Below are 115,343 nucleotides of genomic sequence, written 5' to 3'. Positions count from 1 at the left end.
GCGCCCGGGGCTGTTCCGTGATTTGTATGTGGCCATGGGCGAGGATCTCGGCGATGGCGCCTGGGCCATGCGCGTTCAGTACAAGCCCTTCGTGCGCTGGCTGTGGCTCGGGGCGCTGTTGATGGCGGGCGGTGGCATGCTGGCCGTCTTCGACCGTCGCTATCGGCAAAAGCGCCGGCAGGCAGCGGCTGAGGAAGCTACGGCACGCGAGGCAACGGCATGAGACGGCGCCTGTTACTGCTCCTGCCGCTGGTCGGCTTCCTGCTGTTGGCCGGGTTTCTCTATGTCGGGTTGTCGCTGGATCCGTTCCATCGCGATTCGGAACTCCTGGCGAATGAATTCCCCGAATTCGACCTGCCTACCCTGGAGGACCCCGAGCGACGCGTCGATGTGTCCTCACTGAAAGGTGAGGTGAGCCTGGTCAACGTATGGGGCGAGTGGTGTCCCACCTGCAAGCAGGAAATGCCCCAGTTGCTCGATCTGGCCGAGCGTGGTGTGCGCCTGGTGGGCATCAATTACAAGGACACTCGCGAGAAAGGGCTCGAGTTCCTGCAGGAATTCGGCAACCCCTTCGAGTTCAACATCTTCGATCCCGACGGTGACCTGGGATTCGAGCTGGGCGTCTATGGCGCGCCCGAGACGTTCCTGGTCGATCGCGACGGCATCATCCGCTATCACCACACGGGCTACATCACACCCGACGATGTTGAGCAGACGATTCTGCCGGAGGTGAAAAAATGGCAGTGATCTCCCGCAGCCTGGCCTGGCTGCTGCTGGCATTGATGGCTGGGCTGGCCAACGCCGCCGTAGAGGTGCGTGAGTTCGACGACCCGGTCCTCGAGCAACGCTATCGTGAATTGACCTCGTCACTGCGTTGTCCGAAGTGCGAAAACCAGGCCATCGACGAATCCAATGCGCCGGTCTCCATCGACATGCGTGACCGTGTCTACCAGCTTTTGCAGGAAGGGCGCGCGGACATGGAGATTCGCAATCACATGGCCGAGCGCTTTGGCGACTACGTGCTCTACAACCCCCGGCTGGAAGGTCGCACCTGGCTGTTGTGGGGCTTGCCGGGCGTGCTGGTCATACTCGGGGCCGTGTTGGTGATGCTCATCGTGCGCTCACGGCGCCAGGCTTCGGCGCGTGAGCTATCGCAGGAAGAGCGCGCGAGACTCGACGACTTGATCAAGCGAGAGGGCAGCGAATGACATCTCTTTGGATTGCCTTCGGCCTGTTGCTGTTGCCCGCGCTGTGGCTACTGACCGTACCCCTGCGCAGAGCGGAAGCCGTGCATGCCGCGCAGCAGGACTTCGAGGCCAACGATCGTACCGCTGACCAGAACGTGGCGATCTACCGGCGCCGGCTCGAATCGCTCGAGGCGGCACGATCCCGCGGCGAGATCGATGCTGCTCGCTATGAAGAGGATCGTCTGGACCTTGAGCGCAGCCTGCTCGAGGATACCGAAACCCTCAAGCGTGCACCGCTCAAGTCGCCATTGGCGGGCCGCTTGGCGGTGCCCCTGGCGATGGTGCTGATGGTCGGCTTCAGCGTGGTCTGGTACATGCAGGAGGGCGCCGAGGGCGACCTGGCGCTGTATCTCGCCCAGCAGGAAGTGCGCAACGACCCTGATCGGTCGCTTCCGATGATGCTCGAGCGACTCGAGCAGGAAGCCCAGCGGCAACCCAACAACCCCAACGTCTGGGGCGCCCTGTTCCCGCTTTACCGCGACACCGGCCAAGGTGACAAGGCCGTCGAGGCGCTGGAACGCCTGATCGAGATCGAAGGGCGTCAGACGGCGTTGCTGGCACAGCTCGCCCAGATTCGTTTCTTCATGGCCGATCGTCAGATGACCGATGAGGTGCAGTCGCTGGTCGACGAGATCCTGGCCCGCGATCCGCGCCAGCCCACGGTGCTCGGCATGCTGGGCATCAATGCCTTCGACGAGGAGCGCTACGAACAGGCCATCGACTACTGGCGCCGGGCCATTGCCGGCTTCGGGGACCCCGGCTCGGCCGATATGCTGCGTGAAGGCATTGCGGTTGCCCAGGAGCGCCTGGGCATCGAGCCCGAGAATCGCGAAGTGCCTGGGGCGCAAGGGCCGGGGATTCGGGTTCGCGTAAGTCTCGCCCCCGCGCTGCGCGACCAGGTGCCGAATGAGGCCAGCGTCTTCGTGGTGGCCCGCGACATGGCGGGTGAACTGCCTCCCCTGGCCGTGGCTCGAGCGACCGTGGCCGACTTGCCGCTGGACGTGGCTCTCGATGACAGTCTCGCGATGAGCCCGGCGGCGACTATTTCCCAGGTCGACGAGGCCCGCCTGGTCGTACGCGTGTCCACGACCGGGCAGGCCACGCCGCAACCCGGCGACCTGCTCGGCGATCGCGAAGGGATCCCGGTAGGCGACCTGGAAGACGCGGAGCCGGTCGAAGTGGTGATCGACAGGATCGTCGAGTAGCGTGCGTCTCAAGTCGATCAAGCTGGTTGGGTTCAAGTCGTTCGTCGACCCGGTCACGGTCCCCTTCGATGGCAACATGACCGCCATCGTCGGCCCCAACGGCTGTGGCAAGTCGAACGTCATCGACGCCGTACGCTGGGTCATGGGCGAATCCTCGGCCAAGACCCTGCGTGGCGAATCGATGACCGATGTCATCTTCAATGGCTCCACGGGCCGCAAGCCGGTGGGCATGGCCTCGATCGAGCTTCTTTTCGACAATCGCGATGGCAGCATGGGCGGGCCCTACGCTCAATATGCCGAAATCGCCGTCAAGCGCACCGTCACCCGAGACGCCCAGTCAGGATACTTTTTCAACGGCCAGAAGTGCCGACGTCGCGATATCGCCGACCTCTTCATGGGGACCGGCCTGGGACCGCGCTCGTACGCCATCATCGGCCAGGGCATGATCTCGCGCCTGATCGAGGCACGCCCTGATGACCTGCGAGCCACCCTCGAGGAAGCCGCCGGTATCTCCAAGTACAAGGAGCGTCGCCGCGAGACCGAGAACCGCATGCGACGTACCCAGGAGAATCTGGAGCGACTCGACGACATTCGTGAGGAACTCGACAAGCAGCTCGAGCGGTTACATCGCCAGGCGGATGCGGCCAAGCGCTACCAGGCGTTGAAGGACGAGGAGCATAGGCTCAAGGGCGAGCTGGCGGTGCTACGTGCCCGAGCCCTGCACGTACAGCAGAACGAGCAGGAGACCCGGGTCCGGGATCTCGAAACCCAGGTCGAGCGCGAACTTCTCGGCCAGCGACAGAGCGAGACCCGCCTCGAGGAATCGCGTATCGAGCACGACCGGCTGGCCGAGCAGCTCGATGCCCATCAAAAGCGCTTCTACGACACCACCGCGGAAATCGCCCGTCTCGAGCAGAACCTGGAACATGGCCGCTCCCGCGAGCAGCAATTGGCGCGTGACCTGGAAAATGCGCGCCGCGAATTGGCCGAGCTCGATCAGTTGGGTGAAACCGATGCCGAGCGCCTGCAGGTCCTGGACGAGCGCCTTGAAACCCTGGGGCCGGAGCGTGAGGAAGTCGAGGAGAGTCTGGCCCAGCTCGAAGAGGCTCTGGAGGAGGCCGAGGCTGCCGATGCCGACGCCGCCGAACGCTGGTCCGAGTTCAATGAACGCCTGCGCCAGGCCAATCATGAGGCCGAACGCGCCCAGGATCAGGTCAAGGGACTCGAGCAGTCCCTGGAGCGTTTGGCCAGCGAGGGGCAGCGCCGCCGCCAGCAAGCCGAGGAACTTCCGGATGTTGCGGAGCTTCGCGAACAACGCAGCGAGTTGGCCGAGCGTCTGGCCGAGTTCGATCTGGCGCGCGAGACCCTCGAGGAGCGCCGCGAGGCGCTCCGCAACCAGCGTGAGGCCGCGCGCCATGCCCAAGCCGAGCGCGAGCAAGCCCGTGAAGCGGATCGTCAGGCACGCAGCACCTTGCAGGGTGAACTCGCCTCGCTCGAGGCGCTGATTCAGGCAGGGCTGGCGGATAACGACAGTGCCCTCGCCGCGCACCTGGCCAGTCACGGCCTGGACCAGGCGCCCCGGCTGGGCGAGCGGTTACAGGTCGAGAGTGACTGGGAGGATGCCGTTTCCTGGGTACTCGCGCCCTGGCTCAATGCCCGATTGACGACACTCGACAACGCACAAGCGCTGCTGGCGGACATCGATACGGGCGAGTTACCGCTGGTCGAAGCGAGTGACGAGCCACAGCCCGGCGTGGCCGAAGATACCCTTGCAGCCCGGGTGCAGGGCGCCGGCGCTGCCGCGGTGCTGCTCGCCGGGATTCGCTGTGCACCGAGCCAGGCCGACGCCTGGGCCCGCGTCTCGCAACTGGCACCGAACGAGAGCGTGATCACCGCCGATGGATTATGGCTCGGCCGTGGTTGGGCACGGCGCCACGGCGCATCGGGGGCCACCGATAGCCTGCTGGTCAGTCAGCGTCGGCGCGACGAGGTGCGTCAATCGCTCGAAGACATCGAGGCGCGCCTGGTGGCGCACGATGAGGCGCTCGAGCGTGCCCGGGCCAATGCCGAGCGTGACGAGACCACACTGGAACAGTACCGTCAGGAAGAGCGTGACCAGGATCGGCTACGCCAGCAATTGGCCGTTCAGGAATCCAACCTGGCGACGCGGCTCGAGCATCTCGATGCTCGCGCACGGGAACTCGACGAGGAGCTTTCGCGGCTCGAGGAGACGCGTGAAGACCAGGCTATGGCGCTGGAGTCGGCTCGCGATCGCTGGCAGGGCGCGATGGCCACGCTCGAGGAGAGCAGTACCCAGCGGGAGGAGCTGGAACGGCAGCGACACCAGGCGCAAGCGCATCTGGCCGAACTGCGCGCGCGTCAACGCCCGCTGGTCGATCAAGTCCAGCGCCTGGCGCTGGAGCATCAGCGACTCTCCACCGAGCGACAAGGCCTGGCCCAGCAGCAAGGGCGTGCCGAGCAGTCGCGCGAGCGTCTCGAAGCCAAATGCGCCGAGCTCGAGGAAGCACGCGAAATGCTGCTCGAGCCTCAGGAGGACGAACGCGAACGGCTCGACGAACTGCTGCACCGGCGCGCCCAGGAAGAACGTGCGCTGACTGCGTGTCGCGACCAGGCCACGGCGCTGGCCGACACGCTGCGCAATACCGAACTGGCTCGCCAAAGCCACGAACGTAACCTGGAAGGCATCCGCGAGCGTCTTCAGGAGGCACGCATGCAGGTCCAGGCATTGACGCTCAAGGCCGAGGTGCAGCAGGAACAGCTCAACGAACTGGGCCATGACGGCGACAAGCTGGCCGAGGCGCTGGATCCCAACGCCACCGAATCGGCCTGGCAGACCCGGCTCGAGGAACTCGCCGAGAAGGTGCGCCGACTAGGTGCCATCAACCTCGCGGCTATCGAAGAATACGACCAGCAGGCCGAGCGGCGCGACTATCTCGAGGCACAGCATGGCGAACTCAGCGAGGCGCTGGAGACGCTCGATCGCGCCATTCGCAAGATCGATCAGGAAACACGGACCCGATTCAAGCAGACCTTCGATCAGGTCGATGCTGGCCTTCAGACGCTTTTTCCCAAGGTCTTCGGGGGTGGAACCGCATGGCTCACGCTCACCGGGGAGGATTTGCTGGAAACGGGTGTTGCCATCATGGCAAGACCTCCCGGTAAAAAGAACAGCACGATTCATTTGCTCTCGGGGGGAGAAAAAGCGCTAACTGCGTTGTCTCTAGTATTTGCCATCTTCCAACTCAATCCGGCACCCTTCTGTATGCTCGATGAAGTGGACGCGCCACTTGATGATGCCAATGTCGGACGATACGCGAAGTTGGTTAAAGAGATGTCGGATACGGTTCAGTTCATTTATATCACCCACAACAAGATCGCCATGGAGGCCGCCGAGCGTTTGATGGGGGTCACCATGCAGGAGCCGGGCGTATCACGCCTGGTGTCCGTGGGTATAGAGGAGGCGGCAGTGCTTGCCGAGGCCTGAGCGTCTTGAACCGGAACTTCAAACGGGTTACCAAGGATGGATCACGATGAACGACGAGACGATTAGCGGGGAATTGCTTCGGGTCTGTATCGAAACTTGACAATTAAAAATAGTGGCCCTTTTTTTGATAATCGCGCTATGCTGTTGTCGAACAACCTATTCAGGCATGGCGCCTTAGCAAACAGGCAAGACGACCCATGGAACTAAGAGAGTGGCTAATCATTCTGGGGCTGGCTCTGGTGAGCATCATCGTGATCGATGGTATACGCCGCCTCCAGCGCCAGCGGCGTGTGCCCCGGCTGGACCAGGTCGACATCCGTTCGACGAGTCCAGAGGTGAAAAACGACACCCCAGTCAACGATCCCGACGAGGCGGCACGCGAGGCCGAACTCCAATGGGAATTGCCCAACGGCGGAGCGCGGGTCGTCAAGCCGGCTACCTATGATCGGTTCGAGGGCAAGCCCAAGTTGAAGCGCCAGGAGCACCCCGGACCCTCCACGGTGCTCTCCAACTGGCGCAAGTCGGCCCCGTCGCACGACACCGACGAGACGCATGCCCCTGAGACGTCCACGGCCACTCGTCCCGCTGTCGCGCCAGTTGCCGAACGCCCGATGCCTGTCGCTGAGACATCCGCGGCCGAAACTCGTCCTACCGATTCTGTCGCGCCGCAGCCGGACGTCACGGCGACCCAACGCACTGCGGCCCGTGCCCAGGCAGCGCCTCATCACAGTGAGCCGGCCCCGCGTGAAGCCGAACCCCAGGTAGCGTCACAGGCCCAGGCAACAGCACAGGCCAATGATGCCGCTTCACGCGAGCGTAGCGAGCCGACCCTCTCGGCCCTCGAGACAGAACCCCGGCAGGCTGCGCGGAGCGAATCGCAGGACATGCCCGGTCTGGCTGCCGATCCGGAGGATCACGACGAACACCTCGACGCCGAGCGTTATCGAATCGTCGACCTGGATGGCATGAGCGACTCCTTCAAATCGAATTCGCTACGAATGGGAGCTTCCATGCAGCGCTTCGGAGCGTCACTCTCGCGCAACCTTGCCGAGCGCAAGACACAGCGCCGCAAGGAAAAACTCAAGCGCGAGCAGGAGAAGGCCGAGCGTAAGGCACGAGAGGCCAGTCGTCGTCAGCAGGAGAAAGCCGAGCGCGAGGCACATGAAGCCGAACGCTTGCAGCGCGAGAAAGAGCGTTCGCTGGCCGAGGACGATTACGACGATCCGCTGTTTGCGCCTTCGCATCGTTCCAGCGCGGCGGCGTATAGTGACCAGCCCCGTTACGATCAGATGACCTTCGCCTCGACTGACGAGCCCCTGGAATATGGGGCGCATGACGAGGCCTACGACGACACCATGGCGGCACAACATGATGTCGTCACGCCGCATCCAGTGGTGGAAAAGGCACTGCGCCACGACGTCAACGGCGAGCATGCCCGCGACACGCTCAGCCATGCCGAGGAAGTCATCGTCATCAGTGTGATGTCGCGTGACGAAGCCGGCTTCTCCGGCACCGCGCTCCTCGACCTGATGCTGGCTTGCGGCTTGCGTTATAGCCGTGAAATGGGCATCTTCCATCGCTTCGAAACCGAGGATCCGCTCAGCGAGCTGCAGTTCTCGATGGTCAACGTGGTCAAGCCCGGTACCTTCCCGCTCCAGTCCATGGACGAGTTCTCCACCCCGGGCATCACCCTGTTGATGCCGCTGCCCGGCGCCCACGATACCAGCGCGGCGTTCGAGGCCATGGTCGAAACCGCCATGGTGGTGGTACGTCACCTGGGCGGTGAGCTGAAGGACGAGAACCGCAGCGTGATGACGGCCCAGACCGTCGAGTTCGCCCGCCAGCGCGTACACGAATTCGAGCGTCGTCACCGTCTGCACCGCTACCAGGCGAACTGACGCACGCCACGTTCGATCGGTACCGATGACAACCCTGTGAGAGCCTCACAGGGTTGTCTCGTTTCCGTTTCCCGTTTGCCAACGAGACCGCTATTGCATGAGCCAGCCCGACGCCAAGACGCGCGATGAAGTGACACGCCTTCGCGCCGAACTCGAGGATGCCAACTACCGCTATTACGTGCTCGACGATCCGGCGCTGACCGATGCCGAGTATGACCGCAAGCTGCGCCGTCTTCAGGAAATCGAGGGCGACCATCCCGAGCTGGTGACCCCCGATTCGCCGACTCAACGCGTTGGGGCGCCCCCCGCGGAAGGCTTTCCCGAGGTCGAGCATGCCGTACCCATGCTGTCACTCGACAATGCGTTCGATGAAGACGAGATTCGCGCTTTTGTGCGGCGTGCCGGTGAGCGATTGGAGCGGGATGGGGAGACCCTGGCGTTCTGCTGTGAACCCAAGCTCGATGGCACAGCCGTCTCGCTGGTCTACGAGAACGGCGAACTGGCCAGTGGCGCGACACGCGGCGATGGGCGTACCGGCGAGGGGATCACCACCAACCTGCGTACCTTGAGATCGGTGCCGCTCAAGCTGCGAGGGGCGACACCCCCAGGGCTGATCGAAGTGCGTGGCGAAGTGACCATTGCCCATGACAAGTTCGAAGCGCTCAACGAGCGGGCTCGACAGGAGGGCGGCAAGGTATTCGCCAATCCGCGCAATGCCGCAGCCGGTAGCCTGCGCCAGCTCGACCCACGCATCACCGCCACGCGGCCGCTGGAATTCAACGCCTATCAGGTAGCCCGCATCGAACCCGATCCCGGCGAAGAGACCCATAGCGGATTGATGGCGCGCCTGACCGATTACGGTTTTCGCATCAACAACCTGCTCCAGGTGGTTCATGGCAGCCAGGGATTGATCGACTATTGCCGCGACCTGGGCGAGAAGCGCGATGGGCTCGGTTACGACATCGACGGGGTCGTCATCAAGGTCGATGACCTGCGTCTGCAGCGTGAGCTCGGCTTCGTTGCCCGGGCGCCTCGCTGGGCGGTCGCCTTCAAGTTCCCGGCCCAGGAGCAGGTGACGCGACTCAATGACGTCGAGTACCAGGTGGGGCGCACCGGGGCCATCACCCCGGTGGCGCGCCTGGAGCCGGTGGCGGTCGCGGGCGTCACGGTCGCCAACGCCTCGTTGCACAATCAGGACGAGATCGCACGCCTCGGGGTAAAGATCGGCGACCGGGTCAGTATCCGACGCGCCGGTGATGTCATCCCCCAGGTGGTGCGTGTCGTCGAGCCTGCACCGGCGGGTGATGCGCGCGATATCGTTTTCCCCAGCCAGTGCCCGGTCTGCGGCTCCGAGGTGGAGCGCATCGAGGGCGAGGCCGTGGCACGTTGCTCCGGCGGTCTCTACTGCCCGGCCCAGCGCAAGGAAGCCTTCCGGCACTTTGCCGGTCGTCGGGCGTTGGATATCGACGGACTGGGCGAGAAGCTCATCGACCAGTTGATCGAGCGAGATTGGGTCAAGACACCGGCCGCCCTGTTCCGCCTGGATGCAGCGCAGCTGACCGAGCTGCCGCGCATGGGGCGCAAGTCGTCTGAAAACCTCGTGGCGGCGCTCGACAAGGCCAAGCGCACCACGCTGCCGCGCTTCATCTACGCCCTGGGCATCCGTGAGGTGGGCGAGGCCACGGCCAATAACCTGGCACGTCATTTCGGTACGCTCGATGCCATCATCGCAGCGGATCAGGCGGCGCTGGAAGCCGTGGAGGATATCGGCCCGATCGTGGCCCATCACGTGCATACCTTCTTCCAGCAGAGCCATAACCTCGAGACTATAGAAGACCTGAGGGCGCAGGGCGTGCGTTGGGAGGAGGCCGCCGTCGAAGAGCGTCCACAGCCCCTGTCGGGTCAAACATGGGTGCTGACCGGCACGCTGGAGAGCATGACGCGCGACGAAGGCAAGGCGCGGCTCACAGCGCTGGGGGCCAAGGTTGCCGGCAGCGTGTCCAAGAAGACCGCGGGTGTGGTCGCGGGGCCCGGTGCGGGCAGCAAGCTCGACAAGGCCGAGCAAATGGGCGTGCCGGTACTCGACGAGCGCGAATTCCTTTCCCGGCTCGAGGCCTGGGAGCGCGGCGACACCCCCTCAACCCCGGGAGAAGCGACATGAGTGGCCGTTTCGTTGAAGTGCCGTACCGCATGCTACCGGGCGAGACGCTGGATGCGCTGCTGGAGACGTTCGTGACCCGCCAGGGCTACGACACCACCGACACCGGCGAGGGCATGCGCGGCTGGGTCGGGCAGCTCAAGCGTCAGCTCGAGAAGGGCGAGCTTGTGATTGCCCATGATCTTCAGACCGAAACCACCGAAGTATTCACTCTCGCCCAGTGGCGCGCCTTCGGTCGTGACCTGGCGGATGACGAAGAAGGTTGAAGCCGGGCTCTAGTGTCCACGGATGATATCGCTGATCACTCGCCGGCCGGGATGCAGGTGATCGGCGAGTTCGATTTCGACAGGTAACGGCTCGTCGCAGATGCGTGAGGCAATCACCTCGGCACACAGCGGTGCGCTGGCCAGACCGCGTGAGCCATGGGCGGCACTGATCCACATCCCCGGATGATGTTCACCCGGAATCTCGGGAATCCGTTTGGCATCCTTGGACAATACACCGTAATCGGCTTGCCAGCGCTGGGCATCGGGTACCGGGCCGGCATAGGGCGTCTTGTCGGGGCTGGCGGCACGAACTGCGGCGCGGCCGGATAGCGAGGCGGGGTCGAGCGAGACCCCCGCCTGGCGCAAGGCCTCGACGTATCCCGGCAGGGTGCGTTCGAGTTCGGCCAGGTTGGCGGCATGGTCGGCCTCGCGCAGGTCGGTATCGGCAGTATTCGGTGCGAAGGTGGCGCCGAACGTCTGTACGCCGTCCAGCGCGGGTGGGGCATAGCCGCCTGCACACACCACGCGGCCAAGTTCAGGCACGCCGGGCGGCAGGTCGAGCATCGATACCTGGCCGCGGATGGGCTGCAGCGGCAGGGTCTCGGTCTGGGTAAAGCGGTTGGCCAAGGCCGCGGTAGCGATCACCACGTGGTCGGCCTCGAGCGTCGTCCCGTCGGCGAGGTGAACCTGCCAGCCCGAGTCTTGCCGTTCGAGCCGCACGGCCTCGCCTTCTTGAAAGCGCACGCCAGGAGTCGCTGCCAAGTATTCACACAAACGGGCCGGGCGCACCCAGCCCGCCTGTGGATAATCGAGCCCGCCCATCTCCGTACCGTCATCCGCCGCCAGGCCTAGGCGCATCGCGTCGCCACGCCCGGCGAGCCGGCTGGCAGTGTCGGCGTTCACGCGTGTCACGACCGTCTCGGGTAGGCCGTAGTGCTCGAGGAAGCGCGACTGGCGCTGGCGCTCCCGGGGTGAGGACGCCAGTTGCAGCACGCCGCAATCCCGCCATAATTGTTGTTCGGGGTCGATCTCGGCCAGCCAGCGCCGCGAATACAGCAGCCCGGCAAGATAGAAACGGCTCTGCAGGTTGGCCTCGGCCGCCAGCTTGACGTACAGCGCACCCTGGCGATTGCCCGAGCCGCCGCTCCCGGGGCCGTCCTTGTCGACAAGGGTCACCGACACCCCGCGGCGTGCCAGGGCATGGGCCACGCTGGCGCCGGCCAGCCCGGCTCCGATCACCGCCACATGGCGCGCCGGCAGCGGGACGGGCGGCTGGAACCAGGGCGTCGCCTGTCGCCGGATATCGGCGGGGGGCGAAGCGATATCGCCTGCCAGCATTTCCCGCTTGCGCCCGAACCCTGGCACCTTGCGCCAGTTGAACCCGGCGGCACGAAGCCCGCGTTTGACCACTCCGGCACACGTGAACGTGGCGAACGTGGCGCCGGGGTGGCTGGCGTGTGCCATGGCCTCGAACAGGGCCGGTTGCCACATGTCGGGATTCTTGGCGGGCGCGAAGCCATCCAGGAACCAGGCGTCGACACGACCATCGAGATGCGCCAGGCGCTCGGCACTGTCGCCGAAGTGCAGATCCAGCGTGACGCGCTCAGCGAGTACCAGCCGGTGCACGCCCGCCACGGCCTCGGGCCACCGGGCCACCAGTTGCTTGGCCTTGTCGCCAAGATCGGGCCATACCGCCAGCGCGCGTGCCAGGTCGTCTCGGGTGAGGGGGTAGCGTTCGGTGGAGACCAGATGCAGCCGGGCCCCGGGCGCGGCATACCGCTCGAAGCAGGCCCAGGCGCAGAGCGTGTTCAAACCGGTACCGAAACCGGTTTCGCCAATGGTAAACGGACGGGCGCACGACCAGGCGGCAAATCGCTGTGGCAGGTCGTTGGCAGCAAGGAAGACGTGTTCGGTCTCGGCGCGGCCATCGTGGCGGGAAAAATAGACATCGTCGAAATGCCGGGAATGGGGCGTTTCCAATTCGGCATCGTCACGCCGCCAATCGAGTTGTGCGTGGGACAGGGCGGTCGGCAGGGAGGATGCATCGGCGGAAGCGGCCACGCGGTGACTCCGTTCGGCTAGGTCAAAAATTGATCGATTATCGCCGCGCAAGGCGCGTTGTGGCTTGGCGCAATGCGTCCGCGGGCTGTTAACACAGTTATCCACAGATGCTGTGCAAAGAACGTTATGCACAACCGGTGAGCGGCAACGCTTCCTTTGCCCGCCGGACGTCGTCCACGCCCGGCGGGTGACGCCTAGGGCAGCACTTTCTTGAAAGGCTTCACCGTGACCTGGTGATACACCCCCGCGATCGTGTAGGGGTCGGCGTCCGCCCAGGCCTGGGCGCTGTCCAGGTCGTCGAACTCCGCGACCACCAGGCTGCCGGTAAAGCCGGCATCGCCCGGTGTTTCGGCGTCGATGGCCGGGTGGGGGCCGGCCAGTACCAGGCGGCCCTGCTCGCGTAGATTCTCGAGACGTGCCAAATGGTCGGGCCGTGCCGCCAGGCGTTTTTCGAGGCTGTTCTGGGTATCTTCACTGATGATTGCGTAGAGCATTAGCGTGCTTCCTCCTGGCCAGGATTGACCGTGTCGCGCCGGACGCGCACCATGGTGGCCCTTTATTCTGACAAAGACGCCGCGTGGCGTCATGCCAATGACTGCGCTTTCCGCATTGCCTACCTGCCTGGCCGAAGGCCGGGGAATCGATTTCCACATGCACTCTACCGCCTCCGACGGTGCCCTGGCGCCCGCCGCGCTGGTTGCGCTCTGCCATCAGCGGGGGGTGACCCACATGGCGCTGACCGACCACGACACCGTGGCGGGCGTCGCCGAGGCCCAATCCGCTGCCGAGCCGCTAGGCATGTGCCTGTTGCCCGGCACCGAGCTATCCTCGCAATGGCGCGGCGTGAACATCCACGTCGTGGGGCTCTTGCCTCATGGGGCGCAGGGGGCACTGGACGAAGGGCTCGTTGCCCAGGCACGGGCACGGGAAGCGCGTTCCGAAGTGATCGCCACTCGGCTGGAGAAAATCGGCCTCAAGGATGCGCTGGCCCGTGCGCGACAGCAAACGGGGGGTGAGGATCGCCCCTTGGGCCGGCCCGATTTCGCCAAGGCCTTGGTCGAAGCCGAACTGGTGCCCGACATCGCCACCGCCTTCAAGAAATACCTGGGCAACGGCAAGCCCGGTGACGTCAAGTCTCACTGGCCCTATCTCTCCGAGGTGGTGGAATGGATCGTCGACGCCGGTGGGGTGGCGGTGCTGGCGCATCCGCTACGCTATGGAATGACGCGACGCAAACGTGGCCTGTTGCTGGACGATTTCCACAAGGCAGGTGGCGAGGCCGTCGAGCTGGTCAGCGGCTACCAGAACGCCGATCTGACCCGTGACCTGGCGCGGCAGCTCGATGAACGCGGGTTTTACGGCTCGCTGGGCAGCGATTTTCATTTTCCGGGGGGTGCCATCGCCCCGGGAGCCTTGAGCGATGTGCCACGCACCCGCGTCGTGCCGGTATGGATGCATCCGCGCCTGGCCGCCTTCGGCGCAGCCAAGCCGGTGACTAACAGCGAATCGATTTAAAGGAACGCGACCCATGACGCAGTATTTCGAGATTCATCCCGACAATCCCCAGAAGCGCCTGATCGATCAGGCGACAGCGATCATTCGCCAGGGCGGAGTAGTGGCTTATCCCACCGATTCAGGGTATGCCCTGGGCTGCCACCTGGGCGACAAGAAAGCCATCGAGAAGATCAAGTGGCTGCGTTCCCTGGACGACAAGCACAACTTCACGCTGGTCTGCTCGGATCTGTCGGAGATCGGGAAATACGCCAAGGTCGATAATATCGTCTTCCGGTTGCTCAAGACCCATACGCCGGGGCCGTACACCTTCATCCTCGTCGCCACTACCGAAGTGCCGCGCTTGCTGCTGCACCCCAAGCGCCGCTCGATCGGCGTGCGCGTGCCCGACCATCGCATTACCCACGACTTGCTCGCGGCGCTGGGCGAGCCGCTGATGAGCGTCACGCTGATTCCGGAAGGCGAAACGCTGCCGATGACCGACCCCGAAGCCATCCGCGATCGTTTCGGTGCGCATCTGGACTTGATCATCGATGGTGGCGCCTGCCACCTCGAGCCGACCAGCGTGATCGATCTTCGCGACCTCCCGCCGGTCATCCTGCGCGAGGGTCGTGGCGACATCAGTCCGTTCCAGGGCTAGTCGCCGGCATTCTCGGGTGGGGTGATGCCCTCTTTTCTTGGGTCTTCGCTGGTCTCGTCGAGCCAGGTCCCGCACTTGAGGCAATACCGGGCACGCTTCTCGTGGCGATCGTGCCCGCAGCCGGGGCAAGCCTCGTCGGAATAGCGCTCCTCGCGAATCGAGCGGATCACCTGGGCCGAGAAGACGCCGGTAGGCACGGCGATGATCGAATAACCGATCAGCATCAGCATCATGGTGATGGTCTGCCCGAGGGCAGTGACCGGAACGATGTCGCCGTAGCCGACCGTGGTCAGGCTGACCACCGCCCAGTAGATCGATTTGGGGATACTGGTAAAGCCCGCCTCGCGCGGCTCGATCAGGTACACGATCGAGGCGAAGATGCTGACCACGATGAAGATGCTGAACAGGAACAGGAAGATCTGGTGCCAGCTACGCTTCAGGGCGTCGATCAGCATTCGTCCCTCACCGACGAATTGCATCATGCGCAGAATGCGGAAGATTCGCAGCACTCTCAGCAACCGCACCACCACCAGCGATTGGGCGCCTGGCAGTAGCAGCACCAGCCAGGTAGGCAGGATCGAGACCACGTCGATGATGCCGTAGAAACTCTTGAGATAGGTAAGCGGCTTTTCCAAACAATAAAGACGCAAGGCGAGCTCAAGAGTGAAAGCCAGAGTGAAGAACCACTCCAGCCCATAGAACACTTGGCCGTAGGGCTGCATGGCCGTCACGCTTTCCAGCATCACCACGCCGACACTCGCCAGGATGGTGATGATCAGGGCGATATCGAATCCCTTGGCCAAAGGCGTATCCGATTCGAAGATAATCTGGAAGAGACGGGTGCGAAGCCCTTCTCCGGCCGGTTTCAGCTGAGACTCCACACCGTACTCCTTTAGTCGTTCCGTGACGGGGCACTACGGCCCGGGGGTCGTCAATCGCTGCGCCAGTGTCAGCGCATCACGACCGAAGTCTACATCGAACCATGACGTCCCCTCGAGACGCTCGGCAAGCCGGGCGGCCAGGCGCTGCGTGTCGTCATCGGTATCGCGCGCGGCCATCGTGGCCAGGCTTTCCCGGGCCGATGTCTTGAAAGCCTCGTCACGACTGTCATGGTAGGCATCGAGTGCAGCGATCGCACGTTCCAGCCACGCTGCCGGGGTATTCGGATCGTTGGGTAGTGGCCACGATCCGGCCAGCAGCGCCGCGCTGCGAGCGGCCTTGCTGGTGCTGGCGGGTCGCAGGGGAACCTGCTCGGCGAGACGTGAAGCGAGCAACCAGAGCGCTTGGGGTTTGCCGCCCTTGAGTTCCAGTTCCAGCTCGGCGATCGGCACACGGCGACCGGCGGCACGAATCTCCCCGCGATCCAGAGCCACTTCGACGCTACCGTCATCGGTCTCCACATGCCAGGCATGACGCTCGAAATCGGTGGTGAAGCGTGGAATCAGGGACGCCAAGGTATCGGCGGAGAGGTCGCGCATCGGCGGCAGCTTGGCAAGCCCCACCAGGTCCAGGGTCTCGTTCTCGATCGGCCACTCCCATTCACCGCGCACCGATAGCCCGCCCTGACCCTGGCCGCTGGTCTTCAGGGTCTGTAGCAGGCCGGTCGGGGTGCGGCGTATGCGCAAGGCCACGCGGGCGGCTTCCAACGTTGCCTCGGGGGTGTCGTAGTAGGTATTGCGCAGCGGATAGACAGACGACGGTGCGCCTTCAAGCAGCGGATGGGCGAACAGGCGCGACGCCGCATCGTCGGCCAGGGCCAGCTTGAGTTCGATTTCCTGGCTCATGGAATCATGACCTTAGTGAGTCGGTTCGGTGAATTTTTCATGACGGCCTTGTCGTCAGACTCTATACTGAGGGCCGCCATTTCCTAAGCTAAAACCTCTCTATGGTTACTCCCAATCCGTTTTCAGCGATGTTCGGCCGTTCGCCATTCCAGCCGCTACTCGCCCACATCGTCAAGGTCAATGATTGTGCCGACATGCTGGTGCCATTCTACGAGGCGACACTGGCCGGCGACTGGGAACAGGCTGCCAGGCATCGCGAAACCATCACGCAACTCGAGCACGACGCCGACTCGCTCAAGACCGAATTGCGTCTGAACCTGCCCAACTCGCTGTTCCTGCCGGTGTCGCGCTCCGACCTGCTGGACCTGATCAGCGTGCAGGACAAGATCGCCAACAAGGTGCGCGACATCACCGGCATCATGCTCGGCCGCTGCATGGTGACCCCGGAGCCCCTGCAGCAACCGTTCCTCGAATACATGAAAACGGCCGTGGCCTCGGTCGCGCAAGCCAGGAAGGCACTCGAGGAACTCAAGGATCTGCTGGAGTCCGGGTTCGGTCGCAACGTTTCCGACGTGATGCAGAACCTGATTCGCGAACTGCACCAGCTCGAACACCAGAGCGACGACCAGCAGGTGGCTATCCGCCGCCAGTTGTTCGAACTCGAAAGCGAGCTGCCACCGGTCGACGTGATCTTCCTGTACAAGATCATCGACTGGGTGGGTGAAGTGTCCGACCGCGCCGAGCGTGTCGGCAGCCGTCTGCAGATTCTGACGGCACGTTGAGACGACTGACGAGAGAGCCCGCTGCGATCCAGCGGGCTTCTGCTTTCCGCTTCCATTGACACCCACATAGGATCCTTCCACCTATGTCGATCATTGCGCAACATGGCGAGATCTTCATCATCCTGGCCTGTATTTTTGGCTTCTTCATGGCCTGGGGCGTGGGGGCCAACGACGTCGCCAATGCCATGGGCACCTCGGTCGGTTCCAAGGCCATCACCATCAAGCAGGCGATCCTCATCGCCATGGTCTTCGAGTTCCTCGGGGCCTGGTTGGCCGGCGGTGAAGTCACCTCCACGATTCGCGGTGGCATCATCTCGCCCGACTTGCTGGCCGAGAACCCGCAACTACTGGTCTACGGCATGCTTTCGGCCCTGCTGGCCGCAGCGATCTGGCTATTGGTCGCCTCGGCCAAGGGCTGGCCGGTATCCACCACTCACTCCATTGTCGGGGCCATCGTCGGGTTCGGCGCCGTGGGCCTGGGGGTCGAGGCCGTGGCGTGGGGCAAGGTGGGACAGATCGCCTCCAGCTGGCTCGTCTCCCCGCTATTGGCTGGCTCGATCGCCTTCATGCTGTTCAAGTCGGTGCAGCACCTGATCTTCGAGAACGAGGATCCCTTCGCCGCAGCCAAGCGCTACGTACCGATGTACATCTTCCTGGTCGGTTTCATCGTCGCCATGGTGACCTTGACCAAGGGCCTCAAGCACATCGGCCTGGACTTCGGCTTCGGTGCCAGTGCCCTGTTGTCGATTCTCTTCGGCCTGGTGATCATGGGTCTGGGGGGCTGGCTCGAAAGCCGCGTGACGCGTGTAAAACGTGAAGACGATGCCTTCGGCTTCAATGGCGTGGAGCGTGTATTCGGCGTGCTGATGCTGTTTACCGCCTGTGCCATGGCCTTCGCCCATGGCTCCAATGACGTCGCCAATGCCGTCGGGCCGCTGGCGGCCGTGATCAGCGTCGTACAGAGCGAAGGGGTCATCGACAGCGCCGCGCTGGTGCCATGGTGGGTGCTGGTGCTTGGGGGCGTGGGTATCGTGGTGGGGCTCGCGACCTACGGCCACCGAGTCATCGCGACCGTAGGTACCGGCATCACCGAGCTGACGCCGAGCCGGGGCTTTGCCGCCACGCTGGCAGCAGCGACGACCGTCGTGCTGGCCTCGGGTACCGGCCTGCCGATTTCCACCACCCACACCCTGGTGGGGGCGGTACTCGGTGTAGGCCTGGCGCGTGGCATGGCCGCGCTGAACCTGCGCGTGATCGGCACCATCGTCATGTCCTGGTTGATCACGTTGCCGGCCGGGGCGGGCCTGGCGATCCTGTTCTTCTTTATGTTTAAGGGCATGTTTGGCTAATTGGCTGCTGCGCTCGATATCCTGATTGCCGGCGGTGCGTGCTATCCTCATTTACTTCAGTAAATTCCGGTAGCTGTGCTCCGGCGGCAACCAGCCTCTCATCGCTCGCAACGCCAATTGATCCGATCTAACGGGCGGCACCACACCAGTGGTGCCGCCGTTTTTTCGCCTCTGTTATAGTCGTTTCCTTCACTCATCGTTGCCGGAGCACGGCCTTGAAGAATCGTTTTCCCTTCGTCGATTGGTTCCGTAATTCCTCGCCGTACATCAATGCGCACCGAGGCCGAACCTTCGTGATACTGATCGAAGGCGAGGCGATGGCGGAAGGGCGAGGCGAGCAGCTTCTCCAGGATATGGCGTTGCTGCATACCCTGGGCGTTCGCCTGGTGGTGGTCTTCGGTATCCGGCCGCAGGTACAGGCGGCATTGAGTGCTGCAGGCATCGAGCCGGTGCGCCGCGACGGGCGTTGGGTCGCCGATAGTGAGGTTATGGCCCATGTCGAGCGCACCGCCGCCGAACAGCGACTGTGGCTCGAAGCCCGACTGTCGCTGGGGCTGCCCAATACACCGCTGCATGGCGTCGAGCTCACCGCGGTATCGGGCAATCTGGTGATGGCCAAGCCCTTGGGGGTACGTGACGGCCTCGACTTCGACCGCAGTGGCGAGGTGCGCCGGGTACGGGCCAATGCCATCAAAGGGCTACTGGAGCAGGGCTCGCTGGTGGTGCTTCCGCCGTTGGGTTTCTCCAGTACCGGCGAGGTCTTCGACCTGGATGCCTCGGAGGTGGCCCAGCATGCTGCGGTGGCCCTGTCCGCCGACAAGCTGATCCTGCTGGGTGAAGCCGATGGGCTGCATGACGAGAGCGGGGCCCTGCAGCGTCAGCTCACACCGGCCGAGGCCGAGCCGCTCTACCGCCAGGCGACGCCGGGCAGTGAACTGTCTCGCCACTTGGGGGCCGCCTGCGATGCCGCCCGGCATGGCGTGGCGCGTACCCACCTGCTTTCCTGGCACGATCATGATGCCCTGCTGGGGGAGCTCTTCACCCGCGACGGGGTGGGGACGATGATCACCCAGCATCGCTACGAACAGTTGCGTCCCGCCGAGCTTGGCGATGTGGCCGGCCTGCTCGGCTTGCTCGAGCCCCTGGAGCGCCGCGGCATGTTGGTGGCACGTTCCCGCGAACGCCTGGAGCACGAGATCGAGGACTACATCGTCATCGAGCGCGACGGCATGGTGATCGGCTGTGCCGCCTTGCATACCTTCGGCGAGGAGCGCCTGGGCGAGCTGGCCTGCGTGGCGGTGCACGATGACTATCGAGGTGGCAAGCGCGGCGAGCTGCTGCTCGCCGAGATCGAGCGCCGAGCCCGTCGGCGTGGGCTCGATAGCCTGTTCGTGTTGACCACTCACACCACCCACTGGTTCTTTGAACACGGCTTCCGGCTGGACGCGATCGACGTGTTGCCGCCGCTCAAGCGCGACGCCTACAACCATGCCCGCAAGTCCAAGATTCTCATCAAGCCGCTGGCCTGAGGGGGTCGTTGTCTCCGGCAGGCTACCTGACCGCTGCTGATGTCGCTAAACAGCAACGAGGTAAGTAGTTGTTAAGAAAGCTGTTTATGTTTGGCTTTTATTGTCTGTTGGTGATTGGCGACGTTTTAGACTCAACGAGCATGAAAAAACCGGCCGTTATCGATGCCGTGCCAACATGGCACGGCTTTTTTATTTATTAAGTTGCTGAAAATAGAGGGATTACTAAAAACATGGCACGGCTCTCGCACTATATAGGGTGAGCAACGGGAAGTGATTCACTACGGCTCGAATCACTTTCTCGATCGACTCACCGGGAAGGGCACCACCCTGTGAGACCTGACCAGTCGAGTCGATCAGCGTCTGCTCCACGCGATGTGTGACTTAGGTTGCGATGAGACGGGTACCGCCGAATAGGCAAGGAATGGTACCGCTGGGCAAGGACGCCCTTTGGCAAGGATGCCTCATCCCCTTCGGGGGATCGAATTCAGCCGGCGCCGCCACACGGCAAATCGTGGCGACGCTGCAGAAATGAAGCCGGGTGGTTCGCTACCCGCATGTCGATGACAGCCCCTGTTGGCGTCACGTCAGCGACATGGCTTCAGGGCCTCGGCCCAAAGCGAATGCCGATAAGTGCCTGATCAGGCAGGCAGTTCTAGGTATTCACTTACCCTTCAGTTCCCTGCGTACCTTGGGCCGGCCCTGCCGGCCCTCTTTTTTTGCAATCAAATTTTACACAGGTGACAAAGGGAAAAGCTAAAGCCGACGAGACAACTCTGTTATTCTGAGTGGTACATCGCATGTCCTTGCCGTTATCACTACTACACAGAACATTAGTCATGACCACGCAGGTCTCGCGTCGCTGGCGTCCCCGCTCGCTGCTGCAGCTCGTTCTGATGGCGTTCATCGTCGTCATGCTGCCGCTGGGTATCCTCATGTACCAGGCGGGGCAGGCCTTGTCCGAGCTGACCCAGCTTGCCGATGAAAGTGCCCGCCAGGCGGTGGAAGAAACGCGACGTGCGCGTGCACTCTCTTCCCTGGCACTGGAAATGGAGCGTAGCGCTCGCCAGTACGCCATCGTCGAACAGGAAGGCCTGCTCGACCTCTACCTCGAGCGTGCCAACGAGTTCGGCATACTGCTGGCCCAGCATCGGCGGCTTTTGCCCGACGATCCCGATGTAGCCGCTCTGGCCGATCAACTCGAGCAACTCAAGACCCTGCCCAACCTCGAACTCGAGGAATTCCGCGAAGCGCTGCCGATGTTCGCGACATTCGCCGAATACACCGACGCGATGCGTGTGGCCACCAATCGACAGATCGATACCCGCATCGACACCATTCGCGAGCGCGCCAGTGCCGTGCAGACCCGCCTGTGGTTACAGACCACGGCTCTGGTTTCCGCCAGCCTGGTACTGATGCTGCTGTTCACCTGGCTGATCATCCGGCCGATCCGTCAGCTTGAGCGCCGCATTCTGTGTCTGGGTAGCGCCACCCAAAGTACGCCCCAGAACAATATCCAGGGGCCGGCCGAGCTGGTCAGCCTCGGCGACAGGCTGGACTGGCTGTCGTCACGCCTGGCGGAGCTCGAGGCCCAGAAGCAGCAGTTCCTGCGCCACATGTCGCATGAACTCAAGACTCCGTTGGCCAGCGTGCGCGAAGGCACGGCTTTGTTGGGCGATGACGTGGCGGGAGAGCTCACGCCCCACCAGCGCGAGATCGTGGAATTGATCGACGCCAGCGGTCAGGAACTGCAAACCCTGATCGAGCAGTTATTGAACTACAATCTTTTACAACACCAGCAAGGCATCGAGGTCGAACGTTTCGACGTCGCTGCGGTAGTCAAGGAGCTGCTTGCCAAGCATCAGCTGGCGCTGGAGCACAAGGGCATGCATGTCGATCGCTTCGAGGGGCCCCTGGAATGGCAGGCCGATCGGACATCGACAGGACGCATTCTCGACAACCTGCTATCCAATGCCATCGCTTATGGCGAGGACGGGGGCCGTCTCGAGATTCGCGGACAGCGCTATGGATCGTCTCTGGTGCTCGAAGTGGCCAATAGCGGTGAGCCGATCGCCGAAATCGACCGCTCGCGTCTGTTCGAGGCTTTCTACCAGGGCCAGACCCGGCGCAAGGGGCCGCTCAAGGGCTCGGGCATCGGGTTGTCGATCGCCGCGGATTGCGCGGCGGCTCAACAGGGGCGGCTTGAACTGGTGGAACACGATCCGCTGCCGGTCTGCTTTCGCCTGACGCTTCCCTGGCACCCGCCCCGGGCCGTCCTGCCGGAACCCACCGAACAACATGCGGTCGCACACGATACGAGAACAACGCTGTCGCTGCCGATAAGCGAGAGCACTGACGCAAGGAACTGAAACCATGGACTTTCGTGTTCCCGTAAGCCTGCTGGCGGCAACCCTGCTGGCAGGTTGTGAACTATTGCCTCCGACCGAAGAGACGACCGGTCTGGAGGAACCCGAAGCCATTACCTGCGATGAACGCATCCCTACCCTGCAAGAGAGCGATTGTCTGGTCGAGGCCTGGATCGATTATGCCCTGGCCTCCCAGCGCGGCGACCGGGAGTGGCGCGATGACACCCTGGGCCGCACCGAACGCGAGAATAGCCGTTACCGACTGGCACGGGCGGTTGCTCTGGCCTGGGGTACCGAGCGCGAATGGGCACTTGCCTCGGAATTGTTGAGTGAAGACCTGCATGCCGCCCCGAGCGATCTTCAGCCGCTGTTGCGCTATTGGCTCAACGAGGTGGAAGGGCGTCGGGCCATGGCCCAGCGGGTAGTGCGAGTCGAAGCTCAGCGATCCCAATTGATGCAGGAAAACGAGGAGCTGGCCCGCAAGCTCGAGGCGCTGACCGCCATCGAGCAGAACATCAATCTACGCCAGCATACCCCTTGATCGACCGTTGGAGTTGACTGTGAAGCACGCCGCCAGAAACCAAGGCTCGTATATCCTGCTGGTGGACGACGATACCAGCCTGTTGAAATTGTTGGGGATGCGCCTCGAGAGCCGGGGATTTCGTGTCACGACCGCCCAGAGCGGCCAGGAAGCCCTGAGCTGCCTGGCTCATGAGCGTCCCGACCTGGTGCTGTCGGACCTGCGCATGGACGAGATGGATGGCATGGCGCTGTTTCATGAAATCCAGCGCCAGTCTCCGGGGCTTCCCGTCATCATCCTGACCGCCCACGGCTCGATTCCCGATGCCGTGAGCGCGACCCGCCAGGGTGTGTTCAGTTTCCTGACCAAGCCGGTCGATCGCGACGAGTTGTTCACTGCCATCGATGAAGCGCTGCGCCAGGCCCCCGGCTCGGGCGACTCCGACGACGACTGGCGGGCCGGGATCATCACCCGCAGCCCGCAGATGGAGCGCATTCTCGAACAGGCGCGCATGGTGGCGGCCTCGGATGTCAGCGTGCTGCTGACCGGCCCCTCGGGGTCGGGCAAGGAACTGATGGCCAACGCCATCCACCGCGCCAGCTCTCGGGCCAAGAAGCCCTTCATCGCCATCAACTGTGGCGCGTTGCCCGAGCAGCTTCTCGAAAGTGAGTTGTTCGGCCACGCCAAGGGCGCCTTTACCGGGGCGATCAGCCAGCATGAAGGTCTGTTCCAGGCCGCCGACGGCGGCAGCCTGTTCCTCGACGAGATCGGCGACATGCCGCTGACCCTGCAGGTCAAGCTGTTGCGCGCCCTGCAGGAGCGTCAGATTCGCCCGTTGGGTTCGACGGCGTCGGTACCCATCGACGTACGCATCATTTCGGCCACTCACCGCGATCTCGACCGCGCCATGAGCGAGGGCGACTTCCGCGAGGATCTCTACTATCGCCTCAACGTGGTCAACCTCAAGCTGCCGCCCCTCAAGGAGCGTGCCGAGGACGTACCGCTGCTGGCCAAGTACCTGGTCACCCAGGCGGCAGCGCGCCACAAGCCGTTCGTCAAAGGGTTCTCGTCCGAAGCGCTCAATTTGCTGGCCGCCTCGGCCTGGCCGGGCAACGTGCGTCAGTTGGTCAACGTGGTCGAGCAGTGCGTGGCCCTGACCAGCTCGCCGATCATTCCCGAGGCCCTGGTCGCCCAGGCGCTGACGGCCGAAGAGAATGCGCTGCCCTCGTTCAACGAGGCGCGTGCCAACTTCGAGCGCAGCTACCTGATCAAGGTGCTCAAGATCACCGAGGGCAACGTGACCCAGGCCGCGCGTATTGCCGGGCGCAACCGCACCGACTTTTACAAGCTGCTGGCCCGCCACGAGCTCGAACCCAGCGCCTTCAAGCCCGGCGGCGACACCCCGATGGGCAAGGTCGATCCGATGATGTCCTGAGCGATCAGGACTTCAAACGCCGTTTGACCTCCACCTTGAGCCGTCCCTCACCCAGCCGTGCGGTCAGCACCTGGCCGGGCTGGGTGTCCTGGGCGCGCTGAATCACCTGCCCCGTATCGTTCTCCAGAATCGAATACCCCCGCCCGAGTACCGCCAGCGGGCTGACCGCCTGCAACTCGCGGGCGAGCGACCCCAGCCGGGCGCGGTGCTGTTCCAACCGACGCGGCATCGCCGCATGCAGCCGCGTTTCGGCCTGGCTCAGTCGCTGCTGGGCACGATGAAGCTGCTGGTTGGGGTCGAAGGCCAGCAGGCGCTGCAGGGCATGACGCTGGCGCTGATGATGAGCGGCCAGCCGGGCCGACATCGCCCGGTGCAGGCGCGCTTCCAGTTGGCTGAGCTGATGACGCTGCTGGGCCACTCGCTCGCCCGGGTGTCGCAGGCGGGCGCGCAAGTGATCGAGGCACTGCGCCTCGCTATCCAGCCGGGCACGCTGGGCGCGGATCAGGCGCGAATCGAGCGTCTTGAGGCGCAGGCGCAGGTCGTGTTGATCCGGCACCAGTTGTTCCGCCGCCGCCGAGGGCGTGGGAGCCCGCACATCGGCCGCGAAATCGGCCAGCGTCACGTCCACCTCATGGCCCACTGCCGACATCACCGGCAACCGCGAATGAAAGATCGCCCGGGCCAGGTGCTCGTCATTGAACGCCCACAAGTCTTCCAGGCTGCCGCCGCCGCGGGTGATCAGCAATGCATCGCGTTCAGGGTCGAAACGACCGCCGGGCTGTGTGGCGCGGTTGAGCAGCGCCAGGGCGCGGATCATGGCCGGGGCCGCCTCCCGCCCCTGTACCGGTACCGGTATGACATTGACCCGGGCTAGCGGCCAGCGCGCCTGGAGCACCGCCAGCACATCGCGAATCGCCGCCCCGGTGGGTGAGGTCATCACCAGCAACTGGCGCGGTGGGCAGGGCAGGGGGCGCGCATTGGCGAACACGCCCTCGACGGCCAGGCGCTGCTTGAGCTGCTCGAAGGCCACCAGCAGATCGCCTTGGCCTGCGGGCTGCACCGCATCGACGATCATCTGGTAATCGCCGCGTGGCTCGAAGATCGACACCGACCCCAGCAGACGAACCCGGTCGCCGTTCTTGAGCGGCGTGGCCACGAAGCGCGCCCGATTGCGGAACAGCGCGCAGCGCAACTGGGCCCGGTCGTCCTTCAACGTGAAATAGACGTGCCCCGACGCCGGCCGCGACACACCGGAAAGCTCGCCCTCGACCCAGCACTGGCCGAAATCGCGCTCCAGCAACAGGCGGGCGCGGCGGTTGAGTTCGCTGACGGACAGCGCCGATTCGGGGGGCGGTTGCATGAGCGCATTCCTGGATTCGATCGACCCAGCCTACCATTGCCGCATCGCCACATCAGCCCGGCAGGGCCATGGGCGCTTACATTGCTGCCCCTGCCATCAAACCGTTATAATGGTCGATTAACTTCCCTCACGCCCCGTCCTCCACAGTTCAATGGGTGTTGCCGATATGTTACGTATGGCGCAAGAAGCTCTTACGTTCGATGACGTATTACTTGTCCCCGGCTATTCCGACGTTCTTCCCAAGGATGTCAGCCTCAAGACCCGCCTGACCCGCAATCTCGAACTCAATATCCCGCTCGTGTCGTCCGCCATGGACACCGTGACCGAAGCGCGCCTGGCCATCGCCATGGCCCAGGAAGGCGGGATCGGCATCATCCACAAGAACATGTCCATTGCCGCCCAGGCCGCCGAGGTGCGCAAGGTCAAGAAGCACGAGAGCGTGATCGTCAAGGACCCGGTGACCGTCGGGCCCAAGGCCAAGCTGGAAGACCTGCTGAGCATGGCCGAAGAGTACGGCTACTCCGGCTTCCCGGTGGTCGAGGGCGAGACCCTGGTCGGCATCGTGACCGGCCGCGACATGCGCTTCCAGCCCGATTACAGCGACAGCGTCGAAGCGATCATGACCCCGCGCGAGAAGCTGGTCACCGTGCCGGTGGGTACGCCGCTCTCCGACATCAAGGTCAAGCTTCAGGAAAACCGCATCGAGAAGATCCTGATCGTCGACGATCAGTTCCGCCTGCACGGCCTGGTCACGGTGCGCGATATCGAGAAAGCCCGCACCTACCCGCATGCCGCCAAGGACAGCGATGGCCGCCTGCTGGTCGGCGCTGCGGTGGGTACCGGCCCGGAAACGCCGGACCGCGTGACGGCGCTGGTCGAAGCCGGTGTCGATGCCATCGTGGTGGATACCGCACACGGCCACTCCAAGGGCGTGATCGAGCGTGTCGCCTGGGTCAAGGAGCACTATCCCGACGTGCAGGTGATCGGCGGCAACATCGCCACCGCCGCGGCCGCACGCGCCCTGGCCGAAGCCGGTGCGGACGCGGTGAAAGTGGGCATCGGCCCCGGTTCCATCTGCACCACGCGCATTGTGGCCGGCGTGGGCGTACCGCAGATCACCGCGGTGGCCAACGTGGCCGAAGCGCTCAAGCCCTACGACATCCCGCTGATCGCCGATGGCGGCGTGCGCTTCTCCGGCGACCTGGCCAAGGCGATTGCCGCCGGGGCCAGCAGCGTGATGATCGGCGGCCTGCTCGCCGGTACCGAGGAAGCCCCGGGCGAGGTCGAGCTCTACCAGGGTCGTACCTACAAGGCCTACCGCGGCATGGGCTCGATGGGTGCCATGTCCCAGAGCCAGGGCTCGGCCGACCGGTACTTCCAGGACAAGAGCGAAGGTGCCGAGAAGCTGGTGCCGGAAGGCATCGAAGGCCGCGTGCCCTACAAGGGCGTGATGAGCGCCATCGTCCACCAGTTGATGGGCGGCCTGCGCGCCTCCATGGGCTACACCGGCTGCACCAGCGTGCTGGAAATGCGCACCAAGCCGGAGTTCGTGCAGATCACTGGCGCCGGTTTCGCGGAATCGCACGTCCACGATGTTCAGATCACGAAAGAAGCGCCCAACTATAGGGCTGGTTAACAACGCCGCTGGGCGGCGTCATGCGTTGTTGAAAACGGCCTCGGCATGCTCATTGACATCCACGTCAACTGCGCTGTCTCGGCCGTTTTCGCCTAGCCTGACGCTCACCCAGCGACGCCGTTGAGTTATTCCCCTCATACGCTTTGTCCCGGCCCGCTGCTGAAACGCCGCCTTCAAGAGACGTCCAGATGACCGACATTCACGCCCACAAGATCCTGATCCTCGACTTCGGCTCCCAGTACACCCAGCTCATCGCCCGCCGTATTCGCGAGATCGGCGTCTACTCCGAGATCCGTGCCTTCGATATCACCGAGGAGGAGATCCGCGAGTACAACCCCAACGGCATCATTCTCTCCGGCGGCCCGGAATCCACCATCGCCGAAGGCTCGCCGCGGGCGCCGGAGTGCGTGTACGAGCTGGGCCTGCCGGTGCTGGGCATCTGCTACGGCATGCAGACCATGGCCGAGCAGTTGGGCGGCCGCGTGGAAGGCTCGAACAAGCGCGAATTCGGTTACGCCCAGGTGCGTATCGACAGCAGTGACGACCTGTTCAAGGACATCAAGGATCACGTCGACCCCGAAGGCAGGGCGCTGCTCGACGTGTGGATGAGCCACGGCGACAAGGTGGCTCAGGTGCCGGACACCTTCACCGTGACCGCCTCGACTCCCAGTTGCCCCATCGCCGCCATGAGCTGGCCGGAAAAGCACTTCTACGGCGTGCAGTTCCACCCCGAGGTCACGCACACCCTGCAGGGCCAGCGCATCCTCGAGCACTTCGTGCTGGGCGTGTGCCAGGCGGAAAAACTCTGGACCGCCGCCAAGATCATCGAAGACCAGATCGCCCGCGTACGCGACCAGGTCGGCGACCGCCACGTGTTGCTCGGCCTTTCCGGCGGGGTGGATTCCTCTGTGGTCGCGGCGCTGCTGCACAAGGCCATCGGCGACCAGCTCACCTGCGTGTTCGTCGACAACGGCCTGCTGCGCAAAGGGGAAGGCGAGCAGGTGATGGAAACCTTCGCACGCCACATGGGCGTGAAGGTGATCCGCGTCGATGCCGAAGACCTGTTCCTCTCGCGCCTTGAAGGCGAGAACGACCCCGAAGCCAAGCGCAAGATCATCGGCAACACCTTCATCGACGTGTTCGATGACGAAGCCAGCAAGATCGAGGGTGTCGACTTCCTGGCCCAGGGCACCATCTACCCCGACGTGATTGAATCCGCCGCCAGCAAGACCGGCAAGGCGCATGTGATCAAGTCGCACCACAACGTCGGCGGCCTCCCCGAGACCATGAAGCTGCAACTCGTGGAACCGCTGCGCGAACTGTTCAAAGACGAAGTGCGCCGCCTCGGCCTCGAACTCGGCCTGCCCTACGACATGGTCTACCGCCACCCCTTCCCGGGGCCCGGCCTGGGCGTGCGCATTCTCGGCGAAGTGAAGAAGGAATACGCCGATATCCTGCGTGAAGCCGACGCCATCTTCATCGAGGAACTGCACAAGGCCGACTGGTACCACAAGACCAGCCAGGCCTTCGCCGTGTTCCTGCCGGTGAAATCCGTTGGCGTGGTCGGCGACGGCCGCCGCTACGAATGGGTTATCGCCCTGCGCGCGGTGGAAACCATCGACTTCATGACCGCCCGCTGGGCCCACCTGCCGTACGAACTGCTGGAAACCGTCTCCAACCGCATCATCAACGAGATCAGCGGCGTATCGCGTGTGACCTATGACGTGAGCAGCAAGCCGCCCGCGACGATTGAGTGGGAGTGAGGCAGGCCTAGGCAGAACGCCTGACACGGCTAAGTTGACCGGGATCAAGGGTCTACCAAAGGGTAGGCCCTTTTTCTTTGCAATTCGTTACAGGGTTTAGTTAACTCAGGTTAAGGTCGCTGAGACGACTGCCGATAGAACGAGTATTACAACGTAGACAGGGCTATCCAAGGAGAGGCTTGAAAAGCCATCACACCATGTCGGTTATAGCGGTAACGTGCCCTGACGAAGAAGTAATGCGTTATGCGTAGGGCAACACTCCATCAGCTGTTAGCACCGGAAGCCTGGCATGGTCCGGGTTTGTCGCCTGTCAATCAAGCCGTAAGCATCCTCATCCTGTTAGCATCATTCATCGCCATCTTAGAAACTGAACCGACCGTGCGCAGCTTGGCACCAGGGCTGTTCCCCCTCCTTGAAGCATTCTTCGTAACTGTTTTCATCTTCGAATACCTGCTTCGCCTGTATGCGGTAGGGGAAGACACGCGCTACCGTGGTATTGCCGGACGCCTCCGTTACATCTTCTCCTTCTGGTCACTTATCGATCTGATTGCCATCCTGCCTTTTTTCCTGGGTTTCCTTGCCTATAACAATGCTTTCCTGCTGCGGCTACTTCGACTCTTGCGCATGCTACGACTCGCTCGCCTGGGGCGATTTAGTCAGGCCTGGTCGGCATTGGCCGACGCCTTGCATTCACGTACCCATGAACTGTTGCTCAGCGTGGGCGTGGCGGGTCTGCTGCTGCTATTTTCCTCCGCTTGCCTCTACGTGGTGGAAGCTGCAAGCCAGCCCGATGCCTTCGGCAGCGTTCCGAGGGCCTTGTGGTGGAGTATCGCCACTCTAACCACCGTGGGCTACGGCGATGTAACGCCTATTACCGCTTTAGGTAAGGTGTTTGCCGGCATCACCGCTGTAGCGGGCATCGGTATCATCGCCATGCCCACCGGCATCTTGGCCGCTGCATTCAGCGATGCCTTCCAGAATAAAGACAACACGCAAGGAGATTGACCTTGGAACGTCCCGATTTTGCCAAACGTGGCGAAGAAGCCCGATTGATACCTGTTGTTGCCGATACCAACCGAGAACAACGTGCGGCCTCGGTTCTGCTTGCTGCTCTTCGCGGCGTGCAAGAGTTCCGACAGCAGATGCTTTTGTCGCTGGGAGTGCGTGTCGGGGCTAGGGCGGTATTGGGCGCTTGGACGGAAATCGTATTAGAGGCCGATCCCGGCGTTGCTAAGAGTGATCGCCCCGATGGGTTGATTGTGCTGCAGACGGGACGCAAGACATGGAACGCCTTGGTAGAGGCCAAGATCGGCAATGCTGAAATCGGTGAGGAACAGCTCAAGCAATATCTACAGCAAGCCAAGAAGCACAAAGTGGATGCTGTCATTACCATCACCAACCAGTTCGTAGCCATGCCCTCGCATCATCCAGTTAAGGTGCCAAAAACGATGCTGAAGGGTGTCGAACTTTATCATTGGTCATGGATGTACGCGGTTACCCAGGCGACGCTGTTGCTGGAGTCCGGCGAAATTGAATCGCCGGACCAACGTTTTCTCTTGGAAGAAGTTCTCCGTTATCTCGGCCATGAATCCAGCGGCATATCCCGCTTCGACAGCATGAATCGAGAGTGGAAAGAGATTGTAGCCAAGGTCAAAAGTGGCGCCGTGCTGGGTAAGAATACCGAGGAAGTGGAAAACACCGTCTCCAGCTGGCATCAGGAGCAGCGCGACCTATGCCTGGTGATGAGTCGAAAACTAGGGCGCCCGGTAAAGCTTAAGCTGGCCCGTGCCCACCGCACAGACCCGGTGCAGCGACTTAAGGACGACTGCGAGTTACTGGCTAAGGAGAAAGTGCTTAAGTGCTGCTTGGAAGTACCAGATGCCGCTGCGGATCTGGAGGTAACGGCCGACCTGACTCTACGAACCATTGTCTGCTCCATGAGGCTCTCTGCACCACAGGGCAAGAAGCGCAGCACGGCGCGAGTGAATTGGCTGACCAAACAGCTCAACAAATCCGAAGCCGAGAGCATGTTCGTCAAAGCGGTTAGGCCGGGCCGTGCCGAGGAAACTCAGAAGCCGCTCGTCCAGGTGATCGAGGATGCGGCGGTACTTGAGTCCTCGGCAACTAATGTAGTGCCCAGCGCTTTCGAGGTGTTCTACATGGCCGACCTTGGCCATCGCTTTTCCGGTAACAAGATATTCATCGAAGAGTTGGAAAAGGCGGTGCCGCATTTCTATGAGCAGGTCGGTCAAAGACTCAGGGCTTGGATAGCGCCACCGCCTAAGTTGCACCGGCGTGATCCGGTCGAGGAAAAGAATGACGCCTTAGGCGATGAGGCGGAGGCAAGGAAAGATGTTACGAAAGTGTGGGAAGTGGCTAAGTAGCCTCTAGCGCATCATTAACGAGATTGACATCTCCGTCGAGAGGCTTAAGAAGTCAGCTAACGACCTTGAGCGGACATCTCGGCAGAAGCTGACACTATAAGTTCAACAATCCCGCGTCGGGGCTCGACTGGTCTTGTTCGTATGCCTACACAGTCATGTGCAACAGAGGCATTGCGCCACCTAGCAAAGAAATTCCTTTATATTCTCAGGTAATCGCCATGGATGATTTAATAATAACGCATTCGGATGTGTACCAAAGCTGGCAAAATCATCTATTCAATTTTAGATTGGACGACCCTAAGACCAATACGCCTGGTCTACGAAAGCCACAACTAGCCGCACTTTACGCGACCCTAGGCCATCTGGTGGTCGAGCCCGCCGCTACGGCTACCGTGGTCATGCCCACCGGCACAGGGAAAACCGACACAATGCTCGCGCTGATCATTGCCGCGAAAATGAGGCGTACACTGATCCTCGTACCGTCGGACGCTCTCAGAACTCAATTGGTGAACAAATGCGCTGAGATGAAAACGCTGCGTGCAGTTGGGGCAGTATCGGACATGGCGCGCAATCCTATGCTTGCTGCCATTGATTCGAAGATGTCGGTGGCGCAGGTTGCTGAATTAGCCACTGCCAACATCATTGTGGCCACTCCCCAGGCATTGTTGCTATTCGAAAATACCGCTTTGGATTCGTTGGTTAACATGTGCAGCCACTTGATGATTGATGAGGCTCACCATGTCGTGGCAGCAAGTTGGGACCGAATTAAAATAGCCTTTAGGGGCAAACCTTGCATTCAGTTCACTGCGACGCCATTCCGGGAAGATGGTTTAGCTTTGACTGGCAAGATCATCTATAACTACCCGCTCCGGGATGCGCAGCTTGACGGCTATTTCAAAGGGATCGAGTTCCATCCGGTACGGGAATATAACCTCAAGCTGTCGGACCAGGCTATCGCAGATAAGGCTGTTGAGCTGCTCCGGGCTGACCTCAAGGCAGGTTATAACCATTTGATGATGGTTCGGGCCAAGTCGCACAAGCGGGCTACAGACCTGTTTGAGATTTACAATCAGTATCTTGACCTGACGCCAGTTCTGATCCATAGCAAGGTGCCAAACCAAGCCAGAGTTATGGCAGATATCGTCAAGAAAAAACACCGGATCATCGTTTGTGTAGATATGCTTGGCGAAGGCTTCGATCTGCCCGAGCTTAAAATTGCCGCCATTCACGATCAACACCAAAGCCCTGCTGTAACACTTCAATTCATTGGTCGGCTGACTAGGGTAGATGCGGCTCTTAGTGATGCCAAGTTTGTGGCCAACATCGCTAACCAGAAGACCGACCACCAAATGGCAGCCCTTTACAAGGAGAGTGCTGACTGGGGGGCAGTCATACGCGATGTGAGTGAGAAAAAAGTCAGCCGGGAAATGGCGAAGGCGGACTTTAACGAACAGTTTGCCGACGGTAATGATGCCCAGGTGATTTTTGGACTGAACCCGAACCCCAAAATTAGCGCTGTGGCATATCGCGTCTCCCCTAAAGACTGGACTCCACAGCGTGCGCAAGGCCTGAATGGGCGCAGAGAAACACTGCAGTACATTTCAATCAACGATCAGTCCGATACAGTTATCGCCGTGACCCGGCGAGAGACTCTGGTTGGGTGGGCTCAGACCGAAGAAATTATTGATACCAAATGGAACCTGTATATCGCTTTCTACAACAAGATGCAGGAAACCCTCTTTGTTCACACCTCAGGTGACGATACTCAGGCAACCCGCTTTCTCAATCTTGTGGCCAGAGACTCACGTCGCATCAATGGTGAGCCGACCTTCCGTACACTCCACGACATTCAGCTGATGAAGCTGCAGAACGTCGGCCTTTCACGCGCCCGGAAAGACCTACGCTTCACGATGCATGTTGGACGCGATATAAATCAAGTAATCAGCGACATCGAAAAGGGCAATGCTACGAAATCCAACATCTTCGCCACCGGTTTTTGGGGTGGAGAAAGAACTACCGTGGGCTGCTCGCACAAAGGCAAGATTTGGGAGATGAATTCCTCTCCGATCAACTACTGGATAGAGTGGTGCAAGCGCATGTCGGTCAAACTCAACGACAACACCATCGACCCTGCTGATGTACTCAAAAATGTTATGCGTGTTGACCAAATCAAGGGCTGCTGGCCAGAAGGCCTGTTTTACGCCGACTGGCCTGAGTCGATCGCGATTGAAAACGAGCAAAGGATCTCGCTGTGTTTTGAGGGAGAGACGTTCAACTTTCTCGATGTCGAGCTTGGTAAACCCCATTACAGTGGCGCACGGACGTTGGATATCCCCGTCTTGGTCGCAGGTAACGATGGTGGGGAGCGTCGCCTTACTTCCATCGCTATCGATCTGTTGGAGGACGGATACAAGACCTCCTGCCCTGGTGCGAAGATTCTATGTCCACACGAAATGCCCCTAGATTCCTATCTAGATGCAGAACCACTTGTATTACTCAAGGTCGATGGCTCCATGGTGCAGGGCAACTACCGTCATTACTCGCTCAACAGTATGGATGTCAAACTGCCTGTCGGTTTGCTTGAATCTTGGAATTGGGGAACAACGAAAATTCATCAAGAGTCCATGCGTCCGGAGAGACGTGAGGACTCTGTACAAGGCTTTACCTTTGCAAAGATCGCTGATGACTATTCAATCGTCTTCAACGATGACGGTAAAGGCGAAATCGCTGATCTAGTGGCAATTCGAGAAAGCAAGGACGTCATCTACATTGACCTATACCACTGCAAATTTTGTCCGATGACTAATGGCGTGGCCGCACCCGGGGCGCGCGTTGCCGACGTATACGAGGTATGCGGTCAGGCGTCGAGATCGGTAAAATGGCTTCACACCGGTGATAAGTTCTTCAACCGACTGATGGATCGCTACCAGAAATCATTGGTCAATGACTTCGACAGAATCCTGAAAGGCACGCCTCAGCAGCTAGAGATACTTCGCAACAAATGCCACGACCACGAGCTGAACTTCAAATTTGTGATCGTGCAACCTGCGATATCAGCAAGGAAGGTGTCGCAGGAGCAGCTTGCAGTCTTGGGAACGAGCTACTCGTACATCAAGAGCATCTCTGGCTCGGACATCAAGGTTATTGTCAGTCCTTAATTTATTTACACCAGCGGAATTACAACTCATTTCGTTGGTGAAATGCCCTAAAGTCGTGTTCCCGATACCTACTTTTTTCCATCACAAGTTTTGTGCATGCCGTAAACAAGATTAACGATCAAATTTGAGAGCCCCATAAAAAATGGCCAAGTTGGCTGTTGCGAAAAAAGTTGCTGCATTGAAAGTGTAAAAAGAGCGTGCCAAGCAAGCCAGAGCATAACCAATAAAAGCAGAAGACATGCGCATTTATCCGTATCAGTGTGTGCTTTCTGATACTGTTATCTAAAAATAATGGGGTTATAGATGGTGTACGCAAACGAGTGGGATAGCAGATTCGATCAGGGGCTTTGCGGTATATCGGAAATCAACCGCTTACCATGGATTGGTTTGCATTACTCCGGAACATTATGCAAGACGTTGGTTCTTGGGGAGAGCGTGTATAATTGGAAGCCATCAGATACGAATAATCTCGAAAAAATATCGAGTCTACATAATCTTCGGGAACTCCATGTAAATCACGCAATAAAGCTCAAAAAAGGGTCGAGATTCGTCCGTAATATTGAGCGTGCCATCTATGAGAAAAAGAAACCAAGCGACGATGAGAAACGGGTCTTCTGGAATAAGGTTGCGTACCATAACCTAGTGGCTCGCGTTTTAAAAAGTAGTAAGCATCGCCCGAGCTACGGCGATTACTTGAACGGCTGGGTTTTATTCGATAAAGTTTCAGATGTTATTTCTCCAGACCAAGTTATTGTCTATGGGTTAGAGACAAAGAAGGTCAAGGCGTTCCGAGAGCACTTTGGAGAGAGAGTGAGTATCGAGCGGGTTGGAAAAATCGGTAAATACAATCCTATCATTGCACAAATTCGACATGCCGAGAAAGACATGAAGTTAGTTTTTATTCGCCACCCAAGTTCTTTTTTCAGTTGGAGGAAGTGGGGGGCTTTCATAAATTCCGAGCTGCGGTCGACTTGGTTGGATGTATAACAAGCATAGGCACGGCGATGCCCTTTCATTGTGCCTTCGTCTCCATTCGAGGGACGCACATGCTGCAAGCATTACATCAACCTTTTCTGAGCGTCGGCTTCTGGCCGTTAGCCGCCCTGCAGGCTGGTAATCCAAACGTTTCGTAACATGCCACTGCGATTGCCAGCGTATCATCCTGCCGTTCTTCGCCGTGGCGAATAGGAGTCGTCATGGGGACAGAGGAGTCGTGAGCATGCCTGCGCTGTGTTTACCAAATGGATGATAAAGAGAGGGCGCCCCAAGGTCGCCCGCTTCGTCATGACCTCACACTCAAAAGCGATCGACCCGGAACGGAGCCATGTCCACCGCGGGCGCTTCGCCATCCATCATCTGGGCGAGCAGTTCGCCGGTGGCCGGGCCCAGGGTAAAGCCCTGATGGCCGTGGCCGAAGGCGAGCCATAGCCCCGCCTTGCCGGGGGCCGGGCCGATCACCGGTTTCATGTCGGGCAGGCAGGGGCGGGCGCCTTTCCAGGGCTGGCTGTCGCGACGCTTGCCCAGCGGGAATAGCTTGCGTGCCACCTTCTCGGCGGCGGCCAGTTGCTTGTACTGCGGCGGCGAGTCCAGGTCGGCCAGCTCGGCGCCGGTAGTCAGGCGAATCCCGGCGCGCATCGGTTCGAGCAGGAAGCCCTTCTCGGCGTCCATCACCCAGTGGTTGAGCTTGGCTCCTTCTTCGGCGGAGTAGTGCATGTGGTAGCCGCGCTTCACGAACAGCGGCACCTTCATGCCGAGCCTTGCCAGCAGGTCACCGGTCCAGGGGCCCATGGCTACCACCACCTGCTCGGCTTCCAGGGGGCCTTCGCTGGTCTTGACCCGCCAGCCGCCCTCGGTCTGGAGCACGTCCTCGACGCTGGCCTGCATCACACGACCGCCCTGTTCGGCGAAGCTGCGGGCGTAGGCCTGCACCAGGCCGCCCGGGTCCGAGACCATCCAGGGCTGTGTCCAATGGATCGCCCCGATCAGCCCCTTGCCCAGATGCGGCTCCTTGGCGTAGAGCGCCTCGGCATCCAGCACCTCATACTCGACCCCGTAGCGCTCGTGGTTCTCCCTGGCCACTTTCTGGCGTTCCTCGAATTCCTTGCGGGTGCGGTAAAGCTCCAGCCAGCCCCCCTTACGCACCAGCGCCTCGGCGCCGGCGGCCTCGATCATCGGCGCGTGGGCGTCCTGGCAGCGTACGATCAGCGACGCCCATTCGCGCACGATGCGCGCGTAGCGCTCACCGCTCGAGTTCAGCCAGTAGTCCAGTAGCGGGCCCGCTGCGCTCATCATGCCGGTGGGGCGGTAGCGGATATCTACCTCGCGGTTGGGCAGCACCCGCAGCAGAGTGCCGATATCCCGGGGGAAGGCGTAGGGGCGCACCGCCTCGCGCTGGATGATGCCGGCATTGCCGAAGGAGGTCTCGAGCCCCGGCTCGCGGCGGTCCACCAGCGTGACGTCATGACCGCGACGCACCAGGTGCCAGGCCACCGAAACGCCGACCATGCCGGCACCCAGAACGATGATATTGCGGGCCACGAGAGTCTCCTCGCTAATGAATAGGGAAAGCGCCGCCGGGGGCGGTGCCTATCATTGTTCGGAGTTTATCAGTGCTTACAAGAAAATCGGCTATGTGCTAGTAACTAAGATTTTTAATCTTAATTGATGGAAAAAGGCCGAATATTTATCCAAGAGCAAGGAGTTAAAAAGAAGATTTTTGGGGTCTGGTTTAAGGGCCTGCTCGCGCCGTTGCCGAATCGTCGAGACGCTGCACTGATGGGTGCCAGGGTCCGGCCACGGGCGCAACGTTATTTATTTCGTAACGCCGCGAATCTTCGCCTCACTTTCGATCAAGATGCCCCAGGCCTTGCGCCTCAGCGCCGGGTCGCCCCCTGTCATCGCTATCAGGAGTTGGCGCTTCTCGGCCAGATAGACCCGGGCAAAGCCAGGATCTCGCGCGACGATGCTTTCGGTGTTGTCGATCAGATCGGCGTACTTGATGGTCTGAGCCTCAGGGGAAACCTCGGCCAACCTGTCACGCTCCAACGCCTTGCGGTGAGCGCGGTTGCCGATGTCCGGATCGGTGAAGTGATCCGTCAACTCCTGGACCAGGATGGCGACCTGCTCGCCGAAGCACGCCTCGATATCCATCGCCGAAACGCCGGTATCCTCCAGCACATCATGCAGAATGGCGGCGGCGATCATCGCCGGTGTCGCCGCCTCGACCGCTGATACCATCGCTGCCACGGCCACCGGATGGTGCCAGTAGGGCTCGCCGGTGTACTTGCGTCGCTGCCCAACGGCTTGGTGGGTGGCCCGGCTGAACAGCGCCGCCCGTTCGGCTAGGTCGTCCATACCGGCCACGCTCTCCATGACTCTCTCCGTAACTCGCTTCGTAACGCGCTCCGCTTCACCTTTACCAGCCTCAATCGCGCGGGATCTTCTTCAGGCGTTCCTCGGCTCGCTTCACCGTCTTCATCTTTTCCGGCCGCTTCATGGCTTTCCAGTGGCGTATCTCGTCCACCGTGCGGCCGCAGCCGATACACAGGTTCCCTTTCAGTTGGCATATCGAGACACAGGGGCTTTCGATCGTCTTGGCCATTCAATGCCTCGTTGTCTTGGCGCGTAGCCGACGCTGCCAGTCGCCGCCGTGCTCCCGCTGGCACGCGTCTTCGCTATCGAAATCGAGATGCCGTGAGACGTCACCGACATCGAGGCCGGCCTCGGCCAAAGCCTCGGCGGTCAGGTTGTCGATACAGCGGCGGGCATCGCCCTTGAGTGCATTCGCCAGGTTGGGGTGGGTGTCGAACACCCAGGTCACCACCAGGCTCTCGGGGAAGTACTGATAATCGACCTCATGGGTCAGCCAGCAAAAGCCGGGCAACAGAGGCTTGGCCTGCTCGCAGGCATGGGTCAGCGAAGCGACGAGTCGTCGCTCCAACTTTCCGCGTTCATTCTTGGCCATCATTCATTCTCCATACCCGCTCTGGTCACCCCGCCAGCGGCTTTTGGCTGCCCACCTTCGAGAGCCGATCTGCATGGCGCGCTTGCGCTCAACCCTGGCCAACGGCCCACCGCTCCGGCAGCTTCCGGCAATTGCTAAGCAGCCGTTGCTGCAACCTCTCCAGGAGCGTTTGCTCGGTGCCTCGCTGGGCCTCTGCACTGAAAGTAGCCAGGGTGCTATCGATGGCGGCCGGCATGCGTTCGGCGAGGTCGAGCCCCTGGCGCAGGAAGTAGCGTGGCTGAAATCGCATCGCGCGGGCCATCGTTTCCAGGTGTGAACGCTCGATGCTGCCGGGGCGATCCTCACCGGCGATGCGAAACGCGAAGCGGCGCGAGAGGCCGCTGTAGAGTGTCGTGCTCATCAAATCATAGAACGGTGCCAACCGTGGCCCTTCGTCGGCTGCGTGAGGGGCAGGGAGGGTGACAGGCTCACCGCTGCGGGATGCTCCAGCCACGCCGGGGCATACTCGAACCGTAAGGGGTGAGCGTTATACAGCCTGCCGACATGCCTGTCGCCGTGGTAAACCTCTAGGGCATCGTCACTCGCCATGGTGGTTACCGCCCTTGCGCCGCACCACTACCTCGAGCCCCATCAGATCCAGCAGGTCCAATACCTTCTGCAGTTGAAGGGTGGGCTTGCCGCGCTCCAGGTCAACGATGAAGCGGTTTCCGGTGCCGGCGAGGCCGGCCAGATCGATCTGCAACAGGCCTTGCTCGGTACGCAGCTGGCGCACCAGCTTACCAAGGTCTTCGCTATGGCGAACGGGCGTGGCTAATCGGGCTAAGTGTGCGGAGGCGTCGTTGGTAGGCATGAGAACCTATGTGTGATTACCGTTCGGTAATTCTAGGCTCGAGTTTTCCTATCTGCAATTATAATTACCGATCGGTAACTGCCGTCCACGTTTAGGACGATGCGTTGAGCGTAATTACCGAGCGGTAATCCAGAGCAGGTTAGCACCAGGCCTTTGTTGATACGCCGCTTGTCGCCGCGGGTGGGCCAGGTGGCGATTTCCTCGGGGTATTCGTGCAGCGAGCGGCCGACGCCATGGCTGCAATCAGCTATTGAAAGCGTTTCACCCAGTCGCTCACATCGTCCCCGCTACCCATGCCGGGATCGACCAGGCCGTCGACCATGAAGGTCGGGGTGGTATGGATGCCGTTCTGGCGGGAATATTTGGCGTGACGCTTCACGGCGCTATCCAGATCGGCAATTTCGAAGGCCTGGGTGAGCGAGACACCACTGTAGGATTCCAGCCGTTCGATAATCGTATTAGGCGTCACGTCGCGATTCGGCCCGACGCTGTGGTTCTCGAAGACGAATTCCTCGCGATGGTCGGCCACGGCCGTCATGACCTTCTTGGCGGTTTCCTTACCGCCTTCCAAGGTCGAGGCGGCGACGATCGCCCGCGTGACGATGGGTGAGAACAGGTGCCAGGGCTGTGGATTGAACCAGAGTTGCACCCGTACTTGGGTGTCGCCGGCCTGGGCTAGAAAGTCATCCAGCTTTTTGAATGCCTTTACCGAAAACGGGCAGGTCGGTTCCAGAAAGACTTCAAGCAATCTCGGGCCGTTGCCCCACACGAGTGGATCGGCATGCCAATCGTTAGCCATGTTGACCTCCTTGCTGTCCCTGATGTCTGGCTGTCACCGTGTCCGGTGACCTCGTCGAATAGCGATAACCCTAGCAGAGGGGCCAGCGTAAAACGTAACACGGCGAAAGGGCGGGGCTCGAAGGAACATCCTTAACCCGCTACCTTTCACTCAGTCGTGATACACAAGGCGCCTGCCCCGTATCGCTTATATCGATTGAGAGAAAGGAGTCATCATGAGCCAGGATAGCGAGTATACGCCGCCGAGAGTCTGGACCTGGGAAAAGGCCAGCGGCGGGCACTTTTCCAGCATCAACCGGCCGATTGCCGGGCCCACCCACGACGAGGAATTGCCGGTCGGCAAGCACCCGTTCCAGCTCTATTCGATGGCGACGCCTAACGGGGTCAAGGCCACGGTGATGTTCGAGGAGCTGTTGGAACTGGGCCACAAGGACGCCGAGTACGATGCCTGGCTGATCCGTATCGGCGAGGGCGATCAGTTCGGTAGCGGTTTCGTCGCGGTGAACCCCAACTCCAAGATTCCGGCGCTGGTCGATCACAGCACCCCCGAGCCGACCCGGGTATTCGAGTCCGGGTCGATCCTGCTCTATCTTGCCGAGAAGTTCGATGCCTTCCTGCCCAAGGCACACGCGGCCCGCACCGAAACGCTCAACTGGCTGTTCTGGCAGATGGGCAGCGCGCCGTTCCTGGGCGGTGGATTCGGCCACTTCTACACCTATGCGCCGATCAAGATCGAGTACGCCATCGATCGCTACACCATGGAAGCCAAGCGGCAGCTCGATGTGCTCAACCGGCGTCTGGCGGAAACCCGTTACCTGGGTGGGGATGAATACACCATCGCCGACATGGCCGCCTGGCCCTGGTACGGGCAGGTGGTGTTGAACCGGGTGTATGAGGCGGGTGAATTCCTGCAGGTGCAGGAGTACGAACATGTCATACGCTGGGCCAAGGAGATCGACGCACGTCCGGCGGTGCAACGCGGGCGCATGGTCAACCGCAATTTCGGCGAGCCTCATGAGCAGTTGCATGAGCGCCACGATGCCAGCGATTTCGAGACCCGCACGCAGGATAAGCTGGGCGAGCAGCAATAACCTCACACCTTGAGCCCACTAAGCGTTGGGCTGAAACACACATGCCGGCCCTGGGGCCGGCATGTGTCGTTCTGGCGTGGCGTTTTATCAGTCGATCTGAGTGATCATGACCGGCACGGTGCCCCGGTTGATCATCCCCAGCATGCGGGCAGCACGCTTGGAAAGATCGATGATGCGCCCCTTGACGAAGGGCCCGCGGTCGTTGATCAGCACTTCCACTTCCTGGCCGGTATCCGGGCGGGTGACGACCACCGTCGTGCCCAGCGGTAGGGTGGGGTGAGCAGCTGTCAGCGCCTGCGGCTCGTAGGGCTCGCCACTGGCCGTGGGGGAACCCTGCAGGCTATCGCTATAGTACGAAGCGATGCCGCGTTGGGTCTCGCCTGAAGCCTGATGCGCCATTGCATTACCGGCGGTCAGCAGGCCGGCGAGTGCACAGGCCAGCAATAACTTGGTTGGACTTCCCATGGAAGATCCTCATGGTTCATGTAACGGCGTTTGCGTCCATTGAGGCAATGAGGGCCCTGAAGGCAAGTTGGATAGTAACCGGGGTTGGCAGGGGCGGCAACCCTTGGCGACGTTGGGCACCGTTCGCCACACGATAAAAGCGAATCGTGAGCGTAGGGCGCCGATGGCGTTTCAGACGAAAATCACACCGCTAGTGGAAGGCTTCTCGATGATAGTCGGCGAGCTCCGCGACCTCGCTAATTCCAGGTTCTTCTATCGCTGGAGGCTCGGCCCCCGCCAGCACTTCGAGCACGGAATGCACCCCTCGCGCCAACGATTCGAGGTTATAGCCACCCTCCAGCACCATGGCCAGGCGGCCATTGCAGTACGTGTCGGCGAGCCCCTGAACGATGCCGGTCAGGGCGCCGAAACCGCTGTAACTCAGGTTCATGCAGTGATCCAGGCGATGCATGTCGAAGCCAGCGGACACCAGGATCAGGTCCGGTTTGAACCAGGCGACCGCCGGGGTCAGGATCTCGCGGTAGACCTTGACCAGCGCCGGGTCGCCGCAGCCGGCCGGCAGAGGCACGTTGACGGTCAACCCTTCGCCCAGGCCCGCGCCGATCTCTTCCTTGTTGCCGGAGCCGGGGTAGAACGGAGGGGCTCGGTGGGTATCGAAGAACATCACATCGGGTGACGCCCAGAAGATATCCTGGGTGCCGTTGCCGTGATGGACGTCCCAATCGATGATCAGCACGCGTCCGCAGCCCAGTTTGGCGTGGGCATGGGCGGCGGCCACGGCCACGTTGTTGAACAGGCAGAAGCCGCGCGCCCGCACCGCATCCGCGTGGTGTCCCGGCGGACGACACAGGGCGAAGGCGCTGCCGGCCCGTCCTTCCATAACGGCGTCTACCGCGGCAATGGCCGCGCCGGCGGCCACCTCGGCGGCATCGACGCTCCCCGGGGATACGGCCGTGGTATCCGCATCCAGCCACGCTTGCTTGCCCCGCAGGGCGTAGATGTTCTCGATATAGGACGTGGCATGCACCCGGCCGAGTTGATCCTCGGTGGCGGGGCGGGCCGTGGCATAGCGCACCCCGGGCACGGGCTCGCGGGTCAGCAGTTCGGTAATGGCCAGCAGGCGCCCGGGGTGCTCCGGGTAGGTCCACTTATCCCTGGCGCCTTCGAACAGGCCCCCCAGCAGCGCCTGGACACGACTATCGAGCTTGCCCGGCTGGAAGGGCTCTTCTGCGTTCGGCCGATGCGCCAGCATCCGGTCGTCGTGTATCACCAGCACATCGCGATCGTCAATCAAAGGCCTGCCTCCCTGGATGCCAAGAACGGACAGCCCCTACTGCAGGCATGTCCTTGTCTACAGGGTAGTCGCGTTATCGCTTGGCCGAGGCCCGTAGTTGCTCGCGACGATATTCGCCCTGGCGTTCGAGCATCCAGCCGGGGTATTCAGGCGGCAGCTGACTGACACGGTCGAGCTCGGCGAGTTCGTCGTCGCTCAGGCTGACCTGGGTGGCAGCGATGTTGTCGTCGAGTTGCTCGATTCGCTTGGCGCCGACGATGACGCTGGTCACCGCCTGTTGATGCAGCAGCCAGGCCAGCGCAATCTGTGCGACGCTCACGCCCTTGGCTTCGGCCATGCTGCGCATGGTGTCGATGCAGTCGTAGGCGCGTTCCATCTCCACCGGGGGGAAGTCGAAGACGGCGCGGCGGCTGCCGGCCTCGGCCTGGCCTTCGCGGGTGTACTTGCCGCTGAGCAGGCCGCCGGCCAGCGGGCTCCATACCATCAGGCCCAGCCCCTCGCTTTGCAGCATGGGCACGATCTCGCGCTCCAGGTCGCGGCCGGCCAAGGTGTAGTAGGCCTGTAGCGACTGGAACTTGTTGAGGCCCTTGCGCTCGGCAATGCCCTGCGCCTTCACGATCTGCCATGCCGCCCAGTTGGACACGCCGATATAGCGCACGTGGCCATGCTGTACCAACGTATCCAGCGCGCTCAAGGTCTCCTCGATGGGCGTGGCCGGATCGAAGCCGTGAACCTGGTACAGGTCGATATGGTCGAGCTGCATGCGTTTCAGGCTCGCCTTGACGCCCTCCATGACGTGATAGCGTGACAGCCCACGCGCATTCACGCCCTGGCCGGTGTCGCCGAACACCTTGGTGGCTACCACGACGTCGTCGCGTGGCACCTTGAGATTCTTCAGCGCCTGCCCGGTCATGGTTTCGGACAGCCCCTCGGAATAGACATCGGCGGTATCGATGAAATTGATGCCGGCATCCAGGGCGCGGCCGATCAAGGCGTCGGCGTCGCTCTGCTGGAGGTCGCCGATCTTGCTCCACAGTTCGCCTTCGCCGCCGAAGGTCATGGTGCCGAGGCACAGCTCGGAAACGAATAGCCCGGTGTTGCCGAAGTTGCGATAACGCATGCGTGACTCCTGAAGGTATTTGGGGTGTTGGCAAAGCCTAGTCCAACTACACTCCTTTAAGACTTATCGAACAGCATTCGTTAACCCTCAACCTGCGAGTGTGATGGTATGGAAAACGAGAAGCGCGTACTCATCGATCACTATCTGGATGCCTATAACGCCTTCGATATCGATCGGATGCTGGCGGTCATGCATGACCGCATCGAGTTCAGCTATGTGCTCAATGGCCAACGCAGCGCCAGGGCCCTGGGCAAGGAGCAGTTCCGGCGATTGGCCGAGCACTCGAGAACGTTATTCTCATCGCGGCACTTCGAGGTGTTGCGGTATCGGCTGGACGATGAGCCGGCGGCGGTCGATATGGATTTCGAAGGCGTGATGGCCTTCGATCTGCCCGATGGCCCGCAGAAAGGCGAAACGCTGGCGCTGGAGAGCCGTATGGAGTTCGACTTCAGCGATGGCTGTATTTGTCGAATCATCGAGATCAATCGGCCCGTCGCGGCATGAGCCAGATGGTTTAGTACGAGCCAAAAAAAGAGGGCCGCTCGATGGCGGCCCAAGGTACGCAGGAAACAGTAAGCAGTGCGTAGGAAATCGTGGAAACGGTGAGTTACGACCCGCTGGCCATGTCGGGGCCTGTCGAGCCGAAGGGCGTGTCGGACCCCACCAGGCGTAGCCGCGGTATAGCCTCGGTGCGGTTGCGGCCGTTTTCCTTGGCGACATAAAGCCCTTCATCGGCTTGCCTGACCAGAGAGAGCGGCGTTGATTTGTGCGCCGGTAGGATAGACGTCGCACCGATGCTCACCGTGACATGATCGGCAATGGGCGAGTCGGGAAAGGCAATGGCACGCTCGGCCAGCAGGGCATGAACACGCCTCGCCAAATGGCTGGCGCCGTCCAGGTCGGTACGCGGCATCAGGATGACGATCTCTTCACCGCCGTAGCGAGCGACGATATCCCCGGGCCGGGTGGCAGCCGATTCCAGCACCTTGCCAATCTGGCGGAGACAGCTATCGCCAGCCACGTGGCCGTAGGTGTCGTTGAAGATCTTGAAATGATCGACATCGACCATCAACAGGCCCAGCGGCTGGCGTTCACGGACTGCACGGCGCCACTCAAGCTCCAGGACCCGCTCGAACTCGCGGCGATTGGCCATGCCAAGCAGGCCATCGCTGGAGGCCTGACGATATAGCTCACCGTTGAGCAGTTCGAGCTGCTGCCGTTCACTGCGCAGCTGCTTCACTCGGGCCCGGTAGGTGCGATGCATGGGGCGCAGGATGAGCGCCCCGGACAGGCCAACGCCACAGAAGAAGGCCAGCAAGGCCAGGCCGGCTTGCAGGGCATCCGGGGGGAGTATGGCCATCGGTGATGAGACTTGAGGAAGCGCAAGCACCGCCATGCAGAGCAATACGGCACCCACGGCAAGGATCACCAGGTTGGGGCGCGTCAACAATCGCTGCTTGGGCTTCATATCCATTGAGGTATTCCCGTGTCAGAGTCCATTCTCGCGTTACCGCGTCGCGTTCCGTTGTCGCTGCTGAATCTGTCCCGTATGAATGCGCGGGTGGGGCAGCTGAAAAAAAAGTGGGCCGCAGAGCGGCCCAAGGTACGCAGGGAACTGAAGGGTCTTGCTGGCTGGCCGCGCCTTGCGGGAGCGACCAGCGGTAAAGAGTGGGGACACTTGTCGGGATCCTTCCCGTCGGCGCCAATCCTTGGCGTATCAAGTGCCTCCGTTACTGGGGCTGGTCGATGCTCCGTTCTCCCTTTCCCAGTCTTGTTCTGTATAGTGCGAATGCAGTGCCAACTTTATTAAATCCGTTATAAAACATTTGCTTGAAATCATATGGTATGAAGGGCCCTGTCTACCGGGCTTAAATCCGTCACTCCACGACCGGGAAACGTTGCCATTTGCAGACACTTATCTGCACAAAAGTAACTTATATAAAATAAACAAATACTTACTGCGTTAGCTTTTGGAGACAGCGGGTGGGATGAAGGCAGGGGAAAGCGACACTTTGCATGGTCGGATACCCAACGCCCTGCGTTGGGTATCCGTTTCGCCGCCAAGCTGGGGCGATATTCAATTCATCCTAGTGCTTCAATATGACGTAGAACGCGTGGATGATCCCCGGGATGAAGCCGAGCATGGTCAGCAGGATGTTGAGCCAGAAATGTCCTTTTAGCCCGACCTCGAGAAAGACCCCGACGGGCGGCAGGATGACAGCAAAGATCATCTTGATCGGGTCTGTTGCGGTAAATGCCATGAAGCCTCTCCTTTGCTTCCGGTCAAATGGAGTGCAACGCCTGAAAACGTTGCAGCTACCAGTGTGACAGAGAGAGGCAGGCTACGTTCGCCGGGATTACGAAACCAAACAGAAAAGCGATGTTGGATACCTATTTGCATAACGTTCGTTAATACTTTAGAGTGTGGCGTGTTGATGGCGATGCGCGGTGCCACTCGCTACACGGAAGTAGCCTAGCCGTTTTGGTTGTAAGAGCCATCGTGGCGTATCGGGCAAGGAATGACACAGGGACAGGATGTCCCGGGCCTCAGGGACGAGGCGGATCGGCAGGAAGCCGAGAGTGTCGAAGGAGCCCAATGACTGGCCGCGCATCACTGGCCCCGGCGTTAGCGCCGGGGCCTAATCATATCTGCTTGCCGCAAATCTTCGATCTCCCCCTTTCGCCCGGATTGCGTCGACCTATAGCGGTCCATCCTTGTGGTGGCACCCACAAAAAAGCCTGCCAATCGGCAGGCTTTTTCGTGGTCTCGTGCGCATCATTTATTGTCAGGGTCTTATGTCGTCCCGTCAGCGTTGTTCGCCTTCCTCGTAAAGCTCTGCCTTGGCATCACGCATGACGTCTTCGCAGGCTGCCTGATGAGCGAGTTGAGTGAGCAAGCTGTGGGTGACCTCGAAGCCTTTCCCCAGGCAGGTCGAAAAATCCTGCTGGCTGATTTCGGGGGTAAGGTTGCATTCTAGCTTGAACGTTCTTGAGTCGCCGTCCATCCGGTCGGCAAACTTTCGCAACCGCCAGGCGAGTCGCGCTTTCCAGCTGGCTGATTCTTCTGCGTCTTCGCTCACGTTGAACGTGCAGCGCCATTCAGGTTTATAGACCTTCATGAGAACCTCCGATGCTGGCTGGATAGAATGTTCGTGCGTGCTTCCTACTCCGTTTCGACGATGTCACACAGTCATACTACCGATTATCGGCACCGGGCGCAGCTTCCTGAAGTCACGATAAGTAACGGGCGACGCCATCATCGGCTAGGCTTAACTTGGGTTCGCTATCTGCAGGTGTCGCCATGCATGAAACTGATCGCTACGCATATCCTCATCGCGTGCTGCATTGGCTAGTTGCCGCCGTGCTGCTGTTCTCGCTGGCGACGGGGCTGACCTTGGGGGCCCTGGGCTTCGAAGGCGCGCGGGATGCGCTGGGCATGGCGATGACCAATCTGCTCTACACCGCACACAAGACACTCGGCGTGATGATTCTGGGCCTGATGATCGCTCGGGTCGTGACGCGCAGTATCTTCGTGGTGCCGCTGCATGACCCGCCGCTTTCCGCCTTCCAGTACACGCTCAGCCATGGCGTGCATGCCTTGTTGTACCTGGTTCTGCTGGTTCAACCGGTCCTCGGTTGGGTAGCCACTGCCACCGGGGGATTTCCGGTGCAGTTCTTTCACTGGACCCTGCCGCCTCTGATGGGGGAAAACGAGGCCTTGTCCGAGCAACTCTATACCTGGCACGCCTGGGTAGGTTGGACGATTCTTGTGCTCGTGGCCCTTCACATCGCCGGGGCCTTCTATCACTGGCTGTTCGTACGCGATGGCGTCATGAAGCGGATGAGCCTTTTCTAGCCGGGCCGGCTTATCGATTCCTTACGTTTTTAGCAACAAAAACGCCCGCCATCCGGCGGGCGTTTGCTAGCGGTGTGGGGTGTGCCTGTTTCAAGCAGCAGGCCACAGCGCACGTATATCGTCGGGCAGGGCATTGCGAACCTTGTCGACCATCCCTGAATCCACCCGCTGATTGACCACGCGCAATACCGAGGAGACGGCTTCTTCAGTCACCGTGCCTGTCGCCGTAGGGGTCTCCTCGACACGATTCACGAACGAGGCGCGGTCACGCCTGGGGTTGGGGTGGTTCGCCGGGTCGTATTGCTCGTAATACGCCCCGCGCAACAACATGGGTAGTTGGGCGCCGAAATGCGCCACCAGGTCGGGAGGGAGCTGATCGCGCAGCGTACGCAAGGTGGCCGTGAGCAGGTGCCAAGCCGATTGCTTGTCCTGCCGGTGCACTTCCTTGAGATCGTCCAGCCAGATATGGGTGCTCTGGAGCGTCTTATCGAAGATATCCAGCCCGGTATCGCTCATTGTCAACTCCTGTGCAGCAAATGCGCTTACGAATTCCGATTGTGTTCCGGCTTGCCCTTCTGCTTGGCCGAGGCCATCTTCTCGAGTTCTTCCTCGCTCATGGATTCGTACATATCCTTGGAAGCGCCTTCGAGCTCACTGACCTTCTTCTCGCCACGTTTGGCGGAAAGAGCCGCCCCGGCGGCCATTTGCTGGGCTTGAGACTTGGCTGGCATAGCGTCACCCTCCTGGTGGTATCACTCTCGCCTTCGAATGTTGCGCGCCTTCGCTTAACGCGTGCTGCTCGCTGGCATGAACCCTCGCGAGCCGATGCTGTTTCAGGTTAGTCAGTCCTTGTGCGCCTCGCCAAACGGCACGTGGTTACCGAGCTTGGCATTCGGTAACCGCCCGTAGGTTCACTCGTCTCGCTTCTTGATCTGGTCGCGCAGTTGCTTGGGTACCTGCTTGATGATCAGCCGGTCACGCTCGTTGTCGTATTCGACCCCGGAACCCAGCAGGTGGGAGTCGAAGCTGATCGAGACGCCGCCCGAACGGCCGGTGAAACGACGAAACTGCTGCAGGGTGCGGCGGTCGGCGGGGATTTCCGGCGACAGGCCATAATCCTTGTTGCGGATATAGTCGTAGAAGGCCTTGGGCTGCTGTTCGTCGACCAATTCGGAAAGCTCATCCAGGGTAATCGGCTCGCCGCGGCGGGCCTGGCTACTGGCATAGTCGATCAGCGTGTCGGTTTTCTCGCGGCTCTGGGTTTCATCGTAATCCTCGCGCTCGACGTAATCGCTGAAGGCCTTGAGCAGGGTACGCGTCTCGCCACTGGAATCGACGCCTTCGACACAGCCGAGCAGATCGCGAAACCCCTCGGCGAGCTTCTTGCCGCCGCGGTCCTTGATCATCGACACGTACTGCTTGGATGTTCCGCCTCGCCATTGGGTAATGTCGACCCGCGCGGCCAGGGTGAGCTGGCTCAGGTTGAGCTGGTGCACCGTCCGCACGTTGAGGTTGTCGTCGATCCCGAAGCCGGAGCGGTGGTGCAGGAGCGCCAGGCTCAGGTACTCGGCTTCGCCCTGCCGGTAGTGCACGAAAAGCACCGGCCCGCCCACAGAGAGATGATCGTCGATCAGCGTTTTCAGACGTTCCCCGATCTCGGCCGTGAACGTGGCGAAGTCGCTATCGCCTTCCATGTAGCGGTGCAGTCCCGCGGGGAAGGCGCTGCTGCCAGCCTCGTCGCTGAAGTGGCCCCAGGCCTTGGGCTTGGCATGGAAGCTGTCGTTGACGCTTGCCAGGAGGTCGTCCATGGCATTCGTGGCTGCGTGTTTCTGGCCCGCTCGCAGCGTAGTGGGCGCCCCGGGGTCGGGTTTGTCGAGATGATGGATGATGCTGTGAAGAATCGGCATAGGCGTTGGCAGGCACCGGCTGGCGTGACAAATTTCAGGTCGTTGATGATAACGTGATCGCCAAGCCCCGGCGACGTGGCCCGCGCATTTTCGGCGCCGCTCTGCTATCCTGCGCGCCTTCCCGCGTATACGCGACCTTCGCTAGCCGGTATTCCCTCCGCTTCGCCTGCGCGCCTTGTCGCCGCCATTCATAGGATGTTCAACGTGACCGACTCCGCCAACGATTCGTCGGCAACCTTCTCGACGTTGTCGCTTCCCTCGGCTCTGCTGAGCAATCTGGATTCGCTGGGCTTCGAGACCATGACACCGATACAGGCCCAGAGCCTGCCGGCGATCCTGGCTGGCCGCGATGTGCTGGCGCAGGCCAAGACCGGCTCCGGCAAGACGGCAGCCTTTGGTCTCGGGCTACTCGCCGGGCTCGAGGTCAGCCGTTTCCAGGTGCAGGGGCTGGTATTGTGCCCGACACGCGAACTGGCCGATCAGGTGGCCGGAGAGCTGCGTCGGCTGGCGCGGACCCTGGCCAACGTCAAGGTGCTCACGCTTTGTGGCGGCGCCCCACTGGGGCCCCAGCTGGATTCGCTGGCGCATGGCGCGCACGTGGTGGTGGGCACGCCGGGGCGCGTTGAGGAACACCTTCGCAAGGGCTCGCTGGGACTGTCGGCGCTAAATGTGCTGGTGCTGGACGAGGCCGACCGCATGCTCGACATGGGCTTTCAGGCGACCCTCGAGGCGATCGTCGCCGAAACGCCTTCTTCGCGTCAGACGCTGCTGTTCAGCGCGACCTATGCCGATGCCGTGCGTCCCCTTGCCGAGCGCATGCTGCGCGACCCCCTGACGGTGACGGTGGCCGACGCCCACGACGAAACGACCATTCGACAGCACTTTTACTGGGTCAAGGACGATGACGCGTCGCGTATCGAGGCCCTGCAGTTACTGCTGTTGGAGAAGCGACCCGAGACCAGCGTGGTGTTCTGCAATACCCGCCGCGAGACGGACGACGTGGCCAGGGCGCTCGGTGAATTGGGCTTCAGCGCGTTGGCTCTGCATGGCGATATGGAGCAGCGAGACCGGGAACGTATCCTGGTGCTGTTCGCCAACGGCAGTATCTCGATATTGGTTGCGACTGATGTCGCGGCCCGGGGATTGGACATTTCGACGCTGGACGCGGTATTCAATTACCGTATCGCCCGTGAACTCGAGGTGCATGTCCACCGCGTGGGACGCACCGGGCGCGCCGGAGAGCAGGGTGAAGCCTTCACGCTGGTGGGCGAGGGTGAGGCCTATCGGCTTGAGCGGTTGTCGGATTATCTCCAGCAGCCGCTCGAGACAACGCCGCTGCCCTCGTCGCGCGCCTTGTCGCGCGATCCGATGAGGCCGCGCATGGCAACATTGCAGCTCGATGGGGGCAAGAAGCAGAAGATTCGTCCGGGCGATATCCTCGGCGCGTTGACCGGGGAGGGTGGCATCGCCGGGGAAAACGTCGGCAAGATCAAGGTGCAGGAGCGCAGCGCCTACGTCGCCGTGGATCGTGAGGTTGCCAAGCAGGCGTTGGCCCAGCTCGGCGCAGGTAAAATCAAGGGTCGTTCGTTTCGGGCTCGACGCGTCGCGTATTGATCGACGCCGCCACGACGACAAACACGGACCGGGAACGCGAGAGGATCATGAAAGTACCCAAGCGATTGCAGCCGCTGCTCGACGATGGCCTGATCGAAGAGGTCGTCTCGCAGTTGATGAGTGGCAAGGAAGCCCAGGTCTATGTCGTGCGCAGCGGTGGCGAGCTGCGTTGCGCCAAGGTATTCAAGGAAGCTAGCCAGCGTAGTTTCAAGCAGGCCGTGCAGTATCAGGAAGGGCGCAAGGTTCGCAATACGCGGCGTGCCCGGGCGATGGAGAAGAAGACGCGCTACGGCCAGAAAGAGCAGGAAGAAGCATGGCTCAACGCCGAAGTCGATGCGCTTTATCGCTTGGCGGCTGCGGGCGTGCGTGTGCCAACGCCGCACGGTTTCATCGATGGCGTACTGCTGATGGATTTGGTCACCGATGCTGACGGATTCGCGGCTCCGCGTCTGGACGATGTGACGCTTACCCCAGAGCAGGCGCGAGAATACCATGGCTGGATGATGCTCGAGGTGGTGCGCATGCTATCTGTCGGCCTTGTGCATGGTGACTTGTCCGAATTCAATGTGCTGCTGGGACCGGAAGGTCCGGTAATCATCGATCTGCCTCAGGCAGTGAATGCCGCTGGCAACAACAGTGCCGAGATGATGTTCGAGCGGGACGTCAACAACATGCGTGCCTATTTCGGACGCTTTGCGCCGGAGTTGCTCGAAACCCAGTATGCCAAGGAGATCTGGTCCCTCTACGAATCTGGTCAGCTGCATCCCGAAAGCCCGTTGAGTGGACGTTTCAAGCACGATACACGACGCGTCGAACTCGACGACCTGCTGGCTGTAATCGACGATGTCCGCAATGAGCACGACGAGGGCAGCGCCCAGCACTGGCAGGAAGATGAGTGGGGCGAGCGCGACGACTGATCGCTGTGTTTAGCTGATGTATGTAGAAACCCGCCTCCTGTGGCGGGTTTTTTATTGCGACAGCGAACCACCAAGCGCACTACGGCAGCCCCGACAGTTACTTTGCGACACGGAAATGTCCATTGACAGTGAGTAGTGGAGAACTACTTTTCGGAATGAGGCAGACGTTTTTTCTACAAGTCATGGGCATTGAGAGCCCTTGTTGGATACACGATCTGACATGACGATACACGGAGGTGGCGATATGGTCGATTCAGACAAGCGCGCTAACACTAGCTCACCCTCCGCTACGAATTCCCAGACGGCGGGTAGCCAGGGATCGCAGCGTGAAGAGTTCAAGCAAGAGGGCGAAGAGTTCAAGCAGCAAGCGCGTAGCACGTCCGAAGAGGTGAAGGATGCAGCTCGGCAACAGGCCGAGGGCCTGCTTGACCGGCAGAAGGACGCCGCCGCCGAACAGGCGGAGAAATTTTCCACCGTGCTGCACAAGATGGCCGATGAGTTCGACAATCAGCAGCAACCTTATTTCTCAGGATGCGTGAATGACTTGGCGCGGCGCTCCGATGTGCTGTCCCAGGGGCTTCGTGAACGCGACCTGTCCGATCTGTTGAATCAGGCACGCGACTACGGTCGTCGTCAGCCTGCCCTGTTCGTGGGTGGCGCCATCGCGGCCGGTTTCCTGATGTCTCGTTTCCTGCGCAGTTCCGGTGAGCATCGCAACGACACTCCGGGTTCCCATCGCTACTGAGCACATCACTGAGTAGCGTTACTCTGTTTTTCAGAACGAGCCAGGGAGGCGATAGAAATGGAAACAGAAAATAGAACCCGGGCCGAAGGCTCCTCGATCGGTGCCCTGTTCTCCAGTCTGACCCGAGAGGTCACTGCGCTGGTGCGCAAAGAGACCGAGCTGGTCAAGGCGGAAATGTCACAGAAGACCAGCCAGGCCATGGGCGGCATCGCCGCGATCGCCGTAGCTGGTGCGGTACTGTTCAGCGGCTTGCTGGTACTGCTCGCCGCCGCCGTCTTCGGCTTGAACGAGGTACTGCCCCCCGAGACGACCCCTTGGCTTGGGGCATTGATCGTCGGCGGCGTGGTCATGCTCATTGGCTTCATCATGCTGCAGAGCGGCAGGAAGAAGCTGAAAAGCCAGAACCTGATGCCGAACCGCACCATGGCCAGCCTCCGCCGCGACAAGGAGTTCGCCAAGGAGCATGAACGGTCGGTCATGGAGGGGCAGCGATGAGCCAGGACAACCAACCGCGCAGTCCGGAAGACATTGAAAACGAGATCCACGAGACGCGTGAACGTCTGGATCACACACTTCACGAACTCGAGGAGCGGTTCTCACCGCAACAGCTTATGAATACGACGTACGAATACCTGCGCCAAGGCGGCGCCAACGATATCGCGTCCAGCGTCGGGCGCACCATCAAGGACAATCCGCTTCCCATCATGGTGACCGGGATCGGCCTTGGCTGGCTGCTGATTTCGCAGCGCAAGTCCAACCAGCACGATTCGGGGTATACCCGTTCGCATATCGGCGATACCGGGCCATTGGGCAATATCGGCAACCATTCATCCTATGCCTCGCACCTGCCGGTGCCTGCCGATGACATGGCCGTGCACAGCATGGAGGCCGATGGGTCGACTGTCACGGTGACCGGCGCGGGAACCACCACCATGGGGCACGACCCGGCATCGGTGGGCGCGTCGGCGACTCACTCCACGGCCACGCCGAGTGTCGGCAGCGACCAGAAGCAGGGCCGCCTGGGTGCCATGACCGAAAAGGCACAGCAGATGATGGGCAAGGCCAAGGGCAGCGCCCAGCACGCCGGCGATCGTGCACGCCATATGGGCAGCCAGGCCGGTGAGCGTGCTCAGCACATGGGAGACAACATGCGCAACAAGGCATCTCAATTCCGCAGCAATAGCGGTGGTTCGGGCTCTTCCTCGAGTGGCGTCTCGCAGCGTGCCCGCAACGCCGGCAACCAGACTCATCAGTTCGTTCGCGAGCATCCGCTGGTAGCGGGCGCGCTGGGGATCGCCGTAGGCGCCGCCTTGGGCAGCCTGTTCCCCTCCACGCGCTACGAAGACGAGTACATGGGCGATGTGCGCGATCGTACTCTGGACAAGGCCCGCGAAACCGGCCAGGAGCAGGCCGAGCGTGCTCAGGCGAAAGTCCAGGAACAGGCGGAACGCGCCCAGGAAAAGATCCATGAGAAAGCCGAGCAGGCTCGCTCGAACTCGGATAGCTCGAACTCGGGTGGTGCCAAGTCTGGCAGCGCGAACTCATCAGGTAGCGACAAGAGCACGACAGGTGCTAACGCCACCAATGAGCAGCAATATGCCAAGGCAGGCTCGGGCAGCGACAGCCGCACGGGTACCGGCACCAGCAGCACAGGCGAAGTAAAGAACGAGGCTTCGAAGAAAGGCGGTAACACGCCGGAGTCGGACAACAATTACTCGTCCAAACCGGGTAATCAGAATCCGACGCGTGGCGTCTGATTTTCGATAAAGGCAATCTGCACAAAAAACCCGGCGATGAGCCGGGTTTTTTGTGGGCAGGCAGTGCGGATGCGCTTCTCTGCCTTATTGAGCGATCTCGGCATTGTGATAGACGTTCTGCACGTCATCGAGATCGTTGAGCATATCCAGGAATTTCTCGAACATGGCCACGTCTTCGCCTTCGACCGGCATCAGGGTCTGGGGCACGAACTGGATCTCGTCGACCTCGAAATCGATCTCGCCGAAGGCATCGATCAAGGCCTGCTTGGCCTTGGCATACTCGGTATGCGGCGCGAAGACCGTAAGCATGCCATCCTCGTTCTCGATGTCGGTGACGTCCACGTCGGCTTCCATCAAGGCTTCCAGGGCGCCTTCTTCATCGTCGCCCTTGTAGGCCAGGATCGCGCTGTGGTCGAACATGTGACTGACACTGCCCGGCGTACCGATCTTGCATTTGGTCTTGGTGAAACAGGCACGCACGTCACCGAAGGTACGATTCGGGTTGTCGGTCAGGCAGTCGACGATGACCATGCAGTTGCCCGGGCCGAAACCTTCGTAGCGGGCGGGGGAGAAATCTTCGCCACCGGCCCCCTTGGCCTTGTCCAGGGCTTTATCGATCACGTGCGAGGGCACCTGATCCTTCTTGGCTCGGTCGATCAAGCCGCGCAGCGACAAGTTGCCGGCGGGGTCGACACCGCCTTGCTTGGCACAGACATAGATCTCGCGGCCATACTTGCTGTAGACCTTGGTCTTGGCGGCGGCCGTCTTGGCCATGGATTCCTTGCGGTTCTGGAAAGCCCTACCCATCTTGCTGTCCTGTTACGTCATTGACACCGGGGAATCTTACTGAACTCACCCGACTGCGAACAGGTTTATTTCGCCCCGACGGCTACACTCCCAGGCAGCATGCTACGTCACAAGGAGCGGACGATGAGTCACAAGCGGGGTCAATTGCGTGTCGGTACATCAGGCTATCAGTACAAACACTGGCGTGGACGCTTCTATCCCAAGGATCTGCCCCAGACTCGCTGGTTCGACTTCTATGCCGAGCATTTCGACACGGTGGAAATCAACAATACGTTCTACAACCTGCCCAGCGCAGAAACATTCGATGCCTGGAAGGAGGCGGCGCCGAAGGGTTTCGAATATGTGCTCAAGTTCAGCCGTTACGGCAGCCATATCAAGCGTCTCAAGGAACCGGAGAACAGTGTGAACACCTTCCTCGAGGTGGCCAAGCGCCTGGGGACGCATCTGGGACCGGTGCTGGTCCAGTTGCCGCCACGCTGGAAGGCGCGGCCTGATCGTCTTGCGGATTTCCTCGAGACCGCACCCGGCAAGGTCCGTTGGGCCTTTGAGTTTCGCGACGCCGAATGGCTCAACGAGGAGGTCTTTTCGGTGCTGCGCGAGCATGGAGCCGCGCTGTGTATCCACGACATGCTCGACGAGCATCCGCGCACACTGACCGCCGATTGGGTATACCTTCGCTATCACGGTGAGCATTATACCGGCAGCTACAGCAGCGCCTTCCTGCGCCAGGAAGCGTCGCGCATCCTTGACTGGCTGGCCGAAGGCCGCGATGTCTATGCCTATTTCAATAATGACCAGGCGGGGCATGCCGTGCATAACGCCCAAGCACTACGGGACGACATTCTGGCGTCATGAGGAAGATGGACAGCGGCGCTGGGTCGCTCTGCTATGCTGAATCGAAGGGATTACCCCACTGAGAGGCCAGCCAAGATGCCCCAGTCCGGCCCGTTTCATTTCACGAATACCTATCTACGCCTGCGCGCCGATGCTTCTGCAGAACCTCTGACGGTAGACGAGAGCTTCTGGGAGCGGCTATCGACCGGTCAGCTGGGCAATTTTCATGACGAATATCTCATCAGCTATCACGTCTTTGCCGAAGACTGGAGCGCCTGGGAGATGCATCCGATGGGCGATGAGATCGTCTGCCTGCTTTCGGGAGCGGTCACGTTCATGCTGGAGGCAGACGGGGGCGGGCGTGACGTGGAGCTCGACACGGTAGGCGATTACGCCATTATCCCCCGTTCGACATGGCATACCGCCCGGGTTCGGGCCCCGGCGCTGATGCTGTTCATCACGCCGGGGGAAAATACCCAGCACCGCAAGATACCGGCCTGATGCCGGAGCGTTCAGGCGCCGTCTAGGATGCGCCGGATATCCTCGACCTCGAGCGTTTCGCGCTTTTCGAGTTCACCGGCCAGGGCATCCAACTTGTCACGGTGGCGTTCGAGCAGTTCACGAGCCTGCTGCTCGATGTCTCCGAGCATGGCGCGTATCTCGTCGTCGATCATGGCGGCGGTGGCTTCGCTATGCTCGCGGCCTTGCCCCATCTCCTTGCCCAGGAAAACGTGTTCCTGGCTCTGCGGGAAGGCGGCGGGCCCGATCCGCTGGTTCATGCCCCAGTGGGCAATCATGCGCCGCGCCAGCTGGGTGGCCTGCTGCAGGTCGTTTTCGGCCCCGTTGCTGACCTCGCCGAAGACGATCGATTCTGCCAGGCGACCCCCGAACATGACCGCGATGCGATCCTTGAGGTACGACTCGTTGAAGTTGTAACGCTCCTCCTCGGGCACCTGGGCGGTGACCCCGAGCGCTTGGCCACGCGGAATCACCGTGACCTTCTCCAGTGGATCGGCATGCGGCAAGAGATGGGCGAGCAGGGCGTGCCCCGACTCGTGATAGGCCACGATGTGGCGCTCCTCTTCGGAGATGCCCGACTCGCGCATCTCACCCAGCAACAGGCGGTCGCGGGCATCGGTAAAGCAGTGCCAATCGATCGATTGCAGATCCCGGCGACCGGCCAGCAGGGCGGCCTCGTTGGCCAGGTTGGCGAGTTCGGCCCCCGAAAAGCCGATCGTGACTTCAGCCAGGCGCTCAAGGTCGACGTCATCGGCCAGGGGCTTGTGCTGGGTGTGTACCTTGAGAATCGCCAGGCGCGCTTCTCGGTGCGGGCGCTCCAGCGTGATCTTGCGGTCGAAACGGCCGGGGCGTAGCAATGCCTGGTCGAGCACATCGGGACGGTTGGTCGCCGCCAACACCACCACGGCCTCTTCCTCGGAGAAGCCGTCCATCTCCGACAGGATCTGGTTCAGGGTCTGCTCTCGCTCGTCGTGCCCACCGCCCATGCCGGTGCCCCGGGCGCGGCCGATGGAATCCAGCTCATCGATGAAGATCACCGCGGGGGCTTCTTCACGGGCCTGCTTGAACATGTCGCGTACCCGCGAGGCGCCGACCCCGACGAACATCTCGATGAACTCCGAGCCGCTGATACTGAAGAACGGCACGTCGGCCTCGCCGGCCACGGCACGGGCGAGTAGCGTCTTGCCGGTGCCGGGCGGGCCCATCATCAATACCCCGCGCGGTATCTTGGCGCCCAGCTCGCGAAAGCGCTCCGGCGACTTGAGGAAATCCACGACTTCGGCAACTTCCTGCTTGGCATTGTCCGAGCCGGCCACGTCCTGCATGCGTATGCTGCTGTCTTCCCGCTGGACCTTCTTGGCCTTGGAGCGTCCCAGCCCGAACGGGCCGCCGCCCCCCGACATCGCCTTTTGCTGCATGCGGCCCCAGAACCAGAACAACAACCCCAGCATCAGTATCCACGGCAAGGCGCCGACCAGCACCCGTTGCCACCAGGGCGGGTCGATGGGGCGGGCGTTGATCGTCACATCATTGGCTTCCAGCCGGTCCAGCAATCGCTGGCTCTCGACATCGGGACGGGTGGTCTCGAAGGTTTCGGCGTCGCCGACATCGAGATCGGTGGCGCCCTGGGCGTTGAAGGACCCTTCGATATCCTGGCCACGCAGGGTGACCTCATCGACGTAGCCGGATACCACGGCGTCGAGGAACTGAGAGTAGGCGATCTCGGTGTGCTGGGGCTGGCGCGTGGTGTCGAGATAATAGAAAAGCAGAAGGATCCCTAGCGAGATCCAGAAGAACACCATCCATTGTCGCCCCAGGTTCTTGCGAAAGTCAGCGTTGGGATCCCAGCCCTTGGCATCCTTGCGGCTCTGGCTGGGGCGTTGCTCCGATGATTGGTCTTCCTGTGACATGAGGTCTCCCTGATCCTGACTATCCCTACAAACCTTGGGAGGATTAGCCGATTTTTACAAGCCGGGTTCGGGAGGGCGACGCAACGATCGTGTCGAGGCGCCATGGAAGAGGGCAGTGGAGCACGTTCACGCGTGCAGTATCGAAGCGATACCCAAAAGAAACCGGCCGGGTTTGAGCCCGGCCGGACATGTCTCAAGCAATTCGATAGAGCAATGCGATAGCGTCAGTCGCGGGAGTGACGACGCTGGTGTCGAATGTCTCGCTCGTGTTCGTCGATCCGCACTTCCTTGCGAATGGGACGTTGCTGGCTCTCGCGAAGGAGGTGGACGGCAAAGGCCAGCAGGGCCGCTGCGGCCGCACCTGCGCTGAGAGTCTCGATAATTCCCATGGGGCTATCCTCCTGATGTGTAGGGGTGCAATACCCGGGATCGAGCGGCGCTGCATATTGTTGAGCCGGCGCTGTCACTTGCATAGTGGCAGCCCTCGCGGGTTGCGACAAATACTTTGACCCCATGGGTCCGATTAAGTTTTGCCCAAAGTGCACCGCTTGTCAGATAGCGGCGAGACTGCCAATGTCGATGAACGATTCACGATAAGGAGACAGCTGATGAAGGTCGTAACACTCAAGAGCCCCGGTGGACTGGACAAGCTCGCGCTGAGCGAACGTGAGAGCCCCGGCGAACCGGGCCCAGGCGAGATCCGCGTTCGAATTCACGCCAGTTCGCTCAACTTTCATGACTATGGTGTCGTCTCGGGCGCCATGCCCACCGAGGACGGCCGTATCCCCATGTCCGATGGCGCAGGTAGTGTCGAAGCCGTCGGCGAGGGGGTCGAGGAGTTCAAGGTCGGCGACTCGGTAGTTTCGACCTTCTTCCCCTACTGGCTGGATGGTCCGGCTCGGGTCGGTGACTTCAAGACCACGCCCGGCGATGGACTCGATGGCTACGCGCGCGAGCAGGTGGTACGGCCCGCGACCTGGTTCACCCACGCGCCCAAAGGCTACAGCCACGCCGAGGCGGCCACCCTGACCACGGCGGGGCTCACCGCCTGGCGGGCCCTGGTCGTCGATGGCAATCTCAAGGCTGGCGAGAGCGTGCTGGCACTGGGCACTGGCGGCGTCTCGATCTTTGCGGTCCAACTGGCCAAGGCAATGGGCGCGCATGTCATTGCCACGTCGTCCTCCGACGAAAAGATCGAGAAGCTCAAGCAACTCGGCGCCGACGAGACCCTGAACTACAAGACCGAGCCGGAATGGGGCAAGCGGGTCAAGGCTCTCACCGGCGGGCGCGGCGTCGATCACATCATCGAGGTCGGTGGACCGGGTACGTTGCCGCAATCCATCGATGCCGTACGCATTGGCGGCCACATTTCGTTGATTGGCGTGCTGACCGGGCGTGGCGGTGACATCCCCACCGCCAAGCTGATGGCCAAGCAGGCCCGGCTCCAGGGCTTGATCGTCGGCAGCCGCACTCATCAGCAGGAAATGGTGCGCGGTCTGGAGTCCACCGGGTTGCGGCCGGTCATCGATAGCACCTTCGGGCTTGACGAGATCGCCGACGCCTTCCGCCATGAGGAAGCCGGGCGGCACTTCGGCAAGATCTGCCTGGAATTCTAGACCCCGGTCATCACCGCCGGGACGCCGCCGTCGGCATTCGTTGATGGCGGCGTCGCTCGTTGATAGCAGCGGCGCGGTCATTCCGGGGACGCGGGGAACGTGCTAAAACGATCCTTCGCAAGCGTACGATATTGTCCTCGCTCACCCCTTGGAGAAGCCGTCATGCGTTCCGCTCGTCTGCCTGCCGCCACCTGGTGGTTGATCCTGTGTGGCTCGTTGCTGTTGATGCTGTCGTTTGGGCTGAGGTCCAGCTTCGGGCTATTCGTTCAGCCGCTCAATGAAGCCAATGGCTGGGGGCGTGACGTCATCGGTCTGGCCCTGGCTATACAGAACCTGAGCTGGGGCCTGATTGCCGTGCTGGCCGGGGGGCTGGCCGATCGCTTCGGTACGGTGCGCGTCGTGATCGCCGGTGCAGCGCTGTATGCTCTTGGGTTGTGGCTCACGGCCGACGTCGACCAGATCTGGATATTGAATGGTGGCGCCGGGCTGCTGGTCGGTGCCGGGGTGGCGGGCACGGCGTTCGGCATCGTGTTGCCGGCCATGGCACGCGCGGTGGACGAGACGCAGCGCCAGTGGGTGCTGGGCATTGGAACGGCAGCCGGCTCGATGGGCCAGTTCCTGTTGGCTCCGGTCGCTCAGGGGCTGATCGACTGGCTGGGCTGGAGCGGGGCGCTCAATGCCATGGCGTTGATGAGCCTGACCATGGCCCTGCTGGCCATGCCGCTGGCCGTTTCCGACAAGGGACCCGACGGGGCCGCCCGGATCGCCTCTCCGGGGGCCTTTGCCGAAACGCTCAAGCTGGCGCGGGGCCATGCTTCCTACTGGCTGCTGACGGCCGGCTTCTTCGTGTGTGGCTTCCATCTCGCCTTCATTACCGTGCACATGCCGGCTTTCCTGGTCGATGCCGGTTTCGATGCCAGCGTCGGTGCCTGGTCGATCAGCCTGATCGGCTTGTGCAACGTGGTCGGCGCCTTCACGGCCGGGGTGATCTCGGGCAAGGTCTCCAAGCGTCTGGTGCTGATTGGCATCTATGCCGGACGTGCCGTGGCGATTGCGCTGTTCATGCTGCTGCCGATGACGCTGACCTCGGTGATGCTGTTCAGCTGTGTGATGGGCTTCCTGTGGCTGGCGACAGTGCCTCCCACCTCGGGGCTGGTGGCGACCATGTTCGGCACGCGCTACATGGCAACACTGTATGGTGTGGTATTCCTGAGTCATCAGGTCGGCAGCTTTACGGGCGTGTGGCTGGGCGGCTACCTGTACGAGACCACGGGCACCTATGACGTCGTATGGTGGGCCGGGGTGGTGCTCAGCCTGATTACCATGGGGCTTCATTGGCCGATTCGCGAAACGCCGGCCATCGCCATTCCCAAGGCGGCGAGCGCCGCCTGATATATCGCAACCAGGAGACAGCATGCCTATCGTCACCTTTGCACTGATCGCGCTCACCGTGGTGATATCGATCGTGGCCTGGCGCTCGCGTGCGCTCTTCGATGCGCTGATCTACTGGCCGCCCGGTGTGTCACGGGGACAGTGGTGGCGTCTGCTCAGTCACGGCGTCATACATGCCGACGGGGCTCACCTGCTGTTCAATATGGTCACGCTGTATTTCTTCGGGGCGGTCATGGAGCAGGTCCTGACCCCGCGGATCGGCAGCACGGGCTTCGTGCTGTTCTATCTTGTCGGCATCCTGGTGGCGATTCTGCCGACTCATCTGCGTCATCGAGGCGATGCCCGTTATCGTAGCCTGGGCGCCTCGGGGGCGGTGGCTGCCGTGCTGTTCGCCTACATCCTGCTGCAACCGTGGTCGATGCTTTACGTGTTCTTCCTGCCGGTGCCGGCCATCGTCTTCGCGGTGGTCTATGTGGCGTACTCGGTATGGGCGGATCGTCGGGGCGGGGGGACGATCAATCATAGCGCCCACCTGTGGGGCGGCGCCTGGGGGGTCGGCTTCATGCTATGGCTCGAGCCGCGGCTGGGACCGCGCTTCATTGGGGAGCTACTGGCTCCCCTGGGCGGTTGATCTCGATGGCAGCCCTCGGCCATCGATGCCATGCTGGTAAGCGATGGCAGCATGCTTCCCCGACGAGGAGGATATGACCCCTATCATTCGCTCCCGCATACGTGCCTGTTTGCTAGCTTGTCTCTTGATTCTTCATTGTATCGCTACCGCCTCCGCCCGCGAGCTTGCGGTCCCGCTCGAGGACATGGCCGAGGTGGAGATCGCATCGGTGGCGGTTACGGGGCCATCGGGGCCGCCCGTGGTCCTGCTACGCGAGCCGGGGGAGCGGGCGGTCATCCCGATCTTCGTCGGGCCGGTCGAAGCCACTGCCATCTTGCGGGGGCTGCGGGGGGATCGCCCCTATCGCCCCATGACCCATGAACTCGTCAGCACGATGCTGCGAGACATGGACGCTCGTCTGGAACGGGTCTACATCGACGACCTGTTGGGCGGGACGTTCCTGGGCATGCTGGAACTGCACATGGATGGGCGCGATACGCCACTCTACATCGATAGCCGGCCGAGCGACGCCATCGCCCTGGCCCTGTACGGCCGTGCCACCATTCACGTATCGCCGAAGGTGATGGCCGCCTCCCGCTATATCGAATACCGCGGCATGGACGACCAGGTGGTCACGGCAGTCGGCGTCACCGTGACTGCACTCGACGATGAACTCCGCGAGGCGCTGGCTCTACCGAACCGGCCGGGGTTACTGGTGAGTGGCGTATCCGGCCCGGCCAGGCAAGCGGGGCTGGAGCCGGGTGCCTTGCTGCTGGCGGTGAATGGCAAGCCCCCCGAGACACCGATGGATTTTCTCGACACCGTTCGAAAGACCCCGCGAGACGAGGATGTGCGGTTGCGTTATTGGCAGGGAGGCAACACCCACGAACTCGATATCTCGACCGATGTGCCGTCGCCACGGCCAAGCCAGCGCATGCCGCCCGGGTTGCGCTCGCCGGCCCAGGACGCTTGAGGCCAATGGCGTTATCAGGACGCCGATGCCCTTGTAGGCCAGCACGATCAGCGCCACCAGGGCGACGAGAATTCCTAGGGTACCCAACGGGAGGGCTCCTGCCTTATTTCACTGGCTGGAGATCGTCGCAGTATTCACCGAACAGGTCCACGGTCGAGCGCCGCCCCACATCGACGAAATGTTCGTTCAGCCAGCGATCCGCCGCCTGGAACCCGATGTCATGCAGTCGCTGCAGGAAATCCATGCGCGCATCCAGGCGGGTGATGGCCTCGAAGGCATCCATCTCCTTGGTGGCTTCGATGCGGTGTAGATGCAGGTCACCGATCTTCTGGAACAGTTCGGCTTGATAGTCGTGTCCGGCTTCGCGCTCTTCGTCGAGTAGGCGCTTGATCATGGCCACGGTGCGCAGTTCCTGCTGCAGGCTGTTGTTGAAGCTGATCTCGTTGATGCGATTGACGATCTCGTGGGCCAGGCGCGGCACGCCTGCGCGTTCGCGCGGGTTGATCTGGACCAGCATCAAGTCGCCGGGAGGACTTTCGCGGATCAACGGCAACAGCGAGGGATTGCTGCTGTAGCCGCCATCCCAATACGCTTCGCCATCGATCTCCACCGCCTGGAACAGCACCGGCAGGCAGGCCGAGGCCATGACCATGTCGCGGGTCATTTCGGCGTTGCGAAAGATGCGCTGCTGCCCGGAATGCACGTTCGTGGCGCTGACGAACAGGCGAATCGCCTCGAAGCCTCGCAGCCGCTCGAAGTCCACGTGACGCTCGAGGATGTTGCGTAAGGGATTCACGTCGAACGGATTGGTCTGGTAGGGCGAGACCAGGCGCGACACGGCATCCATGAAGCGGTAGACGGGCTTGAGTCCTGGCGTCCAATGGCCGAACAGCAACTGAAGCAGGTTGTCGCCGGCAAAGCGGCCATCACCGGCCTTGCCGACATCGCGCCAGAAGGCGTCGAGGGCCTCGCGTGCCCCTTGGCGCCCGTTCTGGGCCCAGCCGTTGGCCAGCACCACGGCATTCATGGCGCCAGCGCTGGTGCCGCTGAGACCGCCGATCTCGAGCCGCTCGTCTTCGAGCAACCTGTCCAATACGCCCCAGGTGAAGGCGCCGTGAGAACCGCCCCCCTGCAGGGCCACGTCGATACGCTTGATGGGAGTTCGAGAAGGCATGGGACTCCTTGCTGCGTGTCCGCTCGGGTTTGCCGCCCAGGTGGGCGCTTCACTGAGTGTAGACAGGGCAGTGGCCTGTCGCCGTTAGATCGGGCCTGCAAGGAAATGAAGCGCTCCGCCATAGGTGGCGGCGCCCAGCAGGGTTGGCAGTGCGATGCCGCCCTTGAATCGCTTGACGATCACCATGACAAGCAGAGCCAGACCGACGGCCAGTATCGGGGCTCCATTCTCTGGTTGGGTGACGATCGGCCATAACGATACGACCAGCAGCGAGGTGATGGCAGCCGGGCCGATGGCACGAAGCAGGCGTTGCAATACCACGGGCGGGGGGCGCTGTTGTCGCTCACGACGGGCATGCCAGACGGGTAGCCATCGCAGCAGGAACGTCCCCAGCCCGCACAACAGCACGATCAGGTCGAGCCGAGAGAGCATCGCTGGCCTCCTGGCAATGAGTAGAGGGCCCCGGCCAGCATACCCAGGGCCAGCGCATGGTGGCTGGGAAGAACCAGCAGCAGGGCCAGCGTCGCCAGCGTGGTTGCCAACAGGGTGCCTCGCCATTGCTTCATGCCTACATCCAATAGCAGTGCGAAGAACAATGCAGGAAGGATGAACGTCATGCTGGCCTCAACGAAGCGCGGCGCTGTGGCGATGGTATCGCCCAGTCGGGTTCCCAGCAGGGTGCCACCCAACCAGGCGCCATACGCGCCCAGCTGCAAGCCGAAGAACCACGGTTCCCGAGCTGCAGGTGCGATGTGCTGGACCTTGCTCAGCGCGGTGGCGAAGACCTCGTCGGTCAGCCCGAAGGCCAGGAGCGGGGAGGGAAGCCGCCTCTGTGAATCTCTGAGCTGGGTCAGCAGGGCCGGGCCATAGAACAGGTGGCGGGCATTCATCATGAGCACTGTAGGTACTGCACTCAGCAGCCCGGCGCCCGAGGCCAGCAGCGCGATCAGCACGAACTGGCTGGCACCGGCGTAGACCACGACAGAAACCAGCATGATGAGACCTGGGGAAAGGCCGGCCTCGATGGCCGCCAAGCCGAACGAAATGGCGATCGGTATATAGCCCGCCATGATGGACAGGCTGGCCAGCAGGCCCTGCATAACGGCGCGCATAAGATCACTAATGAATAAGGGGACGCTAAAGTCTAACGCGTTACCTCAAGGCTGTAATGCCCCCATTGTCGACAGTGTTACAATGCGCGCTTTTTCAGCGAGCAGCTGGCTCGCCCATGGAGCGTCCGTCGCGTGTCGTTATTCGTTGCCAGTGCCTTTTTCGTGGTCGTTTTCCTGACGTCGGCCCTGTCGGGTGTCTTTGGCATGGCGGGTGGGCTGGTTCTGCTGTGGTTTCTGCTGCTGGCGCTTCCGGCCACCTCGGCGATCGTCGTGCACGGGGTAATCCAGCTATGCGCCAATGCTTCGCGTGCCTGGTTTTCGCGACACTACATCGATTTTCGTATTGTCACGATCATAGCGAGTGGCGGGGCGCTCGCCGCGCTGGGGCTGGCATGGGTCAATTACTCACCCAATACCGCTGTGGTATCGCTTCTGATCGGGCTGATGCCGTTGCTGGTGTGGATGCCCAAGGCCTGGTTCCATTTCGACGCCTCGCGGGCGAGCCATGCGTTCGTCTGTGGTCTGGTGGCCGGCGGGTTGACCATCGCCGCCGGTGTGTCGGGGCCGACCATCGATCTGTTCTTCATTCGCACGGCCATGGATCGCCGGCAAATCGTGGCCACCAAGGCGGCGGTCCAGGTCATCTCGCATGCCATCAAGATTGTCTTCTACCTGGGCGCAGCGGCGGCGTTGAGCCTCGGGCAGTGGGGCGTGGTGCTGCTTGCGCTGCCGCTGGCCATTTTCGGTACGCATACCGGTAATGCCATCTTGCGACGACTGACCGACGCCAACTTCCGCGCCTGGACCCGCTGGATCGTGACCGTCATCGGCACGTTCTATTTCCTTCAAGGGGTCTGGCTGCTGAGCTGACCCGCGCTCAGCCCAGCCGCTCGCGGGGCACCGAGCGCAGGTGGCTTGCCGAGCGCGGGGCCGACAAGACGGACCTGGCCAGGCGTCTCCGCCAGGCAGGGAAGACAATTTGCATGTCCAGCCAGCCGCCACGGCACCGATGGTCTCTGATTTTTGTTCAGGCATGGACCCTTGTCAGCCCCTCCTGGGCGCTTGAGGCCACCAGGTGGCCTGCCCGGTCGTAGATGCTGCCGCGGGCGAAGCCGCGCGCCCCACCGGCCCAGGGGCTGTCCATGTCATAGAGCAGCCAGTCGTTGACCTGCACGTCCTGATGAAACCACAGCGAATGGTCGAGGCTGGCAATCTGCAGGCGGGGATTGCCGAAGCGGATACCATGGGGCACCAGCGATGTGGTCAGCAGGTTAAAGTCGGAGCTGTAGGCCAACAGGTAGCGATTGAGGGCAGGATCGGCAGGCAATTCTCCGGCCAGGCGGAACCACAGCCGCTTGCGGGGTGAACTGCCATCGCCGTGTTCGTCCGGCAAGTGCAGAAACTCGATAGGATGACCCTCGAAGCTCTCCACGTTCGCGCCATCGGCAATCAGCCGTTCGGGATCGTCGAGGCCGGGCATGGCACGCTGGTGGTAGTGGCCGGCTTCCTCGCCATGGAACGAGGCGCTGCAGAAGAAGATGGGTTTGCCCTTCTGGATGGCAGTGACCCGGCGGGTCGTGAAGCTGCCGCCGTCGCGCACGGTATCGACCTGATAGACCACGGGCCGCTTGGCATCGCCCGGGCGCAGGAAATAGCCGTGCAGCGAGTGCACCCGGCGCTCGGGGATCACGGTCTGACTGGCGGCCGACAAGGCCTGGCCCAGCACCTGGCCGCCGAACAATTGGGGGAAGCCCAGATCCTGGCTATGGCCTCGAAACAGATTTTCCTCGATCATTTCCAGGCCCAGCAGGGCCACGAGGTCATCCAGGGCTCGTGTCATGGGGTTACTCCTTGAGTGGACGGCAGAGGGTAGCGACACAGTCCGTGTCATACGCTTGTTTCAGATTTTCCCTAGCATACCCGAGGGGCAGCAGCATGCGCAGCGACGAGTATTACATGCATCGGGCACTCGATCAGGCGCGCCTTGCCGAAGCGGCCGGCGAGGTGCCGGTGGGGGCCGTGGTGGTCGATGCGTCTGGCAAGATCGTCGGGAGCGGCTTCAACGCGCCGGTGGGTGAGCGTGATCCCTCTGCCCATGCAGAGATACGCGCGTTGCGCGACGCCGCCCTGCGGCTGGGCAATTACCGGCTCGAGGGGTGCACCCTCTACGTGACGCTGGAACCCTGCATGATGTGCGCCGGGGCGATCATTCACGCTCGCCTGGCGCGGCTGGTCTATGGCGCCGCCGAGCCCAAGACCGGCATGGTCGAGTCGCGTGCCAACCTCTTCGCCCAGCCTTGGCACAACCACCAGGTCAACGTCGAGCGTGGCCTGCTGGCGACCCAGGCCCGGCGTTTGCTGCGTGAGTTCTTCACCACGCGGCGCGGCGCCGTTAGGTCAGATCAAGGCCAGGGCGAGGCGAGTGAACCGGGCGATTAGCGCACGTGACTGAACGCCGTTCAGAGAACGGGGGGCACGGTATCGAATAGGCTGTCGTCATCGGCATCCGGGGCGCGCTGATTCAACTGGAAGAATTGTTGCTGGCTGCGGTCGACGTAGTTGAGCACCTCGTAGTACCGGCGAATGTTGCGTACGTAGATGACCGGTTCGCCGCCGCGCGCATAGCCATGGCGCGTCTGGCTGTACCATTCGCGCTTCTGCAGCAGGGGCAGGGCCTCGCGCACATCGGCCCACACATAAGGATCGCCGCCCTGCATTTCGGCCAGCTTCTGGGCGTCGTACAGGTGCCCGAGGCCCACGTTGTAGGCTGCCAATGCCATCCATAGACGATCCTCACCCGTGATTTCCTCCTGCAGGCGATCCATGAGCTGACGCAGGTAGCGCGCACCGCCATCGATGCTCTGGGCCGGATCGAGGCGATTCTCGACGCCCATTTCGGCCGCGGTGGGGTTGGTCAGCATCATCAAACCGCGCACCCCGGTCGGTGAGGTCGCTCGTGGGTCCCAGTGGGATTCCTGATAGCCCACCGCGGCAAGCAGCTTCCAGTCGAACCCGGTATCGCGGGCAGCGGCCCGGAACAGGTGGGCGTATTGGGGAAGCTTTTCATGGACGTGATGGATGAACAGACGTGCGCCGACATATTCGAGATAGTCGTCATGCCCGAAGTAGCGCTCGATCAGTTCCGCCAGGGTGCCGTCCTCGCGTAGCCCGTCGAGAAAGTCGTTGGCCGCCTCAAGCAGATCCAACCCTTGTGACGAGGGCACCGCCCAGGCCATCGATAGCGGCTCACCGAACGCGAAGCCATCTTCCACGCCGGGGAAGAACAGCCGGTTGAGCTTGAACTGGTGGGTATAGACCACGGCAGCGTCGAGGTTGCCGTTCTCGACGCGCTGCAGCAGGTCGGCGATTTCCAGATCGGCCGCTTCTTTCCAGCTGAGCTCGGGCAGCTCGGCCTGGAGTTCGCGCAGGATCAGGCTCGCCCCGGAGCCCTGCAGCACGCCGATGTTGCGCCCCAGCAAGTCCCTGGGCTCGCGAAAGGGCGGCAACCCTCGTCGATAGACCACCAGTGGCTGCAATTCGAGGATTGTCTGGGTGAATGAGACACCGGGCACGGTGGGGTCCAGGGGCAGCGCAGCGGCGCCGAGGTCGCCTTCGCCACTGCGTACCGCGTCGATCACGCCCTGGATGTTGCGGCTGGTGTCCATCGACAGACTGACGCCGAGATGGTCGGCGAAGCGTCGAATCAGTTCGTATTCGAAGCCGGTGGGGCCATGGCGCCCTTCGTAATAGGTGGTGGGCGTATTGCGCGTGAACACGGCGATGAAGTCGCGGCTGCGAATCGCATCCAGATGCTCCCCTCGCGGTGGCGTCTGACGATGCGGAATCAGCGCCAACACCAGCGCAGACAATAGCAGGGTATACCACCTTCGATAGCGATGGAGGTGGCGAAACAAGGCCTTGGGCATGGTAGGACGCGATCACGATGAGACGACTCACCTTAACTGGGGAGGCGCGTGGTGTCATCCAACGCTTGGGTACGGGCTTCGCCCCATCCGCGCTTTTCCAGTATCATATGCCCTCATTGCCGCCGGCTGCGGCCCCCGTTTCCCCGCTTTCTCAGAGGCTCAACCGACATGCTCGAACTGCGAGGCGCGCCCGCCCTTTCCGCTTTCCGTCATGCCAAGCTGCTGACTGCCCTGCGTGCGCATGTGCCCGAGGTCGAAACACTGCATGCCGACTACGTTCATTTCGTCGATCACGATGGCGAGTTGTCCGGTGACGAGCATGACGTCCTGACCCAACTGCTCGATTACGGCACCGCGGCGGACGCAGCCGATCAGGACGCGCCCGTGGGACGTGAAGGGCACCTGTTCCTGGTGGTGCCGCGGCTGGGCACACAGTCGCCCTGGTCCTCCAAGGCCACCGACATCGCTCGTAATTGCGGTCTTCAGCGGGTGCGCCGTATCGAGCGTGGCATTGCCTACCGGGTCAAACTGTCCGGCGCGCTGTCCGAGGACGCCTTCGAGGCCATCGTTGCGACATTGCACGATCGGATGACCGAATCGGTACTCGCCAACGCGTCGGATGCCGCGAAGCTGTTTTCCCGTCATGACCCGGCGCCGCTGGGACAGGTGGATATTCTCGAAGGCGGGCGCCTTGCCCTCGAACGGGCCAATACCGAACTCGGCCTGGCACTGGCCGAGGACGAGATCGACTACCTGGTCGATGCCTTCCAGGGCCTGTCGCGCAATCCCAGTGACGTCGAGCTGATGATGTTCGCCCAGGCCAATTCGGAGCATTGTCGCCACAAGATCTTCAACGCCGTTTGGATCATCGACGGCGAGGCCCAGCCGCACTCCCTGTTCGGCATGATCAAGAATACCTACCAGGCGTCTCCCGAGGGCATCCTCTCGGCTTACAGCGACAATGCGGCGGTGATCGAAGGCAGCCGTGCAGGACGTTTCTTTCCTGCGCCGCTGACCGGCAAGGCGGGCGAAAAGGCGACGTACGCCACCCAGGATGAGCCGATCCACATCCTGATGAAGGTAGAGACCCACAACCACCCCACGGCGATCGCCCCGCATCCCGGGGCCGGCACCGGCGCCGGCGGAGAAATTCGCGACGAGGGTGCGACCGGCATCGGTGGCAAGCCCAAGGCCGGGCTGACCGGCTTCAATGTCTCCAACCTGCGTATCCCCGAGTTCGTCCAGCCGTGGGAAGCCTTCGATTATGGCAAGCCCGAACGCATCGTCAGTGCGCTGGAGATCATGCTCGAAGGGCCGATCGGCGGGGCCAGCTTCAATAACGAATTCGGCCGGCCCAATCTCACCGGCTACTTCCGTACCTTCGAGCAGGATGCGGTGAGTGCCGATGGCATCGAGCGCCGCGGTTACCACAAGCCGATCATGATCGCCGGCGGCTATGGCAATATCCGCGACGGCCATGTGGCCAAGGGCGAGATCCCCGTCGGTGGCAAGCTGATCGTGATGGGTGGCCCGGCCATGTTGATCGGCCTGGGCGGCGGTGCGGCGTCGTCGATGGCCTCGGGCAGTTCCAGCGAGGATCTGGACTTTGCCTCGGTGCAGCGCGAGAACCCCGAAATGGAGCGCCGAGCCCAGGAAGTCATCGACCGCTGCTGGGCGTTGGGCGAGGCCAACCCCATACGCTTCATTCATGACGTGGGCGCCGGCGGGCTCTCCAATGCCTTGCCCGAGCTGGTCAAGGACGGCAAGCGCGGCGGTGTCTTCGAGTTGCGCAACGTGCCCAATGCCGAACCGGGCATGAGTCCGCTGGAAATCTGGTGCAACGAAGCCCAGGAGCGGTACGTGCTGGCCGTGGCGGCGGAGGACCTCGACACCTTCGAGGCCCTATGCGCCCGTGAGCGCTGTCCGTTTGCCGTGGTGGGCGAAGCCACCGAGGCGCATCACCTCGAGGTCCGCGACGGGCATTTCGATACCCAGCCCGTCGACCTGCCGATGAGCGTCCTGTTCGGCAAGCCGCCCAAGATGCAGCGCGAGTTCGAGCGTCATCAACTCGACCTGCCGGGGGTAGGGTTGGACAATCTCGATCTGCGCGAAGCGCTGGATCGCGTGTTGCGCCTGCCCGCGGTGGCCTCGAAGAGCTTCCTGATCACCATCGGTGACCGCTCGATCACCGGCCAGGTCGCGCGCGACCAGATGGTCGGTCCCTGGCAGGTCCCGGTGGCCGACGTGGCGGTGACTACCGCCAGTTACGACACTCATGCCGGCGAAGCCATGGCCATGGGCGAGAGGCCCCCGGTGGCGTTGATCGATCCCGCCGCCAGCGCACGGCTGGCCGTCGCCGAGGCCATCACCAACCTGGCGGCCGCGCCGGTCGCCAAGCTCTCGGACATCAAGCTCTCGGCCAACTGGATGAGTGCCGCCGACCATGTCGGCGAGAACCAGGCGCTGTTCGATGCCGTGGAAGCCGTGGGCATGGAGCTGTGTCCGGCGTTGGGGATCGCCATCCCGGTCGGCAAGGACTCGATGTCGATGCGCACCGTCTGGCAGGACGGCGACGAGCAAAAAAGCGTCACCGCGCCGCTGACCCTGGCCATCACTGGCTTTGCGCCGGTGACCGATGCGCTGCGTACCCTGACCCCACAGATCAACCTCGAGCAGGATGAGAGCGACTTGATCCTGATCGATCTGGGCGGCGGCAAGAATCGCCTGGGCGGTTCGGCACTCGCTCAGGTCTATGGCCAGGTTGGCAGCGAGTGTCCCGATCTCGACGATGCCGAGGACCTCAAGGCGTTCTTCAGCGTGATCCAGGGGCTCAACGCCGATGGCAAGCTGCTGGCCTACCATGACCGCAGCGACGGCGGTTTGCTGGTCACGCTGCTGGAGATGGCCTTTGCCGCTCATGCCGGGCTCGAGATCAAGCTAGACTGGCTGATCGACGAGGTTCACGAGGCGGTCGATGCGCTCTTTGCCGAGGAATTGGGTGCGGTGATTCAGGTCAATCGTGCCGATACCGAGTTCGTGCTGGCGCAGTTCGCCGCCGCGGGCATCGACACCTGCGGCGTCATCGCCCGCCCGCGCTATGACGATCAGGTCCGCGTCACGCTATTCGAGGAACCGCTGCTCGAGACCACGCGCATGCTGACCCAGCGCACCTGGTCCGAGACCAGCTATCGCCTGCAGGCGCTGCGCGACAATCCCGAGTCTGCCAAGAGCGAGTTCGATGGGTTGCTTGACGATCGAGATCCGGGCCTTTCGGCACATGCTACCTTCGATGTCGATGAGGATATCGCTGCGCCGTTCGTCAACCTGGCGCGGCCTGCCGTGGCCATCCTGCGCGAGCAGGGCGTCAATGGCCAGATGGAAATGGCGTGGGCGTTCGATCGTGCCGGTTTCGAAAGCGTCGACGTGCACATGAGCGACATTCTCGAAGGACGCGTGTCGCTCGATGAATTCAAGGGCATGGTGGCCTGTGGCGGTTTCTCCTACGGTGACGTGCTCGGCGCCGGCGGTGGCTGGGCCAAGTCGGTGCTGTTCAATCCGCGTGCCCGCGAGCAGTTCGCCACCTTCTTCGCGCGTGACGACAGCTTCGCCCTGGGGGTATGCAACGGTTGCCAGATGTTCTCGCAGCTCAAGGAAATGATCCCCGGTGCCGAGAACTGGCCGCGCTTTGTGCGCAACGAATCCGAGCAGTTCGAGGCGCGGGTGGCGATGGTTCAGGTCGAGCAGAGCCCGTCGATCCTGCTGCAGGACATGCAGGGGTCGCGCCTGCCGATCGCCGTCGCCCATGGCGAGGGGCGTGCCGAGTTCCGCGATGCCGGACATCTACGCACCATGCAGGGCAGTTCACAGATTGCGCTGCGCTATATCGACAACTATGGCCTCGTCACCAGCCGTTACCCGGCCAACCCCAACGGTTCGCCGTCGGGGATTACCGGCCTGACCACCCCGGACGGGCGTGTCACGGTGATGATGCCGCATCCGGAGCGGGTAACGCGTGCGGTGACCAACTCCTGGCGCCCCACTCAGTGGACCCAGGACGGGGCCTGGCTGCGCATCTTCCGCAATGCGCGCAAGTGGGTGGGTTGATGCCCCAGCGGTCAGAGGCAGCAACGAAGGCGACCCTCGGGTCGCCTTCGTCGTCTCCAGACGGGGCTGAGCGCCCATCGGCGCCCTCGCTGCGCCCCTACCAGCAGCAGGCCGTGGCCCGGGTGGTCGAGCATTTCCGGGCCAGTGACGAGGCGGCCGTGGTGGTGCTGCCCACCGGCAGCGGCAAGTCGCTGGTAATCGCCGAGCTGGCGCGGCTGGCCCGGGGGCGGGTGCTGGTGCTGGCCCATGTGCGCGAGCTGGTGGAACAGAACCATGGCAAGTACCAGGCCTACGGGCTCGAGGCGGATATCTTCAGTGCCGGCCTGGGGCGCAAGGAGAGCGGCCGGCAGGTGGTGTTCGGTTCGGTGCAGTCGGTGGTCCGTAATCTCGAGGCTTTCACCGCCGAGGAAGCGCAGCGGGGCGCCTTCACGCTGCTGGTCATCGACGAGTGCCACCGGGTCTCGCTGGAGCAGGATTCGAGCTATCGCCAGGTGATCGAGCATTTGCGTCAGCAGAACCCCCGGCTCAAGGTGCTGGGGTTGACCGCCACCCCGTATCGCCTGGGGCAGGGCTTCATTTACCACCGCCATCACCGCGGCATGGTACGCGGCGAGGCCGATAGCGTATTTGCCGACTGCGTGTTCGAGCAACCGCTGCGCCTGATGGTCAAGCAGGGCTATCTTGCCGAACCCCGGCGCATCGATGTGGCGGTGGAACGCTACGACTTCTCGACGCTGGTGCCCTCGACCCGTGGCCTGTTCAGCGAGGCCGAGCTCAACCGTGCGGCCAGCGGCCAGCGTGTCACGCCGGGCATCGTTGCGGAAATCGTCGAACGGGCGCGTGAGCGTCGCGGGGTGATGATATTCGCCGCTACCGTGCTGCATGCCGAGGAGATCGTGGGGTACCTGCCTGCGGCGGAGACGGCGCTGATCACTGGCGAGACCCCGTCGCGGGAGCGCCAGCGGATCATCGCCGACTTCAAGGCCGAGCGGCTCAAGTACCTGGTCAACGTGGCGGTCCTGACCACCGGTTTCGATGCCCCGCATGTCGATCTGATTGCGATCCTGCGGCCCACCGAGTCGGTGAGCCTGTATCAACAGATCGTCGGGCGGGGCCTGCGTCTCGCGCCGGGCAAGCGCGATTGCCTGGTCCTCGATTATGCGGGGAATCCCTGGGATCTCTACGCCCCCGAAGTGGGTAGCCCACGGCCTGACTCCGACTCAGAGCCGGTCCAGGTCGAATGCCCGGCCTGTGGCCATGCCAACCTGTTCTGGGGCAAGCGTGATGGTGACGTGGTCATCGAGCATTTTGGGCGTCGCTGTCATGGGCTCGTAGAAGATACCCCGCAAGGCGCGGCGTCGGGGGCGCGTAACCTCAAACAATGCGATTTTCGTTTTCGCTTCAAGACCTGCGAGCAGTGCGGGGCCGAGAACGATATCGCCGCCCGCCAATGCCACGGCTGCCAGGCGCGGCTGGTGGATGCCGACGACAAGCTGCGCGATGCCCTGCGCTTGAAGGATGCCCGGGTTTTGCGGGTCAGCGGCATGCAGCTGGAGGCGACCCATAACGGCCGTGGCCTCGAACGACTCAAGGCCACCTACCATGACGAGGACGGTGCCACACTGGTCGAATGGTTTGCGCTGGAGACCCCGCCCCAGCGTGCCGCCTTCGCTGCCGTGTTCCTGCGCGATCACCTGCGTGCCCCGGGCATCCCCTGGCGGCCGGACTCGCCCAAGGCGGTGATCGACCAGCAGGCTCGCCTGCGCGCGCCGGATTTCGTCATCGGGCGCAAGGTGGGCCGACACTGGCAAATACGCGAGAAGCTATTCGACTACACCGGACGCTACCGCACCGCAGCTCAGGCCGGCGATCAGCCGTGATCGGTACGTGTGAGAAGCGGCTGACTGTCAGGGCCGAGTCTTGCTAGACTGCGCGATCGATTTGATATTCTCAGCAGGAGGCTAGGCCACGCGTGAGCGAGCTGTCGACGACCGTCGTTGCCGATGCCCCTGCGTCCCAGCAGGCGGCGGCCTTGGCGCGTCTGTTCGACGAGCCGATCACCCAGTTGCCCGAGGATCTATATATCCCCCCCGAGGCGCTGCGGGTCTTTCTCGAGGCGTTCGAGGGGCCGCTGGATCTGTTGCTGTATCTGATTCGGCGTCAGAATCTGGATATCCTGGCCATCGACGTGGCAGCCATTACCCATCAGTACATCGAGTACGTCGAACTGATGAAGGCCATGGAGATCGAGCTCGCCGGCGAGTACTTGCTGATGGCGGCGATGCTGGCCGAGATCAAGTCGCGTACCCTGCTGCCGCGTCCTCCCAAGGGTGACGCCGAGGATGAGGAGAACGATCCCCGGGCCGAGCTGATTCGCCGGCTGCAGGAATATGAGCAGCTCAAGCTGGCGGCCGAGTCGCTGGGTGAGTTGCCGCGCATGGGCCGTGATTGGTTTTCCGCACAGGCCGCACTCCCCGATCTCGAGACCCGGGTCGTGCATCCCGACGTGGAGCTCGACGAACTGCTGCGGGCGCTGTCGGGTATCCTGCGTCGTGCCGAACTGACCCAGTCGCATCAGATCAGTCGTGAGGTGCTCTCCACCCGGGAGCGCATGCTGGCCATCATGTCGCGGCTGACGCATGAGCACTACACGCCGTTCGAAGCGCTGTTTACCCTCGAGGAGGGGAAGGCCGGCGTGGTGGTGACCTTCATGGCGATTCTCGAACTGGCCAAGGAGGCCATGATCGAGATCGTTCAGAATGCCCCGCTCTCGCCGATACATGTGCGAGCCCGGCTTGGCGGCGAGACGTCGGCCTACGCCGAGGACGAAGATGACCACAGCGAGGCTTGGGGGGAGAGCGCCTTCGATGATGGGCCTGAAGCGGTGACGGAGGCTGACCCCGGTGGCGAAGACGTCTGAGTTCCTGAACGAACCGGCCAATCAGCTGGACGAGATACTCGAAGCGGCCCTGCTGGCGGCGGGCGAACCTCTGTCGCAGGATCGCCTTGAGGCCTTGTTCGACGATCACGAGCGTCCCGCGCGCCGCGATTTTCGCGAGGCGCTGGAGCGATTGGGCCAACGCATGGAACACGGCGCCCTGGAACTGGTCGAAACCGCCTCTGGTTATCAGTTGCGCATTCGTCAGCGGCTCTCGCCCTGGGTCTCGCGCTTGTGGGACGAGCGTCCCCAGCGTTATTCGCGGGCACTGCTCGAGACGCTGGCGCTGATTGCCTACCGTCAGCCCGTCACACGGGGCGATATCGAGGAAGTGCGCGGTGTGGCGGTGAGTAGCTCGATCATGCGCACCCTGGCCGAGCGTGGCTGGATTCGTGTGGTAGGCCAGCGCGACGTGCCGGGGCGGCCGTCGGTCTATGCCACCACGCGCCAATTCCTCGACGATTTCGGTCTCAAGACGCTCGATGCCTTGCCACCGATGCATGAATTGAAGAACTTCGACGACTGGCCAGCGGTGTTCCAGGACGACGTCTCGCCCCCAGGACACGATCCCGAAGCGGGCGAGACGGCCGCAGCCAGCAATGAACCGGTGGAATCGCACGATCCGCCAACCGAACGACAGGCGGCGGTACAACCGGCCGCTGACGAACACCACGCCGAGAAGGCGTCCGACCGGCCCGGGCTGAGCTTTGCCGATTTGGAAGCGCGCCTGGCCGAACGTGCCCGCGGGAGCGTCGAGAACGACGGACCCGCGGACGCGGACACACCCCACGATGAGATGTCTGACGACTCATGAGTACTACCAGCGAAAAACTGCAGAAGGTCCTGGCACGCGCCGGGTTGGGCTCGCGCCGCGAGATGGAAACCGCCATCACTGCCGGGCGCGTCAAGGTCAATGGCCAAGTCGCCACCCTGGGCGACCGGATCGAGATGCATGACAAGGTAACCTTCGACGAGCGCCCGGTGACCCTGCGGGCGGCCGAGGAGGCGTCACGCCGCGTGATCATGTACAACAAGCCGGAAGGCGAATTGTGCACGCGCAAGGATCCCGAAGGGCGGCGCACCGTATTCGAGCGTCTTCCCAGGCTCAAGGGCGAGCGCTGGATAGCCATCGGGCGCCTGGACATCAATACCAGCGGCCTGTTGCTGTTCACCACCGACGGTGAGCTGGCCAACCGCCTGATGCACCCCTCGACGCAGGTCGAGCGCGAATACGCCGTGCGGGTGATGGGCGAGGTCCGCAAGGAGCACATCGTGGCCATGGTCGAAGGCGTCATGCTCGATGATGGCCCGGCGCGGTTCACCGACGTGCAGGAGTTCGGCGGTGAAGGTATCAATACCTGGTTCCACGTGGTCATTCTGGAAGGACGCAACCGCGAGGTGCGTCGCCTGTGGGAATCCCAGGGACTCACCGTCAGTCGCCTCAAGCGCGTGCGCTACGGCAACATCTTCCTCGACAAGCGGGCCAAGGCCGGGGAGTGGACCGAACTGACCCAGGACGAGATCGACGACCTGTCGGGGCTGGCCGGGCTGGAAAAGCGCAAGGTGCCCGAGCTGACGCCTGACGAGAAGAATCGCTGGAGCCGCGACAAGAACAAGCGGCGGCCTGTGCAGACCATGCGTAAGCCCAAAACGCCGCGCAAGCCCTGATCAATGGCTGCGCAGCTCAATCACTGTGTTGCGCGATGCTCGGAATCCTCACGTATACCTCATACGCTCCGGTTCCTGCGCTTCGTGCGCCTTGTGCTTGATACTGCTCGCCTATTTCTCAGTACCTATCGCCGCATCGGTTTAAAAAGGGCTTGCCAGGCATAAGCGTTCTAAGTACTATGTGCGCCCTGTCGGGAGGGGAAATTGAAGTGCCTTTCTCGACAGGCAAGGCGGCGGGTCGTTAGCTCAGTTGGTAGAGCAGTTGGCTTTTAACCAATTGGTCGTAGGTTCGAATCCTACACGACCCACCAATCTCGCCGCCGATGCTGGAGCGTAACCAGCGCCCTGGGTCGTTAGCTCAGTTGGTAGAGCAGTTGGCTTTTAACCAATTGGTCGTAGGTTCGAATCCTACACGACCCACCAGTATTCAGAAGCGCCCCATCTCCTCGGAGATGGGGCGTTTTCGTTGGCATCAAGTCCGCTTGGGGAGCCATCGGGGACGATTGTGGTCTAGAATGGGGCGGTCGTTGCCCGGGAGCCGAGCAGCGACGACAGTCGCGTCGCCGTGGGCAGAGAGCCCATACGCCGGCGCATCTGGAAACTGCAGGGGGAGCCCCTGCCGTCACAGTGGTAGACACGATGACCGTCATGACCTCCCGAGCCGAGGTGCGCGAGCACCTGGCCCGTGCGTACTGCCCGACGCGGATTCCCGTCGAGGACGAGGCGCGCGTCGATGAAATAAAGCAGTTGTTGAAAGCCCACAATGCCGTCCTTGTCGCGCATTACTATACCGACGATGCCATCCAGCAACTGGCGGAGGAGACGGGGGGCTGCGTGGCCGACTCCTTGGAAATGGCTCGCTTCGGCGCCCGACACGAGGCCTCGACCCTGGTGGTGGCCGGTGTCAGGTTCATGGGCGAGACCGCCAAGATCCTGTCCCCCGAGAAGCGCGTACTGATGCCGACACTGGAGGCGACCTGCTCACTCGATGTGGGATGTCCTGCCGACGAATTCAGCGCCTTCTGCGACCAACATCCCGACCGGACCGTCGTCGTCTATGCCAATACCTCGGCAGCGGTCAAGGCACGTGCCGACTGGGTCGTGACTTCGTCGATCGCCGTCGATGTCATCGAGCATCTGCAGGCGCGGGGCGAAAAGATCCTGTGGGCGCCGGACAAGCACCTGGGTGGCTACATCCAGAAGAAGACAGGGGCGGACATGCTGCTGTGGGACGGTGCTTGCATCGTTCACGAGGAGTTCAAGGCCAAGGGCATCGCTGACCTCAAGGCGCTGCATCCGGACGCTGCGGTATTGGTTCATCCCGAATCGCCGGCTGCGGTGGTCGACATGGCCGACGTGGCCGGCTCCACCTCGCAGTTGATCAAGGCGGCCCGGGAGTTGCCCCATGCGCGACTGATCGTGGCCACCGACCGGGGCATCTTCTTCAAGATGCAGCAGGCCGTGCCGGAGAAGCAATTGTTCGAGGCGCCCACTGCCGGTAACGGGGCGACATGTCGAAGCTGTGCACACTGCCCGTGGATGGCCATGAATGCATTGGATAATCTGGCGGGTGCGCTGCGTGAGGGCGTAGGGGAGGTCGTGGTCGATAGCGAGCTGCGCCAACGAGCACTGAAGCCACTGGAGCGCATGCTCAATTTCCAGGCCTGACGGGCCAGGCATTTCCGACATTACATGCGTCTCAACGAAACGGCGCCTCCCGAGGTTATCGGGAGGCGCCGATGTCGCGCCTGGATATTGGGGTGTCTGATTACAATACGCCGAGGAAGGCCAGAATGGCGAGTACCACGACGATCAAGCCAATCAGGTAAATGATCCGATTCATGAGAAACTCCTTTTCTCTAAACGTGGCGGATGCAGTACGTATCTCTCACCCGGCAATGTAGTGGTAAGTGCCGGGGCTCGCCAGTATCCAGCCCGTTATTGCTGATCAATCAGCGAAATTTCTCCATCGTCTCTCGATAGCCCAGAAAGGCCTCGCGGCGCTGCTCGATGCGTGCCAGAGCGGTGCTGTCGCTACTGTTCTGCGCCACCTGCTTGGCCACTTCCAATTGGCGTATCGCGCTATCGATGCGCCCGGTTAGCTGCATGTGCTCGGCCCGGGCCAGGTGCCCCCACGCTTCCTGGCCGCTACGTCCGGCCGCTTCAGCCAACAGGGCAAACAGGGTGGGATCCTCGGGGCGCCGGTCGGTCAATTCGCGAAGGGCCTGATAGGCCTGGGCGGGGTCATGATGCAGCAGGGCTTCTGCTCGTAGCCGACGGGCCGGCAGATAATCGGGGAACAGGCGCAGCAGGCGCTGGGTGCGCTCCAGGGTGGCCGCATGATCGCCGGCATCGAAGGCGACCTCCGCGGCAGAGGTCGCGATCATCGGCAAGTCGGGCAGCGTATCGGCCAATGCGTCGAGGTGCGCCAGGGCAGCCTCGGTCTGGCCGCGTTCGGCGGCGATCAGTGCCTTCAAATAACGCTCGGCCACGTCGGCCGGGTCACCCTCGGTCAGGCGAGCCAGGGCCCGTTCGGGATTGCTGCGATTCAAGTCGAGCAAGGCGCGGGCACGAATCAAATCGTACTGTGGCTCCTCCGGGCGGGGCCGGCTGACGCTTATCTGGCTGGCGCGGGCGTCGGCATCGGTGACGCGCGACTCGGTGACCGGGTGGGTGAGCAGGAACTCGGGGGGGTTGCCGCCTTGCAGGGCTGCCATGCGCTGCATGGCGCGAAACATATCGACCATGGCGTCGGGGTCGTAGCCAGCCTGGGCCAGGGTCTGCAGGCCGATACGATCGGCTTCCTGCTCGAAACGCCTTGAATAGGCCAACTGATCCTGGAGGAAGGCGGCCTGGGAGCCCATCGCCACACCAATACCCGCTTCGCCACCGCCACCGGCGGCGATCAGCATTCCAGCCAGCATCGCAGCCATGGCGGGAATCTGGGTCTCCTCGGCACGCGCCATGCGGCGTGCATAGTGGTTTTGCGACAGGTGGCCGAGTTCGTGGGCGAGCACCGAAGCCAGCGAGGCTTCGTCGGAAGCGAAGGCGAACAGGCCCGAATTGACGCCCATGACCCCGCCGGGTACGGCGAAGGCGTTGAGCATGCGGCTATCGACCAGGGTGACGATGGGACGCGTATCGCCAAGGCCGCTATGTGGCAGTAACCGCCCGACCAGCGATTCCACGTAATCCTGGGCGATGGGATCCTGCCAGGCTGGCGCGCGAGCGCGAAACTGGCGTAGCCAGGCACGCCCGAGGCGAAGTTCTTCATTGCCGGAGACGCTGTTGCCCGCGCCCAGACGCGGCAGGTCGAAATCCTCGACGGCGAGAGTGGGCGTCGCCACGGGGAGCGTGAATGCCAGAATGGCGGCCATCAGCCAGGTTCTCAGGGGATGTCGCATGTGCTGCCTCGTTGGGGCCGGACCCATCTCTGACATTGATTCAGGGGTCAAAGTGCCTTTAAATTCGTGGTTATCGACGCCAGCGATACCTGGCTCCAGTTCGTCATTTTCCCGGGAGTTCGCATGGCACTGCAACCTGACGATGTGCTCGATGCACGTGGTCTTCCCTGCCCGCTGCCGCTATTGAAGGCTAAGCAGGCCCTGTCCCGGCTGTCGGCGGGCCAGGTACTCGAGGTCCTGTCGACCGATGGTGGTTCCTGGCGCGACTTCGAGACATTCATCGATCAAAGCGCCCATGAGATGCCGGCTCGTGAAGAGCGGGGCGATGTCTACCATTATTGGCTCCGCAAGGGCGGAGAACCAGAGGCATGAAACTGAACGCCATTTTCAAGGAATGGGTCGACCGTTATTTTTCCGATGAAGAGGCGGTCATCCTGCTGGTGGTTCTGATCCTCGGCTTCGCCGTGGTGATCTGGCTGGGACGCATGCTGGCGCCGTTCTTCACCGCGCTGGTCTTTGCGTTCCTGTTGCAGGGTGCCGTCAATTGGCTCGGGCGTCGTGGCCTTCCCCACCTGCCTTCGGTCATCTTCGTCTTCCTGGGATTCATCGGCCTGGTCCTGGCCATGGCGTTCATCGTCATGCCGTTGATCTGGGACCAGATGGTCAATCTGGTGCAGGAGACGCCGCGGATGTTTGCCAGCGGGCAGATGCTGCTCGATGACCTTCAGGCGAGCTACCCGAACCTGATCACGCCCGACCAGATCCAGGGTTGGATCGCCATGGCCGGTCGTGAAGTCACCCAACTCGGCCAGCGGGCCCTGACACTCTCGTTGGCCTCGCTGGGCAGTATCATGGCCGTGATCATCTACCTTGTGCTGGTGCCGATCCTGGTGTTCTTCATGCTCAAGGATAGCCAGCGGCTGATCGATTTCACCTTATCGTTGTTGCCCCAGAAGCGCACCCTGATGAGCCGGGTCTGGAACGAGATGGATGACCAGATCGCCAACTACATTCGCGGCAAGTTCATCGAGATCATCATTGTCGGTAGCGTCGCCTTCGTGACGTTCGTGATGTTCGGGCTGCCTTATTCCGCGCTGCTGGCATTGCTGGTGGGACTGTCGGTACTGGTGCCGTACATCGGCGCGGCAGTCGCCACGCTGCCGGTAGCCGCCGTGGCCGGCTTCCATTTCGGCATCAGTGACCAGTTCGTCTACGTGCTGGTGGCCTACGCCATCATCCAGGCGCTGGACGGCAATGTACTGGTCCCGATCCTGTTTTCCGAGGCGGTCAATCTGCATCCGGTATCGATCATCGTGGCGGTGCTGTTCTTCGGTGGAATCTGGGGCTTCTGGGGGATCTTCTTCGCGATCCCCCTGGCTACGCTGCTCAAGGCGCTGGTTCAGGCCTGGCCACGCAGTATTCGTGTCCATGGCGAGCGCCAGACGGTGGAGGCGCTGGCAGAAGAGTGAGGCTCAACCGGCGTCCAGCTCACGGGCGGCCTCGAGTACCTCGTCGACATGGCCCGGAACCTTGACCTTGCGCCACTCCCGGGCCAGGTTGCCGTCCTTGTCGATCAGGAAGGTACTGCGTTCGATGCCCAGGTGTTCCTTCCCGTACAGCTTCTTGAGCTTGATCACGTCGAACAGGCGGCATAGCGTCTCGTTCTTGTCCGAGATCAGTTCGAAGTTGAAGTCCTGCTTGGCCTTGAAGTTCTCCTGGGCGCGAATGCCATCTCGGGACACGCCCAGTATCACGGTGTTGGCGGCCTCGAAGTCGGCCTTGCGGTCGCGAAAATCACCGCCTTCGGTCGTGCATCCCGGCGTGCTCGCCTTGGGGTAGAAATAGACCACTACCTGCTGGCCCCGGAACTGCGAAAGGCTAACGGGGTTGCCGCCGGTCGCTTCGGCGGTGAAGTCGGGGATGGGCTGGCCAATGGTGGCGCTCATGCAATGCTCCTGCAGCTGTTGGGGCGGGGTGTGAGGGTTTCCGATTACACGTAAGTCGCGGTGCGCTGTAAAGCGACACGCGGCAACGTCACTGGTTGCTGTACAGGCTTTCGTCGCCTGAGTACCATTTAGCCCCCTGGCAGCATTGCCTTGAGGGCACTATGAGATCAAGAGGACCCGCAGCATGATCACAGGCAGCATTGTCGCCCTGGCGACACCGATGAAAGCCTCCGGCGAAATCGACTGGGAGGCGCTGCGGCGTCTGGTGAATTTCCATCTCGAGAACGGCACCGATGGCATCGTCGCCGCCGGCACCACGGGCGAGCCCACGACCATGTCGTTCGCTGAACACTTCGATGTGATCCGCACCGTGGTCGAAGAAGTCGCCGGCCGAATCCCGGTGATCGCCGGTACCGGTGCCAACGCAACCTCCGAGGCGGTCGAGCTGGCGCGCTATGCCACCGAAGTGGGCGCGGATTACTGCCTGTCGGTATGCCCCTACTACAACAAGCCGACCCAGGAAGGGCTCTACCAGCACTTCAAGGCGGTAGCCGAGGGGGCGGACCTGCCCATTATCCTCTACAACGTGCCGGGACGTACCTGTTCGGATCTCTACAACGAGACCGTTTTCCGCCTGGCCGAGATCGACAATATCGTCGGACTCAAGGATGCCACCGGCAACCTCGAGCGTGCCGAGGAACTCGTCGATCGGCTCAAGGGCAGCGGTTTCATGCTCTATTCGGGTGACGATGCCACCGCCTGTGACTTCATGCTGATGGGTGGCCATGGCGATATTTCCGTGACCGCCAACGTGGCGCCGCGCTCCATGCACGAGCTATGCGTGGCTGCGATTGCCGGCGATGCCGAGACCGCCCACCAGATCAACACCCGGCTGATGCCGTTGCATACGGGGCTGGGCATCGAATCGAATCCGATGCCGGTCAAGTGGGCCCTCAACCGTATGGGCTATGCCGACCGGGGCATTCGACTGCCGCTTACCTGGCTATCGGAGAAATACCATACGACCGTGGACGAGGCCCTGCAGCTGGCAGGCGTGATCGAAGGCTGAGCTCGAATTCGAACCGTGTTAAGACGACTCAAGGTGGATGCATGAATCCTGCGCTGAAATGGATGCCGCTGGTGGTATCGATCGCCCTGGTGGCGACCGGTTGTGCACGTGAAGGGTATTATCACGACCGAAACATCGACTACACGGAGGCCGAGCGCAGCACGCCGCTGGTACTGCCGGAGTCGCGCAATACGGCACGCTACGGTGACGCCATGCCGATCCCCGACGCCAACCGCGAGTTCGTGTCTTCCGGTGGTCGCTTCAGCGCACCGCGTCCCGATGACGTGACACGTACGCGGCAGCGCGATTATGTTCAGCGCCGCGATACCGGCACGGGGAGCTGGCTGGTCGTCAATGCCGCGCCCGCCACCGTCTGGACCCAGCTCGAGGATTTCGCACGGCGCCAGGGGCTGCAGGTGACCGAGCGTGATCCGAACCGCGGTGTGATCGAGACGAGCCAGGGCCGCTTGTATGTGCGCCCCGGCGTGCAGACTGGTGCCAGTGAAGTGCGCTGCGAGCAGGCCGGGCAGGTCAACGAAACTTGTCTGTCATCGCTCGGCAACTTCCTGAGTGGTCAGAGCCAGACTGCCAGCGCGTCGGCGCTTGCCCGCCAGCAGGCGGTGGCCGAGCCCGATCGGGTTCGCCTGGAGCAGCGCGGCGACGACTGGGTGCTGGTCATGGATGTAGATGTCGAGCAGGCCTGGAACGAGATCGGCTATCAGTTGGAGTCCCACTTCACTCAGGAAAATCGCGAGCTGTTGCTCGAGCGTGATGCCACACAGCGTGACTTCCTGGTCGAATACATGACCGAGAGCGAGCGTGATCGCGGAGTCATCTCGATCATCTTCAGTCCCGATGTGCGCCAGACGTCCCAGCAGTTGCGTCTATCGCTCGAGGCAGCGGGTGATGGCCAGACCGTGGTGCGGGTCGAGAATGAAAGCGAGCGCGCCTTCACGGCGGAAGACGAGCAGGAATTCCTGGGGCGCGTGGAGGACCTGCTGCGCTGATGCCTGATGGCGCTACCCATGCCCTGCCACGCGGTAGGGCGCTGCACTTCGCCTCCCTGGGCAGTGGTAGCAAGGGCAACGCCACCCTGGTCAGCGATGGCGAGACGCATATCCTGGTGGATTGTGGATTCGGCATGCGCGAGGCCGAGCGTCGCCTGGCCCGCCTGGGTGTGCACCCGCGTCAGCTCGATGCTCTGTTGATCACGCACGAGCATGGCGACCATATCAGCGGGGCGGGCGCGTTGGCGCGTCGTCACGGGGTGCCGATCTACCTGACCCCTGGCAGTTGGCTCTCGCGGCGTCTGGGTGAAGTACCGCAGCACCACTGGATCACGCCACAGGCACGTTTTGCCATCAAGGGGCTGGAAATCGATCCGGTCACCGTGCCCCACGATGCCCGCGAGCCGGTGCAGTTCCGCTTCCATGCCCATGATCGGTGCCTGGGATTGTTGACGGACCTCGGGCATCCCACCGGCCACGTGACGGAGGCCTTTCAGGGCTGCGATGCACTGATTCTGGAGTGCAATCACGATCGTCGAATGCTTGCCGAAGGGCCCTATCCGCCGCGACTCAAGCGGCGCGTGGGGGGTAACTGGGGGCATCTGGCCAATAGCCAGGCGTATGATCTGCTGCAACGGCTGGGGCTCGATCGGCTACAGCGTATCGTCTGCTCCCACCTGTCTGAACACAACAATCGCCCCGAGCTGGTCAGGGAAACCCTGGCCCCCTTGCTCGATGGCGATGAAACACGGTTGCTGGTGGCGGCCCAGGATCTGGGGCTGGACTGGCAGACCATCGGTTAACTCGTATTCTGGAGCTCCCCATGGAAAAGCGCGAAGCACTCTATGCCGGCAAGGCCAAGTCGGTCTATGTCACCGACGACCCCGATCGCCTGATTCTGCACTTTCGCGACGACACCAGTGCCTTCGACGGCCAGAAGAAGGAGGCCCTGGCGCGCAAGGGCATGGTCAACAACAAGTTCAATGCCTTCATCATGGGCAAGCTTGAAGAGGCGGGGATTCCGACCCACTTCGATGGCCTGCTCTCCGATACCGAATGCATGGTCAAGAAGCTCGACATGATTCCGGTGGAGTGTGTCGTTCGCAACGTCGCGGCCGGCAGCCTGTGTCGACGTCTGGGCGTCGAGGAAGGGCGCGAGCTGACGCCGCCGACCTTCGAACTGTTTCTCAAGAACGACGAGCAGCACGACCCGATGATCAACGAGTCGCTGGCTGAAACCTTCGGCTGGGCCACGCCTGAGCAGCTCGCCGAGATGAAGGCACTGACCTTCAAGGTCAACGTCGTGCTCAAGCAGTTGTTCAAGGACGGGGACATGCTGCTGGTCGACTACAAGCTCGAATTCGGCGTTTTCCACGGCCAGATCGTGCTTGGCGATGAATTCTCCCCCGATGGCTGTCGCCTGTGGGATGCCAACACCCGCGAAAAAATGGACAAGGATCGCTTCCGTCAGGGCCTGGGTGGGGTCATCGAAGCCTATGAGGAAGTGGGACGGCGTATCGGTGTGGCGTTCGACTGACCCGGCAGTTATGGATCCAGCGCCACGATAGCCAAGACTTCCATGACCGGGGTGCCGGCGTCGTCGACCACGTGAAAGCGGACATCGACATCCCGCAGCCGCACCCCGTAAACCCGCGCTTCCGCCCCTCGTCGATAGGCGGGACGCGGGTCCTGAGCCAGCACCTGTTCGATCAGTGCCCGCAGCGAGAGACGATCGGCACGCTCGGCAAGGCGGGATTCCGCCTCGCACGTGAACACCACCCGATAGTGAGGTGGGGCATCGGGGGCAAAGCCAGCCAGCGCATCGGGGCGTGACTCGACCCACGGCAAGTAGGGTTTGATGTCGAGTACCGGCGTGCCATCGAGCAGGTCATGACCGCGCAGTTCCAGCGCGACACCCCGCGTTGTGTCGATGCCCGCCAATTCCACGAGCGACAGGCCGAGGCGATTGGGCCGGTGCGTGCTGCGGCTGGCGAATACCCCCACCTTGGCATTGCCTCCCAGCCGCGGCGGACGCACCAGGGGCGTCCAGCGCGTAGGGCTCTCGTGGAAGACAAAAGTCAGCCACAGGTGACTGAACGCCTCGAGGCCGCGAACGGTCAGCGGATCGTCGAAGGGGGGATCCAGTCGCAATCGGCCGCGGGCGGCTGGGGCCAGGCCGGGCTGGCGCGGTATGCCGAACTTGTCCGGGTAATCGCTCTCGATATGACCGATGACATCGAGGGTAAAGGCCGGCGCAGCGGGGGCAGGGGAAGAGGGAAGCTCGCTCATGCAGCGCATTATGCCGTGACCGGGAGGCGTGTGCGAATGCCTGTATCGGTTGGCGGGTCCAGCGCCTTTGTGTAGGCTGCGCTTCATATCGACCCGCCTGACGCCGCTGGAGTCTCACCATGACCGCGACCGCTCGAATCCGCTACCGCCAGGCACTCCCGCGCGACGCAGCCGACCAGGCCGAAGTCTTCCACCATGCCGTCATGCAGGGGGCGGCAGTCCACTATAGCGTGGCACAGCGCGAAGCCTGGGCATCGGTGCTGCCCCGCGAGGCGAGCGCCTGGTCGGCTCGGCAGGCGCTTTACACGACCCTGGTGGCGGCCTGTGACGGACGCTGTGTGGGTTTTCTCGAAATAGACATGACACGGTCGCGCATCGAGACCCTGTATGTCTGGCCATCGCTGGCGCGGCGTGGCATCGGCACGACCCTGTTGGTTCATGCCGAACGCGCATTGATCGAACAGGGGGCTTCCCGGGTGACGATCGATGCCAGCCGCGTGCTGGCGGAAGCGCTGGAACGACGCGGCTGGGTGTCACTGGGCGAGGAGTGGGTCGAGCGCGGCGGCGAGAGCCTGCCGCGCATCAAGATGAGCAAGCGTCTGGGGGTCGTCGAGACCTGATACGCTCAACGCGTCTCGCTGTGGGTAATGCGCATCGACAGGTCGATGGCCTTGACATCCTTGGTCAAGGCCCCTGACGAAATGCAGTCCACGCCGGTCTCGGCGATGTCCCGCAGGGTTGCCTCACTGACGTTGCCCGATGCCTCGAGCGTGACGCGTCCGGCATTGCGCCGCACCGCTTCGCGCATGTCATCGAGCGTGAAGTTGTCGAGCATGACGATGTCGGCACCGGCTTCGATGGCCTGATCCAGTTCATCGAAGGTCTCGACCTCGACCTCGACCGGAAGATCGCGGGCGATGTTGCGTGCTTCCTTCACGGCCTTGGCGATTCCCCCGCATGCTGCGATGTGGTTCTCCTTGATGAGAAAGGCATCGTAGAGACCGATCCGATGGTTGTGGCCGCCCCCGCACGTGACCGCATACTTTTGCGCCAGGCGCAGCCCGGGCAAGGTCTTTCGTGTATCGAGTAACCGCACCCCGGTACCGGCGATCAAGTCGACATAGTCCCGGGTGCGGGTGGCGGTGGCCGAGAGCGTCTGCAGCAGATTGAGGGCGGCACGCTCGCCGTTGAGCAGGGCGCGAGCCGGCCCTTCCAGTTCCAGGACAGTGTCGCCGACCGCCAGGCGGTCGCCATCGGCCGCTTTCCAGGTCAACTGGACCCGGGGGTCGAGGCGACGGTAAAGCTCATCGACCCAGGCCACCCCACACAGGATGGCCGCCTCTCGCGTCACGACGGCAGCCCGGGCCCATTGCCGCTCGGGAATCAGTTGGGCGGTGATATCCCCCGGGCCGACATCTTCGGCCAGTAGTCTGGCAGCACCGGTGCGAATGTCTTCGGCCAAGGCTTCGTAATAATGCATGGGGCGGATCCAATCCTCTACTATGCGACAATCTCCGCATTATAGGGGAGTCATGGACACAGCGTCAGGGGAGTGCGATGCGCATCGATTCGGGGTGGTGGGACGCGGCACGTCGGGTGGTTTCGCCCAATCAGAACGAACGTCCCCATGGGGAGGTTTCAGCCCTGGTGCTGCATTCCATCAGCCTGCCGCCCGGTGAGTACGGTGGCGAAGATATCGAGCGCTTGTTCACCAATTGCCTCGACCCCCACGCACACCCCTATTTTGCGGGCATCGCCCACCTGCGGGTGTCGGCACACTTGCTGATACGCCGGGACGGTACCTGTACCCAATTCGTGCCCTTCGACCGTCGCGCCTGGCATGCCGGGCGCTCGCGCTGGTTCGACGGTGAGCGGGAGCGCCGCGAGCTCAATGACTTCAGTGTCGGCATCGAACTCGAGGGGGACGAGATAGGCCCTTACCGGGAAGCGCAGTATCTTGCCCTGGCAGCCGCGACACGGGCGCTGATGGCGACTTACCCCGCCCTCACCTCATCTCGCATCACCAGTCATGCGCGCATCGCCCCGCTGCGCAAGCGCGATCCGGGGCCGGCATTCGATTGGGCCTATTTCAGGCGTTGCCTCGGCGCAGGCTGAACGTGGTCACGGTATCTGCGTTCTTGTGATCCACGGTAGTTTCGCTACATTTTCCACACATGCGACTAGACTGGGGGCAAAGGGCTTGCTGGCATCAGTGTTGCGCTGCAGCAAGCTGATTGAAAACGGTTTTCATAATGGCGCCAATTGGCACGCGATCCGCTTTGCGGTATCTTCGTGGCCCTGAAAACCCATACTTAAGTGACATTTCTGTAACTTCGCTACACGTTGCAACCCAAACGGCAACGGGCATGTCTATCGAGGTGCGACCCAACGCAGGTCCGCCCGCACTGAAGAGCGCCAATACGCCCCTCCACCCCCGGGTGAGGGCAGACCGATACAATATCTTCATTCGGAGAGACGTCTATGAGTCTGGAGGCAAGAGAGGATCTCGATCCGGTCGAAACCACGGAGTGGATTGAAGCCCTGGAATCAGTCCTGGATCGAGAGGGCGAAGAGCGCGCCCAGTACCTGATGAGCCGCCTGGCCGATCGCTTCCGTCGTGACGGGATGCAGGTGCCTTTCTCGGTGACGACCCCTCATCGCAACACCATCCCGGTCCACCGCGAAGCGCGCATGCCCGGCGACCTGTTCATGGAGCGGCGCATCCGGTCCTTGATTCGCTGGAACATGGCTGCACAGGTCATCCGGACCAACAAGAAGCACAAGGGGCTCGGCGGGCACCTGGCCAGTTACATGTCCAGTGCCACGCTGTATGAAGTCGGCTTCAACCACTTCTTCCGTGCCCCCGAAGGGGACTTCAAGGGCGACCTGCTGTATATCCAGGGCCACGTATCGCCAGGGATCTACGCACGCTCCTTCCTCGAAGGACGTCTCACCGAAGAGCAGATGGACAAGTTCCGTCAGGAAGTCGACGGCGACGGTCTCTCCTCCTATCCGCACCCCTGGTTGATGCCGGATTACTGGCAATTCCCCACCGTCTCCATGGGGTTGGGCCCGATCACCGCGATCTATCAGGCCCACGTCATGAAGTACCTGGATGCGCGTGGCCTGCAGCCGATGCACGACCGCAAGGTCTGGGCCTTCCTCGGCGATGGCGAGTGCGATGAACCGGAATCCCTGGGCGCGCTGCACCTGGCCAGCCGCGAGAAACTGGGTAATCTCATCTTTGTCGTCAATTGCAACCTGCAGCGTCTCGATGGGCCGGTACGCGGCAACTCGCGAATCATCGACGAACTCGAGGGCGTGTTCCGCGGTGCCGGCTGGAATGTGCTCAAGGTGGTCTGGGGCCGCTTCTGGGATCCGCTCTTCGAGCAGGACAAGAAGGGCATGCTGCAAAAGCGCATGGACGAGGCGGTCGACGGCGAGTACCAGAACTACAAGGCTAACGGCGGGGCCTATACCCGAGAGCATTTCTTCGGCAAGTATCCCGAGACCGAAGCGTTGGTCAAGGACATGTCCGATGACGATATCTGGAAGCTCAATCGCGGCGGGCACGATCCGTACAAGGTCTATGCGGCCTACCATGAGGCGGTGAACAACACCAATGACAAGCCCACCGTGATCCTGGCGCACACCGTCAAGGGCTACGGCATGGGCGGTGGCAGCGGTGAAGCCGACATGGAAGCGCACCAGATCAAGTCCATGGAACTCGACGCGATCAAGAAATTCCGCGATCGCTTCGGCATCCCGGTGACCGACGAGCAGCTCGACAGCGGTGACATGCCGTACTTCAAACCGGCCAAGGAAAGCCCGGAAATGAAGTACATGCATCTCATGCGTGAGCGACTCGGTGGCTATCTGCCGGGACGCAAGAACGATTTCGAGCCGCTCGAGATCCCTGGCCTCGACGACAAGATGTTCTCGAGCCAGACCAAGGGCTCCGGCGATCGTGAAGTCTCGACCACCATGTCCTTCGTGCGCATCCTCAACGGCCTGGTCAAGAGCAAGACGCTGGGCAAGCAGGTCGTGCCGATCGTGCCCGACGAGGCACGGACGTTCGGGATGGAAGGCATGTTCCGCCAGCTCGGCATCTACACTTCCGAAGGCCAGAAGTACGAGCCGATGGATGCCGGTCAAATCATGTTCTACCGCGAGGACAAGCAGGGTCAGATCCTCGAGGAAGGTATCACCGAGGCGGGCGCCATGTCGGCGTGGATCGCCGCGGCGACTTCCTACTCCAACCACCACATGCCGTTGCTGCCGTTCTACATCTACTACTCGATGTTCGGTTTCCAGCGCATCGGTGACCTGGCCTGGCTGGCCGGGGACATGCAGGCGCGCGGCTTCCTGCTCGGCGGCACCGCAGGGCGTACCACACTCAACGGCGAAGGTCTGCAGCACCAGGATGGCCACAGCCATATCCAGGCGTCGACCATTCCCAATTGCCGCAGCTACGACCCGACCTACGGCCATGAGGTGGCGGTGATCGTCCAGGACGGCCTGAAGCGGATGTATCAGGACAAGGAGAACTGCTTCTATTACCTGACCCTGATGAACGAGAACTACCCGCATCCGGAAATGCCGGAAGGATGCGAGGAAGGCATCATCAAGGGCATGTACCTGCTACGCGAAACCGAAGGCAAGAAAGCGCACGTGCAACTGCTGGGCAGCGGTACCATCCTGCGCGAGGTCGAGGCAGCCGCCGAGATCCTGCGCGAGGAGTACGACGTGGGCTCCGATATCTGGAGCGTGACCAGCTTCAACGAGTTGCGTCGCGAGGCCCTGGAGTACGATCGCCAGAGCTTCCTCAAGCCCGAGGAGACGCCGACCAAGCCGCATGTCACCCAGTGTCTCGAGGGACGCAAGGGGCCGGCGATCGCCTCGACCGACTACATGAAGTTATTCGCCGATCAGGTCCGTGCCTGGGTGCCGACCGACTATCATGTATTGGGCACCGATGGTTATGGCCGTTCCGATACCCGTGAAAAGCTGCGTCACTTCTTCGAGGTCGACCGCTACTTCGTCACCGTGGCTGCGCTCAAGGCGTTGGCCGACCGGGACGAAATCGACCGCAAGGTAGTGGGCGAAGCGATCAAGAAGTACGGCATCGACCCGAACAAGCCTAACCCGCTGACGGTATGAGCCGCTGACCAGCTGATCAGGAGCGTGGTGGCCTGTGGCGGCCATGCTCCGAGCACGATTTGGAAGGAGCGCGACCTTGAGTAGCGAAATCATCAAAGTCCCAGACATCGGTGGCAGCACCGATGTCGAAATCATCGAGATCGCGGTGTCCGAAGGCGACGTCATCAGCGCTGAAGACACCATGATCACGCTCGAATCCGACAAGGCCAGCATGGACGTGCCGGCGCCCAAGGGCGGCAAGGTGGTCAAGGTCCTGGTCAAGGAGGGCGACACCGTATCCGAGGGTGACGACATCCTGGAGCTCGAAGCCGAGGGCGAAGGCGGCGGCGAGCAGGAGGACGAGTCTGATGCCGAGCAGGAGAAACAATCCGACGACGCCGAGAAGCAGGAGAAGAAGCCGGCCAAGCAGACGGCCTCGGATGACAAGCCTGCCAAGAAATCTTCCGGTGGTGGCAAGCGCACGGTAGAGGTCAAGGTGCCCGACATCGGCGGCAGTGAAGACGTCGAGATCATCGAAGTCGCTGTCTCGGAAGGCGATGAGGTGAGTGCCGAGGATCCCTTGATTACCCTGGAATCCGACAAGGCCTCCATGGACGTGCCGAGCCCGCACACGGGCAAACTCGTGTCCTTGGCGATCAAGGAGGGCGATACCGTCTCCGAAGGTGATCTGATCGGCACCATGGAAATCGCCGATGAGGGTGGCGACGAGGAAGACGAGGACGACCAGCCCTCTTCCGAAGACACCGACGAGCAGGCCGAGGAAACCGCCGAGGCGGAAGAGCCTCAGGACGATGACGACGAGGAGACGGAGGGAGAGTCTCAGCGTAAGGAAATTCGCGTTCCGGATCTCTCCGGCTCCAGCGATGTTCCGATCATCGAAATTGCCGCTTCCGCCGGTGATGACGTCGACGTGGAAGACCCGCTGATCACCCTGGAGTCCGACAAGGCCTCCATGGACGTGCCGAGCCCCTACAAGGGCAAGCTGGTCGAATTGACGGTCAAGGAGGGCGATACGGTCTCCGAGGGCGATCTGATCGGCTATATCGAAGTGGCCGGCAGCAAGCCCAAGCCGAAGAAGGCCGACAGTTCGCAGAAGTCGTCTTCCAAGGCCGAGAAGTCAGGCAAGAAGCCGGCCAAAGGCGATCAGGTTGCCGAGGTCTCGGCCCCACCGACGCCGAGCCCTGAATCTCAGGTAGCCCTCGACAAGCCCCGCGAAGCCAGCCAGGTCCATGCCGGCCCCGCGGTACGCATGCTGGCGCGCGAACTGGGTGTCGACCTGGCACGGGTCAAGCCGAGCGGTCCCAAGGACCGGGTCCTCAAGGAAGACGTGCAGGCCTACGTGAAGCAGACGATGTCACGTCAGCAGAGCGGCGAGGCACCCGCGGCAGCCGCCGCTTCCGGAGGTGCGGGCATTCCGCCGGTTCCCGAGCAGGACTTCAGCCAGTTCGGTGAAATCGAAGAGAAGCCGATGGGCCGTCTGCTCAAGATGGGCGCGACGAATCTGCACCGTAGCTGGCTCAACGTGCCTCACGTGACCCAGTTCGACGAAGCCGACATCACTGAGCTGGAAGCCTTCCGCAAGTCGATGAAGGCCGAAGCCGAGGCCCAGGGCGCCAAGCTCACGCCGTTGCCGTTCCTGGTCAAGGCCTGTGCCTTTGCCCTGCGCAAGTTCCCGCAGTTCAACGTCAGCCTGAAAGGCGATGGCGAGACGATGGTGTGGAAGAACTACGTGCATATCGGTGTCGCCGTGGATACGCCGGACGGCTTGATGGTGCCGGTCATCCGTAACGCCGACCAGAAGTCGCTGATCGAACTGGCCAAGGAGAGCGTCGAGCTCGCCGGCAAGGCGCAGAACAAAAAGCTCAAGCGGGAGGAGATGACGGGTGGTTGCTTCACCATCTCCAGCCTGGGCTCGATTGGTGGTACGGCGTTCACGCCGATCGTCAATGCGCCGGAAGTGGCCATTCTGGGCGTTTCCAAGTCGCAGATGAAACCGGTCTGGGATGGCCAGGCGTTCCAGCCTCGCCTGATGATGCCGCTGTCGCTGTCCTATGACCATCGTGCCGTCAATGGGGCGGATGCCGCGCGCTTCACGGCGTTCCTGGCTCAGGCACTGACCGATATCCGTCGCTTGTTGATGTAACCGTCTGGATTGCGGTAAGAAATACCGCTGTCCTCAACCAACGGCGCCTACGGGCGCCGTTGTCTTTTATGTCTCGCGCCTCTCGCCAGACCAAAGTGTTAATCGTAAGCCAAGCACCTGATGATAAAGGTCATTTTTATGACACTCAGGCTGTTTGTCAGGTCCGGGGCGCTTGTCTGGGCGAGGGAGCCCGGGTATCGTCTCGATTAATCCATCTATGCCACGTTATAAAAACGCTTTTCATGTCATTCAAGGAGCAGTTCAGATGCGTTTGATCCTGTTGGGCGCCCCGGGGGCCGGTAAGGGTACGCAAGCCCAGTTCATCTGCGAACATTACAGTATCCCGCAGATCTCCACTGGTGACATGCTGCGTGCCGCTGTCAAGGAAGGTAGCGACCTGGGGCTCAAGGTCAAGGAGATCATGTCCAGCGGGGGGCTGGTGTCCGACGACATCATCATCGATCTGGTCAAGGAGCGCATCAGCCAGCCGGATTGCGCCAACGGGTTTCTCTTCGATGGCTTCCCGCGCACGATTCGCCAGGCGGAAGCGATGAAAGAAGCCAACGTCAAACTCGATCATGTTCTTGAAATCGCCGTCGATGACGAGGAGATCGTCAAGCGCTTGGCCGGTCGTCGCGTGCATCCCGGTTCGGGTCGTGTATATCACCTCGAATACCAGCCGCCCAAGGAGCCTGGCAAGGACGACGTCACCGGCGAGGCCCTGATACAGCGTGACGACGATCGCGAATCCACCGTTCGCAATCGTCTCGCTGTCTATCATGAGCAGACCGCACCGCTGGTCGACTACTACCGAGAGTGGGCGGAGAAAGAGCCCGAGAAGGCCCCCAAATACCATCGCGTGGAAGGGGTCGGCAGCATCGACGATATCACGCGCCAGGTGAAGGCAGCACTCGAGAGCTGATCCCCTTCTGGAACGATCGACGGCCCGCACACCTGCGGGCCGTTGTCGTATAATACCCGGCCACTGATCTGCCCTGAGGTACGCGACATATGCCGACCCTACTGGCGCTGGATGCCTCCACCCAGGCTTGCTCTGCGGCGTTGATGGTTCATCGCGAAGGGCGTGACGAGGTCATTTCGCGCTTTTCACTGGCGCCCCGCGAGCACACGCGTCGCCTGATGCCGATGGTTGAAGAGCTGCTTGCCGAAGCGGGTATCGGGGTGTCGTCCCTCGATGCCGTTGCCTACGGCCGGGGCCCGGGGTCGTTTACCGGATTGCGCATCGCCGCCGGGACGGCCCAAGGGCTGGCTTTCGGCGCCGATCGCCCGCTGCTTGGCGTCTCCACCCTCGAAGCGCTGGCGTTGCGTGCCAATCGCCATCATCACGTTCGCCACGTGCTGGCCGCACTGGACGCGCGTATGGGCGAGATCTACGTCGCTGCTTACCGCTGCCATGACGATGGCCTTGAACGCTTGCTCGATGAGGCCGTGCTGCCTCCCGAGCGCCTTACGCTGCCCTCGAACGCGCAGGACGTCGATTGGGTCGGCGTCGGCTCGGGCTGGACGCTCTGGGACGCGATGCCCGTCCTGCTGCAGGATGCCATGAGCCAGACGTTCGAGGACATGCACCCCGCCGCCGAGGAGATGGCCTGGCTGGCCGCCCGTCAATTTGCGGCCGGTGAGGCGCGTGAGGCGCATTTGATCCAGCCGATCTATCTGCGCGACCAGGTGGCCTGGCAGAAGAACGCATGAACCCGGCGGTACCCGTGAGGGTGTGCGGCGTTGGCCTCGAGCCATTGGCCGAACGGCTGGGCCTGCCGTGGGCGCCCGAGAACGGCGATGGGCTGAATCTGGTCATGCACGACGGAGCCCTGGTACTGGCGGGTGACGAATCGCGTTACGGCAAGCCGCTCAAGGTCGATTTCGTCACTGGCCAGGCGGCGCATCGTCGCCGCTTCGGGGGCGGACGCGGCCAGCTCGTGGCCAAGGCCTGTGGGCTGGGCAAGGTGACCTCACCGCGCGTGGTCGATGCGACGGCTGGATTGGGCCGCGATGCCTTCGTGCTGGCGAGCTTGGGTGCCGAGGTGCTGTTGATCGAACGCCATTCGGCGATTTTTGCCTTGCTCGAGGATGGCCTGGCTCGGGCCCGGCAGGACGCCGAGACGGCACCCATCGTGGAAGCCATGACGCTGGTGCACGCCGATGCCGCGCACGATCTGGCGAAGATACTGGAGCGGCAAGCCTTCCCGCCTCAGGTCATCCATCTGGACCCGATGTTTCCCCATCGCGACAAGTCGGCGCTGGTCAAGAAGGAGATGCGGCTGTTCCGCGATCTGGCCGGCGATGACCTGGATGCACCGATGCTTCTCCAGAGCGCACTGGCCGCCGCCACGCACCGCGTGACGGTCAAGCGCCCTCGCAAGGCGCCTGCGATAGCAGGGCCGGCCCCTCACCATGTCATCGAGGGCAAGACCAGTCGCTACGACCTCTACGTTCACCGCTCGCTGGGCGAGGCCTGACTCGACGAGGATATCTGCAGCAGGCGCTGGCGCAGGGCGGGGTCGAAGAGGGTGCTGGCGCGACGGGCGCCGCGTTCGAGCGTCGGGCCATAGTGCACTTGATCCTCCTGTAGCCATAGCCAGCCCTCCTCCTGCAGCGAATCGATGAGCCCTGCGAACAGCCGGGCATCGAAGTACTCAGGCGCCTCCAGGCCCGATAGCAGGGCGAGGCGTTCGGCTAGCAGCCGGCTCTGCTCGATCAATGCATCACGGCTCAAGTTACCGCTGGGCTCGCGCAGCAATGCGGTCAGCAACAGGAAGCCTCGCTCGAGTGTCGGCTGGACAAGCCCCCCCAACAGACGCAACTGTTCATACGCCTCGTGCTGACTGGCGGGACGCTGCCAGCTCCCATTGCCGTTGGCCTCGAGCAGCCCCAGCTCGGTCAGTGTGTCGAGCATTTCGCGCAAGCAGGACTCCAGGGAGAGCGGCGCGGCAATGAACAACTCGCGCCTCAGCACCGGCCAGCTGGGGGCGATGAGTTCGTGCAGCTCCGACAAACGCAGGCGTGCATTGTTGCGAAACGCGAATGCCGTCAGCCCCGCCAGGGCATAGAGATGCAGCACGTTGTTACGGTACCAGCTCAACAGGCTGGCGCGCGCGCTATCGGTGAGCACCAGCTCGCCCAGTGCCTGATGGCGTCGTTCGATGAAGCCGAGTGATGCTGCCTGGGCGATCCACGTCTCTGGGGTGCCGTGGGGCAGGCTGATATGCGAGCCGCCCGGCAGACGCTTTTGCAGGTCGACCATCACCGCAAGCTGCCGCAGCAGCAGACGGGTTTCGATGGCGTGATGCGGTGTGGCCAGGAGCACCAACGCTACCAGATTGACGGCATTGAGGGCTGCTGCGTCATTGATGCGTCGTGCCAGTTCGTCGCCGAGTCTTGGCACGGCGGTGGTGAGCCAGGGCGGCCTGAGCGTGTCGCGCTGCTGGCGCCATCGGGGGACCTGGCTGTCGAGGTAGGCGTCGAGGTAAAGCGGCTCGCCGATATTGACCGCGACCCGGCCGAAGGCCTGGCGAAGCTGGCCGAGTGAACGCGCCAGCCCCAGCGGGCTTTCCTTGCGTTTCTTGTGTCCTTTGAGTTCCTTGAGGTAGCTATTGCTCTCGAGGACGCGTTCATAACCGATATAAACCGGTACGAAGACCAGGCCCCGTCCGCCGCCCTCGGCTCCCGGCAGGGAGCTGCGAATATGGGAGCGCAGGCTCATGGCGAGCATGCCGGGCCGGGGCGTTAGCATACGACCGCTACGCGATCGCCCACCTTCGATGAAGTACTCAAGGGGGTGGCCGCGTGACAACAGGCGGTGCAGGTACTCGTTGAACACGGCGCTGTAGAGTCGGTTGTCCTTGAAGCTACGGCGCATGAAAAAGGCGCCTCCCCGGCGAAGCACGCCGCCAACCACCGGCATGTCGAGATTTCGCCCTGCGGCGACATGCGGCGGCATCAGCCCTTCGCGGTAGAGCACGTACGAGAGCAGCAGGTAATCCATGTGACTGCGATGGCAGGGCACATAGATCACGGTATGCTCCCCGGCCAGCCGCTTGACCTGAACGAGGCCCTGGACGTCGACACCGTCATACAATCGGTTCCAGAGCCGCTCGAGCAGGCGGGACATGAAGCGCAGCACCGGGTAGGACATGTTCGAGGCGATCTCGTGCCCGTAATTCCAGGCGCGCTTCTCGACCCGGGGCCGCGACCGCCCCTGGGCTTCGGCCACTTCGGCAATCGCTTGGCGCACGTCGGGGCTGGTCACGACACCGCCGATCAAGGTGCGGCGATGCGACAGGTCGGGGCCCAGCACGCGGGTGCGAAGCCGACGAAAATGCACGCGCAACAGACGTGCCACCTTGCGGTTGGTGAGTTCGCTGGGGCGCTCGTCGACCAGGTCGCGCAACTTGAGTGGCGCACCGAAATGCAGCTCGACGTCCTTGCCGTTGACGATCACTGAGAACGCCCGCCGCAGGTGGCCGGTAAATTGCCAGTTATCGGCCGCGATGAGCTTCCAGAAACCGAACCGCTTGCCGGGCGCCCGTCCCCAGAAGATGCTGACCGGCACGATCTGGATATCCTCCTCGGGGTGTGCAGCGAGGTGATCGAGCAACGGGCCAAAGGGAGGGGGGGGTGAGCGGCGTCGCCTGAAGCGGCGACGGGTCGTTGGAAGCGGCTGGCACGCCCGCTGCTGGATGGATCCGACCGCCAATGGTTGGCTCGGCGAGGGCAGGCCGTGGCGGGCACAGACGCTCTCCAGCAGCAGTGTGTCGCTGAGGGCCGGATGAGGCAGTACGTACAGCACGGGATGCCGCGGATCGAGGGCCAGCTCAGAAGGCGCAGGCTCGATCAGACGAAGTTCGACCCAGCGGGCAATGAGGCGTCTCAGCGGAGCGCGTAAGGCATTGGCGATCACGGAAGTCCAGGCCATTACAGTGCCTCGTCTGGGGCGGAAAATTGATCGGCCAGTATAACGGCATGCTCGACCCCGACGCAGGGGGTTCTTCCGTGTCCCGCTTAATCATGCGTCAATAGAGGACGAATCCCGGGAAAGCGAGATCGAGATGCGTGGCATGTGGAGAGAGGGCAATCGCTTTACCCTGCTGCCCGAAGCCAAGCGCTTCCTGCCGGAGATGTTCGAAGCCATCGGCAAGGCCCGCTCGTCGATCCTGATCGAGCTCTACCTGATGGAATCGGGGCGTCTCGCCGATGGCCTGATCGAGGCACTTGCAGAGGCTGCAGCCCAGGGTATCACGGTGATGCTGCTGCTCGATGGCTATGGATCGCGGGGTCTGGAAGACGCGGATCGCCAGCGTCTATTGGCGAGTGGCGTGGCGCTGCGTTTCTTCAATCCGCTGGGATTCCACTCACTGGCGCGCAACCTGACGCGCGATCACCGCAAGCTACTGCTGATCGATGGCCGGGTGGCCTTCACCGGCGGCTTCGGTGCCGTCGATGATTTTCTCGACGCCTGGTATGAAGTGGCGGTACGCATCGAGGGGCCCGTGGTTGCCGACTGGATGCGTTTGTTCGCAAGGCTCTGGGACTCGCCCCTGTCCCGTGGCAAGGGCAGCCCTTCACTGGTGCGTGAGTTGGCGCCGGAGGCCGACTCCCAGGAAAACGATCACGGCATGCGGGGGCGGGTGATCTGGGGGCAGGGCTACCGCTACCAGGCGATTCGCCACTCGTTACAGCGCACGCTGGCCTCGTCCAGCCGCCGGGTCTGGCTGTGTACACCCTACTTCGTGCCCACACTGAGCTTGCGCATGCGCCTGGCCCGCGCCGCCAGGCGCGGCGTCGATGTTCGGCTGCTGCTTCCCGGCGATGCCCATGACCACCCCTGGGTGCGTTATGCCGGACAGCGTTTCTATGGCCGCCTGTTGCGTGCCGGCGTGCGGATCTACGAATTCCAGCCCAACTTCATTCATGCCAAGTTCGTGCTGGCCGATGATTGGGTCAGCATCGGTTCGTGCAATTTCGATCATTGGAGCCTGCAGTGGAATCTCGAGGCCAATCAGGAGGTGGACGACGCGCGCTTCGCCGGGGACGTGGCCACGCTATTCGAACGTAACTTCGCCACCAGCCGTGAGATCGATCCACGGCAGTGGGCACGGCGGCCTTGGGCGCAACGCATTCGCGAGTGGCTGTTTGGTACGTTCAATGCCTGGTTGACCCGCTTGCGCTAGCGTCGCCCCTTGCCGCGTCCGGCCGGTTGCTTGCGCCGTGGCATGGGCTTGGGTTTTTCAGGGGGAACCCGGTAGTGAAGGTACAGGTCCAGGACGAGTTCAGGAAGCTGGCGCACCAAGCCTTCCAACTGCTCCGGATCGCCTGCCAGTTCGGCCATGTCCGGCTCGTCATCGAACAGACCCGAGAGCGCCATGAATGGCAAAAGCAAGGTCGCTGCGTCTTCTTCGTTGTCTTCGAACCAGGCGCTCTCATCGAGGAACACGCCCTCCATGAAGCCGGCACACCAGTCGCCGATCGGGGTTTCTGCGGGTGGCAGGCCCCCCAGCTCCAGGTCGAAGGGCAGCTCAGGTAGCAGGCCTTCGTCGAGGGCAGCGATGGCATTGTCGCGTAGCGTCTCGAGTAGGCCAAGAATCTCCTGGCGCTCGCCATCGCTGGTAAAGGCGGGTTCACCCTGGAAGAGATCGGCCACCCAGACCGCCGGCTCGCACTCCCGAGGCGCCACGGCCAGTGCCACCAGAAAGCCATGGGTGCCGATCAGATCGAGGGCATCGGCATCCACGCGTTCGGACTCGAGAAATTCATCGAGCCGTTCAAGGGCATCATCGTCGAGCAGCGGTTGGGGAGGGGGGGTATCGGCCATCGGTCTCTCGCATTGCAACGCAGCGGTCGGTTGACGCAGGCGCTGGACGCCTTCGTCGTGTGGAGGCATTCTAGCATCGTATGAATCAGCCAGCGCTCATCCCAGCCCTGTCCACGCCTTCTGCCGCCGAGCTCGAGCGTCTCGATGACGCTGCTCTCCACCTGCGCCTTCATCAGCAGGTCGAGGCGGCCTGGCAGTTGTGCCTTGGCTACCATCCCGCCCTGCCGCGTCCCGCCGTGTGGTTCGACCTGCGTGGCAAGGGGGCGGGGCAAGCCCACTATGTACGCCGCGGCCTGCGCTTCAACCCGGTGCTGCTGCGCGAGAATCGACACGCCTTCCTGGCCGAGGTGGTCCCCCACGAAATGGCCCATTGGCTGGTCCATCACCTGGAAGGCGGGCCGTGGATGCAACCCCACGGACACGAATGGAAAACCGTGATGGTGCGCCTGTTCGGCCTCAAACCGCGTACGACCCATTCGTTCGATGTCAGCCGTTCCAGTCCTGCGCCATACTGCTATCGTTGTGAATGTGATCGTCACTATTTCAGCGCCCGCCGACACGGGCTGGCTCGCAAGGGCACGAAGTATCGTTGTCGACAATGCGCCCAGACTTTGGTCTATGAGGGGCGTGTGGATATTTGAAACCCTTTTTAAATAATTGAATTTAAAAAGGAAAATCTTAATACCAATGTCTAAAAGTCGGGGCGCCCCCCGCGGGTATATGCTGTGACGGTTTTCTGGGTCGGCTACTTCGCAGTGACGCGGGCCGGCGAACTTTCTGGATCACTCTCCTGGACAGGAGCCTTATTCATGAGCGATCAGCAGAACGTCTATCCGGTGCGCGAGGATTTTGCCGCCAACGCCTGGGCCGACGAGCAGACTTACCTGGCGATGTACCAGCAGTCTGTCGACGAGCCGGAGGCCTTCTGGGCCGAACAGGCCAAGCGTCTCGACTGGATCAAGGCCCCGACCAAGACCAAGAATGCCTCGTTCGCTTCGAACAACGTCGACATCCGCTGGTTCGAGGATGGTCAGCTCAACGTCAGCGCCAACTGCCTGGATCGCCACCTCGAAACGCGGGGCGATCAGCCGGCGATCATCTGGGAGGGTGACGACCCCAGCGAATCCAAGACCTACACCTACCGCGAGTTGCATGCTCGTGTCTGCCAGCTGGCCAACGGGCTCAAGGAGCTCGGCATCGGCAAGGGCGATACCGTGACCCTGTACATGCCGATGATCCCCGAAGCGGCGATGGCGATGCTGGCCTGTGCGCGTATCGGTGCCATCCACTCGGTCGTCTTTGGTGGCTTCTCTCCCGATGCCCTGGCGCAGCGAGTCGTCGACTCCCAGTCCACCGTCGTCATCACCTCCGATGAGTCGCTTCGCGGTGGCAAGCGGGTGCCGCTCAAGGACAATGTCGACGCAGCACTCACCCGCGACGGCACCGACGTGGTCAACCACGTGCTGGTGGTCAAGCGCACCGGTGGCGATGTCGACTGGAACGAGCGTGACGTCTGGTTCCATGAGGTGGTCGACAAGCAGTCAGAGGAATGCAGCCCCGAATCGATGAACGCCGAGGATCCGCTGTTCATCCTCTATACCTCCGGTTCGACAGGGGCTCCCAAGGGGCTCAAGCACACCTCGGGCGGTTACCTGCTGCACGCTGCACTCACGCATCAGTACGTCTTCGACTACAAGGAAGGCGAGGTCTACTGGTGCGCCGCCGATGTGGGCTGGATCACCGGTCACAGCTATATCGTCTACGGTCCGCTGGCCAACGGCGCCACCACCCTGATGTTCGAAGGGGTGCCCAGCTATCCGACCGCCGGTCGTGTCGGTGAAGTGGTCGACAAGCACAACGTTGCGATCCTGTATACCTCGCCCACCGCCATCCGCGCCCTGATGGCGCACGGTGACAAGGTCATGGACTCGAGCCAGCGTAGCAGCCTGCGCCTGCTCGGTTCGGTCGGCGAGCCGATCAACCCCGAAGCCTGGGAATGGTTCTATCGCGTCATCGGCAACTCGAAGTGCCCGATCGTCGATACCTGGTGGCAGACCGAAACCGGCGGCATCATGATCGCTCCGCTGCCCGGTGCCATTGCGCTCAAGCCGGGCTCGGCCACTCGTCCCTTCTTCGGTGTCCAGCCGGCGCTGGTCAACAACGAAGGCAAGATCCTCGACGGTGCCACCGACGGCAACCTGGTCATCCTCGACTCCTGGCCGGGGCAGGCACGCACGATCTGGAAGAACCACGAGCGTTTCGTACAGACCTACTTCTCCAACTACGAAGGCATGTACTTCACCGGCGACGGCTGCCGTCGTGACGAAGATGGCTATTACTGGATCACCGGCCGTGTGGATGATGTGATCAACGTCTCTGGCCACCGCATGGGCACTGCCGAGATCGAATCTTCGCTGGTGGCGCACCAGGCCGTTGCCGAGGCCGCCGTGGTGGGCTATCCACACGACATCAAGGGGCAGGGGATCTACATCTACGTGACCCTGACCGATGGCGTGGAGCCCAGCGACGAACTCAAGAAAGAGCTCACCCAGTGGGTGCGCAAGGACATCGGGCCGATCGCCTCGCCGGATGCCATTCAGTGGGCGCCTGGGCTACCCAAGACACGCTCCGGCAAGATCATGCGTCGTATCCTGCGCAAGATCGCCGCCAACGAGGTCGATGGCCTGGGCGATACCAGCACCCTGGCCGACCCGAGCGTGGTCGACGACTTGATCTCCAATCGCGTCGCTAAATAAAAATAGCCAAGTAAGCGGTTAGTGCATCACCAAGCCGGCCCTCGGGCCGGCTTTTTCGTATCCGGGGATGAGTGCTTATACAAAAAGGGTAGGATCAGGCCTCGTTCTTGATCGCTTCGATCAATTCGGCCTTGCTCATCTGGCTGCGGCCTGAAACGCTCAATTTCTGCGCGCGCTCATAGAGTTCGGTCTTGGAGAGCGAGGTCAGATCGCTGGTGCTGGAGGTGCGTGACTTACTCTTGCTCTTGCTTGTGCTGTTACCAGTGGAAACGGGTTTTGCCTGTGTCTTGCGCGACGGGGCAGAGGCTGCCGCTGTTTTTTTCTTCGGCGGGCGTTTGCTTTCCGATCCCTTCCTGTCCTGACTGGAGGGAGGGGCACCCGAAGGCGGTCGTCCCTTGGCCAGGCTCTGCTTCAGGACCTGCATCAGATCGACGACTTCGCCCCCCGGTTCGTCTTCCACGTCCGGCGCTTCCTCGGCACCAATGACGTCTTCGCCGCGTTCGAGCTTGTCCTGAACGTGGGCCAGGATCTTTTGGCTGTGTTTATCCTCCAGGGCGTCCTGGGGCAGCGCGTTGTCGGTCAGTGAGTCGATTGCCTTCTCGAAGGCCTTGACCCGCTGTTTGTCGGGGCGCTGGGCGTCGGGCAGGTCGATGTCCTCAGGGGCGCGCACCTCCTCGTCGAAGCGCAGCGTCTCGGCACGCAGGATGCCTTTTTCGGCAATGATGGCCACCAGGTACTCCTTGCCGCGCATGACGAAGGTGGCGATACCCGCGCGTCCAGAGGCCTCCATGCTCTGGGCCAGCAGGCGGTAGGCCTTGGTGACCCCCTTGTCGGGCGTCAGGAAATAGGCCCGCTGGAAATACATCGGATCGATCTCGTCGAGACCGACGAAGCGCTTCAGGTCGATCTCCTGCGATTTTTCGGGGGCGAGTTCCTCCAGTTCGCGGTCCTCGACCACCACGAAGGTATTCTTCTCCACCTCGTAGCCGCGGATGAGTTCGCTGTTCTCGAGAACGCGACCCTCCTTCTCGCAGAAGTAGCGCCGGGCCAACGGCGTGCCCTCCTGATCGACCATGCGCAGCGACACCGGCTTGGCTCGATTGGCGGGGTAGAGGTTCACCGGCAGGCTGACCAGGCCGAACGTGATCGTGCCCGACCAGAAGGGACGCGGCCCAGCCCCAGCGAAACGCTTGCCGTCGTCCCGCGACGATGCGTCCTGGTCGGTGCGCTCGTCGTTCTTGGCTCGCTGGCGTTGTCTAGGCACGCTTGCGCTCCTTCTTCAGGCTGGCCTCGAGTGCCTGCGACAGGTCATCCGACGGCTTCGGACGACGAATCGGTGTCACCTTGACGCTCTCGCCGCGCTGCTTGGCCTCGATCAGCTCCATGACCCGGGCCCGGTATTCGTCGTGGTACTCCTCGGGGTCGAACTCCGCCTCGAGCATGCCGATCAGCTGCTGGGCCATGTCGAGCTCCTTCTTGTCCAGCGGCTTGCCGCCGGGGGGGGCCAGCGCATCGATCGAGACCACCTGCTCGTCATGGCGTAACGACATCAGCATCGGCACGCCTTGATGCAGACGCAGGGCGCCGATGTAGGCCTTCTTGCGCATCACCCAGCGCGCGAGCCCCTCCTTGCCGCTATGCGATAGCGCCTCGATCAAGGCGAAATAATTTTCTTCACTCCCGTCAGGCCCCAGGTAATAGGGACGGTCGTACCAGCGATGATCGATGACCTGCGCCGGCATGAACTGGATTACTTCGATCTCGCGGGACGACTCAGGCTCCAGCGCCTCGAGTTCGTCCTTGTCGAGTACCACCAGGCTGCCTTCCTCGGTGCGGTAGGCGCGCTGGATAGCATTGTAATCCACCACTTCGTCGGTCTCGGGATTGACCATGGCCTGTTTGACCGGCGAGCGATCCTTCTCGTGCAGCAATCGAAAATGCACGCTGCGGTCCTGTACTGCCGAATAGAGCTTGACCGGCACCTGGACCCCAGCGAAGCCGATCACGCCTTTCCACATCGCTCTTGCGGCCATCAGTCGTCTCCTTGGTGGCACTCGGGACAGACGGTGTTGCGGGTCTCCTGAATCTCCCGAACACATACCGGACAGATAGGCCGGTCACAATAGATACAGTGGTAGCCGGCCTCGAAGTGAAACGTGGCGTGACAGAACTGGCAGGTTTCGGGGCCGGGTTCCAGCCACCAGGGTGTCTCGCGTTGACCGCTTTCCCGGGTCATGATCGGCTCCTAAGTACTTGGCTCATGTCACCCCCACCGACTTGAGCAAGGCGGCATCCAGTGGACGAGCCGCCTCGCGAAAGCCAGACCAGGGATCTTCACGCAGCGCCGCCAGGCGGCGGCGCAGGTTGGCTGTGGTGTAGCGGTCCGAGCGCAGGGCGGCATTCAGCTCCTCCCAGCGAACCGGGACCGACACGGGGGCATTCTCCCGCGCACGCACCGAATAGGAGGCCACCGCCGTGGCGCCGCGGCCATTGCGCAGGTAATCGAGGAAGATACGGCCCTCGCGCTTGGCCTTCGACATGTTGCTGGTGAGGCGCTGGGGATCGTCCTGGGCATGTTGTTGGGCAACGGCCTTGGCAAAGGCCTTGGCCTGATCCCAGTCGGCGCTCGGGGTGATCGGTACCACCAGGTGCAAGCCCTTGCCGCCGGTGGTCCGCACGAAGCTCTCCAGTCCGAGCGATGAGAGGCGATCTCTCAGGGTATCGGCCACGCGCAGAATTTCCTTCCACGCCAGCCCCTCCTCGGGATCGAGGTCGAAGACCAGATTGTCGGGGTGTTCGATGTCGTCGATGCGGCTGCCCCAAGGGTGGATCTCCAGCGCGCCGGCCTGGACCAGGCCTACCAGATCCGCGGCGGTTTCCACATAGACGTACTCGGAGCGTCCCTTCTTCTCGTCGATTTCCACCCGCGGCACGCTGGCCGGTATGGCCACCCGAGGATGCTTCTGGAAAAAACACTCATCCGTGCGCCCCTGGGGGCAGCGCACCAACGACAAGGGGCGACGCGCCAGGTGAGGGAGTATCCAGTCCTGGATATCCTCGTAATAGCGCGCCAGATCGAGCTTGGTCAGTCCCTGTTCCGGAAACAGAACGCGGTCGGGGTGGCTGAGCCGCATGCCCAGTACCTCGGCATCGCCCTTGCGTGGCGCACTGCCTTTGCCGGATCGCCCTTTGCTGGGGCGGGTCTCGGTGGCCTTGTCATCGGCGGCTGGCGTGGCGTCGGTGGTTTGCTTGTCGCGCGTCATGCGGATCTCCTCGGGATTGCGGTCTTCACGCAGCCCGCGAAACGCAGGATGGCGTAGCCGGCCGTCACGCGTGCGTTCGGTAAACTCCACCTCAATGACTTGCTCCGGCCGTACCCAGTGAACGTCACGTTCCCCCGGTACGGGGCCGTTGAAGGGAGACTCGGGGGCTTCCATGGCAGCGAGTGTGTCGCCCAGCGTCTCGAGCTGGCGGGTGGAAAAGCCGGTGCCCACGCGTCCGGCGTATTCCAGCCTCCCCTTGTCGTCGAATGCGCCCATCAGCAGTGAGCCGAAGCCCTGCCGCGAACCGCTGGGGTCGGTATAGCCGCCAATCACGAACTCCTCGTGAAACGCACACTTGGTCTTGAGCCAATCCTTGCTGCGTTTTTCCTGGTACGGGCTATCGGCGCGCTTGCTGATGATGCCTTCGAGCCCCATGCGGCAGGCCTGCTCATAGAACGCGGGCCCCTGGGCATCGATATGATCGGAGTAGCGCAGGGTGTCGCTGGCCGAGGCGCCGGCCGCCGACATCAATTCCTCGAGCAGTCGCTTGCGTTCGATCAAGGGCACCTTGGCGAGATCATGGCCGGACAGGTAGGGGAGGTCGAAGACCTGATAGATCAACGCTTTCGTACGGCCTCGACTCAGTGCGTCCTGCAGCTGGCCGAAGTTGCTGACCCCATCGTGGGAGACGGCCACCACCTCGCCGTCGAGGAGTGCCGAGTCGGCAGGCAACGACGCGAGACGCTTGGCAATTTCAGGGAATCGGTGTGTCCAATCCTTGCCATTTCGCGTAATGAGCTGGACCTTGCCGCCGTCGATGCGGGCCAACACGCGATAGCCGTCGAGCTTGATTTCATGGATCCAGTCGCTGTGGTCGGGGGCCTCACGGGAGAGCGTGGCCAGTTGCGGCCGTACCTCCCGGGGCAGGGCGGCCTTGCGCGCTCCCTTGACGCGTGAAGGGTCGGGGGCACGTTCCGCAGCCGAGACCGCAGGCGCTTCGCCTGCCCGTTCGTCACTTTTCCCGTCGTTAGCCTCTGCGCCTTGCGCGGTCCAGACCGTATCGCGGTCTTCAGCGATCTGTTCCATGCTGCGTCCGCTGACCACGCTACGATCGTCATCGGCGCTCAGCTCGGGATCCATGCGCTTGTCGTCGCGACGCTTGATCAACAACCATTGGTTGCCGCGCCTGTTCTGGCGCTGCCCGCTCATGCGTGTCAGCGTCCAGCTGCCCTTGAGCTTTTCGCCGTCGAGCTCGAAGTCGATACGGTCGTCCTTGAGCTTGCCGGTGGCCTTCCACTCCCCTCGGTCCCACAGCATGGACGTGCCGCCGCCATAGGTGCCTTCGGGGATCACGCCTTCGAAGTCGGCGTACTCCAGTGGATGATCTTCCACATGTACGGCCAGGCGCTTCTCGCCCGTTTCCAGACTCGGCCCCTTGGGCAGGGCCCAACTACGCAGCACACCTTCCAGCTCGAGGCGCAGGTCGAAGTGATCGTGGCTGGCGGCATGCTTGTGTACCACGAACCGCTGGCCACTCTGGGCATCGTGCCGATCTTCCCCTGCCGGTTCGTTGGTGCGGGAGAAGTCGCGCTTGCGCCGATATTCATTCAGCTTTTCCATCGCCCGGATCCTTGAGCTCGGAAATGTCATCATTTCAGCCTAGCCAAGCCCGGCGTTCCCGCCAGTGTCGGACCCTATGCGGGTAACGAAGCGGGCCCGAACGATGACGTCGGGCCCGAGCAGTGAGATGGGAACAAGAATGCGTGCGTCAGGCTGCCATGAGTTCCTTCTTGCGTGCTGCCATCTGCTCGCCGAGCTCCTCGAGCTGCTTTTCGGACATGGTCTTGCGTGCTTGCTCGAACATTTCATCCTCCTCTTCATCGGCATGATGTTCGAGTAGCTCCTTCAATACCTTGGCGCGGCCGGAGAATTCGGTTCCCTTGGGATCGGCCTTCTTGAGGTCGGGCAATACCAGATCCTCGACGGCACGATGCTCTTCGTGGGCTTCGTGGTACATCTTGTCATTGGTCTTGCCGCTGGCCTTCTTGAACGCGGGATAGAAGATCTCTTCTTCTATCTGGGTATGAACCTTCACTTCCTTTTCGATCTTGGCCAGCAACTCGGGCCGCTTCTTTTCCGCACGCTCGGTGGTGTTGACGAGTTGATCGAGCAGGTCGCGGACCTTGTCGTGGTCTTCCTTGAGCAGGTCGAGCGCATTCATGATGTTACCTCCTGTAGTCATCGGTCGTGCGATGCGCGAGCCGCGCGCGGGCACGTCAGGGGCGGCAGGCATCGCTTTTTCAAGGTAGACTCGGCGGTAGGTCTGTCAAACAGCGCCGTCTTGATTAGCGCGTAGTGAATTTACCGTGTGTTCGACCATTGTTGACAGCGTCGGGCGTTCCTTGGGAATCTTCGTCGCCATGGGGTAACATGCGCTCTACAATGGCGAATTGACCTGCGCCAGGCAGTCGGACGCGTTCCGGCTGCGACAAGGAACCGGAGGAATCCAATGGCCTTTGCCCAGAAATTCATCGTTGCCGATGATCATCCGCTGTTCCGCGCCGCGTTGACGCAGGCGCTTCGTCAGCTGGCGCCCCAGGCCGAAATCGTCGAAGCCGATACCATGGAGGCGACCACCGAAGTGGTGACCCGCCATCCCGACGCCGACCTGATCCTGCTTGACCTGCACATGCCCGGTGCGCACGGCTTCTCCGGCCTGATCCAGTTGCGTGGCCAGACGCCCGACGTGCCGGTGGCAGTCGTCTCGGGTAGCGACGAGCCGCATGTCGTGCGACGTGCCATCGATTACGGCGCGTCGGGGTTCATCCCCAAGTCGTCTTCGTTGTCGCTGATTGCCGAAGCGGTGGGTGAGATACTCGATGGTGAAGTGTGGCTGCCGCCTGAGCTGGCCGATGTCATGGGTGAGGCCAATGAGGAGGAGACCCGTTTCGCCGAGGCCATCGCTTCACTGACGCCTCAGCAGTTCCGGGTACTCAACATGCTGACCGAAGGCCTGCTCAACAAGCAGATTGCCTATGAGCTGAACGTCTCCGAAGCCACCATCAAGGCCCACGTGACCGCCATTCTGCGTAAGCTCGGCGTCCACTCGCGTACACAGGCCGTCATTGCCGCGCAGAAGCTCGAAGTCGAGCCGCCCAAGGTCGAGGCGACCTGAGTTCTCTGCCAGCGAAAGCGACACAGGCACCCACCACAGGCCCGCACTCATTGCGGGCCTGTGGCGTTATTGAGGCACGTTCAGCGATAGGAGAAGCGACTCAACGTGTCTGGCGTGAGGCACGGCTGGCCTGCAGCATGCGGGTCAGCAGCGCACGCAGGGCGGCTGGGCGTACCGGCTTGAGCAGAAGCTGGTAGCCGCTGCGGCGGATCTCCTCGGCCACTTCCTCGGTACGATCGGCGGTGATCACGATCCCCGGCACGGCGCCTTGGCAACGCTCGGCCAAGGCTTCCAGGGCCATCAGGCCAGTGACTTCATTGTCGAGATGGTAGTCGGCAAGTATTGCATCCGGGTCGCCATCGAGATGGCGCAACACCGACTTGGCACCGCCAATGGTGGTCGCCGTGAAGACCTCGCAGCCCCAGCCGCTCAGCATGGCTTTCATCCCCTCGAGGATCAGCGTTTCGTTGTCGATGCAGAGGATCCGCGTTCCCGCCAGCTTGTTGCCGGCCCGCCGGGCGGGGCTCTCGTCGAGGCGGGTCTGGGCTTCACCCGCCGCGACCACCGGGACGCTGACCGAGAATACCGTGCCTATGCCTTCCCAAGAGCGCACCCGGATGGGGTGGTCGAGCACGCGGCTCATGCGATCGGCAATCGATAGGCCGAGGCCCAAGCCTTTTTCGCTTTCCTTGTGCCGAGAGGCCTGGTCCAGGCGCCGGAACTCCTGGAATATTTCGGCCTGCTTGGATTCGGGGATGCCGGGGCCGCTGTCCCAGACCTCGATGACGAGTCGCTCGCCGTGGCGGCGACAACCCAGCAGGACTCGCCCATGCTGGGTATAGCGGATGGCGTTGGAAAGAAAATTCTGCACGATACGACGCAGCATCTGCGCGTCGCTGTCGACCCAGGCGGCCGTGCTGACCACGCTGAAGTCCAGGCCGCGCTCCTCGGCCATGACCTCGAATTCGGCACGCAGCGGACGAAAGATGTCGGCCAGGGCGAAGTGGCTGCGCCGGGGGGTCAGGGCGCCGGCATCGAGCTTGGAAATATCGAGCAGGGTGCCTAGCAGTTCTTCGGCGGCCTGCAGTGAATTGTCGATGTGGCCTATGGTGCGCTTGAGATCCGTGGCCTCCATGTCCTGTGACATCGCAGACGTGAACAGGCGTGCCGCATTCAACGGTTGCAGGAGGTCGTGGCTGGCCGCGGCCAGGAACCGTGTCTTTGAGGCGTTGGCATCTTCCGCGATCTGCTTGGCCTGGCGCAGGGCCTGTTCGGCCTCGGCTCGAACGCGGTTTTCCTGGCGCAGGGCGGCGTTGGCTTCCGACAGCGCCTGGGTACGTTCGCGGACCCGCTCCTCGAGGTTCTCGTTGGTCTCCTTGAGTGCCATTTCGGCCAGGCGGCGTTCGGTGATGTCCTGATAGAGGGCGAAGAAGCCCAGGATGCTGCCGCTATCCCCGAAGTGGGGCGTATAGGTCACCAGCATGTAGCGAGTGCCGCCTTCGCCGTCACCCAGCGATATCTCGAAGCTGACCCGCTCGCCCGCCAGGGCGCGCTGCATCCAGGGCGCGCGGTCGCGGGCGATATGCGGCTGCATCACGCTCTCCATGCGCTCGCCGATCACCGCATTGCGGTCGACATTGAAGACCTGCTCGTAGGCACGATTGGTGAAGAGATAGCGGCACTCCTTGTCGAAATAAGCGATCAGTGCCGGCACGTTGTCGGTATAGATGCGGATATTGTTTTCCGAGCGGATCAGCGCTTCCTCGATGCGCTTCTGCTGGGTGATGTCCTGGTAGGTGTAGACGAAGCCGCCCCCGGGCATCGGGTTGCCCTGAACCTCAAGCACGGTGCCATCCTGCCGGTAGCGTACGTAGCGGTGAGGCTGTCCCTGACGGATATTGTCGATTAGTAGGTCGACGTGCTCCTCGGGGTCGCCGGGTCCATATTCCCCATTATGGGCGTTGTAGCGAAATATCTTGTCGATCGGCGCCCCGACCCGGATCAGGTGATCGGGGAAACGGAACAATTCCAGGTAGCGCTGGTTCCAGACTACCAGGCGCAGGTTCTGGTCGACCACGCTGATGCCCTGGTTGATGTTCTCGATGGTGGCCTGAAGCAGGGCACGGTTGAACTCCAGTACCTGGGAGGCCTCGTCGACGATCGAGATGACGTCGGAGATGCCGATGCCCCGGCCCTGAAGGGCGGAATTGACCACGATGCGTGCCGAGGAGGCGCCGAGCACCGAGGCCAGGAACCGCTCGGTGAACTGGATCACGTCGATCGAGGCGCGCGCGGTGTCCTCGAGAGGCTTGCCGGTGCGCCGGGCATAATCGTCGAAGGCGCGCTGGACCTGTCCTGCACCGAGGAAGCGTTCGCAGAGCACCTTCAGGTCGCCCACGGTGGTGGCTCCGGTCCACGGCCGGTTGACCGAGGTCTGGCGCGTCTCGACGCTATCGACGAACAGCGAGGCCTGGATGCGCTCGACAACCCGCTGCGGGGTCATCTGCGACACGAAGATGTAGCAGAACAGGTTGAGTCCCAGCGACAGCATGACGCCATGGGTGAAACTGTCACCGATGTTGAGGCCGAACAACTGGGTCGGGGCTAGCCAGGCAATCCCCAGCGGGCCGCCGGACAGCCAGGCCTGGGGCAGCACCCCGGCATTGATCAGCGTGGGCTGGAGCAGCGTGTAGGCCCAGATGGCGAAGCCCACGTTCATGCCGACAATGACCCCCATACGGTTGCCACGCTTCCAATACAGCCCACCCAGCAAGGCGGGGGCGAACTGGGCGGCGGCCGCGAACGACAGCATGCCGGTTGAAGCCAGCGTGCTGAACTCCGCGATCAGCTGATAGAAACCATAGGCCAGCGACAAAATGACCACGATGGTGATGCGTCGGGCCCGCAGCACCAATCGCCCGTAGTCACGAAGCTTGGTGTCGAACCAGCGCAGGCGGAACAGGGCGGGGATGACGATCTCGTTGGAAATCATGATCGACACGGCGACCGTGGCGACGATCACCATGCCGGTGGCCGCCGAGAAGCCGCCGATGAAGGTAAGCAGGGTCAGCAGGCTATTGTCGGCCGCCATCGGAATGGCCAGCACGTAGGTGTCCGGCTCGACGTTGGTCCCGGCGAAGATCGTCAGCCCGGCCGCGGCAATCGGTAGCACGAAAAAGCCGATCGCCACCAGGTAGAGAGGAAACAGCCAGCGTGCCTTGCGGGCGTCGTCGCGATGGGTATTCTCCACCACGGCGACATGAAACTGACGAGGAAGGCAGAACACGGCCAGCATGGCGAGCAGCGTCTGGGCCCAGAAGCTGCGGCCGAAATCCTGTTCGGCCAATTGCTGCTGAAGTTGCAGTTGGGCATCGGCACGACCGAGCAGGTCGCTCAACCCGTCGAACATCCCCCAGGTCACATAGGCCCCCAGGATCAGGAACGCGGCCAGCTTGACCAGCGATTCGAAGGCGATGGCATGTACCAGGCCTTCGTGATGCTCCGTGGCATCGGTGTGCCGGGTGCCGAACAGAATGGCGAACAGGGCCATGACGACGGCGACATAGAACGCGGTATCGGCGAACAGGGGCGCCCGGGTCAGGTCGGAAGTGTCGGTCAGCACCATGAAGGCCGCGGAGACCGCCTTCAGTTGCAGGGCGATGTAGGGCAGGGTGCCCACCAGCGCTACCAGGCTCGCGAAGGCCGCCAGCGATTGGGTCTTGCCGTAGCGTGAAGCGATGAAGTCGGCGATCGAGGTGACGTTCTGGTGCTTGGCGACACGAA

Annotated in this window: 102 protein-coding genes, 2 tRNA genes and 1 pseudogene (2 of these 105 cut by a window edge); 63 read left to right on the top strand and 42 right to left on the bottom strand. The window is 62.2% G+C overall.

Annotated elements, in window-relative coordinates; genetic code table 11:
* The 8 genes from JH15_RS06920 to JH15_RS06885 form a co-directional block, all read left to right on the top strand.
* Window positions 1-223 carry the 3' end of a heme lyase CcmF/NrfE family subunit gene (locus JH15_RS06920; protein ID WP_043528280.1) on the top strand. The gene continues 1,772 nt to the left of window position 1, outside the view, so the window shows 223 of its 1,995 coding nt (coding positions 1,773-1,995); its start codon lies beyond the left edge, outside the window; the stop codon is at window positions 221-223.
* Window positions 220-747, top strand: coding sequence for a DsbE family thiol:disulfide interchange protein (locus JH15_RS06915; RefSeq protein ID WP_043528277.1), 528 nt, complete (start codon window positions 220-222; stop codon window positions 745-747). Before JH15_RS06920 ends, JH15_RS06915 begins: the two co-directional genes overlap by 4 nt.
* Complete coding sequence (locus JH15_RS06910; protein ID WP_043528275.1) at window positions 738-1,208, top strand: cytochrome c-type biogenesis protein; 471 nt, start codon at window positions 738-740, stop codon at window positions 1,206-1,208. The genes JH15_RS06915 and JH15_RS06910 overlap by 10 nt, the downstream gene beginning before the upstream one ends.
* A complete protein-coding gene (gene ccmI, locus JH15_RS06905; RefSeq protein ID WP_043528273.1) occupies window positions 1,205-2,452 on the top strand; it encodes a c-type cytochrome biogenesis protein CcmI in 1,248 nt (415 codons plus the stop codon). Before JH15_RS06910 ends, ccmI begins: the two co-directional genes overlap by 4 nt.
* A gap of 1 nt (window position 2,453) precedes the next feature.
* Entirely contained in the window at window positions 2,454-5,957 is a 3,504-nt protein-coding gene (gene smc / locus JH15_RS06900) for a chromosome segregation protein SMC (protein ID WP_043528270.1), read from the top strand.
* Between the two features lie 197 nt (window positions 5,958-6,154).
* Window positions 6,155-7,855 carry a cell division protein ZipA gene (gene zipA / locus JH15_RS06895; RefSeq protein ID WP_043528268.1) on the top strand — a complete coding sequence of 567 codons (1,701 nt, stop codon included), beginning with the start codon at window positions 6,155-6,157 and terminating at the stop codon, window positions 7,853-7,855.
* Window positions 7,856-7,952: 97 nt separating this feature from the next.
* Complete coding sequence (ligA, locus tag JH15_RS06890; RefSeq protein WP_043528266.1) at window positions 7,953-10,016, top strand: NAD-dependent DNA ligase LigA; 2,064 nt, start codon at window positions 7,953-7,955, stop codon at window positions 10,014-10,016.
* Complete coding sequence (locus JH15_RS06885) at window positions 10,013-10,279, top strand: YheU family protein (protein WP_043528264.1); 267 nt, start codon at window positions 10,013-10,015, stop codon at window positions 10,277-10,279. The genes ligA and JH15_RS06885 overlap by 4 nt, the downstream gene beginning before the upstream one ends.
* A 9-nt stretch (window positions 10,280-10,288) precedes the next feature.
* Here the strand turns inward: JH15_RS06885 and mnmC are convergent, their stop codons facing one another.
* Together mnmC and JH15_RS06875 are read right to left on the bottom strand one after the other, a co-directional pair.
* A complete protein-coding gene (gene mnmC / locus JH15_RS06880) occupies window positions 10,289-12,340 on the bottom strand; it encodes a bifunctional tRNA (5-methylaminomethyl-2-thiouridine)(34)-methyltransferase MnmC2/FAD-dependent 5-carboxymethylaminomethyl-2-thiouridine(34) oxidoreductase MnmC1 (RefSeq protein ID WP_052383933.1) in 2,052 nt (683 codons plus the stop codon).
* A gap of 194 nt (window positions 12,341-12,534) precedes the next feature.
* On the bottom strand, window positions 12,535-12,834 hold the full coding sequence (locus JH15_RS06875; RefSeq protein ID WP_043528261.1) for a YciI family protein: 300 nt from the start codon (window positions 12,832-12,834) through the stop codon (window positions 12,535-12,537).
* Between the two features lie 97 nt (window positions 12,835-12,931).
* Between JH15_RS06875 and JH15_RS06870 the strand changes: the two genes are divergently transcribed.
* Both JH15_RS06870 and JH15_RS06865 read left to right on the top strand, forming a co-directional pair.
* A complete protein-coding gene (locus JH15_RS06870) occupies window positions 12,932-13,855 on the top strand; it encodes a PHP domain-containing protein (protein WP_043528258.1) in 924 nt (307 codons plus the stop codon).
* Window positions 13,856-13,868: 13 nt separating this feature from the next.
* Window positions 13,869-14,492: an L-threonylcarbamoyladenylate synthase gene (locus JH15_RS06865; protein WP_043528256.1), complete on the top strand. Its 624-nt coding sequence runs from the start codon at window positions 13,869-13,871 to the stop codon at window positions 14,490-14,492.
* On the opposite strand, the gene JH15_RS06860 is transcribed toward JH15_RS06865, so the two are convergent.
* On the bottom strand, window positions 14,489-15,373 hold the full coding sequence (locus JH15_RS06860) for an ion transporter (protein WP_043528253.1): 885 nt from the start codon (window positions 15,371-15,373) through the stop codon (window positions 14,489-14,491). The two genes, JH15_RS06865 and JH15_RS06860, sit on opposite strands and share 4 nt — an antisense overlap.
* Before the next feature lie 33 nt (window positions 15,374-15,406).
* Window positions 15,407-16,276: a CYTH domain-containing protein gene (locus tag JH15_RS06855; protein ID WP_043528250.1), complete on the bottom strand. Its 870-nt coding sequence runs from the start codon at window positions 16,274-16,276 to the stop codon at window positions 15,407-15,409.
* A 101-nt stretch (window positions 16,277-16,377) separates the two neighbouring features.
* Here JH15_RS06855 and JH15_RS06850 point away from each other — a divergent pair, with 101 nt between their 5' ends.
* The 6 genes from JH15_RS06850 to glrR all read left to right on the top strand — a co-directional run bounded on the left by JH15_RS06850 (window position 16,378) and on the right by glrR (window position 24,254).
* Complete coding sequence (locus JH15_RS06850; protein WP_043528248.1) at window positions 16,378-17,058, top strand: TIGR00153 family protein; 681 nt, start codon at window positions 16,378-16,380, stop codon at window positions 17,056-17,058.
* 83 nt (window positions 17,059-17,141) lie between these two features.
* Window positions 17,142-18,407 (top strand): inorganic phosphate transporter, encoded by a 1,266-nt coding sequence (locus JH15_RS06845; RefSeq protein WP_043528247.1) that lies wholly within the window; start codon window positions 17,142-17,144, stop codon window positions 18,405-18,407.
* Between the two features lie 215 nt (window positions 18,408-18,622).
* A complete protein-coding gene (gene argA / locus JH15_RS06840) occupies window positions 18,623-19,936 on the top strand; it encodes an amino-acid N-acetyltransferase (protein ID WP_043528244.1) in 1,314 nt (437 codons plus the stop codon).
* A gap of 836 nt (window positions 19,937-20,772) precedes the next feature.
* A complete protein-coding gene (locus JH15_RS06835; protein ID WP_043528243.1) occupies window positions 20,773-22,302 on the top strand; it encodes a sensor histidine kinase in 1,530 nt (509 codons plus the stop codon).
* A 4-nt stretch (window positions 22,303-22,306) separates the two neighbouring features.
* Complete coding sequence (locus JH15_RS06830) at window positions 22,307-22,840, top strand: hypothetical protein (RefSeq protein WP_043528240.1); 534 nt, start codon at window positions 22,307-22,309, stop codon at window positions 22,838-22,840.
* A gap of 19 nt (window positions 22,841-22,859) precedes the next feature.
* Window positions 22,860-24,254: a two-component system response regulator GlrR gene (gene glrR, locus JH15_RS06825; protein ID WP_156105258.1), complete on the top strand. Its 1,395-nt coding sequence runs from the start codon at window positions 22,860-22,862 to the stop codon at window positions 24,252-24,254.
* 4 nt (window positions 24,255-24,258) lie between these two features.
* Here the strand turns inward: glrR and xseA are convergent, their stop codons facing one another.
* Complete coding sequence (xseA, locus tag JH15_RS06820) at window positions 24,259-25,614, bottom strand: exodeoxyribonuclease VII large subunit (protein ID WP_043528237.1); 1,356 nt, start codon at window positions 25,612-25,614, stop codon at window positions 24,259-24,261.
* A gap of 166 nt (window positions 25,615-25,780) precedes the next feature.
* Between xseA and guaB the strand changes: the two genes are divergently transcribed.
* The 6 genes from guaB (at window position 25,781) to JH15_RS06790 (ending at window position 35,542) form a co-directional block, all read left to right on the top strand.
* Window positions 25,781-27,250: an IMP dehydrogenase gene (guaB, locus tag JH15_RS06815; protein ID WP_043528983.1), complete on the top strand. Its 1,470-nt coding sequence runs from the start codon at window positions 25,781-25,783 to the stop codon at window positions 27,248-27,250.
* A gap of 188 nt (window positions 27,251-27,438) precedes the next feature.
* Entirely contained in the window at window positions 27,439-29,013 is a 1,575-nt protein-coding gene (gene guaA / locus JH15_RS06810) for a glutamine-hydrolyzing GMP synthase (RefSeq protein WP_043528235.1), read from the top strand.
* Between the two features lie 300 nt (window positions 29,014-29,313).
* Window positions 29,314-30,018, top strand: coding sequence for a potassium channel family protein (locus JH15_RS06805; protein WP_231566380.1), 705 nt, complete (start codon window positions 29,314-29,316; stop codon window positions 30,016-30,018).
* Between the two features lie 2 nt (window positions 30,019-30,020).
* A complete protein-coding gene (locus JH15_RS06800; protein WP_052383931.1) occupies window positions 30,021-31,397 on the top strand; it encodes a hypothetical protein in 1,377 nt (458 codons plus the stop codon).
* A 218-nt stretch (window positions 31,398-31,615) separates the two neighbouring features.
* Window positions 31,616-34,555: a DEAD/DEAH box helicase gene (locus JH15_RS06795; RefSeq protein ID WP_043528230.1), complete on the top strand. Its 2,940-nt coding sequence runs from the start codon at window positions 31,616-31,618 to the stop codon at window positions 34,553-34,555.
* A 303-nt stretch (window positions 34,556-34,858) separates the two neighbouring features.
* Window positions 34,859-35,542 (top strand): hypothetical protein, encoded by a 684-nt coding sequence (locus JH15_RS06790; protein ID WP_043528228.1) that lies wholly within the window; start codon window positions 34,859-34,861, stop codon window positions 35,540-35,542.
* Between the two features lie 309 nt (window positions 35,543-35,851).
* Here the strand turns inward: JH15_RS06790 and JH15_RS06785 are convergent, their stop codons facing one another.
* From JH15_RS06785 to JH15_RS06760, 8 genes and pseudogenes are all read right to left on the bottom strand, one after another.
* Window positions 35,852-37,093, bottom strand: a complete 1,242-nt coding sequence (locus JH15_RS06785; protein WP_043528225.1) for an NAD(P)/FAD-dependent oxidoreductase — start codon at window positions 37,091-37,093, stop codon at window positions 35,852-35,854.
* A 273-nt stretch (window positions 37,094-37,366) separates the two neighbouring features.
* The gene (locus JH15_RS06780; RefSeq protein WP_231566379.1) at window positions 37,367-37,927 is read right to left on the bottom strand and encodes an HD domain-containing protein; all 561 of its coding nucleotides are present in this window, start codon (window positions 37,925-37,927) and stop codon (window positions 37,367-37,369) included.
* A gap of 52 nt (window positions 37,928-37,979) precedes the next feature.
* Entirely contained in the window at window positions 37,980-38,156 is a 177-nt protein-coding gene (locus tag JH15_RS17740; protein ID WP_081948927.1) for a DUF1289 domain-containing protein, read from the bottom strand.
* The gene (locus JH15_RS06775) at window positions 38,157-38,522 is read right to left on the bottom strand and encodes a RidA family protein (protein WP_043528223.1); all 366 of its coding nucleotides are present in this window, start codon (window positions 38,520-38,522) and stop codon (window positions 38,157-38,159) included.
* Between the two features lie 85 nt (window positions 38,523-38,607).
* On the bottom strand, window positions 38,608-39,012 hold the full coding sequence (locus tag JH15_RS06770) for a HipA domain-containing protein (RefSeq protein ID WP_197053290.1): 405 nt from the start codon (window positions 39,010-39,012) through the stop codon (window positions 38,608-38,610).
* Window positions 39,012-39,107: pseudogene (locus JH15_RS18590) on the bottom strand (hypothetical protein); the annotation flags it as partial. The pseudogene JH15_RS18590 and the gene JH15_RS06770, both read right to left, overlap by 1 nt.
* Window positions 39,097-39,369, bottom strand: coding sequence for a helix-turn-helix transcriptional regulator (locus JH15_RS06765; RefSeq protein ID WP_043528218.1), 273 nt, complete (start codon window positions 39,367-39,369; stop codon window positions 39,097-39,099). The pseudogene JH15_RS18590 and the gene JH15_RS06765, both read right to left, overlap by 11 nt.
* Before the next feature lie 247 nt (window positions 39,370-39,616).
* The gene (locus tag JH15_RS06760) at window positions 39,617-40,168 is read right to left on the bottom strand and encodes a DsbA family protein (protein WP_043528216.1); all 552 of its coding nucleotides are present in this window, start codon (window positions 40,166-40,168) and stop codon (window positions 39,617-39,619) included.
* A gap of 214 nt (window positions 40,169-40,382) precedes the next feature.
* Between JH15_RS06760 and yghU the strand changes: the two genes are divergently transcribed.
* Window positions 40,383-41,258 (top strand): glutathione-dependent disulfide-bond oxidoreductase, encoded by an 876-nt coding sequence (gene yghU / locus JH15_RS06755; RefSeq protein ID WP_043528213.1) that lies wholly within the window; start codon window positions 40,383-40,385, stop codon window positions 41,256-41,258.
* Window positions 41,259-41,345: 87 nt separating this feature from the next.
* On the opposite strand, the gene JH15_RS06750 is transcribed toward yghU, so the two are convergent.
* From JH15_RS06750 to JH15_RS06740, 3 genes are all read right to left on the bottom strand, one after another.
* Window positions 41,346-41,723, bottom strand: coding sequence for a septal ring lytic transglycosylase RlpA family protein (locus tag JH15_RS06750; protein ID WP_043528211.1), 378 nt, complete (start codon window positions 41,721-41,723; stop codon window positions 41,346-41,348).
* A gap of 190 nt (window positions 41,724-41,913) precedes the next feature.
* Window positions 41,914-43,017, bottom strand: a complete 1,104-nt coding sequence (locus tag JH15_RS06745; protein ID WP_231566377.1) for a histone deacetylase family protein — start codon at window positions 43,015-43,017, stop codon at window positions 41,914-41,916.
* A 73-nt stretch (window positions 43,018-43,090) separates the two neighbouring features.
* On the bottom strand, window positions 43,091-44,137 hold the full coding sequence (locus tag JH15_RS06740; protein WP_043528208.1) for an aldo/keto reductase: 1,047 nt from the start codon (window positions 44,135-44,137) through the stop codon (window positions 43,091-43,093).
* A gap of 108 nt (window positions 44,138-44,245) precedes the next feature.
* On the opposite strand from JH15_RS06740, the gene JH15_RS06735 reads away from it, so the two are divergent.
* Window positions 44,246-44,641: a nuclear transport factor 2 family protein gene (locus tag JH15_RS06735; RefSeq protein WP_043528205.1), complete on the top strand. Its 396-nt coding sequence runs from the start codon at window positions 44,246-44,248 to the stop codon at window positions 44,639-44,641.
* A gap of 103 nt (window positions 44,642-44,744) precedes the next feature.
* Here JH15_RS06735 and JH15_RS06730 read toward each other — a convergent pair whose 3' ends face one another.
* The 3 genes from JH15_RS06730 to JH15_RS06720 all read right to left on the bottom strand — a co-directional run bounded on the left by JH15_RS06730 (window position 44,745) and on the right by JH15_RS06720 (window position 47,256).
* On the bottom strand, window positions 44,745-45,611 hold the full coding sequence (locus tag JH15_RS06730; RefSeq protein ID WP_052383930.1) for a diguanylate cyclase: 867 nt from the start codon (window positions 45,609-45,611) through the stop codon (window positions 44,745-44,747).
* Between the two features lie 613 nt (window positions 45,612-46,224).
* On the bottom strand, window positions 46,225-46,398 hold the full coding sequence (locus JH15_RS17730; RefSeq protein WP_043528204.1) for a YqaE/Pmp3 family membrane protein: 174 nt from the start codon (window positions 46,396-46,398) through the stop codon (window positions 46,225-46,227).
* A gap of 546 nt (window positions 46,399-46,944) precedes the next feature.
* On the bottom strand, window positions 46,945-47,256 hold the full coding sequence (locus tag JH15_RS06720; protein WP_043528203.1) for a hypothetical protein: 312 nt from the start codon (window positions 47,254-47,256) through the stop codon (window positions 46,945-46,947).
* Between the two features lie 182 nt (window positions 47,257-47,438).
* Here JH15_RS06720 and JH15_RS06715 point away from each other — a divergent pair, with 182 nt between their 5' ends.
* Window positions 47,439-47,993 carry a cytochrome b gene (locus tag JH15_RS06715; RefSeq protein ID WP_043528202.1) on the top strand — a complete coding sequence of 185 codons (555 nt, stop codon included), beginning with the start codon at window positions 47,439-47,441 and terminating at the stop codon, window positions 47,991-47,993.
* Between the two features lie 90 nt (window positions 47,994-48,083).
* Here JH15_RS06715 and JH15_RS06710 read toward each other — a convergent pair whose 3' ends face one another.
* The 3 genes from JH15_RS06710 to yejK form a co-directional block, all read right to left on the bottom strand.
* A complete protein-coding gene (locus tag JH15_RS06710; protein WP_043528201.1) occupies window positions 48,084-48,509 on the bottom strand; it encodes a DUF2267 domain-containing protein in 426 nt (141 codons plus the stop codon).
* A 26-nt stretch (window positions 48,510-48,535) separates the two neighbouring features.
* Window positions 48,536-48,724, bottom strand: coding sequence for a DUF3008 family protein (locus JH15_RS06705; protein WP_043528199.1), 189 nt, complete (start codon window positions 48,722-48,724; stop codon window positions 48,536-48,538).
* Between the two features lie 180 nt (window positions 48,725-48,904).
* Entirely contained in the window at window positions 48,905-49,900 is a 996-nt protein-coding gene (gene yejK / locus JH15_RS06700) for a nucleoid-associated protein YejK (RefSeq protein WP_043528197.1), read from the bottom strand.
* Between the two features lie 195 nt (window positions 49,901-50,095).
* On the opposite strand from yejK, the gene dbpA reads away from it, so the two are divergent.
* The 5 genes from dbpA (at window position 50,096) to JH15_RS06675 (ending at window position 54,933) form a co-directional block, all read left to right on the top strand.
* Window positions 50,096-51,514 carry an ATP-dependent RNA helicase DbpA gene (dbpA, locus tag JH15_RS06695; RefSeq protein WP_052383929.1) on the top strand — a complete coding sequence of 473 codons (1,419 nt, stop codon included), beginning with the start codon at window positions 50,096-50,098 and terminating at the stop codon, window positions 51,512-51,514.
* 47 nt (window positions 51,515-51,561) lie between these two features.
* On the top strand, window positions 51,562-52,431 hold the full coding sequence (locus tag JH15_RS06690; protein ID WP_043528193.1) for a PA4780 family RIO1-like protein kinase: 870 nt from the start codon (window positions 51,562-51,564) through the stop codon (window positions 52,429-52,431).
* Window positions 52,432-52,651: 220 nt separating this feature from the next.
* Entirely contained in the window at window positions 52,652-53,176 is a 525-nt protein-coding gene (locus JH15_RS06685) for an ATP synthase subunit B family protein (RefSeq protein ID WP_156105257.1), read from the top strand.
* Between the two features lie 57 nt (window positions 53,177-53,233).
* A complete protein-coding gene (locus JH15_RS06680; RefSeq protein ID WP_043528191.1) occupies window positions 53,234-53,671 on the top strand; it encodes a phage holin family protein in 438 nt (145 codons plus the stop codon).
* Complete coding sequence (locus JH15_RS06675; protein WP_052383927.1) at window positions 53,668-54,933, top strand: DUF3618 domain-containing protein; 1,266 nt, start codon at window positions 53,668-53,670, stop codon at window positions 54,931-54,933. The genes JH15_RS06680 and JH15_RS06675 overlap by 4 nt, the downstream gene beginning before the upstream one ends.
* An 84-nt stretch (window positions 54,934-55,017) precedes the next feature.
* Here the strand turns inward: JH15_RS06675 and JH15_RS06670 are convergent, their stop codons facing one another.
* Complete coding sequence (locus JH15_RS06670; RefSeq protein WP_043528188.1) at window positions 55,018-55,740, bottom strand: YebC/PmpR family DNA-binding transcriptional regulator; 723 nt, start codon at window positions 55,738-55,740, stop codon at window positions 55,018-55,020.
* A 123-nt stretch (window positions 55,741-55,863) separates the two neighbouring features.
* Between JH15_RS06670 and JH15_RS06665 the strand changes: the two genes are divergently transcribed.
* On the top strand, window positions 55,864-56,595 hold the full coding sequence (locus JH15_RS06665) for a DUF72 domain-containing protein (RefSeq protein WP_043528186.1): 732 nt from the start codon (window positions 55,864-55,866) through the stop codon (window positions 56,593-56,595).
* 75 nt (window positions 56,596-56,670) lie between these two features.
* Complete coding sequence (locus tag JH15_RS06660; RefSeq protein WP_043528185.1) at window positions 56,671-57,075, top strand: cupin domain-containing protein; 405 nt, start codon at window positions 56,671-56,673, stop codon at window positions 57,073-57,075.
* Window positions 57,076-57,086: 11 nt separating this feature from the next.
* Here the strand turns inward: JH15_RS06660 and ftsH are convergent, their stop codons facing one another.
* Together ftsH and JH15_RS18050 are read right to left on the bottom strand one after the other, a co-directional pair.
* Window positions 57,087-59,003: an ATP-dependent zinc metalloprotease FtsH gene (gene ftsH / locus JH15_RS06655; RefSeq protein WP_081948923.1), complete on the bottom strand. Its 1,917-nt coding sequence runs from the start codon at window positions 59,001-59,003 to the stop codon at window positions 57,087-57,089.
* A 224-nt stretch (window positions 59,004-59,227) separates the two neighbouring features.
* Window positions 59,228-59,392 (bottom strand): hypothetical protein, encoded by a 165-nt coding sequence (locus JH15_RS18050; RefSeq protein WP_156105256.1) that lies wholly within the window; start codon window positions 59,390-59,392, stop codon window positions 59,228-59,230.
* Window positions 59,393-59,611: 219 nt separating this feature from the next.
* Between JH15_RS18050 and JH15_RS06650 the strand changes: the two genes are divergently transcribed.
* From JH15_RS06650 to JH15_RS06635, 4 genes are all read left to right on the top strand, one after another.
* Window positions 59,612-60,619 (top strand): zinc-dependent alcohol dehydrogenase family protein, encoded by a 1,008-nt coding sequence (locus JH15_RS06650; protein WP_043528183.1) that lies wholly within the window; start codon window positions 59,612-59,614, stop codon window positions 60,617-60,619.
* A gap of 162 nt (window positions 60,620-60,781) precedes the next feature.
* The gene (locus JH15_RS06645; RefSeq protein WP_043528180.1) at window positions 60,782-62,011 is read left to right on the top strand and encodes an MFS transporter; all 1,230 of its coding nucleotides are present in this window, start codon (window positions 60,782-60,784) and stop codon (window positions 62,009-62,011) included.
* Window positions 62,012-62,033: 22 nt separating this feature from the next.
* Window positions 62,034-62,642 (top strand): rhomboid family intramembrane serine protease, encoded by a 609-nt coding sequence (locus JH15_RS06640; protein WP_043528179.1) that lies wholly within the window; start codon window positions 62,034-62,036, stop codon window positions 62,640-62,642.
* Window positions 62,643-62,715: 73 nt separating this feature from the next.
* Window positions 62,716-63,594 (top strand): bifunctional nuclease domain-containing protein, encoded by an 879-nt coding sequence (locus JH15_RS06635; RefSeq protein ID WP_043528177.1) that lies wholly within the window; start codon window positions 62,716-62,718, stop codon window positions 63,592-63,594.
* Window positions 63,595-63,697: 103 nt separating this feature from the next.
* On the opposite strand, the gene JH15_RS06630 is transcribed toward JH15_RS06635, so the two are convergent.
* From JH15_RS06630 to JH15_RS06620, 3 genes are all read right to left on the bottom strand, one after another.
* Complete coding sequence (locus JH15_RS06630) at window positions 63,698-64,768, bottom strand: patatin-like phospholipase family protein (RefSeq protein WP_043528175.1); 1,071 nt, start codon at window positions 64,766-64,768, stop codon at window positions 63,698-63,700.
* An 84-nt stretch (window positions 64,769-64,852) separates the two neighbouring features.
* Window positions 64,853-65,200 (bottom strand): AzlD domain-containing protein, encoded by a 348-nt coding sequence (locus tag JH15_RS06625; RefSeq protein ID WP_043528173.1) that lies wholly within the window; start codon window positions 65,198-65,200, stop codon window positions 64,853-64,855.
* Window positions 65,179-65,880 carry an AzlC family ABC transporter permease gene (locus tag JH15_RS06620; RefSeq protein ID WP_043528170.1) on the bottom strand — a complete coding sequence of 234 codons (702 nt, stop codon included), beginning with the start codon at window positions 65,878-65,880 and terminating at the stop codon, window positions 65,179-65,181. Before JH15_RS06620 ends, JH15_RS06625 begins: the two co-directional genes overlap by 22 nt.
* A gap of 132 nt (window positions 65,881-66,012) precedes the next feature.
* Between JH15_RS06620 and JH15_RS06615 the strand changes: the two genes are divergently transcribed.
* On the top strand, window positions 66,013-66,750 hold the full coding sequence (locus JH15_RS06615; protein WP_043528168.1) for a TSUP family transporter: 738 nt from the start codon (window positions 66,013-66,015) through the stop codon (window positions 66,748-66,750).
* Window positions 66,751-66,907: 157 nt separating this feature from the next.
* Here JH15_RS06615 and JH15_RS06610 read toward each other — a convergent pair whose 3' ends face one another.
* Window positions 66,908-67,720, bottom strand: coding sequence for an acyl-CoA thioesterase (locus JH15_RS06610; protein ID WP_043528166.1), 813 nt, complete (start codon window positions 67,718-67,720; stop codon window positions 66,908-66,910).
* Window positions 67,721-67,815: 95 nt separating this feature from the next.
* Here JH15_RS06610 and tadA point away from each other — a divergent pair, with 95 nt between their 5' ends.
* The gene (gene tadA, locus JH15_RS06605; RefSeq protein WP_043528164.1) at window positions 67,816-68,319 is read left to right on the top strand and encodes a tRNA adenosine(34) deaminase TadA; all 504 of its coding nucleotides are present in this window, start codon (window positions 67,816-67,818) and stop codon (window positions 68,317-68,319) included.
* Between the two features lie 20 nt (window positions 68,320-68,339).
* Here the strand turns inward: tadA and mltF are convergent, their stop codons facing one another.
* Window positions 68,340-69,806, bottom strand: coding sequence for a membrane-bound lytic murein transglycosylase MltF (gene mltF / locus JH15_RS06600; RefSeq protein WP_043528162.1), 1,467 nt, complete (start codon window positions 69,804-69,806; stop codon window positions 68,340-68,342).
* A 168-nt stretch (window positions 69,807-69,974) separates the two neighbouring features.
* Here mltF and purL point away from each other — a divergent pair, with 168 nt between their 5' ends.
* The 8 genes from purL to nadA all read left to right on the top strand — a co-directional run bounded on the left by purL (window position 69,975) and on the right by nadA (window position 80,184).
* Window positions 69,975-73,910: a phosphoribosylformylglycinamidine synthase gene (purL, locus tag JH15_RS06595; protein ID WP_043528160.1), complete on the top strand. Its 3,936-nt coding sequence runs from the start codon at window positions 69,975-69,977 to the stop codon at window positions 73,908-73,910.
* A complete protein-coding gene (gene radD, locus JH15_RS06590) occupies window positions 73,910-75,790 on the top strand; it encodes a DNA repair helicase RadD (protein ID WP_081948920.1) in 1,881 nt (626 codons plus the stop codon). Before purL ends, radD begins: the two co-directional genes overlap by 1 nt.
* A 92-nt stretch (window positions 75,791-75,882) precedes the next feature.
* The gene (locus JH15_RS06585; RefSeq protein ID WP_052383924.1) at window positions 75,883-76,830 is read left to right on the top strand and encodes a segregation and condensation protein A; all 948 of its coding nucleotides are present in this window, start codon (window positions 75,883-75,885) and stop codon (window positions 76,828-76,830) included.
* On the top strand, window positions 76,814-77,662 hold the full coding sequence (scpB, locus tag JH15_RS06580) for an SMC-Scp complex subunit ScpB (RefSeq protein WP_231566376.1): 849 nt from the start codon (window positions 76,814-76,816) through the stop codon (window positions 77,660-77,662). Before JH15_RS06585 ends, scpB begins: the two co-directional genes overlap by 17 nt.
* A complete protein-coding gene (gene rluB / locus JH15_RS06575; protein ID WP_043528158.1) occupies window positions 77,659-78,516 on the top strand; it encodes a 23S rRNA pseudouridine(2605) synthase RluB in 858 nt (285 codons plus the stop codon). Before scpB ends, rluB begins: the two co-directional genes overlap by 4 nt.
* A 235-nt stretch (window positions 78,517-78,751) precedes the next feature.
* Window positions 78,752-78,827, top strand: a tRNA-Lys gene (locus JH15_RS06570).
* A 36-nt stretch (window positions 78,828-78,863) separates the two neighbouring features.
* Window positions 78,864-78,939, top strand: a tRNA-Lys gene (locus tag JH15_RS06565).
* A 216-nt stretch (window positions 78,940-79,155) separates the two neighbouring features.
* Window positions 79,156-80,184: a quinolinate synthase NadA gene (gene nadA / locus JH15_RS06560; protein WP_043528156.1), complete on the top strand. Its 1,029-nt coding sequence runs from the start codon at window positions 79,156-79,158 to the stop codon at window positions 80,182-80,184.
* A gap of 284 nt (window positions 80,185-80,468) precedes the next feature.
* Here the strand turns inward: nadA and JH15_RS06555 are convergent, their stop codons facing one another.
* Window positions 80,469-81,920, bottom strand: a complete 1,452-nt coding sequence (locus JH15_RS06555) for a M48 family metalloprotease (protein WP_043528153.1) — start codon at window positions 81,918-81,920, stop codon at window positions 80,469-80,471.
* 123 nt (window positions 81,921-82,043) lie between these two features.
* Between JH15_RS06555 and JH15_RS06550 the strand changes: the two genes are divergently transcribed.
* Both JH15_RS06550 and JH15_RS06545 read left to right on the top strand, forming a co-directional pair.
* Window positions 82,044-82,292 (top strand): sulfurtransferase TusA family protein, encoded by a 249-nt coding sequence (locus tag JH15_RS06550; RefSeq protein WP_043528152.1) that lies wholly within the window; start codon window positions 82,044-82,046, stop codon window positions 82,290-82,292.
* Window positions 82,289-83,389 carry an AI-2E family transporter gene (locus JH15_RS06545; RefSeq protein WP_043528150.1) on the top strand — a complete coding sequence of 367 codons (1,101 nt, stop codon included), beginning with the start codon at window positions 82,289-82,291 and terminating at the stop codon, window positions 83,387-83,389. The genes JH15_RS06550 and JH15_RS06545 overlap by 4 nt, the downstream gene beginning before the upstream one ends.
* A 3-nt stretch (window positions 83,390-83,392) precedes the next feature.
* Here the strand turns inward: JH15_RS06545 and JH15_RS06540 are convergent, their stop codons facing one another.
* Window positions 83,393-83,866 (bottom strand): peroxiredoxin, encoded by a 474-nt coding sequence (locus JH15_RS06540; RefSeq protein ID WP_043528148.1) that lies wholly within the window; start codon window positions 83,864-83,866, stop codon window positions 83,393-83,395.
* Window positions 83,867-84,050: 184 nt separating this feature from the next.
* Between JH15_RS06540 and dapA the strand changes: the two genes are divergently transcribed.
* From dapA to purC, 4 genes are read left to right on the top strand one after another with little or no spacing between them, the layout of a single operon-like run.
* Window positions 84,051-84,935, top strand: a complete 885-nt coding sequence (gene dapA, locus JH15_RS06535; RefSeq protein ID WP_043528147.1) for a 4-hydroxy-tetrahydrodipicolinate synthase — start codon at window positions 84,051-84,053, stop codon at window positions 84,933-84,935.
* A gap of 41 nt (window positions 84,936-84,976) precedes the next feature.
* Window positions 84,977-85,942, top strand: a complete 966-nt coding sequence (locus tag JH15_RS06530; RefSeq protein ID WP_043528145.1) for an outer membrane protein assembly factor BamC — start codon at window positions 84,977-84,979, stop codon at window positions 85,940-85,942.
* Complete coding sequence (locus JH15_RS06525) at window positions 85,942-86,745, top strand: MBL fold metallo-hydrolase (protein ID WP_052383923.1); 804 nt, start codon at window positions 85,942-85,944, stop codon at window positions 86,743-86,745. Before JH15_RS06530 ends, JH15_RS06525 begins: the two co-directional genes overlap by 1 nt.
* A 20-nt stretch (window positions 86,746-86,765) precedes the next feature.
* Window positions 86,766-87,479: a phosphoribosylaminoimidazolesuccinocarboxamide synthase gene (gene purC / locus JH15_RS06520; protein ID WP_043528143.1), complete on the top strand. Its 714-nt coding sequence runs from the start codon at window positions 86,766-86,768 to the stop codon at window positions 87,477-87,479.
* A gap of 8 nt (window positions 87,480-87,487) precedes the next feature.
* On the opposite strand, the gene tsaA is transcribed toward purC, so the two are convergent.
* Entirely contained in the window at window positions 87,488-88,231 is a 744-nt protein-coding gene (tsaA, locus tag JH15_RS06515; protein WP_043528141.1) for a tRNA (N6-threonylcarbamoyladenosine(37)-N6)-methyltransferase TrmO, read from the bottom strand.
* Window positions 88,232-88,350: 119 nt separating this feature from the next.
* On the opposite strand from tsaA, the gene JH15_RS06510 reads away from it, so the two are divergent.
* Window positions 88,351-88,851: a GNAT family N-acetyltransferase gene (locus JH15_RS06510; RefSeq protein ID WP_043528139.1), complete on the top strand. Its 501-nt coding sequence runs from the start codon at window positions 88,351-88,353 to the stop codon at window positions 88,849-88,851.
* A 5-nt stretch (window positions 88,852-88,856) separates the two neighbouring features.
* Here JH15_RS06510 and nadC read toward each other — a convergent pair whose 3' ends face one another.
* Window positions 88,857-89,711: a carboxylating nicotinate-nucleotide diphosphorylase gene (nadC, locus tag JH15_RS06505; protein ID WP_043528137.1), complete on the bottom strand. Its 855-nt coding sequence runs from the start codon at window positions 89,709-89,711 to the stop codon at window positions 88,857-88,859.
* Window positions 89,712-89,788: 77 nt separating this feature from the next.
* On the opposite strand from nadC, the gene ampD reads away from it, so the two are divergent.
* The 6 genes from ampD (at window position 89,789) to JH15_RS06475 (ending at window position 98,014) form a co-directional block, all read left to right on the top strand.
* Window positions 89,789-90,346 carry a 1,6-anhydro-N-acetylmuramyl-L-alanine amidase AmpD gene (gene ampD / locus JH15_RS06500; RefSeq protein ID WP_043528135.1) on the top strand — a complete coding sequence of 186 codons (558 nt, stop codon included), beginning with the start codon at window positions 89,789-89,791 and terminating at the stop codon, window positions 90,344-90,346.
* A gap of 366 nt (window positions 90,347-90,712) precedes the next feature.
* Window positions 90,713-93,391: a pyruvate dehydrogenase (acetyl-transferring), homodimeric type gene (gene aceE, locus JH15_RS06495; RefSeq protein WP_043528134.1), complete on the top strand. Its 2,679-nt coding sequence runs from the start codon at window positions 90,713-90,715 to the stop codon at window positions 93,389-93,391.
* Between the two features lie 76 nt (window positions 93,392-93,467).
* Window positions 93,468-95,534, top strand: coding sequence for a pyruvate dehydrogenase complex dihydrolipoyllysine-residue acetyltransferase (gene aceF / locus JH15_RS06490; RefSeq protein WP_043528132.1), 2,067 nt, complete (start codon window positions 93,468-93,470; stop codon window positions 95,532-95,534).
* Window positions 95,535-95,799: 265 nt separating this feature from the next.
* Window positions 95,800-96,456, top strand: coding sequence for an adenylate kinase (gene adk, locus JH15_RS06485; RefSeq protein ID WP_043528130.1), 657 nt, complete (start codon window positions 95,800-95,802; stop codon window positions 96,454-96,456).
* 89 nt (window positions 96,457-96,545) lie between these two features.
* Entirely contained in the window at window positions 96,546-97,247 is a 702-nt protein-coding gene (gene tsaB, locus JH15_RS06480) for a tRNA (adenosine(37)-N6)-threonylcarbamoyltransferase complex dimerization subunit type 1 TsaB (protein WP_043528128.1), read from the top strand.
* Complete coding sequence (locus tag JH15_RS06475; protein WP_043528126.1) at window positions 97,244-98,014, top strand: class I SAM-dependent methyltransferase; 771 nt, start codon at window positions 97,244-97,246, stop codon at window positions 98,012-98,014. Before tsaB ends, JH15_RS06475 begins: the two co-directional genes overlap by 4 nt.
* Here the strand turns inward: JH15_RS06475 and plsB are convergent.
* Window positions 97,990-100,470 carry a glycerol-3-phosphate 1-O-acyltransferase PlsB gene (gene plsB / locus JH15_RS06470; RefSeq protein WP_081948918.1) on the bottom strand — a complete coding sequence of 827 codons (2,481 nt, stop codon included), beginning with the start codon at window positions 100,468-100,470 and terminating at the stop codon, window positions 97,990-97,992. The genes JH15_RS06475 and plsB overlap by 25 nt on opposite strands.
* 133 nt (window positions 100,471-100,603) lie before the next feature.
* Here plsB and JH15_RS06465 point away from each other — a divergent pair, with 133 nt between their 5' ends.
* The gene (locus JH15_RS06465) at window positions 100,604-101,725 is read left to right on the top strand and encodes a phospholipase D-like domain-containing protein (protein WP_043528124.1); all 1,122 of its coding nucleotides are present in this window, start codon (window positions 100,604-100,606) and stop codon (window positions 101,723-101,725) included.
* Here the strand turns inward: JH15_RS06465 and JH15_RS06460 are convergent.
* A complete protein-coding gene (locus JH15_RS06460; protein ID WP_043528122.1) occupies window positions 101,722-102,366 on the bottom strand; it encodes a YecA/YgfB family protein in 645 nt (214 codons plus the stop codon). The two genes, JH15_RS06465 and JH15_RS06460, sit on opposite strands and share 4 nt — an antisense overlap.
* Before the next feature lie 80 nt (window positions 102,367-102,446).
* Here JH15_RS06460 and JH15_RS06455 point away from each other — a divergent pair, with 80 nt between their 5' ends.
* Entirely contained in the window at window positions 102,447-103,007 is a 561-nt protein-coding gene (locus JH15_RS06455; RefSeq protein ID WP_043528120.1) for a SprT family zinc-dependent metalloprotease, read from the top strand.
* A 168-nt stretch (window positions 103,008-103,175) separates the two neighbouring features.
* Window positions 103,176-105,122 carry an acetate--CoA ligase gene (gene acs, locus JH15_RS06450; RefSeq protein WP_043528118.1) on the top strand — a complete coding sequence of 649 codons (1,947 nt, stop codon included), beginning with the start codon at window positions 103,176-103,178 and terminating at the stop codon, window positions 105,120-105,122.
* Between the two features lie 94 nt (window positions 105,123-105,216).
* Here the strand turns inward: acs and ku (JH15_RS06445) are convergent, their stop codons facing one another.
* From ku (JH15_RS06445) to JH15_RS06430, 5 genes are all read right to left on the bottom strand, one after another.
* On the bottom strand, window positions 105,217-106,386 hold the full coding sequence (gene ku / locus JH15_RS06445; RefSeq protein ID WP_043528116.1) for a non-homologous end joining protein Ku: 1,170 nt from the start codon (window positions 106,384-106,386) through the stop codon (window positions 105,217-105,219).
* Complete coding sequence (gene ku, locus JH15_RS06440; RefSeq protein ID WP_043528114.1) at window positions 106,379-107,155, bottom strand: non-homologous end joining protein Ku; 777 nt, start codon at window positions 107,153-107,155, stop codon at window positions 106,379-106,381. Before ku (JH15_RS06440) ends, ku (JH15_RS06445) begins: the two co-directional genes overlap by 8 nt.
* A complete protein-coding gene (locus tag JH15_RS18045; protein ID WP_156105255.1) occupies window positions 107,155-107,358 on the bottom strand; it encodes a hypothetical protein in 204 nt (67 codons plus the stop codon). The genes ku (JH15_RS06440) and JH15_RS18045 overlap by 1 nt, the downstream gene beginning before the upstream one ends.
* Before the next feature lie 22 nt (window positions 107,359-107,380).
* Window positions 107,381-110,005 (bottom strand): DNA ligase D, encoded by a 2,625-nt coding sequence (gene ligD, locus JH15_RS06435; RefSeq protein ID WP_043528112.1) that lies wholly within the window; start codon window positions 110,003-110,005, stop codon window positions 107,381-107,383.
* 148 nt (window positions 110,006-110,153) lie between these two features.
* Window positions 110,154-110,606 carry a hemerythrin domain-containing protein gene (locus tag JH15_RS06430; protein ID WP_043528110.1) on the bottom strand — a complete coding sequence of 151 codons (453 nt, stop codon included), beginning with the start codon at window positions 110,604-110,606 and terminating at the stop codon, window positions 110,154-110,156.
* Window positions 110,607-110,894: 288 nt separating this feature from the next.
* Here JH15_RS06430 and JH15_RS06425 point away from each other — a divergent pair, with 288 nt between their 5' ends.
* The gene (locus JH15_RS06425; protein WP_043528108.1) at window positions 110,895-111,560 is read left to right on the top strand and encodes a response regulator; all 666 of its coding nucleotides are present in this window, start codon (window positions 110,895-110,897) and stop codon (window positions 111,558-111,560) included.
* Between the two features lie 100 nt (window positions 111,561-111,660).
* Here the strand turns inward: JH15_RS06425 and JH15_RS06420 are convergent, their stop codons facing one another.
* Window positions 111,661-115,343: the 3' portion of a hybrid sensor histidine kinase/response regulator gene (locus tag JH15_RS06420; RefSeq protein ID WP_043528106.1), read on the bottom strand. It continues 271 nt past the right edge of the window; 3,683 of the gene's 3,954 nt are visible here — the last part of the coding sequence; its start codon lies off the right edge, out of view — the gene reads right to left on this strand; the stop codon is at window positions 111,661-111,663.

It is taken from the genome of Litchfieldella xinjiangensis, from assembly GCF_000759345.1.
In the GTDB taxonomy this organism is placed as follows: domain Bacteria; phylum Pseudomonadota; class Gammaproteobacteria; order Pseudomonadales; family Halomonadaceae; genus Litchfieldella_A; species Litchfieldella_A xinjiangensis.
The sequence above is the reverse complement of the archived record's forward strand: the minus strand, read 5'-3'. Positions and strand labels throughout refer to the sequence as shown.

Bases quoted from the DNA above. Each gene is read 5' to 3' on its own strand.
- JH15_RS06550 (WP_043528152.1), top strand. From the start codon at position 82,044: ATGGCACTGCAACCTGACGATGTGCTCGATGCACGTGGTCTTCCCTGC.
- yejK (WP_043528197.1), bottom strand. From the start codon at position 49,900: ATGCCGATTCTTCACAGCATCATCCATCATCTCGACAAACCCGACCCC.
- rluB (WP_043528158.1), top strand. From the start codon at position 77,659: ATGAGTACTACCAGCGAAAAACTGCAGAAGGTCCTGGCACGCGCCGGG.
- JH15_RS06775 (WP_043528223.1), bottom strand. From the start codon at position 38,522: ATGATGGCCAAGAATGAACGCGGAAAGTTGGAGCGACGACTCGTCGCT.
- JH15_RS06885 (WP_043528264.1), top strand. From the start codon at position 10,013: ATGAGTGGCCGTTTCGTTGAAGTGCCGTACCGCATGCTACCGGGCGAG.
- JH15_RS06915 (WP_043528277.1), top strand. From the start codon at position 220: ATGAGACGGCGCCTGTTACTGCTCCTGCCGCTGGTCGGCTTCCTGCTG.
- JH15_RS06685 (WP_156105257.1), top strand. From the start codon at position 52,652: ATGACGATACACGGAGGTGGCGATATGGTCGATTCAGACAAGCGCGCT.
- tadA (WP_043528164.1), top strand. From the start codon at position 67,816: ATGCGCAGCGACGAGTATTACATGCATCGGGCACTCGATCAGGCGCGC.
- aceE (WP_043528134.1), top strand. From the start codon at position 90,713: ATGAGTCTGGAGGCAAGAGAGGATCTCGATCCGGTCGAAACCACGGAG.
- plsB (WP_081948918.1), bottom strand. From the start codon at position 100,470: ATGGCCTGGACTTCCGTGATCGCCAATGCCTTACGCGCTCCGCTGAGA.
- guaA (WP_043528235.1), top strand. From the start codon at position 27,439: ATGACCGACATTCACGCCCACAAGATCCTGATCCTCGACTTCGGCTCC.
- JH15_RS06510 (WP_043528139.1), top strand. From the start codon at position 88,351: ATGACCGCGACCGCTCGAATCCGCTACCGCCAGGCACTCCCGCGCGAC.
- tsaA (WP_043528141.1), bottom strand. From the start codon at position 88,231: ATGAGCGAGCTTCCCTCTTCCCCTGCCCCCGCTGCGCCGGCCTTTACC.
- ccmI (WP_043528273.1), top strand. From the start codon at position 1,205: ATGACATCTCTTTGGATTGCCTTCGGCCTGTTGCTGTTGCCCGCGCTG.
- JH15_RS06670 (WP_043528188.1), bottom strand. From the start codon at position 55,740: ATGGGTAGGGCTTTCCAGAACCGCAAGGAATCCATGGCCAAGACGGCC.
- JH15_RS06675 (WP_052383927.1), top strand. From the start codon at position 53,668: ATGAGCCAGGACAACCAACCGCGCAGTCCGGAAGACATTGAAAACGAG.
- JH15_RS18050 (WP_156105256.1), bottom strand. From the start codon at position 59,392: ATGGGAATTATCGAGACTCTCAGCGCAGGTGCGGCCGCAGCGGCCCTG.
- JH15_RS06425 (WP_043528108.1), top strand. From the start codon at position 110,895: ATGGCCTTTGCCCAGAAATTCATCGTTGCCGATGATCATCCGCTGTTC.
- ampD (WP_043528135.1), top strand. From the start codon at position 89,789: ATGCGCATCGATTCGGGGTGGTGGGACGCGGCACGTCGGGTGGTTTCG.
- dbpA (WP_052383929.1), top strand. From the start codon at position 50,096: ATGTTCAACGTGACCGACTCCGCCAACGATTCGTCGGCAACCTTCTCG.
- JH15_RS06465 (WP_043528124.1), top strand. From the start codon at position 100,604: ATGCGTGGCATGTGGAGAGAGGGCAATCGCTTTACCCTGCTGCCCGAA.
- JH15_RS06765 (WP_043528218.1), bottom strand. From the start codon at position 39,369: ATGCCTACCAACGACGCCTCCGCACACTTAGCCCGATTAGCCACGCCC.
- JH15_RS06780 (WP_231566379.1), bottom strand. From the start codon at position 37,927: ATGGAGAGCGTGGCCGGTATGGACGACCTAGCCGAACGGGCGGCGCTG.
- JH15_RS06740 (WP_043528208.1), bottom strand. From the start codon at position 44,137: ATGCGTTATCGCAACTTCGGCAACACCGGGCTATTCGTTTCCGAGCTG.
- JH15_RS06790 (WP_043528228.1), top strand. From the start codon at position 34,859: ATGGTGTACGCAAACGAGTGGGATAGCAGATTCGATCAGGGGCTTTGC.
- JH15_RS06690 (WP_043528193.1), top strand. From the start codon at position 51,562: ATGAAAGTACCCAAGCGATTGCAGCCGCTGCTCGACGATGGCCTGATC.
- JH15_RS06545 (WP_043528150.1), top strand. From the start codon at position 82,289: ATGAAACTGAACGCCATTTTCAAGGAATGGGTCGACCGTTATTTTTCC.
- JH15_RS06850 (WP_043528248.1), top strand. From the start codon at position 16,378: ATGGTTACTCCCAATCCGTTTTCAGCGATGTTCGGCCGTTCGCCATTC.
- guaB (WP_043528983.1), top strand. From the start codon at position 25,781: ATGTTACGTATGGCGCAAGAAGCTCTTACGTTCGATGACGTATTACTT.
- JH15_RS06645 (WP_043528180.1), top strand. From the start codon at position 60,782: ATGCGTTCCGCTCGTCTGCCTGCCGCCACCTGGTGGTTGATCCTGTGT.
- radD (WP_081948920.1), top strand. From the start codon at position 73,910: ATGCCCCAGCGGTCAGAGGCAGCAACGAAGGCGACCCTCGGGTCGCCT.
- tsaB (WP_043528128.1), top strand. From the start codon at position 96,546: ATGCCGACCCTACTGGCGCTGGATGCCTCCACCCAGGCTTGCTCTGCG.
- JH15_RS06710 (WP_043528201.1), bottom strand. From the start codon at position 48,509: ATGAGCGATACCGGGCTGGATATCTTCGATAAGACGCTCCAGAGCACC.
- JH15_RS06835 (WP_043528243.1), top strand. From the start codon at position 20,773: ATGACCACGCAGGTCTCGCGTCGCTGGCGTCCCCGCTCGCTGCTGCAG.
- purC (WP_043528143.1), top strand. From the start codon at position 86,766: ATGGAAAAGCGCGAAGCACTCTATGCCGGCAAGGCCAAGTCGGTCTAT.
- JH15_RS06635 (WP_043528177.1), top strand. From the start codon at position 62,716: ATGACCCCTATCATTCGCTCCCGCATACGTGCCTGTTTGCTAGCTTGT.
- adk (WP_043528130.1), top strand. From the start codon at position 95,800: ATGCGTTTGATCCTGTTGGGCGCCCCGGGGGCCGGTAAGGGTACGCAA.
- JH15_RS17730 (WP_043528204.1), bottom strand. From the start codon at position 46,398: ATGGCATTTACCGCAACAGACCCGATCAAGATGATCTTTGCTGTCATC.
- JH15_RS06830 (WP_043528240.1), top strand. From the start codon at position 22,307: ATGGACTTTCGTGTTCCCGTAAGCCTGCTGGCGGCAACCCTGCTGGCA.
- ligD (WP_043528112.1), bottom strand. From the start codon at position 110,005: ATGGAAAAGCTGAATGAATATCGGCGCAAGCGCGACTTCTCCCGCACC.
- zipA (WP_043528268.1), top strand. From the start codon at position 6,155: ATGGAACTAAGAGAGTGGCTAATCATTCTGGGGCTGGCTCTGGTGAGC.
- JH15_RS06610 (WP_043528166.1), bottom strand. From the start codon at position 67,720: ATGACACGAGCCCTGGATGACCTCGTGGCCCTGCTGGGCCTGGAAATG.
- nadA (WP_043528156.1), top strand. From the start codon at position 79,156: ATGACCGTCATGACCTCCCGAGCCGAGGTGCGCGAGCACCTGGCCCGT.
- acs (WP_043528118.1), top strand. From the start codon at position 103,176: ATGAGCGATCAGCAGAACGTCTATCCGGTGCGCGAGGATTTTGCCGCC.
- dapA (WP_043528147.1), top strand. From the start codon at position 84,051: ATGATCACAGGCAGCATTGTCGCCCTGGCGACACCGATGAAAGCCTCC.
- ligA (WP_043528266.1), top strand. From the start codon at position 7,953: ATGAGCCAGCCCGACGCCAAGACGCGCGATGAAGTGACACGCCTTCGC.
- JH15_RS06430 (WP_043528110.1), bottom strand. From the start codon at position 110,606: ATGAATGCGCTCGACCTGCTCAAGGAAGACCACGACAAGGTCCGCGAC.
- JH15_RS06665 (WP_043528186.1), top strand. From the start codon at position 55,864: ATGAGTCACAAGCGGGGTCAATTGCGTGTCGGTACATCAGGCTATCAG.
- ftsH (WP_081948923.1), bottom strand. From the start codon at position 59,003: ATGTCACAGGAAGACCAATCATCGGAGCAACGCCCCAGCCAGAGCCGC.
- JH15_RS06525 (WP_052383923.1), top strand. From the start codon at position 85,942: ATGCCTGATGGCGCTACCCATGCCCTGCCACGCGGTAGGGCGCTGCAC.
- nadC (WP_043528137.1), bottom strand. From the start codon at position 89,711: ATGCATTATTACGAAGCCTTGGCCGAAGACATTCGCACCGGTGCTGCC.
- JH15_RS06650 (WP_043528183.1), top strand. From the start codon at position 59,612: ATGAAGGTCGTAACACTCAAGAGCCCCGGTGGACTGGACAAGCTCGCG.
- JH15_RS06625 (WP_043528173.1), bottom strand. From the start codon at position 65,200: ATGCTCTCTCGGCTCGACCTGATCGTGCTGTTGTGCGGGCTGGGGACG.
- JH15_RS06720 (WP_043528203.1), bottom strand. From the start codon at position 47,256: ATGAAGGTCTATAAACCTGAATGGCGCTGCACGTTCAACGTGAGCGAA.
- JH15_RS06715 (WP_043528202.1), top strand. From the start codon at position 47,439: ATGCATGAAACTGATCGCTACGCATATCCTCATCGCGTGCTGCATTGG.
- JH15_RS06460 (WP_043528122.1), bottom strand. From the start codon at position 102,366: ATGGCCGATACCCCCCCTCCCCAACCGCTGCTCGACGATGATGCCCTT.
- JH15_RS06795 (WP_043528230.1), top strand. From the start codon at position 31,616: ATGGATGATTTAATAATAACGCATTCGGATGTGTACCAAAGCTGGCAA.
- JH15_RS06680 (WP_043528191.1), top strand. From the start codon at position 53,234: ATGGAAACAGAAAATAGAACCCGGGCCGAAGGCTCCTCGATCGGTGCC.
- JH15_RS06630 (WP_043528175.1), bottom strand. From the start codon at position 64,768: ATGCCTTCTCGAACTCCCATCAAGCGTATCGACGTGGCCCTGCAGGGG.
- JH15_RS06750 (WP_043528211.1), bottom strand. From the start codon at position 41,723: ATGGGAAGTCCAACCAAGTTATTGCTGGCCTGTGCACTCGCCGGCCTG.
- JH15_RS06865 (WP_043528256.1), top strand. From the start codon at position 13,869: ATGACGCAGTATTTCGAGATTCATCCCGACAATCCCCAGAAGCGCCTG.
- JH15_RS06760 (WP_043528216.1), bottom strand. From the start codon at position 40,168: ATGGCTAACGATTGGCATGCCGATCCACTCGTGTGGGGCAACGGCCCG.
- JH15_RS06910 (WP_043528275.1), top strand. From the start codon at position 738: ATGGCAGTGATCTCCCGCAGCCTGGCCTGGCTGCTGCTGGCATTGATG.
- JH15_RS06555 (WP_043528153.1), bottom strand. From the start codon at position 81,920: ATGCGACATCCCCTGAGAACCTGGCTGATGGCCGCCATTCTGGCATTC.
- JH15_RS06705 (WP_043528199.1), bottom strand. From the start codon at position 48,724: ATGCCAGCCAAGTCTCAAGCCCAGCAAATGGCCGCCGGGGCGGCTCTT.
- JH15_RS06640 (WP_043528179.1), top strand. From the start codon at position 62,034: ATGCCTATCGTCACCTTTGCACTGATCGCGCTCACCGTGGTGATATCG.
- JH15_RS06870 (WP_043528258.1), top strand. From the start codon at position 12,932: ATGACTGCGCTTTCCGCATTGCCTACCTGCCTGGCCGAAGGCCGGGGA.
- ku (WP_043528114.1), bottom strand. From the start codon at position 107,155: ATGGCCGCAAGAGCGATGTGGAAAGGCGTGATCGGCTTCGCTGGGGTC.
- JH15_RS06730 (WP_052383930.1), bottom strand. From the start codon at position 45,611: ATGGATATGAAGCCCAAGCAGCGATTGTTGACGCGCCCCAACCTGGTG.
- JH15_RS06540 (WP_043528148.1), bottom strand. From the start codon at position 83,866: ATGAGCGCCACCATTGGCCAGCCCATCCCCGACTTCACCGCCGAAGCG.
- mltF (WP_043528162.1), bottom strand. From the start codon at position 69,806: ATGCCCAAGGCCTTGTTTCGCCACCTCCATCGCTATCGAAGGTGGTAT.
- JH15_RS06620 (WP_043528170.1), bottom strand. From the start codon at position 65,880: ATGCGCGCCGTTATGCAGGGCCTGCTGGCCAGCCTGTCCATCATGGCG.
- purL (WP_043528160.1), top strand. From the start codon at position 69,975: ATGCTCGAACTGCGAGGCGCGCCCGCCCTTTCCGCTTTCCGTCATGCC.
- JH15_RS18045 (WP_156105255.1), bottom strand. From the start codon at position 107,358: ATGACCCGGGAAAGCGGTCAACGCGAGACACCCTGGTGGCTGGAACCC.
- JH15_RS06660 (WP_043528185.1), top strand. From the start codon at position 56,671: ATGCCCCAGTCCGGCCCGTTTCATTTCACGAATACCTATCTACGCCTG.
- yghU (WP_043528213.1), top strand. From the start codon at position 40,383: ATGAGCCAGGATAGCGAGTATACGCCGCCGAGAGTCTGGACCTGGGAA.
- JH15_RS06845 (WP_043528247.1), top strand. From the start codon at position 17,142: ATGTCGATCATTGCGCAACATGGCGAGATCTTCATCATCCTGGCCTGT.
- JH15_RS06455 (WP_043528120.1), top strand. From the start codon at position 102,447: ATGAATCAGCCAGCGCTCATCCCAGCCCTGTCCACGCCTTCTGCCGCC.
- JH15_RS17740 (WP_081948927.1), bottom strand. From the start codon at position 38,156: ATGGCCAAGACGATCGAAAGCCCCTGTGTCTCGATATGCCAACTGAAA.
- xseA (WP_043528237.1), bottom strand. From the start codon at position 25,614: ATGCAACCGCCCCCCGAATCGGCGCTGTCCGTCAGCGAACTCAACCGC.
- JH15_RS06875 (WP_043528261.1), bottom strand. From the start codon at position 12,834: ATGCTCTACGCAATCATCAGTGAAGATACCCAGAACAGCCTCGAAAAA.
- JH15_RS06735 (WP_043528205.1), top strand. From the start codon at position 44,246: ATGGAAAACGAGAAGCGCGTACTCATCGATCACTATCTGGATGCCTAT.
- JH15_RS06530 (WP_043528145.1), top strand. From the start codon at position 84,977: ATGAATCCTGCGCTGAAATGGATGCCGCTGGTGGTATCGATCGCCCTG.
- JH15_RS06855 (WP_043528250.1), bottom strand. From the start codon at position 16,276: ATGAGCCAGGAAATCGAACTCAAGCTGGCCCTGGCCGACGATGCGGCG.
- JH15_RS06475 (WP_043528126.1), top strand. From the start codon at position 97,244: ATGAACCCGGCGGTACCCGTGAGGGTGTGCGGCGTTGGCCTCGAGCCA.